Origin of the sequence: Epilithonimonas caeni DSM 17710 (genome assembly GCF_000426465.1) — a bacterium.
In the GTDB taxonomy this organism is placed as follows: domain Bacteria; phylum Bacteroidota; class Bacteroidia; order Flavobacteriales; family Weeksellaceae; genus Epilithonimonas; species Epilithonimonas caeni.
Window position 1 is genome coordinate 1 of the sequence record NZ_AUFK01000013.1, and the last position, 115,343, is coordinate 115,343.

General features: G+C 37.0%; 101 protein-coding genes (1 of these 101 running past the window's edge). 56 read left to right on the forward strand and 45 right to left on the reverse strand.

The features are described from left to right. Nucleotides 1-315, forward strand: a 315-nt coding sequence (locus K319_RS19840; RefSeq protein WP_027384182.1) for an IS4 family transposase, incomplete at its 5' end; no start/stop codon positions are given. Nucleotides 316-382: 67 nt separating this feature from the next. On the opposite strand, the gene infB is transcribed toward K319_RS19840, so the two are convergent. The 3 genes from infB to rimP form a co-directional block, all read right to left on the reverse strand. Next, nucleotides 383-3,241 (reverse strand): translation initiation factor IF-2, encoded by a 2,859-nt coding sequence (infB, locus tag K319_RS0105500; RefSeq protein WP_027382737.1) that lies wholly within the window; start codon nt 3,239-3,241, stop codon nt 383-385. A gap of 104 nt (nt 3,242-3,345) precedes the next feature. Then, nucleotides 3,346-4,581, reverse strand: coding sequence for a transcription termination factor NusA (gene nusA, locus K319_RS0105510; RefSeq protein ID WP_027382738.1), 1,236 nt, complete (start codon nt 4,579-4,581; stop codon nt 3,346-3,348). Nucleotides 4,582-4,649: 68 nt separating this feature from the next. After that, complete coding sequence (gene rimP, locus K319_RS0105515; protein ID WP_027382739.1) at nt 4,650-5,117, reverse strand: ribosome assembly cofactor RimP; 468 nt, start codon at nt 5,115-5,117, stop codon at nt 4,650-4,652. Nucleotides 5,118-5,592: 475 nt separating this feature from the next. Between rimP and K319_RS0105520 the strand changes: the two genes are divergently transcribed. The 15 genes from K319_RS0105520 to K319_RS0105590 are packed head-to-tail and all read left to right on the forward strand — an operon-like array spanning nt 5,593 to nt 21,165. Beyond that, entirely contained in the window at nt 5,593-6,906 is a 1,314-nt protein-coding gene (locus tag K319_RS0105520; protein WP_027382740.1) for a UDP-glucose dehydrogenase family protein, read from the forward strand. A gap of 8 nt (nt 6,907-6,914) precedes the next feature. After that, on the forward strand, nt 6,915-7,994 hold the full coding sequence (gene rfbB, locus K319_RS0105525; protein WP_027382741.1) for a dTDP-glucose 4,6-dehydratase: 1,080 nt from the start codon (nt 6,915-6,917) through the stop codon (nt 7,992-7,994). Between the two features lie 22 nt (nt 7,995-8,016). Beyond that, nucleotides 8,017-8,877: a glucose-1-phosphate thymidylyltransferase RfbA gene (rfbA, locus tag K319_RS0105530; RefSeq protein ID WP_027382742.1), complete on the forward strand. Its 861-nt coding sequence runs from the start codon at nt 8,017-8,019 to the stop codon at nt 8,875-8,877. Between the two features lie 14 nt (nt 8,878-8,891). Continuing rightward, entirely contained in the window at nt 8,892-9,743 is an 852-nt protein-coding gene (locus tag K319_RS0105535; protein ID WP_027382743.1) for an ABC transporter permease, read from the forward strand. A gap of 43 nt (nt 9,744-9,786) precedes the next feature. Then, a complete protein-coding gene (locus K319_RS0105540; protein WP_027382744.1) occupies nt 9,787-11,067 on the forward strand; it encodes an ABC transporter ATP-binding protein in 1,281 nt (426 codons plus the stop codon). After that, a complete protein-coding gene (locus K319_RS21900) occupies nt 11,039-12,517 on the forward strand; it encodes a DapH/DapD/GlmU-related protein (protein WP_084403406.1) in 1,479 nt (492 codons plus the stop codon). The genes K319_RS0105540 and K319_RS21900 overlap by 29 nt, the downstream gene beginning before the upstream one ends. Further along, nucleotides 12,514-13,347 carry a polysaccharide pyruvyl transferase family protein gene (locus K319_RS0105550; protein WP_027382746.1) on the forward strand — a complete coding sequence of 278 codons (834 nt, stop codon included), beginning with the start codon at nt 12,514-12,516 and terminating at the stop codon, nt 13,345-13,347. The genes K319_RS21900 and K319_RS0105550 overlap by 4 nt, the downstream gene beginning before the upstream one ends. Next, the gene (locus K319_RS0105555; RefSeq protein WP_027382747.1) at nt 13,344-14,390 is read left to right on the forward strand and encodes a hypothetical protein; all 1,047 of its coding nucleotides are present in this window, start codon (nt 13,344-13,346) and stop codon (nt 14,388-14,390) included. The genes K319_RS0105550 and K319_RS0105555 overlap by 4 nt, the downstream gene beginning before the upstream one ends. Before the next feature lie 17 nt (nt 14,391-14,407). Then, entirely contained in the window at nt 14,408-15,292 is an 885-nt protein-coding gene (locus K319_RS19845; RefSeq protein WP_051230466.1) for a glycosyltransferase family 2 protein, read from the forward strand. A gap of 50 nt (nt 15,293-15,342) precedes the next feature. Continuing rightward, on the forward strand, nt 15,343-16,272 hold the full coding sequence (locus K319_RS20950) for a glycosyltransferase family 2 protein (protein ID WP_051230468.1): 930 nt from the start codon (nt 15,343-15,345) through the stop codon (nt 16,270-16,272). Nucleotides 16,273-16,279: 7 nt separating this feature from the next. Then, nucleotides 16,280-17,062: a glycosyltransferase family 32 protein gene (locus K319_RS0105570; RefSeq protein WP_027382748.1), complete on the forward strand. Its 783-nt coding sequence runs from the start codon at nt 16,280-16,282 to the stop codon at nt 17,060-17,062. 30 nt (nt 17,063-17,092) lie between these two features. Continuing rightward, on the forward strand, nt 17,093-18,172 hold the full coding sequence (gene wecB / locus K319_RS0105575; protein ID WP_027382749.1) for a non-hydrolyzing UDP-N-acetylglucosamine 2-epimerase: 1,080 nt from the start codon (nt 17,093-17,095) through the stop codon (nt 18,170-18,172). Beyond that, on the forward strand, nt 18,169-18,852 hold the full coding sequence (locus K319_RS0105580; RefSeq protein ID WP_027382750.1) for an NAD-dependent epimerase/dehydratase family protein: 684 nt from the start codon (nt 18,169-18,171) through the stop codon (nt 18,850-18,852). Before wecB ends, K319_RS0105580 begins: the two co-directional genes overlap by 4 nt. A gap of 6 nt (nt 18,853-18,858) precedes the next feature. After that, nucleotides 18,859-20,145 carry a nucleotide sugar dehydrogenase gene (locus K319_RS0105585; RefSeq protein ID WP_027382751.1) on the forward strand — a complete coding sequence of 429 codons (1,287 nt, stop codon included), beginning with the start codon at nt 18,859-18,861 and terminating at the stop codon, nt 20,143-20,145. A 3-nt stretch (nt 20,146-20,148) separates the two neighbouring features. Continuing rightward, nucleotides 20,149-21,165, forward strand: coding sequence for a glycosyltransferase family 2 protein (locus tag K319_RS0105590; protein ID WP_027382752.1), 1,017 nt, complete (start codon nt 20,149-20,151; stop codon nt 21,163-21,165). Nucleotides 21,166-21,170: 5 nt separating this feature from the next. Here K319_RS0105590 and K319_RS0105595 read toward each other — a convergent pair whose 3' ends face one another. Then, nucleotides 21,171-22,178, reverse strand: a complete 1,008-nt coding sequence (locus K319_RS0105595) for a glycosyltransferase (RefSeq protein WP_034671493.1) — start codon at nt 22,176-22,178, stop codon at nt 21,171-21,173. 76 nt (nt 22,179-22,254) lie between these two features. On the opposite strand from K319_RS0105595, the gene K319_RS19855 reads away from it, so the two are divergent. From K319_RS19855 to K319_RS19865, 4 genes are read left to right on the forward strand one after another with little or no spacing between them, the layout of a single operon-like run. After that, the gene (locus K319_RS19855; RefSeq protein ID WP_051230472.1) at nt 22,255-22,818 is read left to right on the forward strand and encodes an acyltransferase; all 564 of its coding nucleotides are present in this window, start codon (nt 22,255-22,257) and stop codon (nt 22,816-22,818) included. A 19-nt stretch (nt 22,819-22,837) separates the two neighbouring features. Beyond that, entirely contained in the window at nt 22,838-24,037 is a 1,200-nt protein-coding gene (locus tag K319_RS0105605; protein ID WP_027382754.1) for a polysaccharide pyruvyl transferase family protein, read from the forward strand. Beyond that, entirely contained in the window at nt 24,024-24,923 is a 900-nt protein-coding gene (locus K319_RS19860) for a glycosyltransferase family A protein (RefSeq protein ID WP_051230473.1), read from the forward strand. The genes K319_RS0105605 and K319_RS19860 overlap by 14 nt, the downstream gene beginning before the upstream one ends. Further along, nucleotides 24,920-25,723 carry a glycosyltransferase family 2 protein gene (locus tag K319_RS19865; protein WP_051230475.1) on the forward strand — a complete coding sequence of 268 codons (804 nt, stop codon included), beginning with the start codon at nt 24,920-24,922 and terminating at the stop codon, nt 25,721-25,723. Before K319_RS19860 ends, K319_RS19865 begins: the two co-directional genes overlap by 4 nt. 46 nt (nt 25,724-25,769) lie before the next feature. Here the strand turns inward: K319_RS19865 and K319_RS0105620 are convergent, their stop codons facing one another. After that, complete coding sequence (locus K319_RS0105620) at nt 25,770-26,546, reverse strand: class I SAM-dependent methyltransferase (RefSeq protein WP_027382755.1); 777 nt, start codon at nt 26,544-26,546, stop codon at nt 25,770-25,772. Nucleotides 26,547-26,639: 93 nt separating this feature from the next. Here K319_RS0105620 and K319_RS0105625 point away from each other — a divergent pair, with 93 nt between their 5' ends. From K319_RS0105625 to K319_RS0105645, 5 genes are all read left to right on the forward strand, one after another. Beyond that, a complete protein-coding gene (locus K319_RS0105625) occupies nt 26,640-27,791 on the forward strand; it encodes a glycosyltransferase (RefSeq protein WP_034671496.1) in 1,152 nt (383 codons plus the stop codon). Continuing rightward, entirely contained in the window at nt 27,791-28,690 is a 900-nt protein-coding gene (locus K319_RS0105630) for a glycosyltransferase family A protein (RefSeq protein ID WP_027382757.1), read from the forward strand. Before K319_RS0105625 ends, K319_RS0105630 begins: the two co-directional genes overlap by 1 nt. A gap of 73 nt (nt 28,691-28,763) precedes the next feature. After that, nucleotides 28,764-29,714, forward strand: a complete 951-nt coding sequence (locus K319_RS0105635) for a 3-oxoacyl-ACP synthase III family protein (RefSeq protein WP_027382758.1) — start codon at nt 28,764-28,766, stop codon at nt 29,712-29,714. A gap of 9 nt (nt 29,715-29,723) precedes the next feature. Beyond that, a complete protein-coding gene (locus tag K319_RS0105640; protein WP_027382759.1) occupies nt 29,724-30,869 on the forward strand; it encodes a glycosyltransferase in 1,146 nt (381 codons plus the stop codon). 9 nt (nt 30,870-30,878) lie between these two features. Further along, complete coding sequence (locus K319_RS0105645) at nt 30,879-31,430, forward strand: serine O-acetyltransferase (protein WP_027382760.1); 552 nt, start codon at nt 30,879-30,881, stop codon at nt 31,428-31,430. A gap of 79 nt (nt 31,431-31,509) precedes the next feature. On the opposite strand, the gene K319_RS0105650 is transcribed toward K319_RS0105645, so the two are convergent. Beyond that, a complete protein-coding gene (locus K319_RS0105650) occupies nt 31,510-32,220 on the reverse strand; it encodes a biotin--[acetyl-CoA-carboxylase] ligase (RefSeq protein ID WP_027382761.1) in 711 nt (236 codons plus the stop codon). An 88-nt stretch (nt 32,221-32,308) separates the two neighbouring features. Between K319_RS0105650 and rsfS the strand changes: the two genes are divergently transcribed. The 5 genes from rsfS to K319_RS0105675 all read left to right on the forward strand — a co-directional run bounded on the left by rsfS (nt 32,309) and on the right by K319_RS0105675 (nt 36,938). Continuing rightward, nucleotides 32,309-32,671: a ribosome silencing factor gene (gene rsfS / locus K319_RS0105655; protein WP_027382762.1), complete on the forward strand. Its 363-nt coding sequence runs from the start codon at nt 32,309-32,311 to the stop codon at nt 32,669-32,671. Between the two features lie 43 nt (nt 32,672-32,714). Beyond that, nucleotides 32,715-34,676 carry an ATP-dependent zinc metalloprotease FtsH gene (gene ftsH, locus K319_RS19870; RefSeq protein ID WP_034671499.1) on the forward strand — a complete coding sequence of 654 codons (1,962 nt, stop codon included), beginning with the start codon at nt 32,715-32,717 and terminating at the stop codon, nt 34,674-34,676. Between the two features lie 135 nt (nt 34,677-34,811). Beyond that, complete coding sequence (locus K319_RS0105665; RefSeq protein WP_027382763.1) at nt 34,812-35,390, forward strand: LUD domain-containing protein; 579 nt, start codon at nt 34,812-34,814, stop codon at nt 35,388-35,390. A gap of 9 nt (nt 35,391-35,399) precedes the next feature. Continuing rightward, nucleotides 35,400-36,275 (forward strand): phosphatidate cytidylyltransferase, encoded by an 876-nt coding sequence (locus K319_RS0105670; protein WP_027382764.1) that lies wholly within the window; start codon nt 35,400-35,402, stop codon nt 36,273-36,275. Nucleotides 36,276-36,284: 9 nt separating this feature from the next. Beyond that, entirely contained in the window at nt 36,285-36,938 is a 654-nt protein-coding gene (locus K319_RS0105675) for a phosphatidylserine decarboxylase family protein (protein WP_027382765.1), read from the forward strand. 169 nt (nt 36,939-37,107) lie between these two features. Here the strand turns inward: K319_RS0105675 and K319_RS0105685 are convergent, their stop codons facing one another. The 3 genes from K319_RS0105685 to K319_RS0105695 form a co-directional block, all read right to left on the reverse strand. Then, nucleotides 37,108-37,398 (reverse strand): helix-turn-helix domain-containing protein, encoded by a 291-nt coding sequence (locus tag K319_RS0105685; protein ID WP_027382766.1) that lies wholly within the window; start codon nt 37,396-37,398, stop codon nt 37,108-37,110. Between the two features lie 288 nt (nt 37,399-37,686). Beyond that, nucleotides 37,687-38,175 carry a hypothetical protein gene (locus tag K319_RS20955; RefSeq protein WP_051230477.1) on the reverse strand — a complete coding sequence of 163 codons (489 nt, stop codon included), beginning with the start codon at nt 38,173-38,175 and terminating at the stop codon, nt 37,687-37,689. Between the two features lie 23 nt (nt 38,176-38,198). After that, nucleotides 38,199-38,450, reverse strand: a complete 252-nt coding sequence (locus K319_RS0105695) for a helix-turn-helix domain-containing protein (RefSeq protein WP_027382767.1) — start codon at nt 38,448-38,450, stop codon at nt 38,199-38,201. A gap of 108 nt (nt 38,451-38,558) precedes the next feature. Between K319_RS0105695 and K319_RS20960 the strand changes: the two genes are divergently transcribed. The 3 genes from K319_RS20960 (at nt 38,559) to K319_RS0105710 (ending at nt 41,668) form a co-directional block, all read left to right on the forward strand. Next, nucleotides 38,559-40,082 carry a hypothetical protein gene (locus K319_RS20960; protein ID WP_051230478.1) on the forward strand — a complete coding sequence of 508 codons (1,524 nt, stop codon included), beginning with the start codon at nt 38,559-38,561 and terminating at the stop codon, nt 40,080-40,082. A 12-nt stretch (nt 40,083-40,094) separates the two neighbouring features. Next, entirely contained in the window at nt 40,095-40,670 is a 576-nt protein-coding gene (locus tag K319_RS0105705; RefSeq protein WP_027382768.1) for a DUF6705 family protein, read from the forward strand. 203 nt (nt 40,671-40,873) lie between these two features. Continuing rightward, nucleotides 40,874-41,668, forward strand: a complete 795-nt coding sequence (locus K319_RS0105710; protein ID WP_027382769.1) for an alpha/beta hydrolase — start codon at nt 40,874-40,876, stop codon at nt 41,666-41,668. Nucleotides 41,669-41,705: 37 nt separating this feature from the next. On the opposite strand, the gene K319_RS0105715 is transcribed toward K319_RS0105710, so the two are convergent. From K319_RS0105715 to K319_RS0105730, 4 genes are all read right to left on the reverse strand, one after another. After that, nucleotides 41,706-42,083: a DoxX family protein gene (locus K319_RS0105715; protein ID WP_027382770.1), complete on the reverse strand. Its 378-nt coding sequence runs from the start codon at nt 42,081-42,083 to the stop codon at nt 41,706-41,708. 23 nt (nt 42,084-42,106) lie between these two features. Next, nucleotides 42,107-43,849, reverse strand: a complete 1,743-nt coding sequence (locus K319_RS0105720; RefSeq protein WP_027382771.1) for an agmatine deiminase family protein — start codon at nt 43,847-43,849, stop codon at nt 42,107-42,109. Between the two features lie 111 nt (nt 43,850-43,960). Further along, nucleotides 43,961-46,363, reverse strand: a complete 2,403-nt coding sequence (gene lon, locus K319_RS0105725; RefSeq protein ID WP_027382772.1) for an endopeptidase La — start codon at nt 46,361-46,363, stop codon at nt 43,961-43,963. 287 nt (nt 46,364-46,650) lie between these two features. Beyond that, nucleotides 46,651-47,871 carry an aminotransferase class V-fold PLP-dependent enzyme gene (locus tag K319_RS0105730; protein ID WP_027382773.1) on the reverse strand — a complete coding sequence of 407 codons (1,221 nt, stop codon included), beginning with the start codon at nt 47,869-47,871 and terminating at the stop codon, nt 46,651-46,653. Between the two features lie 340 nt (nt 47,872-48,211). Between K319_RS0105730 and K319_RS0105735 the strand changes: the two genes are divergently transcribed. Beyond that, nucleotides 48,212-48,808 carry a superoxide dismutase gene (locus K319_RS0105735; RefSeq protein ID WP_027382774.1) on the forward strand — a complete coding sequence of 199 codons (597 nt, stop codon included), beginning with the start codon at nt 48,212-48,214 and terminating at the stop codon, nt 48,806-48,808. 82 nt (nt 48,809-48,890) lie between these two features. On the opposite strand, the gene K319_RS0105740 is transcribed toward K319_RS0105735, so the two are convergent. Further along, on the reverse strand, nt 48,891-51,089 hold the full coding sequence (locus K319_RS0105740; protein ID WP_027382775.1) for a T9SS type A sorting domain-containing protein: 2,199 nt from the start codon (nt 51,087-51,089) through the stop codon (nt 48,891-48,893). A gap of 221 nt (nt 51,090-51,310) precedes the next feature. On the opposite strand from K319_RS0105740, the gene K319_RS0105745 reads away from it, so the two are divergent. Beyond that, complete coding sequence (locus K319_RS0105745; RefSeq protein ID WP_027382776.1) at nt 51,311-53,050, forward strand: tetratricopeptide repeat protein; 1,740 nt, start codon at nt 51,311-51,313, stop codon at nt 53,048-53,050. 6 nt (nt 53,051-53,056) lie between these two features. Here the strand turns inward: K319_RS0105745 and K319_RS0105750 are convergent, their stop codons facing one another. Genes K319_RS0105750 through mutL form a run of 4 tightly spaced genes read right to left on the reverse strand, consistent with a single transcriptional unit; the run spans nt 53,057 to nt 56,920 of the window. Beyond that, complete coding sequence (locus K319_RS0105750) at nt 53,057-53,407, reverse strand: hypothetical protein (protein ID WP_027382777.1); 351 nt, start codon at nt 53,405-53,407, stop codon at nt 53,057-53,059. Between the two features lie 18 nt (nt 53,408-53,425). Beyond that, a complete protein-coding gene (locus tag K319_RS0105755; RefSeq protein WP_027382778.1) occupies nt 53,426-54,406 on the reverse strand; it encodes an endonuclease/exonuclease/phosphatase family protein in 981 nt (326 codons plus the stop codon). Beyond that, nucleotides 54,407-55,150 carry a rhomboid family intramembrane serine protease gene (locus tag K319_RS0105760; RefSeq protein WP_027382779.1) on the reverse strand — a complete coding sequence of 248 codons (744 nt, stop codon included), beginning with the start codon at nt 55,148-55,150 and terminating at the stop codon, nt 54,407-54,409. Between the two features lie 3 nt (nt 55,151-55,153). Then, entirely contained in the window at nt 55,154-56,920 is a 1,767-nt protein-coding gene (gene mutL, locus K319_RS0105765) for a DNA mismatch repair endonuclease MutL (RefSeq protein ID WP_027382780.1), read from the reverse strand. A gap of 116 nt (nt 56,921-57,036) precedes the next feature. Between mutL and K319_RS0105770 the strand changes: the two genes are divergently transcribed. The 7 genes from K319_RS0105770 (at nt 57,037) to K319_RS0105800 (ending at nt 65,380) form a co-directional block, all read left to right on the forward strand. Next, entirely contained in the window at nt 57,037-58,131 is a 1,095-nt protein-coding gene (locus tag K319_RS0105770; protein WP_027382781.1) for an acyltransferase family protein, read from the forward strand. A 12-nt stretch (nt 58,132-58,143) separates the two neighbouring features. Then, nucleotides 58,144-59,541, forward strand: a complete 1,398-nt coding sequence (locus tag K319_RS0105775; RefSeq protein WP_027382782.1) for a helix-turn-helix transcriptional regulator — start codon at nt 58,144-58,146, stop codon at nt 59,539-59,541. A 142-nt stretch (nt 59,542-59,683) separates the two neighbouring features. Next, entirely contained in the window at nt 59,684-61,906 is a 2,223-nt protein-coding gene (locus K319_RS0105780) for a T9SS type A sorting domain-containing protein (protein ID WP_027382783.1), read from the forward strand. Between the two features lie 153 nt (nt 61,907-62,059). Next, entirely contained in the window at nt 62,060-62,446 is a 387-nt protein-coding gene (locus K319_RS0105785; RefSeq protein ID WP_027382784.1) for an HU family DNA-binding protein, read from the forward strand. Between the two features lie 173 nt (nt 62,447-62,619). Further along, nucleotides 62,620-63,201: a tRNA-(ms[2]io[6]A)-hydroxylase gene (miaE, locus tag K319_RS0105790; RefSeq protein ID WP_027382785.1), complete on the forward strand. Its 582-nt coding sequence runs from the start codon at nt 62,620-62,622 to the stop codon at nt 63,199-63,201. A gap of 11 nt (nt 63,202-63,212) precedes the next feature. Then, on the forward strand, nt 63,213-63,827 hold the full coding sequence (locus K319_RS0105795; protein ID WP_027382786.1) for a DUF502 domain-containing protein: 615 nt from the start codon (nt 63,213-63,215) through the stop codon (nt 63,825-63,827). Nucleotides 63,828-64,003: 176 nt separating this feature from the next. Then, the gene (locus K319_RS0105800; protein WP_027382787.1) at nt 64,004-65,380 is read left to right on the forward strand and encodes a tryptophanase; all 1,377 of its coding nucleotides are present in this window, start codon (nt 64,004-64,006) and stop codon (nt 65,378-65,380) included. A 36-nt stretch (nt 65,381-65,416) separates the two neighbouring features. Here K319_RS0105800 and porW read toward each other — a convergent pair whose 3' ends face one another. From porW to K319_RS0105825, 5 genes are all read right to left on the reverse strand, one after another. Next, on the reverse strand, nt 65,417-67,975 hold the full coding sequence (porW, locus tag K319_RS19885) for a type IX secretion system periplasmic lipoprotein PorW/SprE (RefSeq protein WP_051230480.1): 2,559 nt from the start codon (nt 67,973-67,975) through the stop codon (nt 65,417-65,419). A 79-nt stretch (nt 67,976-68,054) separates the two neighbouring features. After that, a complete protein-coding gene (locus K319_RS0105810; RefSeq protein WP_027382788.1) occupies nt 68,055-68,633 on the reverse strand; it encodes a Maf family nucleotide pyrophosphatase in 579 nt (192 codons plus the stop codon). Nucleotides 68,634-68,642: 9 nt separating this feature from the next. Continuing rightward, entirely contained in the window at nt 68,643-69,164 is a 522-nt protein-coding gene (locus K319_RS0105815; protein ID WP_027382789.1) for a KdsC family phosphatase, read from the reverse strand. A 73-nt stretch (nt 69,165-69,237) separates the two neighbouring features. Beyond that, nucleotides 69,238-70,140 (reverse strand): GLPGLI family protein, encoded by a 903-nt coding sequence (locus K319_RS0105820; protein ID WP_027382790.1) that lies wholly within the window; start codon nt 70,138-70,140, stop codon nt 69,238-69,240. An 88-nt stretch (nt 70,141-70,228) separates the two neighbouring features. After that, nucleotides 70,229-72,949, reverse strand: coding sequence for a TonB-dependent receptor (locus tag K319_RS0105825; protein WP_027382791.1), 2,721 nt, complete (start codon nt 72,947-72,949; stop codon nt 70,229-70,231). Nucleotides 72,950-73,215: 266 nt separating this feature from the next. On the opposite strand from K319_RS0105825, the gene K319_RS0105830 reads away from it, so the two are divergent. Further along, complete coding sequence (locus K319_RS0105830) at nt 73,216-74,097, forward strand: cupin-like domain-containing protein (protein ID WP_027382792.1); 882 nt, start codon at nt 73,216-73,218, stop codon at nt 74,095-74,097. A 77-nt stretch (nt 74,098-74,174) separates the two neighbouring features. Here K319_RS0105830 and gdhA read toward each other — a convergent pair whose 3' ends face one another. The 3 genes from gdhA to K319_RS0105845 form a co-directional block, all read right to left on the reverse strand. Continuing rightward, on the reverse strand, nt 74,175-75,533 hold the full coding sequence (gdhA, locus tag K319_RS0105835; protein WP_027382793.1) for an NADP-specific glutamate dehydrogenase: 1,359 nt from the start codon (nt 75,531-75,533) through the stop codon (nt 74,175-74,177). A 180-nt stretch (nt 75,534-75,713) separates the two neighbouring features. After that, the gene (gene dprA / locus K319_RS0105840) at nt 75,714-76,823 is read right to left on the reverse strand and encodes a DNA-processing protein DprA (RefSeq protein WP_027382794.1); all 1,110 of its coding nucleotides are present in this window, start codon (nt 76,821-76,823) and stop codon (nt 75,714-75,716) included. 30 nt (nt 76,824-76,853) lie between these two features. Then, a complete protein-coding gene (locus K319_RS0105845) occupies nt 76,854-77,627 on the reverse strand; it encodes a rhomboid family intramembrane serine protease (RefSeq protein WP_027382795.1) in 774 nt (257 codons plus the stop codon). Between the two features lie 143 nt (nt 77,628-77,770). Between K319_RS0105845 and K319_RS0105850 the strand changes: the two genes are divergently transcribed. Then, the gene (locus tag K319_RS0105850) at nt 77,771-78,877 is read left to right on the forward strand and encodes a DUF3078 domain-containing protein (protein WP_027382796.1); all 1,107 of its coding nucleotides are present in this window, start codon (nt 77,771-77,773) and stop codon (nt 78,875-78,877) included. Nucleotides 78,878-78,923: 46 nt separating this feature from the next. Next, nucleotides 78,924-79,829 (forward strand): DUF3078 domain-containing protein, encoded by a 906-nt coding sequence (locus K319_RS0105855; RefSeq protein ID WP_027382797.1) that lies wholly within the window; start codon nt 78,924-78,926, stop codon nt 79,827-79,829. A 27-nt stretch (nt 79,830-79,856) separates the two neighbouring features. Here the strand turns inward: K319_RS0105855 and msrA are convergent, their stop codons facing one another. From msrA to K319_RS0105905, 10 genes are all read right to left on the reverse strand, one after another. Further along, on the reverse strand, nt 79,857-80,510 hold the full coding sequence (gene msrA, locus K319_RS0105860; protein WP_027382798.1) for a peptide-methionine (S)-S-oxide reductase MsrA: 654 nt from the start codon (nt 80,508-80,510) through the stop codon (nt 79,857-79,859). Nucleotides 80,511-80,603: 93 nt separating this feature from the next. Then, nucleotides 80,604-81,575, reverse strand: a complete 972-nt coding sequence (locus K319_RS0105865) for an ROK family protein (RefSeq protein ID WP_027382799.1) — start codon at nt 81,573-81,575, stop codon at nt 80,604-80,606. Nucleotides 81,576-81,653: 78 nt separating this feature from the next. Further along, nucleotides 81,654-84,221 (reverse strand): TonB-dependent receptor, encoded by a 2,568-nt coding sequence (locus K319_RS0105870; protein WP_027382800.1) that lies wholly within the window; start codon nt 84,219-84,221, stop codon nt 81,654-81,656. A gap of 105 nt (nt 84,222-84,326) precedes the next feature. Next, nucleotides 84,327-85,532, reverse strand: coding sequence for a PepSY-associated TM helix domain-containing protein (locus tag K319_RS0105875; RefSeq protein ID WP_027382801.1), 1,206 nt, complete (start codon nt 85,530-85,532; stop codon nt 84,327-84,329). 27 nt (nt 85,533-85,559) lie between these two features. Next, complete coding sequence (locus tag K319_RS0105880) at nt 85,560-87,677, reverse strand: TonB-dependent receptor (RefSeq protein ID WP_027382802.1); 2,118 nt, start codon at nt 87,675-87,677, stop codon at nt 85,560-85,562. Continuing rightward, nucleotides 87,674-88,873 carry a PepSY-associated TM helix domain-containing protein gene (locus K319_RS0105885; protein ID WP_027382803.1) on the reverse strand — a complete coding sequence of 400 codons (1,200 nt, stop codon included), beginning with the start codon at nt 88,871-88,873 and terminating at the stop codon, nt 87,674-87,676. The genes K319_RS0105880 and K319_RS0105885 overlap by 4 nt, the downstream gene beginning before the upstream one ends. Nucleotides 88,874-88,907: 34 nt before the next feature. Continuing rightward, nucleotides 88,908-91,070: a TonB-dependent siderophore receptor gene (locus K319_RS19890; RefSeq protein ID WP_051230482.1), complete on the reverse strand. Its 2,163-nt coding sequence runs from the start codon at nt 91,068-91,070 to the stop codon at nt 88,908-88,910. A gap of 145 nt (nt 91,071-91,215) precedes the next feature. Further along, nucleotides 91,216-94,287 carry a preprotein translocase subunit SecA gene (gene secA, locus K319_RS0105895; protein ID WP_027382804.1) on the reverse strand — a complete coding sequence of 1,024 codons (3,072 nt, stop codon included), beginning with the start codon at nt 94,285-94,287 and terminating at the stop codon, nt 91,216-91,218. A gap of 100 nt (nt 94,288-94,387) precedes the next feature. Next, a complete protein-coding gene (locus K319_RS0105900) occupies nt 94,388-94,609 on the reverse strand; it encodes a DUF2795 domain-containing protein (protein ID WP_027382805.1) in 222 nt (73 codons plus the stop codon). 121 nt (nt 94,610-94,730) lie between these two features. After that, the gene (locus K319_RS0105905; RefSeq protein ID WP_027382806.1) at nt 94,731-95,759 is read right to left on the reverse strand and encodes a GDP-mannose 4,6-dehydratase; all 1,029 of its coding nucleotides are present in this window, start codon (nt 95,757-95,759) and stop codon (nt 94,731-94,733) included. A gap of 136 nt (nt 95,760-95,895) precedes the next feature. Here K319_RS0105905 and K319_RS0105910 point away from each other — a divergent pair, with 136 nt between their 5' ends. Beyond that, complete coding sequence (locus tag K319_RS0105910; protein ID WP_027382807.1) at nt 95,896-96,687, forward strand: DUF2797 domain-containing protein; 792 nt, start codon at nt 95,896-95,898, stop codon at nt 96,685-96,687. Nucleotides 96,688-96,729: 42 nt separating this feature from the next. Then, nucleotides 96,730-98,841: an AsmA family protein gene (locus K319_RS0105915; RefSeq protein WP_027382808.1), complete on the forward strand. Its 2,112-nt coding sequence runs from the start codon at nt 96,730-96,732 to the stop codon at nt 98,839-98,841. Nucleotides 98,842-98,907: 66 nt separating this feature from the next. On the opposite strand, the gene K319_RS0105920 is transcribed toward K319_RS0105915, so the two are convergent. The 4 genes from K319_RS0105920 to K319_RS0105935 form a co-directional block, all read right to left on the reverse strand. Next, nucleotides 98,908-99,246, reverse strand: a complete 339-nt coding sequence (locus K319_RS0105920; RefSeq protein WP_027382809.1) for a hypothetical protein — start codon at nt 99,244-99,246, stop codon at nt 98,908-98,910. 144 nt (nt 99,247-99,390) lie between these two features. Then, nucleotides 99,391-99,654 (reverse strand): hypothetical protein, encoded by a 264-nt coding sequence (locus tag K319_RS0105925; protein ID WP_027382810.1) that lies wholly within the window; start codon nt 99,652-99,654, stop codon nt 99,391-99,393. A gap of 98 nt (nt 99,655-99,752) precedes the next feature. Continuing rightward, nucleotides 99,753-100,367, reverse strand: coding sequence for a hypothetical protein (locus tag K319_RS0105930; protein ID WP_027382811.1), 615 nt, complete (start codon nt 100,365-100,367; stop codon nt 99,753-99,755). Continuing rightward, nucleotides 100,367-100,708: a hypothetical protein gene (locus tag K319_RS0105935; protein WP_169712652.1), complete on the reverse strand. Its 342-nt coding sequence runs from the start codon at nt 100,706-100,708 to the stop codon at nt 100,367-100,369. Before K319_RS0105935 ends, K319_RS0105930 begins: the two co-directional genes overlap by 1 nt. A 154-nt stretch (nt 100,709-100,862) precedes the next feature. On the opposite strand from K319_RS0105935, the gene mfd reads away from it, so the two are divergent. From mfd to pth, 6 genes are read left to right on the forward strand one after another with little or no spacing between them, the layout of a single operon-like run. Further along, complete coding sequence (gene mfd / locus K319_RS0105940; protein ID WP_027382813.1) at nt 100,863-104,210, forward strand: transcription-repair coupling factor; 3,348 nt, start codon at nt 100,863-100,865, stop codon at nt 104,208-104,210. 33 nt (nt 104,211-104,243) lie between these two features. Continuing rightward, the gene (locus K319_RS0105945; protein ID WP_156907056.1) at nt 104,244-104,489 is read left to right on the forward strand and encodes a hypothetical protein; all 246 of its coding nucleotides are present in this window, start codon (nt 104,244-104,246) and stop codon (nt 104,487-104,489) included. Next, nucleotides 104,450-104,743, forward strand: coding sequence for a type II toxin-antitoxin system RelE/ParE family toxin (locus tag K319_RS0105950; protein ID WP_027382815.1), 294 nt, complete (start codon nt 104,450-104,452; stop codon nt 104,741-104,743). Before K319_RS0105945 ends, K319_RS0105950 begins: the two co-directional genes overlap by 40 nt. A 13-nt stretch (nt 104,744-104,756) precedes the next feature. Beyond that, nucleotides 104,757-105,749, forward strand: a complete 993-nt coding sequence (locus K319_RS0105955) for a hypothetical protein (RefSeq protein ID WP_156907057.1) — start codon at nt 104,757-104,759, stop codon at nt 105,747-105,749. Nucleotides 105,750-105,808: 59 nt separating this feature from the next. Continuing rightward, the gene (locus K319_RS0105960) at nt 105,809-106,657 is read left to right on the forward strand and encodes a hypothetical protein (RefSeq protein WP_027382817.1); all 849 of its coding nucleotides are present in this window, start codon (nt 105,809-105,811) and stop codon (nt 106,655-106,657) included. Next, nucleotides 106,657-107,220 carry an aminoacyl-tRNA hydrolase gene (pth, locus tag K319_RS0105965; RefSeq protein WP_027382818.1) on the forward strand — a complete coding sequence of 188 codons (564 nt, stop codon included), beginning with the start codon at nt 106,657-106,659 and terminating at the stop codon, nt 107,218-107,220. Before K319_RS0105960 ends, pth begins: the two co-directional genes overlap by 1 nt. A gap of 160 nt (nt 107,221-107,380) precedes the next feature. On the opposite strand, the gene K319_RS0105970 is transcribed toward pth, so the two are convergent. The 4 genes from K319_RS0105970 to K319_RS0105985 all read right to left on the reverse strand — a co-directional run bounded on the left by K319_RS0105970 (nt 107,381) and on the right by K319_RS0105985 (nt 110,781). After that, on the reverse strand, nt 107,381-108,016 hold the full coding sequence (locus tag K319_RS0105970) for a carbonic anhydrase family protein (protein WP_027382819.1): 636 nt from the start codon (nt 108,014-108,016) through the stop codon (nt 107,381-107,383). 56 nt (nt 108,017-108,072) lie between these two features. Next, entirely contained in the window at nt 108,073-109,668 is a 1,596-nt protein-coding gene (locus K319_RS0105975) for a SulP family inorganic anion transporter (RefSeq protein WP_027382820.1), read from the reverse strand. Nucleotides 109,669-109,802: 134 nt separating this feature from the next. After that, a complete protein-coding gene (locus K319_RS0105980) occupies nt 109,803-110,102 on the reverse strand; it encodes a hypothetical protein (protein WP_027382821.1) in 300 nt (99 codons plus the stop codon). 16 nt (nt 110,103-110,118) lie between these two features. Next, entirely contained in the window at nt 110,119-110,781 is a 663-nt protein-coding gene (locus tag K319_RS0105985) for a carbonic anhydrase (RefSeq protein ID WP_027382822.1), read from the reverse strand. 313 nt (nt 110,782-111,094) lie between these two features. On the opposite strand from K319_RS0105985, the gene K319_RS0105990 reads away from it, so the two are divergent. The 3 genes from K319_RS0105990 (at nt 111,095) to K319_RS0106000 (ending at nt 114,762) form a co-directional block, all read left to right on the forward strand. Next, a complete protein-coding gene (locus tag K319_RS0105990; protein WP_027382823.1) occupies nt 111,095-111,733 on the forward strand; it encodes a DUF4271 domain-containing protein in 639 nt (212 codons plus the stop codon). Between the two features lie 20 nt (nt 111,734-111,753). Beyond that, the gene (locus K319_RS0105995) at nt 111,754-112,494 is read left to right on the forward strand and encodes a uroporphyrinogen-III synthase (protein ID WP_027382824.1); all 741 of its coding nucleotides are present in this window, start codon (nt 111,754-111,756) and stop codon (nt 112,492-112,494) included. A 231-nt stretch (nt 112,495-112,725) separates the two neighbouring features. Continuing rightward, complete coding sequence (locus tag K319_RS0106000) at nt 112,726-114,762, forward strand: S9 family peptidase (protein WP_027382825.1); 2,037 nt, start codon at nt 112,726-112,728, stop codon at nt 114,760-114,762. Here K319_RS0106000 and K319_RS0106005 read toward each other — a convergent pair. Then, nucleotides 114,745-115,343, reverse strand: partial view of a LytR/AlgR family response regulator transcription factor gene (locus K319_RS0106005; protein WP_027382826.1) — the 3' portion only. It continues 232 nt past the right edge of the window; the window shows 599 of its 831 coding nt (coding positions 233-831); the start codon falls outside the window, past its right edge; its stop codon occupies nt 114,745-114,747. The genes K319_RS0106000 and K319_RS0106005 overlap by 18 nt on opposite strands.

Here is a 115,343-nt window from a genome sequence, read left to right on the forward strand (position 1 = left end):
CTGACCAACGAATTTAAACTCTCTGCCAAGGAAATTTCTGATTATTACAGAAAGCGGTGGGACATTGAAGTGTTTTTCAGGTTCCTGAAACAGGAACTCAACCTAAGTCACCTGGTTTCAATGAACAAGAACGGGATTGAAGTGATGGTCTATATGACAATGATTGCAGCGATGCTTTTGTTGATCTACAAAAAAGCCAATAATCTGGGCTACAAAACCGCTAAAAGACGAATAGCCATGGAGCTCCGGGATATGATAACTGCTATTCTAATCATATTTGCAGGAGGCGACCCAGGTAAAGTTTTTAAAACATAAAAAATGGTCGGAATTTCTTCCGACCATGACTACCATATTTGGCGGTTTTCAATCTAGAAATAATTTCTTATTTAAGTTTTTTCTTAACGGCTATTTCTTCATAAACCTCAAGAATATCTCCAATTTCTATGTCGTTGTAACCTTTGATATTAAGACCACATTCATAACCTTTGGTCACTTCTTTCACATCATCCTTGAAACGTTTCAAGCTCTCCAGCTCTCCATCGAATTTCACAATACCGTCTCTAAGAAGTCTTATCTTAGAATTTCTCGTTACTTTACCTGAAAGAACCATACAACCTGCAATAGAACCAACTTTAGAGATCCTGAACACTTCTCTGATTTCCACATTACCAATAACCTGTTCCTGAATCTCTGGAGAAAGCATTCCCTCCATCGCTTCTTTCACCTCATCTATAGCCCTATAGATAATGGAATAAGTTCTGATCTCTACTTCCTCTTTATCAGCAATATCTTTCGCATTGACACTTGCCCTTACATTAAATCCGATAACAATCGCATCAGATGCAGCTGCTAATAAGATATCACTTTCAGAAATCTGACCTACACCTTTATGAAGGATATTAACCTGAATCTCTTCAGTAGATAATCTCTGCAACTGATCAGCTAATGCTTCTACAGAACCATCCACATCTCCTTTAAGAATGATATTCAGCTCTTTGAAATCCCCTAAAGCGATACGACGACCGATCTCATCCAATGTAAGATGTTTCTTAGTTCTGATTGATTGCTCTCTCTGAAGTTGCTCTCTCTTATTTGCAATAGATTTGGCCTCTTTTTCATCAGCAAAAACTCTGAATTTATCTCCAGCAGTTGGCGCTCCGTCCAGACCAAGAATAGTAACCGGGATAGATGGTCCTGCTTTTTCCATAGCTTTACCTCGCTCATCAAGCATTGCTTTTACCTTACCGTGATTTTTTCCAGCCAATACATAATCTCCAACAGTTAGAGTTCCGTTTTGAACAAGCATTGTCGCTACATATCCACGTCCTTTATCCAAAGCTGCTTCTATGATTACTCCGCTTGCCTGCTTATTTGGGTTTGATTTCAACTCCAACATTTCTGCCTGAAGTAAAACTTTCTCCAATAGAATATCCACGTTATTACCAAACTTAGCAGAAATCTCCTGAGCTTGTACATTTCCACCCCATTCCTCTACTAAGACATTCATGGCGGAAAGCTGCTCTCTGATCTTATCAGGATTAGCTCCTGCCTTATCAACCTTATTAATCGCGATAATCATTGGAACACCGGCAGCCTGTGCGTGTGCAATAGCTTCTTTTGTTTGTGGCATTACGTCATCATCAGCTGCAACAACGATAATTGCAATATCCGTAATTTGTGCACCTCTCGCTCTCATCGCAGTAAATGCCTCGTGACCCGGTGTATCAAGGAATGTAATTCTTTGTCCATTTTCCAGCTTTACATTGTAAGCGCCGATATGCTGTGTGATCCCTCCAGATTCTCCAGCAATTACATTGGTTTTTCTAATATAATCCAGCAATGATGTCTTACCATGATCTACGTGTCCCATTACAGTTACGACAGGTGCTCTCGGAAGAAGGTCCTCTTCCAGATCCGGAACATCATCTGCAGCAGCTTCTTCTACATCGGCATCAGAAAACTCAATCTTGTAGCCAAATTCATCGGCTACCAATGTAAGAGTGTCCGCTTCCAAACGTTGGTTCATGGTCACCATCACACCAAGCGAGAAACATGCAGAAATCACCTCGGTCGCACTTACATTCATCAAGCTAGCCAATTCACTAACAGTGATGAACTCCGTAACCTTCAAAGTTCTATCTTGAGCATCAATTTCTTGTTGAAGTTCGTCTTGTTCACGTCTCCAGGTTCTCTTATCTTTCCTATGTTTAGAACCTTTAGATTTACCTCCTTTATTAGTTAGCTTTTCTAAAGTCTCCTTGATCTGATTTTTAACTTGCTCATCTGTAAGCTCAACAGGCATTGTGCGAGCCTGCCCATGACCACCTCTATTTCCGCCACGGTTGTTGTTATTCCCTCCCGGACGGTTGTTGTTTCCTCCTGGGCGGTTACCGCCACCTTGTCCTTGCGGACGGTTGCTGTTTTGACCTCCCTGCCCTGGTCTGGTATTGTTACCTGCACCCTGTTGATTATTACCTTGGCTAGAATTATTATTCTGACCCGGAACATCTTTAGTAATACGCTTTCTCTTTTTCTTGGCAGCGTTATTATTAGAATTAGCAGACGGTTTTGGTTTATTGAACTGTGAAAGATCGATTTTCTCACCAACAATTTTAGGACCGTCTAGTTTTTGGTAGACAGTCTCTATTTTCTGAGGTTCTTCAGATTCAATTGTGTCCGTATTCTCAGCTTGTGGTTTTACGGCTTCAACTTTTTCTTCTTTTTTAATCTCTTCTTTTACAACCGGTTTTAGTTCCTCTTTTGGTTTTTCAGAAACTTTAGGCTTATTGCTTTCCAGCTTCGATAAGTCTATTTTATCTAAAACCTTGAACTCTTGTCTTTCTTCTTTTTTAACCACTTCCGGTTTTGGTTCTTCTTTCTGAACAGGTTCAGCAGGAACATCCGGAACGACCTCTTCCACAGGTTTAGTTGGGTTCAAGTCTATTTTACCCAAGATCCTGGTTTCCGGTCTTGTGTTTGATTTGGCTCTTATAACCTCAGGTGCTTTTTCTTCGATTGCTAATTTTTCGTCAGGAACTTTAGAAATCACCACCTCATGAGAAGCTTTTCTCTGTTCTCCATCTTTTCGGAACTCAGCTTCCAATGCAGAAAATGCCTGTTCTTCTAATAGAGCGTTAGGATTACTATCCACATCTATCCCTTTGCTTTGGAGATATTCCACAGCTCTTGGTATAGAAATGTTCAGTTCTTTAACGGCTTTATTTAATCTTATTTTTGGCATAAATATAAATTTGCTTTTGGCTTTAGCGTTTTAAGCTGTTTGCTTTTTATTTTTCTTTTTATTAAATTCTGGTCCGCTGAAATCACCTCCATCAGACCCATTTCTTACCCTTCTAATTCTTCTCTTAGAATATTCTTCACCTCCTCGATGGTCTCTTCTTCAAGATCCACGATTTTCAACAAAGCTTCTGTATCTTTATCCAATACACTTCTAGCTGTAGTAAGTCCCACTTTTTTGAACTCATCTATGATCCAAGCCTCTATCTCGTCTGAGAATTCTCTCAATTCTACATCATCATCATCAGAAGTTTCTCTGTAGACATCGATCTCAAAACCTGACAACCATGATGCCAACTTGATATTCTGACCTTGTTTACCGATAACTTTAGAGATTTCCTCAACCGGCGTATAAACCAAAGCATAATTAGCATCCTCATTGATCTCAATTTTATTGATGGTAATATTCCCTAAAGATCTCTTTACAAGAATCTCCGGATTTTTTGACCATTGGATCACATCAATATTTTCATTTCTCAGCTCCCTTACAACACCGTGGATCCTGGAACCTTTTACTCCGACGCAAGCTCCTACCGGATCGATCCTGTCGTCATAAGCATCTACAGCAATCTTCGCTTTTTCGCCAGGGATTCTCACCACTTTTTTCAAGATGATAGTTCCGTCCTGGATTTCCGGAATCTCCAATTCCAATAATTTTTCCAAGAATTTAGGTGCCGTTCTGGAAACTGTGATCTGTGGCTTGGAACCTCTGAAATCAACACTTTCCACAATCGCTCTTACATTATCTCCTTTTTTGAAGAAGTCGGAAGGGATTTGATTTTCCTTTGGTAAAATGAATTCATTATCCTCGTCATCCAAAAGAATCACATGCTTGTGGCGAATATGATGAACTTCTCCAACAATCAGTTCTCCAATCTTATCCCTAAACTGTTCATACAAGGCGGCATTAAAATGCTCCTGGATCTTTGTTGCAAGAATCTGCTTCAGTGTCAGGATATTTCTTCTTCCCAATTTGGAAACAGGTATCTCTTGCGTATATTCTTCACCTACTTCAAAAGTCGGGTCTATTTTTCTAACCTCAGAGATCTCGATCTCCAGATCATCATCTTCAGACATCTCATCCTCCACAATCACCTTGTTCAAGAAAATCTGGAAATCTCCTTTATCCGGATTTACAATCACATCAAAATGATCATCCGAGTCGTATCTTTTTCTAAGAAGAGTCTTAAGAGAATCTTCGATAATAGCCATTAAGTCTATTTTGCTGATATTCTTTATTTCTTTAAAATCACCAAAGGCTTCTATTAAAGCTAAATTATCCATATTAAATATATAATTGATAAATGATGATTGATCATTGACCTTCAAATCAACATCAATACATCGTTATGTTAAAATTTTATTACTACTAATGCTTTTTTAATTTCGGAATAAGGGATCTCTTTCTCCTCTACAACATCTTCTTTCCCTTTGCCTATCAATTTTGGTCTTCTGTACTCCAATCGAAGCGTTATCTTATCATCATCCACATTGACCAATTCGCCTTCGACCTTTGAAGAATCATTCAGCATCACATCGATCTCTCTCCCAATATTCTTTCTGAACTGTCTTGGAAATTCCAAAGGCTCACTCAAGCCCGCAGACATTACCTGCAATCCAAAATCATGAACCTCTCTATCCAAACTGAACTCGATTGCTCTACTTGCATCCAGACAATCCTGAAGTGTTACCCCATTATCCCCATCCAAAGTCACAACAATATCTGAAGACGCAGAGACCTTGAGATCGACTAGGAAAAGATCTGTTCTTGTTAAAAGAAACTCGCCAAGCAGGCGGCTTACCTCTGTTTTAAAATCCATATTAAAAAGCCTGATTATATCTACGAAAAAAGGCATTCTTGCGAAAGCCTTCCCATTTTTCCCGTAAATCTTTTGCAAAGATATTCAAAATTTATTTAATATACAAACAATCAATTATTAAGAATAAAATAGAATTAACCGTACTTGGTTTTGACCTGATTTTTTTATTTCCTTCTAATCTCGTTGCCCCAGAGTACCCTGACCAATTTGCCATTATTATATAGAGTCATGCATATATTTATTCACGCAGACGCTCATTTAAATGGAGGATAAGTTGCAAATAACCGGCACATATAATTGGCATTATGTTCAAATCACACAAAAAAACAGCCTCAACTCGCAATATATAGGCAGCTAGCAGTAGAGAGCCATTTCTGGTCTAAGTTTATCATAACCATTTATCCGGCCTTAAATAAATATACATACCACAATCAAATTTTTCTTATTTTTGCCCAAATTTTAAAACTAATTCTTTGTGAATATTACAATTGTTGGTACAGGTTACGTGGGTCTGGTTACGGGCACCACTCTTGCAGAAATAGGAAACTCTGTTTTCTGCGTAGATATAGATGAAAAAAAAGTAGAGGGGATGAAGAACGGTGTCGTTCCTATCTATGAACCAGGATTGGAAGAGATGTTCCATAGAAACATTCAGGCAAACCGCATCTTTTTTACAACAGATTTGAAAGAGGCATTGGACAAAAGCGAGGTGATTTTTCTTGCATTACCCACACCTCCAGGAGAAGATGGTTCTGCCGACCTTTCCTATGTGCTGAAGGTTGCCAACGATATTGGTGATATCATGAAAGATTACAAAGTAATTGTAAACAAGAGCACAGTTCCTGTAGGGACAGCAGATAGAGTTAGACAAACTATTGCAGCAAAAACGGACGTTCCATTCGACGTTGTTTCTAATCCCGAGTTCTTACGAGAAGGATTTGCGGTAGAGGACTGTATGAATCCAAGCAGAGTGATCATCGGCTCATCTTCCGAAAAAGCGAGAAACATAATGGCAAAGTTATATCAGCCATTTACCAATATCGGGGTTCCAATTATCAATATGGACGAAAGGTCTTCTGAATTGACGAAATATGCAGCCAATTCTTTCCTGGCGGTCAAGATCACTTTCATGAACGAGATCGCAAATTTCTGCGAAAAAGTAGGTGCAGATGTTGACCTGGTAAGGTTAGGAATGGGTAGCGATGACAGGATTGGACACAGATTCCTTTTCCCAGGAATTGGCTACGGTGGAAGCTGTTTCCCAAAAGATGTAAAAGCCCTATTGAATAGTGGAAAACAAGAAGGTTATGATTTCCAACTTCTGGAGGCTACGGAAAGTATCAATAAAACTCAAAAGGTGATTTTGGTGCCAGAATTGGAAAACTATTTTGGAGGAAGTCTGCAAGGCAAAAAAATAGCCGTGTGGGGGTTAGCCTTCAAGGCCAATACAGATGACATTAGAGAAGCCTCTTCTCTTGACAATATTAAACTTCTATTGGAAAAAGGTGCACAAGTGGTGGCCTACGATAACATTGCGGAAGAAAATGTCAAAAAAATATTGGGTGACAAGATCACTTATGCAAAAGATATGTATTCTGCCTTAGATAATGCTGATGCACTTCTAATTGCTACAGAATGGCCTGAGTTCAAGAATCCTAATTTCGAACTGATGGCAGAAAAAATGAATAACAAAGCAATTTTTGACGGAAGAAATATGTTCCCGTTAGAGTTAGCTGAACAAAATAAATTTTTCTATAAAAGTATTGGTAGAAAACTAATTACTCAATAATAAACCAAATGAAGAACATTGTCATAACAGGTGGCGCTGGTTTTATCGGATCACATGTTGTAAGAGAATTCGTAAAGAATAATCCCAATTCAAAGATTATCAATCTGGATGCCCTTACTTATGCAGGAAATCTTGAAAACCTGAAAGATATCGAAAACGAACCTAACTATGTTTTCGAAAAAGCTGATATAACAAAACCAGAAGAACTAAGAAAGATCTTCGAAAAATATAATCCTGACGCCATCGTTCACCTGGCAGCAGAAAGTCACGTAGACAGAAGTATTACAGATCCCAACGCGTTCATCAACACAAATGTGAACGGAACAGCCAACCTTCTTAATCTATGTATAGAATTCTGGACCCTAAACCCAGAGCATACTCACGGAAGATTTCCAAATGAGCCTAGAAAAAATCTTTTTTATCACGTTTCTACAGATGAAGTCTATGGAAGTCTTGGAGAAACAGGTTTCTTTTTGGAGACAACACCCTATGACCCGCAATCACCATATTCGGCAAGCAAGGCTGCTTCCGACCATTTGGTAAGAGCATACGGAAACACTTATGGTATGCCATTCATACTGTCTAATTGTTCCAATAATTACGGTCCGAATCATTTTCCGGAAAAATTAATTCCCCTTTGTATCTCTAATATCCTTAATGAAAAACCCTTACCTATTTATGGTGATGGAAAATATACAAGAGACTGGTTATTTGTCATCGATCATGCTAAGGCAATTCACCAGATCTTTAATGAATCCAAAACCGGAGAAACTTACAACATCGGTGGGTTCAACGAGTGGCAGAATATCGACCTTGTAAAAGAGTTGATCAAACAATTGGATGCTAAACTTGGAAAACCGGAAGGATACTCAGAAAAACTGATCACTTATGTAAAAGACAGACCTGGTCATGATAAACGTTATGCCATAGATGCTTCAAAACTGAATAAAGATCTGGGCTGGAAACCATCAGTAACTTTCGAAGAAGGGTTAAGCAAAACAATCGATTGGTTTTTGGAAAATAAAGAATGGCTGGAAAATGTAACTTCCGGTGACTATCAAAAATATTACGAAAAGCAATATTCATAAAAAAACACAAATTAAACACCCAATGAAAGGAATTATACTAGCCGGCGGATCCGGGACCAGACTTTTCCCGCTAACGATTGCCGTCAGCAAACAACTGATGCCTGTTTATGATAAGCCGATGATCTATTATCCACTTTCGACCTTATTATTAGCAGGGATCAAAGACATATTGATCATTACCACTCCACATGACCAAGCCGGCTTTATCAAACTTTTGGGTGATGGTTCTCAAATTGGTTGTAATATAGAATATGTAATTCAGCCAAGTCCGGACGGATTGGCTCAAGCTTTCATTTTAGGAGACCGGTTCATTGGAAATGATGCTGCGGCATTGGTATTGGGTGATAATATTTTTTATGGCTCTGAAATGGGAACTCTGCTCAAAAACAAAACCAATCCTGATGGAGGTGTTGTTTTCGCTTACCACGTTTCTGACCCTGAAAGATATGGTGTTGTAGAATTTGATAATGATTTCAAAGCTATTTCTATTGAAGAAAAACCTGTGACCCCAAAATCGAACTACGCCGTTCCAGGATTATATTTTTATGACAATGATGTTATAGGGATTGCGAAAAGTATAAAACCATCACCTCGAGGAGAATTGGAAATCACAGACATCAACAATGTCTATCTCAGTAAAGGGAAATTAGAAGTCGGTGTTCTTGACAGGGGAACTGCATGGCTGGACACAGGAACATTTGATAGCTTAAATGACGCCTCAGAATTTGTAAGCGTGATCGAAAAAAGGCAAGGCTTCAAGATTGGTTGTATTGAAGAAATTGCTTTCAGAAATAAATTCATCAATGAAGAAAAACTTTTAGAAACGGCTAGCAAATACGGAAAAAGTGGATATGGAGAATATCTGAAGAATCTTATAAAATAAAAACACAATCACAAATGAGTGAAACTCAAAATAACCAATGGACAGAAACCATAGAATCCAGTCATTCTCTTTTTGACCTTAATCTGAAGGAGGTTTGGCGATATAAGGATTTGGTCTATATGTTTGTAAAACGGGATTTCGTTTCCAGTTTCAAACAGACGATCTTGGGACCAGTATGGTTTTTTATAAATCCCATCTTTACCACAATAGTGTACATTGTGGTGTTCGGCAACATTGCCAAACTATCCACAGATGGCGCTCCTAAAATATTGTTCTATCTAGCGGGAATTACATTATGGAATTATTTTTCCAGTTGTCTTACCTCTACATCCAACGTTTTTACATCCAATGCGGGAATTTTTGGAAAAGTATATTTTCCAAGATTGGTTATGCCATTATCTATCGTATTTTCAAACTTAATGAGGTTTGGTGTTCAAATGATATTGTTCCTGGTCGTATTTTTCTATTACTTATCCAAGGGGGAAGTCCATCCTAACTGGTGGATACTGATCACTCCTTTTCTGATTGTCTTGATGGCGTTATTTGCATTGGGAATGGGAATGATATTTTCTTCCCTTACCACAAAATACAGGGACATGCAAATGTTATTGACCTTTGGGATCAGTTTATATATGTATGCAACACCTGTAATTTATCCGATATCCAGCCTGAAGGGGATCTTCAAAACGTTAGCATTCTATAATCCATTGACCGGTATTTTTGAATGCTTCAAATATGCATGGCTTGGTGTAGGGGATTTTAGCTCTACAATGTTATTGATAAGTACCATTATAATCCTTTTAATTCTTGTTGTTGGAACCATAATTTTCAATAAAGTAGAAAAGGGATTTATGGATACGGTATAGAATTAAAGCCCAATAACAAATTAAATAATAAAAAAACACAAAAATGCTTGCATTAAAAGCTGAAAATATTTCTAAACAATACCGTCTCGGGCAAGTTGGCTCCGGGACACTTTCCCATGACCTTAATCGTTTTTGGTATAAGTTGAGAGGTAAGGAGGATCCTTATCTTAAAATCGGGGAATCCAACGACAGGTCAACAAAAGGAAATAGCGACTACGTATGGTCACTAAGGGATATAAATTTTGAAATCGAGCAAGGTGATGCCGTTGGGATCATTGGGAGGAATGGTGCCGGGAAATCTACCCTATTGAAACTATTAAGCAAGGTAACCAAACCAACAACTGGTAAAATCTATACCAATGGAAGAATTGCATCTTTATTGGAAGTGGGAACCGGTTTCCACCCGGAAATGACAGGAAGAGAAAATGTGTATCTTAATGGTGCCATTCTTGGAATGACAAGAAAGGAAATCAACAGAAAATTTGACGAAATCGTAGATTTTTCAGGAGTGGAAAGATATATAGACACCCCTGTAAAACGATATTCCTCTGGGATGTATGTTCGTTTAGCCTTTGCTGTTGCGGCTCACTTGGAATCTGAAATATTAATTGTAGATGAAGTGCTGGCAGTCGGCGATGCAGAGTTCCAAAAAAAGTGTCTTGGCAAGATGGGAGACGTATCTAAAGGAGACGGAAGAACGGTCTTGTTCGTAAGTCACAATATGGCTGCCGTAGAAGAGCTTTGTACTTCCGGCATCATGATGAAGAACGGATTAATAGAAAAAGTTGGTTCTGTTAATGAAATTGTCAATATATACCGAACATCTCAAATATCCATAAAAAGTTTTTATTCGAAAGAAACATCTCATGAGGTCTTATCCAAAATACGAACAGTTGAAGTTTTGGACCAGCATAATAAACAGGCCGATTTCATAAAATTCGGTGATTCCTTCAAAATTAAGATAGAAGTAGATGTAAAAAAGAACCTGATCAATCCGATTATAAGTTGCCGGATCTCTAATTCCAACAATATCAGTATTGTAACTTTTAGAAGTAATGATTATCTGGAGTCGCCTATTAAGGATAACCTGAAAATAGGACTGAACACAATAATTATAGATGTTGAAAATTTGAATCTGTTGAATGATATCTATGAACTTTCCATAGGTTTCTCAGATGGAAATGACATCCTGGATGTTTTACAAAATTCTATTGGTTTTGAAGTTGTTACCTCAGACTCAATGTCAAAATTTAGAGTTCTAAACAAAGAGAATTCTTCTAATAGTATATTATTCCATGAAGCTAATTGGAAGGTTGCTCGATAAGATCGAGAATTTCTATGCGAGGAAAAGATTTTTCCAACGATATAATGCATTGAAGAAAGAAGGTAAAAAGATCAGTTCCATTGCCTTGATCTATTATATCCCAAAATCAAATACGGAAAAATATAATAAATGGGAAGATGGCTTTACAAAGGCAATCGACCTGCTATCCGAAGATTTCAACATCGTAAGATACAATCTGGAAGATATAAAACCTACAAGCAATGAACTTAACGATTTTGACCTTGTAATTGGTAAAAGCTGCTGGAACTGGATTGTTGATGATTATATCCGATCTTTGAAAAACCTTACGGCCCTCAAAGGCATTGTTGTATCATGCTCAATGCCACCTCGAAGAAAAGACGTGTGGCTATATGATATTATTTGGTATGAAACCGAATGGTATAAAAAACATATTAACTTTCATCCCAATATCCATCAGGCATTTGGTATCAATACCGATGTTTTTTTTCCTGCAGAATCAGAAAAAACGATAGACGTATTATCTATAGGCGCATTGGAGCCTTATAAAAGATTCGAAAAGATGAATGCTATGCCCGGTAAACGGAAAGTAATCATCGGCTCTAAAAACACCAAGAATTCTCAAAAAGTCATAGACACATTGGACCCTGATATTGAAATAATAGATTATAGCAGTCAGCAAGAACTTGCAAAGTATATCAATTCTTCAAAAATCGTCTATATCCCCGCATCTACACAAGGCGGCGGAGAAAGAGCCGTCTTGGAAGCGAAAGCCTGTAAGGCAAATGTAATCGTTGAAAATGATAATCCGAAGCTGACAAGGCTGCAAAAATCTTTTGATTATTCTATTACAGATTACTACAATGATCTTCTTACATCTATCAAAGGTTTTGAAAAAACACATATCCGGGCAACCAACCTTATAAAAGCCTCTGCCAATGTAAAAGTTGGGCGATATTCCTTTTACAATAATAATTTCAAGATAAAAGGCAGCATAAAGGTTTCAATAGGTTCTTTTTGTTCCCTGGGAGAGAATATCACTCTAATTACAGAGAATCATGACACCAATTTTTTGGCCACTCAAGGTTTCATTTATCGATATCTTTTGAATCAGGACCACCCTGCAGAAATGTCGGAGACACCGTCCAGAGAAAGGACCAAAGGCCCAATATCAATTGGAAATGATGTCTGGATCGGCGATAATGTTATTATCATGTCCGGTGTTTCTATTGGTGATGGTGCTTGCATAGCCGCAGGCAGTATTGTGACAAAAGATGTGGAACCATATTCTATTTACGGGGGAGTTCCTGCCAAATTCATAAAAAAAAGATTTTCGCAAGAGGTGATCGATCTGATGCTGTCTATAAAATGGTGGAACTGGTCCGATAAAAGAATATCCAAAAACAAAGAACTTCTGAATCTGAATCTGAATCAATCAAGTATTGAAGAGATAAAAAATACCATCCAATGAATCTGATCTATTACAAATCAAAAAAAGGGAACTTTGGAGATGATCTGAATCCATTTATTTGGGAAAAATTATTGGGCGATTTGGACAATTACCCTGCTGATCTAGATTTTGTAGGTATAGGATCCATCCTGGACGAGAGATTGGAACAATCTGAAAATAAGAAAATCATCTTCGGTTCCGGTGTTCGTGATTTTCTATATAATCCTGACAATCTGGACATCATCAAAGAAGTATCGTTCGTGAGAGGCCCCATAAGCAAAAAAGTCACAGGATTAGATTTTATTACAGATACCGCCTATGCTTTAGCATTGACGGGTGAGTATCAACATTATTTAGATACTAAGAAAAAATACAAAGTTTCTTATATCCCCTATTTTGAACAGGTAGATGGTTTGAACTGGGATCTTTTCAACAAGATGACCGGTTATAATGTCATCCTGCCCACGCAAAATATAGAAATAGTATTGGAAGAAATTGCAGCCTCGGAGCGTATCATTACATCAGCAATGCACGGTGCGATAGTTGCGGATATATTCAGAACTCCCTGGTTGAGGCTGAAGTTTATGAAGCAGGGCCATGAACCATCATTGACATCCGAACTGAAATGGAACGATTGGATGCAATCTGTGAATATTAAAAACCCTTCAGAAATATATAGTGACCTTACAATTCTTGCAAAAAGTAGCAAGCTAACAGATATTATTAAAATATTATTGCTGAAAAGAAGTTTTAGGTATCCTCGATATAATTTATCCGACAATGCCGTTTTTGAAAGCAAAATATCTCAGATCAAGGAAAAAATAGACATCCTAATTAATTATAGCAAATGAAAGTACTTTTTGCCTATAATATAACAGCAAGTGATAATGAGTATGTTTCCCGGTTAATTGAGATTTCCCAGGCAATAGATGAAGTTGAGACAACCGCATCTTTAGAAGAATTCTGGTCTCCAACCACACGATATGATGCGATCATTATCAACTGGCCCGATTATCTGTTCCGTTGGAAGCGTGATATCTCCGATGCAGAAGTAGAAAAACTGATTGCGCTTCTGGATGAATATAAAAAGAGCAACACAAAAATAATCACCATTTTGCATGACGAATATGCTCACCATTCCCGATCGGAAAACAGGGATAGAATATTCGACATATGTTACCAGAACTGTGACGTTTTAGCTCATCTGGGTGAATTTTCGCTAAAAAAATACACGGAAAAATACAAACATTTAAAAGTAGAGCATAAACTACTTTATCATCCCAGGTACAAATATTTTGATTTTAATTTAGATAATTTAAAAACCAGGGCTGTTCTAGGTTTCAAATCCGGGGATTTCATTGTTATAGTTCCGGGAGGAGTCAGACATCAATATGAAGAAGACCATATCAACAAGATCTTTAAAAGTCTGAAAATAAAGAATAAAAAGCTGATCTATGTGAGGGCAAGTCATATCGATAAGCCTATGAAAGATTTCAGTTCAAAATTTTTAACCTTCAAAATAAAGGAACTTTTTGTAAAAATTTTCCATAAAAGACACTATAAGTATAAATTTTTGGACAGTAAGATCTTGTCTCAATATCTTACCATCGCAGATCTGATAATACTTCCAAGAATTGATATTCTAAATAGTGGTAACGTTATATTGGGCAGTCAATACGACAAGTTGATCATCGGACCTAAAATTGGTAATATTGATGAATGGCTGATAAGATTCGATCAAATATCTATAGATCCCAAGGATGTAGATAAGAATATTAAAGATAACAGCCTTTATGTAACTGTTATGAATTATATCAAAAAAAATGGATCCCATAAAAAGCATATTTATGGCGATGAAATAATTTTACAACAATTGCAGGAAATTTTATCCTAATTAATTTTACGATTAAAATGCTAACATTATTTACTCCAACATACAATAGGGCTACGCTTCTTCCAACGTTGTTTGAAAGTTTGAAAAAACAGTCAAATAAAAAATTTGAATGGCTCATTGTCGATGATGGGAGTACAGATAATACGAGAGAAGTTATAAAATCATTTATAGAGACCTCCGCGTTCAGAATAACATATTTATATCAAGAAAATCAAGGGAAGCACATCGCAATAAACACGGCCATAAACTATTGTAACACAGAATATTTTGGCACAGTGGACAGCGATGACTATCTCAAAGATGAGGCTATCGAGATCATCTATGAAAAACTGGAGAAGATCAGGTATGAGAAAAATATTATCGGGATTGCAAGTCCATTAGAAATGGTCGATTCTAAAAAAAATATAGTGACTCGTCCCGATATATTTGCTGAAATAACAGCTACACCTGTTGAAATAGGTTATACTTACAAAATCTATGGTGAATTTACTTTGGTATATAAAACCGAAATCATAAAAAAATACCAATATCCTCAATTCTTTGGAGAAAAATTTATTCAGGAGTCCTTTATCACCAACCGTTTTGATAAAGAATACAAGATATTGCACATTCCTGAATCTGTGGTTATTGGAGAGTATCGGGATGATGGTCTGACAGCTCAGAGTAAACAGCTGCTAATTAATAATCCCAGAGGAGCCGCTTTGGTTTTTTGTGAAAAAATGAACAATCCCACTATTCCTTTTTCTGCTAGAAAAAAATTTGTCAAAAATTATTGGGATTTTGAAAGCATAAACAATCCAAGTTTTATTAGTAAATTACATAAAATCAAAAATCTGCGCCTGAAATTTTCTATTATTTATTATTTCTCTTCAAAAAAAATAAATACTCTATTAAAAAAGTAATCTTATAAATAATCTCTAAGATCTTTTTTCAAAAGCAAAATAATTATTTTATGGAAAATAGTCATCCTTTGGTCACCGTCTTCATGATCTCATATAATCAACAAGATTATATAATAGAGGCATTGGAAAATGTACTAGATCAAGAGGTTGATTTTACATATAAGGTGATACTATCTGATGATTGCTCTACCGATAACACACAACAAGTGGTAGACGATTTTTTAGAAAATCATCCGAAGAAAGACCTGGTGACCTTTATCAAACAGGAGAAGAATCTTGGATGGATGCCCAATTTTATTTTCACATTACAAAAATGCCAAGAATCGGGAGCAAAATATATTGCCATGTGCGAAGGTGATGACTTTTGGACAAACAAACATAAATTGCAGAAACAAATTGATCTCTTGGAACAAAATCCTGAAATAGTTTTGGCATGTCACAGATATAAAGAACTCTATAATGATGGTTCTTTGAAAGAGTTCCCTTACTTTCGCAAAGATTTTTTTAACGGGGATCATTCTTTCAAGTTCGATCAGAAAGATTTTGAAGAATTCATGAGAATACAGACCATGACGATTGTTTTCAAGACTTCTTCATTAGACCTCTCGCTTAGAAAAAATTATAAATATTATTGCGATACCCATATCAAACATCATATTTTAGATCATGGTCCGGGAATATATACCAAAGATTTTGATGCCGTTTACAGAATTCACGGTAACAATGTTTTCATGTCTCTGGATCAAAGAAAAAAGACCAAGTTTTCTTATGATGTTTATAAAGACCTTATCAGGAATGGCTATGAAGGTTATAGGAACTTGCTAAACACCGCAATGAGAGAAAGGATAACTAATGAACTGAAGAATAATAAAAGGAATATTCTAGATCCATATTACAGAAACATAATATGGGAACAGTTTACAAATACGAAATCTTTTCCTCAGCTTTTAAAATATATTGTCAAAGGAACATTTAACTAAAAACACTATGATCCCCAAAAAAATACATTATTGCTGGTTCGGCGGAAGGCCCAAACCAGAATCGTTTTACATCTGTCTTGCCAGCTGGAAGAAAGCACTTCCCGATTATGAGATCATAGAATGGAACGAATCCAACTTCGATATCAATTGCTGCGAATATGTAAGACTGGCAGCCGAAAAAAAGAAATGGGCCTTTGTATCGGATTATTCCAGAGCTTTGGCATTATACGAACAAGGTGGAATCTATATGGACATCGATGTAGAGGTCAAATTCTCCTTGGACGAGTTTCTTGTACACCGTGCATTTTCCGGATTCGAGATCAAGGGTTCACCGTTCACTGCGCTTTGGGCAACAGAAAAAGGACATCCCTGGCCAAAGAAAGTTTTAGATTTTTATAATGAAAAAACAGATTTTGACCTCACTACCAATACGGTTTTTGTCTCCGACCTACTGGTAAAAGAATACAAAGCCGACCCAGAGAGAGATGAATATCAGGAATTGGCAGACGGCATCGTAATCTATCCTTCTACTTATTTTTGTCTCGACCTTCCGAAAAATTATGCGGCACATCATTTCGTAGGGACCTGGCATGAAAGGGATACCCCAAATCCTTTCAAAGACTTTGTACATGCTTATTTTCATCTCCAGAATGTAGCAGATATCAAAGAAGGGAAAAAGGAGATCCACAATGTTGTCAATAATCTCAAAAAAATATCTGCAGATGAGATCTTGGACCAATTTCCTTTGAGAATGCTTATAAAACATATTCTGAAACGCATAAAACCTTAAGTTTTAGTATTTTTACAAAAAATATTTTTGATGAAAGAAAAAATAGCAATCATTTATGGAACCAGACCAGAATTCCTCAAGGTTTTTCCTATTATCAATGAATTCAAAAAAGTAGGTCAGGAGATTATTATCGTCAATACCGGGCAACATGATTCCCTGTTGACAGAGATGGAGCAGAGCTTCGAGATAACACCTCATTACCAACTTTCTGTACAATCTTTGTCTTTTACAAATTCTAACCTGATTGCAAAATTGATAGATGAGATATCAAATCTCGTTCATAAAGAAAATATCCAAAAAATCATCGCCCAAGGTGACACATTTACTGTTTTAGCCTCATCTATGGTTGCATTTTTGGAGCAGAGAAAATTCTACCATGTAGAGGCCGGGCTTAGAACAAGTGATATAAAACTGCCTTTCCCCGAGGAATATAACAGACGTGTGGTATCGCTGACAGCCGATATCAATTTCCCACCTACAGAATTATCCAGACAAAACCTTCTGAAAGAAAATATTTCAGAGGACCGTATCTCCTTGGTTGGAAATACAATTGTGGATATGATCCAATATGTGACAAAAAAAGAGAACATAGGAATTGATTATCAAGACCTTGTCTTTATAACAGCACACAGACGGGAAAATATTGGTCAACCTTTGAAAAATATCGCTCAAGCCATCAAAGAATTGGCTCAAGAAAACCCTAATACGCAATTCGATTGGGCCCTACACCCAAATCCCAATACGCGTAAAATCATCTTGGATGCTTTCGAGAATAATATTTCACCCAACATCAATTTTACAGAACCTCTTTCTTATTTGGAAGCAATCCGGAAGATGGCAAAGTCCAAATTGATAATTTCGGATTCAGGTGGTATACAGGAAGAAGCCCCAAGTCTTCAGAAAAGAGTGCTTATCCTCCGGGAAGAGACTGAAAGACCAGAAGTTTTAACTTGCGAGTGTGGAATTCTGGTAGGGACAGATATTCAAAAGATCAAGGACAGTTTCTATCAAATTTATAACAATCCTCAGGAATATATATTCAAAAGTGAGAATAATCCTTTTGGTGATGGAAAAGCAGCAGAAAAAATAACTGAAAAAATAATCAAATGATAATTGGCAGAGGACTTATTGCAAATCTATTTATAGAAGAAGACAGAGAAGATATACTCTTCTTTGCTTCCGGTGTATCCAATTCCTTAGAAACCAGACCAGAAGAGTTTTCAAGAGAAGAAAACATGGTGAAAAATGCTATTGCTGAAAATCCCGAAAAAATTTTCGTTTATTTTTCAACATGCAGTATTTACGACTCTTCTAAAGTGGATAGCAACTATGTCTTACATAAATTAAAAATGGAGCAGATTATCAAAAAAAACTGTAAAAGATTTCTTATTCTTAGAGTCAGTAATGCCGTTGGTAAGGGAGGCAATCCTAATCTGCTGATGAATTATCTCGTACGCTCCGTAAAAAATAATGAAAGGATAAATGTTTACACAAAAGCTACTAGAAATCTCATAGATGCCGATGATATAAAAAAAATAACTTTCTCTATGATTGAGAATAAAACATTTAACAAGATCGTAAATGTAGCTTATCCTCAAAATTATACTATTATAGAAATATTGGAAATAATAGAACGGTTTTATAGCATAAAATTAGAACTTAATCTTATAAAAAGCGGAACAGGCTACGATATAGATGTTTCTGATGTAGAATATCATTTTACAGACAACGATTTAACTAATAAGGATTCTTATCTTTGTAGTATATTACAGAAATATTACTCTTTTTAAGGAAACATGAATAAAAAAATCACCGTCATTGGACTTGGCTATGTAGGACTACCCCTTGCAAGACTTTTTGCAACCAAATATGCGGTAGTAGGATTTGACCTTAAACAAGAACGGATCAATGAACTAAGGAACGGGAAGGATAGTACCCAAGAAGTAGATTCTGAACTGCTCACCAATGTTCTGGTTTCCGAAAATCCTAAAAAAGAGGAAAAAGGATTATTTTTATCAAACAATATTACCGACATACAAGACTCTGATATCTATATCGTTACAGTCCCTACTCCTGTAGATAAAAATAATCGGCCAGACCTGTCTGCTCTTTACAAGGCCAGCGAAACCGTAGGTTCTGTTATTGCACAAAATGATATTGTCATTTACGAATCTACCGTTTATCCCGGTGCAACCGAGGAAGATTGCATTCCCATCATAGAGAAACAGTCCGGTTTGATCTTTAATAAAGATTTCTTTGCTGGTTACTCCCCAGAAAGGATCAACCCCGGAGATAAAGAACATAGTGTAGAAAAAATATTGAAAGTGACCTCTGGATCCACTCCTGAGATCGCACAAGTTATCGATGAACTCTATAGATCGGTAATTACAGCTGGAACATATCTGGCACCAAGCATCAAAGTAGCGGAGGCTGCAAAGGTGATAGAGAATTCTCAAAGAGATGTCAATATTGCTTTTGTGAACGAGCTGGCAAAGATCCTCAATCTAATGAGGATCGATACCAACGAAGTTTTGAAGGCTGCTTCCACAAAATGGAATTTCCTTAATTTCAAACCAGGTCTAGTTGGTGGCCATTGTACTGGTGTAGACCCTTATTATCTTGCACAGAAAGCACAGCAATATGGATATCATCCCGAAATAATCCTGGCCGGAAGAAGGATGAATGACTCTATGGGACACTATATCGCAAGTGAAACGGTAAAAAGAATGTTGAAAAACGATCTTAAAATAAAAGGGTCTGAAGTTTTGGTACTTGGTTTCACATTCAAGGAAAATTGTCCTGATGTTAGAAATACCAAGGTCATAGATGTTGTAAGAAGTCTAGAGGATTACAGTATTGATGTGAACGTTTTTGACCCTTGGTTAAACCCTAAGGAGGTAAAAGAAACTTACGGATTAGATGTAATGAGCAAAGCGCCTTTCAAGAAATTCGAAGCAGTGATATTGGCTGTTCCGCACAAGGAATTCGAGCATATAAACATCAAAAACCTTCTTACGGAGAATGGAATCATCTATGATGTGAAAGGAATTCTGGAAAAAGAGGATAATATAAAAAGATTATAAGTAATGGATCAGAATCCGCTGGTATCTATTATCACCACTTATTATAATTCTGTACAATTGGGTGATTTTGTAAAATCCTCGATGAAATGTCTTCTCGATCAAAGCTATAAGAACATCGAATTCATCTGTGTCAATGATGGCTCCACAGATTCTACCTTAGAAGAGCTGGAATATTTTGCAAGCCAGGACCCTCGAATAAAAATCTTTACAAAAGAAAATCAAAAATACGCACAATATTCCAAGGCTTTTGGTCAGGACAAAGCTTCCGGAACATTCATTTTCTTATTTGACCATGACGATATCATCGATCTAGATATGATCGAGAAATGCCTTGATACTTTCTCAAGGTTTCCTGATCTGGATATTGTAACACCCATTATAAAAACCGAATTTACTGACGGAAAGCTAAAATATATCTCTAATCTTGATATTTATATTGACGAGACAACTCCATTTTCATTCAGGAAAATATCCGGAAAAGAAGCTATCAAAAAGACCGTTGGAAGATATGACATCCATATCAGGGGACTTTATAGAAAAGAGATCTTCAAATCCAATTCTTTTGCTTTTAAAGAACCACTTCTCAATGCTGATGAGATTGTAGAAAGGCTGATCTTTGAAAAAGCAAGATTCATTGGAAGCTGTAATGCTGTTTACACCCATTACATTCATCCTGATTCCTCTGCAAAATTGCCCTCTATCAAAAGAATAGATGTTACAAGAACCGATGTTCTACTAAGAAACTTATTCAGGTCGAAAGGAATCTATGAAAAAAGAAGCAACATCTTCGAAACCACTGCTTACAAGAACTTTGTCAATGGAATCAAGATCTATCATATCTTTTCAAATACGCTAACATCAGAAGAATCATCAAAACAGAAAAAAAGGCTGAAAGAAGCTTATTCTTATCTTGATAAAAAAACTGTCATCTCTCAATTCAAAGGAATTTCAAGACTTTACAATACGATCTTACTATCCAGTTTTTCTTTCATTTTCCTTTTTTACAAATTCAAGAGCTGAAAGTATTACCTTTCAAATCGCCAGATGAATAATTTTGACGCAATACCGGCAGGTAAATTTTGAAAGAAATTTTTCTTTTTCAGGTTTGTTGAATAGTCTTTTGAAAAATAATCGAAAAGAGAAAGTCGGGTCATTTTTTTCATTTTCGAAAAATTAGTCTGCAGATATTCTCTATCCTTCATCGCCCTCCATTGCATGATGAGGACCATTTCTTTGAACAGAATGATTTTCTTCTTTATCAATTTCTTCAGAACCTCATCATTTTCATTTTTGTAAGCTTGCGTGAAATGTTGCAATATCGTTAGAAAATTTTCAAAATTCTTCTTTTTCCTGTTAAAGATAACAGACTCTCCATGTAAATAATAGAGATATGTGATATCATCTATAATTGCCAATGTATTGACTTTAAGTAGGATATGAAAAAACCACAACTCATCTTGGGCAAATAATCCCGGAACAAAATAAATATCATTATCTATAATGAAGTCCTTCTTAAACAACTTGTTCCAAGATGATGCAGGAAAACCGCCATCACTGTAAACAGAAAATATTTCTAACCTGTCATTATAATATTTCTGAGGGGCTCTTGTTGGAAAACCATTGTCTTTTGTTGTGTTATCAAAAGTGTTGATCCATCTGTTTTGTGCTATCGTTATTTGAGCGTCTGTTTCCAAAGCTTTTTGTAAAAGCAGTTCTATACAATTTGGGGTTATCTCGTCATCACTATCCAGAAAATAAATAAATTCTCCTTTAGAGTTTTTTATACCCGTGTTCCTTACCACCGAAAGTCCAGAATTCTCCACATGCTCTATAAGTTTAATATCAAGATCGGGATTAGCTTTTACAAAGGTTTCTATAATAACCATGCTGTCATCCGGGGTCTGATCATTCACAAGAATGATTTCCAGATTTTTATATGTTTGATCTCTTACAGATTCCAGACATCGCAAAATATACTTTTCACATTTGAAAATCGGTATATTTATGCTAACTAACGGACAATTGCTCTTCATCAAGATAAGTGTTATTGATAATAAATTGCGAAATTATAAAGAATATTTAATACTTTTGGGCTTAAAACATTTTTAGATGAAAAGATTTTTGGGTATTTTTTTTATAAAGCTAAAAAACTTCGCCAATGGTTGTATCGTTGCAAAACAACGGAGTCTTTTTTTCACTTCGAAAAGCAAAATCCATGATTCTTTCCGGATCGGCAGAGATAATTTTTTAGACATCTCTCCAAGTGCCGATTTCCAGATTGGGAAGAATGTGATGATCAATCAGTCCAATTTCATTACCGTAAAACCAAATGCGAAAATGATAATAGGCGACAATACATACATCACCAGAGCTATAATTTCTTGTCTGGGTGAGATAGAGATCGGAGAGAATTGTATATTGGGAGAAGGGATGAAGATTTTCGACCACAACCATCAGTATACGAAAGACCCTTTTTCCGTGGCCAAAACCGATTTCAATATCGGAAAGGTCAAAATAGGAAATAATGTATGGACAGGCGCCAATGTTGTGATCTTGAAAGATGTAATTATTGGAGATAATGTAATTCTCGGCGCAGGTTGCGTCATACACAAAGACATACCTGATAACTCTATCATTATCAACAAACAAGACCACAAAACAATAGCACTTTAAAACTACAAATCAAGACACGATGAAAAAAAAAATAGCATTATTCGGTCCTCATGATAGATTTAATTATGGAGATCTTCTCTTTGCCATAATGCTTGAACATGGGCTGAATAAAATAAGTCCAAATAGATTCGATTTTAAAAAATACTCGCTGGTGGAAGCCGACTTTTCGGCAAAAGGAGGTTTCAAAACCTTCTCATATAGACATTTGAAAAAGGATATAAACAATAATGAAATAAATACCGTGATAGTTGCCGGAGGAGAATGCCTTAGCGCAAACTGGAACGGATTATATTCTTTCATTAGTCCTTTATATTTCAAAATTTTCCGTCACCCTAGAGTGCCTGCGTTTTTCAAAAAGAACACATGGGTGAAAAAATTATTAGGTGGCACTTCTGATAATCCTTTTTTGGTCAACAAAGCCGATTTTCATAAAGATATAAAAGTTATCTACAACTCGGTTGGTGGCGGCAATAATCTGGCAAAAAGTAAATTGGGCATTTTGGAAAAAGGAGACTATTTATCTTTCAGGGAGAAAAGATCATCACAATACATCTTAGACAATATACAAAGAGATGATATTTTTTTGGTTCCGGATTGTGCAATTATCATGGATGAGGTCTACCCCAAAAAAGACTTTCTGACCAGTAGTAAGATCCGGTCTGATATAAAAGAAATCTTTAAAGAGAAATATATATTTTTCCAAATATCAAGGTATAAAAATGACAACAAACTAGAAGAGATTGCCCAGCAACTCAAAACATTGTCAGAAAACTACAATGCGAAAATCTTACTCTGCCCGATAGGAACTGCAAAAGGACATGAAGACCACATCCCTTTGGAAGTGATCCACCACAAACTGAAAGGTCACTCTATTTTGATAGAAAATATATCTGTTGAGATAATAATGGGATTAATAGCGTATTCTCAACTATATATAGGAAATAGTTTACATGGAATAATAACCGCAATGAGTTACCGCCTACCTTACATAGCACTGAATAAAAAGCAGTTAAAAATAGTTCATTATCTGGACTGCTGGGGAGCTGATAATCTACAAGAAGTGCAAGACATAGACGGCTTTTTAGAAAAAGCACATTTCTGCATGCGGAAAGAAAATCTCTCCCAAAAAATAGATGAGAAGACTTCCCTGCAAAAAAATCTATATTATGACTCTCTAAAAAGAATATCAAATACTATTTTAGAAAATGACAGAACATAAGCTTGCTATCATTATTCCTTTCTACAAAATAGATTTTTTTGAAGATACCCTTAAAAGTCTTGCTGACCAAACGAACCAAAACTTCAGTGTTTATATCGGGAGCGATGCAAGCCCCGACAATCCCGAAGCGCTCATAGAGAAATATAACATCCAAAATAATTTCTATTATAAAAGATTTGATGAAAACCTTGGAGGAAAAGGAAAACTATCAGAACAATGGGAACGCTGCATCGGTCTTTCCAAAGACGAAGAATGGCTGATGGTCCTTGCAGATGACGATTATTTAAGTACAAATTTCGTAGAAGCTTTCTATAAAAACTTAGGAACAGCAAAAAGAGAGGGAATAACTTTGCTTCGCTTCAAGATGCGCCGTGTTTCAGAAAAAAATGAGCTATTGGTCGATCTGGAACAACCTTTTTTACACCCTGCAAGAGACTATGTTTGGGAAGACGAGATCAAGGAAAGATTTATTTCTATTTCTGAAAATGTATTTGCCCGAACAATCTACAAAGAGAAAAAATTTAGAAAGTATCCACTTGCCTGGCGCGTTCCGATGATGATGTACATGGATTTTACCAACAATGGAAATGTCCTTGGCATCAATGAGGCATATGTCTGCATCAGAAAAAGTTCTCAGCAATTGACCTGGAGACAAGATGTAAATCAATATAAAACAGATGCAATGGAGCTATTCTATTTCGATATAATCAAGGAATATGGGTATGCCTTTAAAAATCACCAAAATCTGAAGTTCCTGAAGGTCTATACCTTTTACAAAACGAATAAAACAGAAACCCAGCAACCTCTATTCCAACTATATAGGAAATATGGCGGACTAAAAGAGATGCTGAAATTCTCATTAAAAAAACTAATCCCAAAAGTATGACCTTTTCCATTTTAATTGCCCACTACAAAAATTACGATTACTTTTTAGATTGCTACAAAAGTATAGTAGAACAAACTTACCAAAATTTTGAGGTAATCCTTGTGGATGACCATTCTACCGATGACTCTTTTGAAAAGATAAGAGAACTAACGAAAGATGATTCCCGATTTCGGTTATTCCGCAATCATGAAAACATGGGAGTAGGATTCACAAAAAAAAGATGTATCGACCTGGCAGAAGGGGAAATCTGTGGTTTTGTAGACCCGGATGATACTTTGTCAAACAACGCCCTGGAGATCAGTATAAAAAACCATGGAGAAGATAATGTTGCTACATATTCTCAATTCTATATTTGTGATAACGAACTGAAGCCTCTCAGATTATTTCAACATTCAAGGTCTATAAAGAATGGTGATAAAAAATTTTTCAACATTTTTCTGGAAGCCAATCACTTTTTCACTTTCAAGAGGTCTGCTTACAAAAACACTTTGGGTATAGACCAGAAGCTCTCATCTGCTGTCGATCAGGACCTTTATCTTAAGCTTTATGAAGTGGGGAATTTTAAGTTCATAAAAGAGCCTCTATATTATTATCGCTTGCATGAGAAAGGTGTCTCTCAGGAATCATCCAAAAAGGAAAAGCTCGGACAAAATTGGCATGAAGTCATTTTGAATTCTATAAAAAGAAGAAAAATCAATAAACTCTATGGAAAAAAAATAGAAGAAATAGAAAATCTTCCTATATTCTTGAAATCGAAACAAAATAATCTATTGACAAAAATTTTAAGAAAATTTCTATAGAATCATATAAATAAAAGAGCTGAGAATCACCTTCACAGCTCTTTTTTTAATCCTTTATAATAATTCCGGCATATTTGCCATCAAATTCTATAATGTAGGGATTGAAGTTATTCTTTTCACAAAAATCTTTGAAAGCGGCATTATCGCCAATATCATCACTCATGAATATCCCGCCTTTCCTTAATTTGTTCCATAACAGATCATAGGCCCAGATCCTGCCATCATAGGTTTTATCACTGTCGTAATGTACTACGTCAAAGGAATCTGTTTTGTTGAATATTTTTGGAAGAGATTCTTTATCAGCGAAACGATAAAGGTCCCAATTATTTCTATATTTTGCAGGGATTACGCATCCTACAAAATCTTCACTCTGATTCTGCAAAATGTAAGGCATATCAGAGCTATAAAGAGTTCCATTTCTATGAACAAGAGATGCCAAGGCTGCGAAAGATGACCAGCCATATGCTACTCCGGTTTCGATCGATCTTTGTGCGGAGACATACTCATTAATATAATAGATAACATTCAAAGACCCGGCTCCTCCCATTTTAACAGGTGCCTTTGCCTGGGCTTGCAAAGCGGAGGCAAATTCTTGGGGAAATATTTTTTCAAAGGGAATAAAACTGGTATTAAGGACTTTTTCTATGAAATCTTTCTCTGATATCGCTAAGGATCCACACCATTTTTCAGCTTCTTCTTTGCCTCGTAATCCGGAGGAACGATTAAAAATATTCTTCCATATTTTCCTTCTTAATTCAGGATAAAGGTCAGGCCTCTTCAAATAGGCAAAAAATGTAGAGACAATCTCAGATATTTTATTCATACAGTCATGTTTTTGTGCTGCTAAAATACGAAAGAATTACATAAACAATACCTATATTTGTGGCTGAAATACTTTTTTATTAAAAAAACACAAATGCATCAAAAGATAAAATTGCTTTTTCGTCACAGGTCAATGGAAATGGGAGGAGTAGAGAGGGTTCTGCTCGATCTATTGGAAAATCTTCCGAGAGACATTTTCGACATCACATTGTTACTCAGCATTTACCAAGGCGAGCTAAGGACAGAAGTACCTAGTGATGTTGAGCTTATATCTATTCAAAAAGGAAGAGAGGATATGAGCAGCAATTCGATGGTAAGAAAATTCCAGCTAATTAAAAGAGGACTTATTCTTTGGTATTATCGAAGGTTTCCAAAAGCTTTGTACAAAAAATATCTGAAAAAAGATTTTGATATAGAAGTCGCTCCTGGTTATACGGATTTTGATTCTGTTCTGGACAGCCCCGCTAGTTCTAGAAAAATTGGGTGGTTCCATACAGATGTCAGCTATGACCCGAATCAGAAAAGAGTCTTACACAGAATCAATAGTTTGAAGAGATTTGATTGGACGATATTTGGATCCCGACAAACGAGAGAAGTCATAAAAGATCTATACAATATAGAATATCCTAAAAGCTCTATCATTTATAATGCTATCAAGATAAAAGAAGTTCAGGTAAAATCAGGAGAATTCCCTGTTGATTATAATGTTCGTCCCGTATTCTCGTCTATGGGGAGATTGCATAGCCGTAAAAATTACCATACGCTGATGAAGATCCACAAAAAACTTTTGGACGAAGGATATCCGCATTCTATCGCCGTAATTGGTGGTGGTGGGGAAATGTCCAATCTCAAGAAGCAGGCAAAAGAGTTGGATGTAGAAAAAACTTTTTTGTTACTTGACACTCAGATAAATCCCTATCCATATATAAAAAATTCAGATTACTTCGTATTACCATCCGAGTCAGAATCCTACCCTCTCACTATAGGCGAGGTAATGGGATTAGAGATTCCTATCATCAGTACCAATGTAGGCGGAATTCCAGAAATGATAGACCACAAAATAGATGGTTACCTTGTAGCCCCTGATGAGGACTCTATTTATGAAGGGATGAAATTGTTCCTTAAAAATCATGAGTTCGCAGAAAGCATTAAAGAAAATACAAAAAAGGCGATAGAAAAATTTGACAATCAAAAAATTTATGATGCAGTTACAGAAGTTTTTGTCAATCAGTATCAGCTAAAATAATGAATAAGCCAACCGTCACCATACTTACCCCATCCTATAATCGGGCACATACTCTGCCGCGCGTGTTCGACTCGCTACAAAAGCAAACCTTCAAGGATTTTGAATGGATTGTGATAGATGATGGCTCTACAGATAACACAAAAGAGGTTGTTTCAAACTTTCAAAAGATGTCGGATTTCAACGTACGTTATTATCACCAGGAAAATCAACATAAGTTTTTGACCTTTTTCAGAGGAATAGATCTTGCGGAAGGTGAATATTTCTCTCCTTTGGATTCTGATGATGCTTTACCAGAAGATTCAATAGAAATACTTGTGAATACATGGAAAAACATTTCCGAAAAGCAAAACATCGTTTTCGTATCAAGTCTCTGTGAAGATCAGTTTGGAAATTTGGTTGGGGACAAATTCCCGAAAGAGCCACTGGTCTGCAGCATTTTTGATATGCGATACGTTTATAAGGTGAAGGGTGATAAATGGGGAATGGGCAAAACTCAAACCTACAAGAAAATGAAACTGAATTTTGATGATCTTGCAGGCAAAGGCTTCATTCCGGAAGGCGTTTTCCAGTATCAGTTTGATAAACTTGGTCTCCATTATTGCATCAATAAAGTCTGCAGAATTTATTTTCGAGATAAAAATGATGAGCTTTCTCTTGCCAATCAGTTTTATGACGAGAAAAACGCCTTTGGTCTGGCAGAGAATTATAAGGCTTTCCTTAATACATATCATCAGAAATTTGCTCTCCATCCTAAAACCCTGTTGAGGAATCTTGGTGGTTATTTGAAGTTTTCAAAATTAGATGGCAGACCCTACAAAAAAACCGTTAACGAACTGGAATCCAAACCGTTAAGACTGATTTCTAAGATTATCTATCCTTTTTCAAAAATGTTATTCTGAGAATAATATCTATTTCCGCACAAAAATGGTTCTAGAGTTTCTTATCTTTGCAAAAATCTACTGAGAAAATTATATGATCAATGTTGCTGCAATAGAATACTATTTGCCAGAAAATATATTAACAAACGAAGATATTTCCAAAGAGTTTCCGGAATGGAGTGCTGAAAAAATCAAAGCAAAAATTGGAGTAGAATCCAGACATATTGCCAAGACATCTGAGACGGCCCTTGATTTGGCGTATGAAGCATCTCTGAAGCTTTTTGAAAATTATGATAAGGACAAAATAGACTTTATTCTATTTTGCACCCAAAGCCCTGATTATTTTTTACCAACAACGGCTTGCATCCTGCAGGATAAATTGGGCCTTTCAAAATCTATTGGAGCTTTGGATTTCAATCTCGGATGTTCTGGTTTTGTATATGGGCTAACACTTGCAAAAGGACTGATCGCTACAGGGATAGCGAAAAACATTTTGCTTGTTACGGCAGAGACATATACCAAATTTCTAGATAAAAATGATAAATCCAACAGAACTATTTTTGGAGATGGCGCAGCTGTAACGGTTGTAGAAAAAGATGAAAGTAAGCAGGATTTCCAGTTTTCTGTAGGGACGGACGGAAGCGGATTTAGTAATCTGATTGTAGAAAACGGAGGTGCTAGAAATAATCTGGATAAACCTAAACTTTTTATGAAAGGTCCAAAAATCTTCACTTTCGCTCTGGAAAATATCCCCGCAGTCATCAAGGAAACGCTGGATAAAAATCTCTTAAAAATGGAGGACATCGATCTATTTGTTTTTCATCAGGCAAGTTCTTATATGCTAAATTATCTGAGAGATCTGTGTAAAATACCGGAAGAAAAATTCTTTTTGGACATGAAAGATATCGGCAATACGGTTTCTGCCAGTATCCCGATCGCTCTTAAATTGGCAATACAAAAAAATATTATAAAAGAAAGTTTCAAAGTAATGGTAGTTGGTTTTGGAGTTGGTTATTCTTGGGCTGCCGGAGTTTTAGAATTTTAATTATCATCATTGAAAAAGAAAATACTCATCAGAATTGGCTCTCTTCGTCATGGTGGCGCAGAAAAAGTTCTGGTGACCCTTCTCAAAAACCTCCCAAAAGACAAATACGAAATTGATCTTCTGCTCAATCTGTATTCTGGCAAATATCTCCCGGAAGTTCCTGACTGGATAAATGTAATGTACCTCAACAAAGGCGAAATGATCACTACAAATCGTCCAAAAGATCTACCAAAAAAAATATACCGTGTTGTTTATCAGCAGCTTTTAAAGAAATATCCAAAAATCCTTTACCGAAGAAAACTCAGTAAAAAACAATATGATATTGAGTTTGCTGCGATTCACGGTTTTATGGATGAGATTCTCAACAGCCCCCTCAGGTCTTCAAAAAAACTGATGTGGATTCACAACGACCTGACTCAAGTGAGTGGTTATACGCCTGAAAAAATCCGCCGTTTTTTCAATTACGACAAAGTAATGGTGATTTCGGAAAAGATCCAGGAAACATTTTTATCCCTGGCAAAAAACGAAAGAGAAAAATCAAAAATCGTAAGGATCTACAATCCTCTTGATACTGAAGAAATTCTTACAAAATCAGAAAAACCTGTAATCAACTACGAGTTTGATAATACTTTCCCAACTTTCGTCTCTGTAGGGACCGTTTTTCCCCAAAAGGGGTTTGACAGGCTTCTGAAGATTCATAAAAGACTCTTGGACGAAGGTTTACAACATAACGTGTTGATCATAGGCGATGGTTATGATTTCGAGAATGTAAAAAAACTCAAAACCGAATTAGGTGTTGATGGAACAGCAACCATGCTTGGTTTTACGGACAACCCCTACCCTTACTTCAAAAAAGCAGATTTTTATATTCTCAGTTCCCGTTACGAAGGATTCCCAACAGTGCTCTTCGAAGCTATCACACTGAAAAAGAACATCATTGCTACCGATGTATCTGGCGTGAGAGAAATGTTGGAAAGTGGAAAACTTGGGACAATCATAGAAAATTCTGAAAGAGGCATCTATGAGGGGATGAAAATGGCATTAACAAATCCCGAGGTCTTCCAATCTTATCAAAACAATCTACGGAACTACGAAATGCCTTTCAACCTGAAAAATTCTGTTGATAAGATTATGGAAATCATTGATAATTTGTAATTTTACCCAATGGGTTATTCTATTATTCAAAAAGATTTTTACAGAGAAAGCGGAAAATATTTGTCCCGGTTTCAGATATTGAAAAAGTGCTTTAGTCCAAATCTGCATTATATCTATCTCTTCAGAAAAACTCAAAAACATTACCAAAAGCCGATCATAGGTATATTTTACAAACTTGTCCTCCGGCATTATCAGATCAAATATGGCTTTCAGATCTATCCGGAAACTCAGATCGGGGAAGGATTCTATCTTGGCCATTGGGGACAATTAGTGATCAATCCGAAAACAAAGATCGGGAAGAACTGTAATATTGCCCAAGGGGTGACCATTGCCCAGGCCAACCGTGGAAAAAACGAAGGTGTGCCTGTGATCGGAAACGAGGTCTGGATCGGACCGAATGCTGTGATCGTAGGAAATATCACAATTGGGAACAATGTGCTGATCGCACCCAACGCTTATGTCAACATGGACGTTCCGGATAATTCCGTGGTCATTGGAAATCCCGCTATAATTAGCCCAAAAGCGAATGCAACCGATAATTATATCAACAACAAGATCTAACATTTCAATCAGGCATTTTCTTTCAAATCAAATTTGATTTATAAATCTGATTTTCAAAGCACTCTATCATCAGAACACCTCAATACAACATCTCGATCTCTTTGTGAAAGAACTTTTGTAGCCCCTCATTCTCCAGGTCTATCCAGAGAAAGCCATTTTTGTCAGCATTCTTGATTATGCCATTTTGGCGCAGACCACTTTTTTGAAAAACCGAGATCTCTTCTCTTCTAAAAAGATTAGAATTATATTTGTTCAAAATAATTTCTTCCGACAAAGCTTCATCCAATTTCGAAATCATATTTTGATGAAACACCTCAACAAAAGTTGATAAATCAACATTAATGCCCGTCACAGAGAAGATCGAGCCCGCTTTCGGAAGATCTGTGAAGTCTGTCTGGAGAATATTAATGCCACTTCCGATGATATAAAACTCATCATCATTTATTTTCTTTTTTTCGATGAGGATCCCACAAACTTTTTTCCCATTGAGAATAATATCGTTGGGCCACTTGATCTTAGTGCTCGCTTTTGTCAGATTGTCAAGAAAATCCCGAACGACAACAGCGGTATAATAATTGAGAGAAGTATCGGAGATATTGATTTTAGATGTTTTAATAGCAAGTGAATAAGCTAGGTTTTCATTTGGCGTTACTTTCCAGATATTTCCATATTGTCCACGACCTTTGGTTTGATTAAAGGTAAAAACAGCAGTTGATTCGTCATCATATAAAAGGCTTGAAATTTCATCATTGGTGGAAAAACATTCTTTCAGATGTATAAGATGACTCATTTGTGAAAACTTTAAGAGATTATTAGGCCAGAAAACAAAAGATAAATAGATTAAAATCAATAAATTTGCAAATTAGACAATTTTTTGAATGGGTAAAATTACAGAAAAACAATTATTGGTCGACAAGATCGTAGAAGCAATTCAAGATACAAAAGGTGAAGACGTTTTGGTCTTCGATCTATCAAACATAGAAAATGCGGCGGCAGAAACATTTATCATCTGCAGTGGAAATTCTAACACACAGGTTTCTGCAATATCCGGCAACATAGAAAAAAAAGTTAGAAACGATTTACAGGAAAGACCTTGGCATGTAGAGGGAACAGAGAACTCTATGTGGGTTCTGGTAGATTATGTTTCTGTGGTAGTTCATATTTTCCAAAAAGAGATCCGTGAGTATTATGACATCGAGGAACTTTGGGGAGATGCCAAGATCACAAAAATAGAAAGCTAAAAAACATATTTTTTTGGCATTATCAATTAATTAAAAAACAAGAATGAATAACAAAGGATTCAACTGGTTCATACCCGTTTTGTTGGGACTTATTTTACTGATATTTCTTCCAGGTCTGTTGGGAGATTCTATGGTAAAAAACATTGATGAAAAAGAATTTTATACGCTTGTAGAAAAAGGTAAAGTGGGTGAAGTAATGGTCTACAGAGACAACTTCAAAGCTGATGTCTATCTTACAAAAGCCGCAAAGGCAGAGCTGAAGAAGGATGATAAGAAAAGCGACCCTCTTTCTGTGATCAACATCAAGCCGAGTCCGGATTTTGTACTGACTTACGGAGACCTTAGATATTTCCAGGAAAGATTTGAGAATATTAATTCCAAACTTCCTACACAGGCAAGAATGGAATTTGGCAAAAGTCAAAGCGGTTTCTCGGAGCTGCTATTTACACTGGCACTTTGGGGAGGTCTTTTCGCTTTGCTTTATTTCTTCATTTTCAGAAAGATGGGCGGAGGTGCTGGCGGTCCTGGCGGACAGATTTTCAGTATTGGAAAATCCAGAGCAAAATTATTTGACGATAAAGATAAGGTCCAGGTTACGTTCAAAGATGTAGCAGGATTGGAAGGCGCAAAAGAAGAAGTTCAGGAAGTTGTAGATTTCTTGAAGAATTCAGAAAAATATACGAAGCTTGGGGGGAAAATTCCGAAAGGTGTTCTTCTGGTAGGACCTCCGGGAACAGGTAAAACGTTACTTGCAAAAGCTGTTGCAGGAGAGGCAAAAGTTCCTTTCTTTTCACTTTCGGGTTCGGATTTTGTGGAAATGTTCGTTGGAGTTGGTGCATCCAGGGTAAGAGATCTTTTTGCTCAGGCCAAAGCAAAATCTCCTGCTATCATTTTCATCGATGAGATTGATGCGATTGGTAGAGCAAGAGGAAAAGGTGGTTTCCAAGGAGGAAATGACGAGCGTGAAAATACGCTTAACCAGTTGCTTACAGAAATGGATGGTTTCGGGACAGATACCAATGTTATCGTAATGGCCGCTACAAACAGAGCTGACATTCTTGATAAAGCCTTGATGAGAGCGGGACGTTTTGACCGTTCGATCTATGTGGACCTTCCGGAGCTTCATGAGAGACAACAGATCTTTGATGTCCATTTGAAGAAGATCAAATTAGACAATTCTATTGATAGAGAATTCCTGGCAAAACAAACTCCCGGGTTCAGCGGAGCAGATATTGCGAATGTTTGTAACGAAGCTGCGCTAATTGCTGCCAGAAACTCCCACGAGTCCGTGAACAAGCAGGATTTCCTGGATGCCGTTGACAGAATCATCGGAGGTCTTGAAAAGAAAAACAAGGCCATCAAACCTTCAGAAAAAAGAAGGGTTGCCTTTCACGAAGCTGGCCACGCGACTATTTCCTGGTTGGTGGAACACGCCGCTCCACTTTTGAAAGTAACTATTGTCCCTAGAGGGCGTTCCCTTGGTGCAGCCTGGTATCTTCCGGAAGAAAGACAGTTGACAACAACAGAACAAATGCTGGACGAGATCTGTGCCACATTAGGAGGTAGGGCTGCAGAACAGGTAACTTTTGGCAACATATCTACCGGAGCTTTATCTGATCTGGAAAGAGTGACAAAACAAGCTCAGGCAATGGTCACGATCTACGGATTGAATGATAAAGTGGGTAATATCTCTTATTATGACAGCTCTGGACAATCTGAATATAGTTTTGGAAAACCTTATTCCGAACAAACGGCAAAACTGATCGACGAAGAGATTTCCAAATTGGTAGAAACTCAATATCAGAGAGCAGTAACAATCCTTACAGAAAACAGGGATAAGCTGGATGCCCTTTCCCAGAAATTGTTGGAAAAAGAGGTGATTTTCCGTGAAGATCTGGAAGAGATCTTTGGAAAAAGAGCCTGGGACCCGGAATTGACTGAAAAACCCGTATCAAGTATTGACAATCCCGCAGATGCAGGAAACGTCTTAAATACAGAAGGTTAAGATCCTTTAGAATCATTTACAAATAGAAAAATCCTAATCAAATTAGGATTTTTTTTATAAAACAAAGTTTTGGTTTTTAGAGTATTATAATAATTCTTTACATTTGTAATAATTAATAAAAAATTGCAGAAAAAATTGAGTCTGTTCAAAAAACTCGTTAACAAGATAATGAATCAGCCTGAAGAAGAGGAGCCGGATGTGACAAAACTGGCTGATCAGCTTCGTGATGCCGATTTGGACTATAAATTTGCGCAACTTTTTACGCATTCCGGAGGATTCTTTAATTATTGTGCGGACGAGTCAGAAGCTTTACAAACCCTGAATCAAATCATTAAAATAGAACAGATCAGCAATGTATTCTGTTGGGATCAGGACTTGAAGAATTTTTTGGATGTCACCAAAACACCATATTCCCCAGAATTGACAGAGGATAATGATGCCGCGTTCATCACTTGTGAATACCTGATCGCTTTTGATGGCAGGATCATGCTCTCCCACAATAACATTTTACATTATCACTCCTCCAGATTGCCAAGCAAGATCATCATCATGGCAAACGTATCTCAGATCACACATAATTTGAACGAGGCAATGATGAAGGTGAAACGTGCAGGAAATCTTAAGAATCTAACTTCTATCAGCGGAAGCCAATCCAAGTTGGATACTCCTAATAAGGACAATACCAAACTTTTCTTACTTTTGCTGGAAGATTAAACTTCAGTTTTGGATAAAAATTTAATTCAACGTACCATTTCGGGGCTTGTTTATGTCCTTGTCATAGCGATCTGTACGACTCCGTTGGGAGAACATATTTTCAGCAGTTTCTTGCCGGAAGTCAAACAACAATATCTGTTTTACGGATTGATCACATTCTTCCTCGTTGTAGGTCTTTATGAATGCATCAGGATCATGAAATTTGATAATGGCATCTACAAGTGGCTGGTTTTTCCTGTTGCAGCCATTATCTATTATCGATTCAGTAAGCGTTTTTTTTATCACGGATTTTTCTTCGATGTCAATTTTAGTGAGATATTGTCTTTTGCTTTGATTCCCATTGCAGTCATCACACTTTTCAAATATTCCCGGGAGCTTTATTTCGAAAATGGGAAACTGATCTTTACTGTTATTTATTTAGCATTGCCTTTCGGATTTGCCTTAGGCTTGCCAAAATTCAGTACACTTGACCCAGATAAACCATTTACATTAGAAGTATTTATGCTTTTTGTTTTGATCTGGAGCAGCGATACTTTCGCATACCTTACGGGTAAATTCTTCGGGAAACATAAGATGGCCCCAAAGATCTCTCCTAAAAAAACATGGGAAGGTTTTGCCGGAGGTGTTCTTCTGACACTGATCTTGGGCTTCTTTGTGGAGAAATATTTTCCTGAGCTGAGGGGAAACTGGATGATCGTCGGTTTGCTGATTTCCATTTTTGCACCTTTGGGCGATTTGGTAGAAAGTCAGTTAAAGCGTAGTTTTGCAGTGAAGGACAGCGGGAATATCATTCCTGGTCACGGAGGCGTTTTGGATAGGCTTGACAGCTTTATCATTTGTGCGCCAGTTATCTACCTCTATTTTATTTTAGAAAAACTATTTTAGAAACTACTTATGAAACTACATAAAGAATCGAAAGGAACGCTGATTGTCGCAATTCTATTCATTGCATTCATTGGTACCATATCTATTTATTATTTGCAATTGTGGTCATTGGTCATTCTGATTCCATTGCTGATCATGCTGGGATTGATCTTCTGGTTCTTCCGGGTTCCGACAAGAGCCATTCTGGACCATACAGAAAATGTGATCGCACCTGTTGACGGGAAAGTGGTAATGATAAAAGAAGTCTTCGAAGATGAGGTTTTGAAGGCGAATTGTATTCAGGTTTCTATTTTTATGTCTCCTTTGAACGTTCATATCTGCCGTTATCCGGTAAGCGGAGAGGTAATCTATAAAAAATACCATCCGGGGAAATATCTGGTTGCCTGGCATGAGAAATCTTCTACCGAAAACGAAAGGACTACGGTCGCGGTGAACAGCCTGACAAACCATCAAGTCGTTTTCCGCCAGATCGCCGGTTATGTTGCGAGAAGAATTGTTTTCTATTGTAATGTTCAAGATACAGCGAAAGCGGGACACGAATTTGGGTTCATCAAGTTCGGATCAAGAATGGACGTTTTCTTGCCGCTTGATACGGAAATCCTTTGCAAAATCGGAGATAAGACAAAAGGCGGCTTGGATGTCATTGCCAGACTTAGAGATTAAAAATTCAAATTTTATAAATTATAAAGAGACTTATTATTAAGTCTCTTTTTTATGAACTATAGTCTGATCTTATAACCTCATTTATCCAATCATGATCATTCAATTTTATGGATTTGCTTATAAACGCCAAGCTGAGTTTTCAGTGAGAGAATTTCCTCCTCTTTCCCTTTCAATTGTTCTTGCAATGCTTTCCCTTTTCCGTTTCAAAACCGACATCCAGTTTTTGCCCAAGATACATCAGGAAATTAAAATTGATCGCTCTGCTAAGTCGCCACAATATTTTGGTCTGGAGGGATGATTGTTTGAAGTATTGGTTCAGCGTTGTGGGGATGATGCCCAGTTCATCAGCCACATCCTTTTTCTTTAGGTTTTGCTGTTTGATCTCCCAATGCACCAGATTCCCTATATGCAAAGGGTCTGTATCATCTTTCTGTAAAAATTTCTTTTTTATTTTTTCCATTTCTGTGTTTTTTAATTGGTTATAAAACTGTTGTTACTTGGTTATAAAGACCAAGTAGCTAATTAATTTTAATAAGTCTATTGGTCAAGATAACCAATAGAGTTGGTGAAGATGACCAACTTAGTTGGTTAAAAAACTGTGGTAAGTTGGTGTTGATAACCAACTGAGTTATGCTTTTTGTCATTTACTTGGTTAAGATAACCAAGTGAGTTGGTTGTCTTAACCTGATTTTATAAAAAAAACTCCGCTTATTTGCGGAGTTTAGAAATTTTTATTGGTACTGAGCTGCTACTCCGGCTCGGTAGGTGCATTGCCTCCACCGCCCTGCCCTGCGAAGCGCTGCTTCAGCTGGTTATAAATGGCATCGGAGCCTGCCACACCTGCATCTGCTGCAGAGCCAAATAGTTTGTATAGGGTTAGTGCTCCCACGTAGGCCTCGCTACCAGCGAGCAGTTGGGTGTCCTGTAGCTTCTCTCCCAGCTGGTTATGGAGGGCGATCAACTCATCCAGCTGTGTGAATAGGGTTAGGTCGGTCTGCATACCGGCTGGTGAAACGTAGCTTGGTAATAGACCTGCGTTGTTCACTCCCGCAGATATGGCATCTTCTGTAAAAGTTTTGTTGCTGACATCTATCGCAGGCAAACTGGTGCGCTCTCCTGTGGTAAGCCCGAGGAGGAAAGGCAGGTTGGTCAGGATGGTTTGGTAAACGGTTTTCACTGCGGTGATCTGTGCAGCGGTCGCCGTGATGTTCAGGCGATTGTTCGTTAGGTTTGACATGATTTGTGTTTTTGTTGTTTAGGTTAAAATTTTCTAATGTCCTTATCTATTTTAAAATTAAAAAGTTCTTTGATGTCTATTTCCAAAGCTTTGGAGATTTCATAAATGATGCCGACTGAGGTATTTATTAAGCCCCGTTCAATTCGGCTTATTTGTGAATATTCAATGTTTGTAATATCTGCAAGAGTTTGCATACTCATTTTTTTTGACTCCCTTATTTTTCTTAAGTTATTGCCAAATGAAATAATAAACTCTCTACTTATATTTGTTTTCACAAGACAAAGATTGAGAATATAGATAAAAAATATTATGGCAAATTTGCCATAATTAAAATTGTTTTATATATTTGGGAAATTAATTACATTTATAAAACAAAAACGCAAATGAGAAAAACCTATGTACTGTGGTTTGCCATTCTGGCATTCCTCGTGATTGGCTGCAGGAATGACAATTTCAACGCCAACGAAACCCACAACAACCAGCAAGCTTTAAAATTTCGGGTTGTCCCGAAGTCTGAGATCCCACAGATCATGAATGCCCTGCAGACAAAGACCAATGATTTCAAAGTTCCTCTGGGTAGCCATTCTTCTGCAATGGGAAAGACAGAAACTGTATTTGGGGAGATCAATACCAACTACATTATTGAAACCACAAACGGGACTGATGAGGTATATTACACATTCTCAGTGAGTCCTTATGCAGAATCTGCTTCTGAAACTTATAACCTGGAAGTGAAAACAGATAACACAGATGCTTCTGATGCTAAAATAGTTGTTTATGAGCCGACAGCAGAATGGCTACTGAATGGTAATAATGATTATCTGACGTTTTCAGGAAACAGGAAAACCTATTCCCTGGATGGGACTCTGGAAAGCACAGTATCATATGTTATAGGCAACCCGGAATGCCCAACTCCGCCACAACCATGCCCTGACTGTCCGACTACTCCCAGTGGGCCTGGTGGTGGAACCGGAGGTAATGGTGGCGGAATCCCTGGTGGTGGCGCTGGAGGCGGAGGAGGAACTGGAACTGCTGGTGGTACAAATGACGATGGTGGTAATGGTGGTGGCAGTAATGGTGGTAGCGCATGTCCTTATTGTGTCACTGTAGATCCAGATACGGGGAATTGTACTCAATGGATCATGGTAAGCTGCCCCGGAAGTTTAACTGCTAAACAAGTTAAAAACTGTCCTCCGGATAATGGTGAAGGTGGCGGTGGTGGTGTTGTGATCTATGATGAGACGAAAACGCCATGTGCAAAAATAAAAATTTCGACAAATGATTCCAAGTATAAAACCAATATAACGACTTTACAAGGTAAAACTGGCAACGACTATGAAAGCGGTTTCAGATTAGGCAATCCTGTTGCTGGTTCCGGACAAGCTGGTACCCAGAATCAGATTTTGCAGAATAAACCGGGAACCAGGGAGGTTGATATGAAAGTGTTTAACAACACCTTTTCTTTGATGCACTCTCATTATGACGGATTATTTCCGATATTTTCTCCGGGAGATTTATTGCTTTTCAACCAATGGGTGGTCTGGGCTAATTCCTGGAACGCCGTTGCTACCAACACCCCCAAAATACAATTAAATGATCTAACATTGACCTTGGTCACAAGTAATGGGAATTATCTTCTTAGTTTTGCCGGTACAACTGTTGCAGCACTTCCTGCTTACACACAAGAGCAGTTTGATGTAATAAATAAAGATTATAGTAGGAGATTAAATGATACACATACAAATGGAAATTTTGATATGGATAAATTAGAAAAAGAATTTCTGAAATTTGTAAAAGATAAAATGAACATGACGGGGTTGAAACTCTTTAAAGTGGGCAGTAGCGGAACAAATACAGAAATATATCTTGAAGGCGGAAACAGAAAAACAAAAGATTGTCCTAACTAAAAAACATCTAAAATGAAAAATATACTATTAATAACAGCTTTTCTATTCTCACAATACTTCTATTCTCAAGAATATCCTTTGAATACAAGTCCAAGCGATATACCTAACAATGCTTATATAAAAGATATAAATAATGAATTGAACAAATATGTGGGTTTATGGAAAGGGAGTTGGAATGGAAAAACTCTATACCTAGAATTAAGAAAATTTAAAACATATTCATCAATTCCGGGGGATACGCACCCATATTATAAAGACCAAATATTAGGCGAAAGAAAAATCATCAATGCTAATGGTGTTATTGAAATAGATAGAATTACTAGCTTCGGCAGTGATGGTGCTGAATTTAGCGGAATGAGTAAAAGTATCAAACCTCCTGGTAGAGACAGACTACTTTTTTTTCCAAAAAATATGTGTAGAAAACAAGCGACGTTGGATATAACAAATTTTACAGGCACACAGATGACCTTGCATTTTGAGTATCTCCCAAGTGCCATAGATGAAAATTGCGTTCACAACGCTTATGTTGACCAATATGGAGATTTTCCTATTAATTTTCCTAAGGATATTACACTGACAAAACAATAGTTATGAGCCTAAGAAATGGGGCTTAAGATTATGATGAAAATCCTGATTAAGGCTAGAATTTTAAAAGAGACTTATTATTAAGTCTCTTTTTTGTTCATCCGGGAATTCTACAGTTCGGTATGAGTTTTCTACGATTCGGTCGGATAATTTTCTTTTTGATGTTCAGGCAGCCTACTTTTGAACCATCAAATAAATTTAAAACAATGAAAACATCACTATTTTTCTCTCTATTCTTAATATTGTTATCAATCTTTATGAAGGCCCAAATGGACGATAAATTCTATCAGCCTAAGAAAGAAATGAAACCTTTGGAATTCAAAAATATGGAAAACATAAGTTTGCCTGTTGAAAGCGATACCATCACAGCAGTCATTCTGAAGCCGGAATCAAAATCCATCAGGAAAACAATTCTGTTTTTCCACGGGGCAGGCGGAAATATTTCAACATATCAATTAATGACAAAACCTTTGGTAGAAGACGGATTCCAAGTGGTGATGGTGGACGTAAGGGGTTATGGGAAATCAACCGGAAAACCGACACATCTGAATGTTGCGGCAGATGGTCAAAAAATGTTCGATTATCTGTTGACAAGAAAAGACATCAGCAGCACAAAGATTTATCTTTATGGCGCATCATTAGGTTCTCAAATCGCAACTCATTTGGCTAAGGATAACCAATCAAAGATCTCGGGATTGATTCTGGACGGTGGAATGTCTTCTTTCACAGATATAGCCATCCATTTCAAACCAGAATATAAGGAAGTGATCGAGAAGTTTGTAGTTTCTCCTTACTCTGCAAAAGAAGATGTAAAGACCTTAAAAGGCCTTCCTAAATTATTTATCTACAGCAAAGGCGATTCGACAGTTCCTTTTGAACAGGGACAAGTGATCTACAACAATGCGCCAGAGCCAAAACAATTCCTGGAATACTCCGGAGAGCATCTTCAGGCAATGACAATTGACCAGAACCAAATTGTAAAAGCCATCGAAAAATTGTAATAAAAAAGGGAAGATTGATTTATCTTCCCTTTCTTTTTTAACTTAACAGAGCTTTGTATTTGTCTCGATTATCTATCAAAACCCACAGGTTGATCAGTAAAAGAACAACTGCAATGATCCTACCTTCATTTGTTGGAAACAAAGTGAAGTTGTGAAGAACAATTCCAACCATAACAGGAAGGATCACAATTGCGCCCAATGCTCGGGTCTTTGGTAAGATGAACAATAATCCACCAATCAACTCAACTGCACCAATTAGTGGCATCAGCCAAACGATCTCTCCAAAAGCAGCAAATAATTTTGCTTGTTCAGGTTTCATTTCCGGCATCGGCATATAATGCAGAAACTTGTCCAATCCGGCATTGATGAACATCAACCCGAAAAGTAAGCAAAGAATGAATTTTACAATTTTCATATGATATAGTTTTAAAGTTGGCCTTAATTCAAATCAGATTTCTTGATCAATTTTTTGGTCACTTTCCCGAATTTACCTTCCAATGTTATCAAAAGAACGCCGCTCCATTTTGGATTCAGGTCAAGCGAAATAGTTCCATTGCTGTTATTGATCTTTTGTTCGGAAAGCTTTTGTCCAAGAATGTTATGGACAGAAATATTGATATCTCCCGAGATATTTTTTAAATTGAATGAAACTTTGTTATTCGCAGGATTCGGGAAAGGACCTTCAATATTTTTACTGTTCAAATCTTCTACAGAAAGTTGAGCAACATCAAATGTCCAATAACCATCCGGCGCAACAATCGGTCTCGTTATCGATTTTCCGGAATTGGCCTGCGCCCAGATATAATATTCGATTTTCTTCGAGGTTGCAGGAAGAGAAAGATTAGCTGTCCATTTACTTTCTACAGAGTTGGTCATGCTTGTTTCCTGAAAACCGATGTCGCCTGATTCTCTCCAAAAAACTTTGGCTTGAGCAATCCCGGAATTATGTTTGATCTGCGCTTCCACAGGAATATTTAAACTATTGACATTTTTGATTTTAGAATGTGTAATCCATAGCGGGTCAGCAACTCCAATCGTATGTGTAATACAATGAATCGCTCCGCTTAAACTTATCAGATCCTCTCCGGAATTGTCAACATCAATCCCCACAACTTTGTAACCAGGCATCAATTGTCTATAGATTGCAAGCGCAGGTTCATCCACTTCGGGACGATAAGTCGGGACCAAAATGGTTTTGTTGATGATAACAGCATTCGTATAAGTTCTGTAGGCTCCGCCGGTATTGGGATAAGCACCTGTTGTACTTGCAGGGGCGGGAATCCATTTGATATCATAATCATTTCCAAAAGGCGTTTTAAATGTATTCTTGATATATTCTATGTTTTGTTTGATTTGAGGTCCATCTGCAACGCCTTCCGGATATTGGCTGACAAGAATCGTTTCTTCATCCAGCAGTTTCATATGCATATCGATGTGATGAATCTCGTCATAAGGCAAAACAGTCATTTTACGATAAGAAGAGATTCCCATATAATCTTTGAGGATTTTATCGACCTGCGCTTCGGTTTTTGCACTTACACCATACGAGTTTCCGGCTTTGTTTTCATCCAGAATCAATTTCGAAGCAAAGGCATTTCCCATTCCGTCTGACATAAAATTTCCGCCTGTATTGACCAGATCATTTGGAGAAGTATCCGTCACATAAAGCGGAACGCCGACATAAGCAGCGTGGCTCACGGGCAAAGTATTGTCCAACGGACGCGGACGATTATAGATCCAATCGACCAAAGCACGTTCTCCCACATCATTAGAATAAACTGTATTCGCAGCGTAATCTCTGATCCAGATACTGTTGGTATTGGCGTTTAAAAATCTAACATTTGTTAAATCAACGCCATTATTGGTAAGATAGGTACGAACTGTATTTTCTGATGTCGTGGCAATCAGAACCTTACATTCTTTCACAGCAGCCTGAACTATCTGTCTCTGAATATTTTGATATTGAGTGGTCCACCTTAAAACAAGATATTCAACTTCTTCCCATTGTGCCGATGTTCTTACAGAAGAAGTTGGAGCAGGTGTCCTTTTACTTTCTGTAAATTTATAATTCGGAAGAAGAAGCTTTTCCTCTTGTGTCAAACCTTTGGGAAGAACTTCCTGGGCATTAAATGAATTCAGGAATAGCAAAGAAAATAAAAATCCGGAGTAAATTTTTTTCATATGAAACAATATAATTAACGAATTTATAAAATTTTTGAATTGAAATTGAAAATAAAAAAATCCGTTCAGAAAATTCTGAACGGATGATATTTATAAAATTAAGTTTTAAACTTATTTCAAAGCGATTTCAATTACTTCGCTCATATTGTTGACGTAATTGACCTTCAGATTTTTAAGATAATCTTTTTTGATCTCTTCCACGTCTTTTCTATTCGCCTCACAAAGTATCACTTCTTTGATTCCGGCTCTAGTTGCAGCCAACAATTTTTCCTTGATTCCGCCAACAGGAAGCACTCTTCCTCTCAAAGTAATCTCTCCAGTCATAGCCAGATGAGATTTCACTTTTTTATTTTTGTAGCTGGAAACCATTGAGGTTAACATCGCGATACCTGCAGACGGTCCGTCTTTCGGTGTTGCGCCTTCCGGAACATGAACGTGGATGTTTTTTTTCTCGATATCATCTTCCGAGATTCCCAATTCCTCGTAATGAGCCTTGATGAATTCCAATGCAATTGTTGCGGATTCTTTCATCACGTTGCCAAGATTTCCGGTCATTGTCAAAGCGCCTTTTCCTTTGGAAAGAATACTTTCGATGAACAGAATATCACCACCAACGCTTGTCCAGGCCAAACCGGTCACAACACCGGGAACATCTGTAATTTCCGCCAAAGTTTTCGGTCTTGGAACACCAAGGATCTCGTCTACTTTTTCCACAGAGATTTTCGGGTCGTAATCGTTTTCCATTGCCAATTGCAAAGCTACCCAACGGGCAACACCTGCAATTCTTTTTTCCAATGTTCTCACTCCACTTTCCGAAGTATGAGCATCAATGATATGTTTCAATTCAGGATTTCCAAGTTTCAGGGATTTTGCATCCAAACCGTTTTCCTGAAGTTGTTTTTTGATGAGATGTCTTTTAGCAATTTCGATTTTCTCTTCCAAGGTATAACCCGCAATGCTGATGATTTCCATTCTATCCAAAAGCGGACGCTGAACAGAGGAAAGCGAGTTGGCTGTCGCGATGAACATCACTTTGGAAAGGTCATAACCCATTTCCAGGAAATTATCATAGAAATTACTATTTTGTTCAGGGTCAAGAACTTCCAGCAAAGCAGAGCTTGGGTCACCGTGAATACCCTGTCCTATTTTATCAATCTCATCCAAAACGATTACAGGATTGGATGTTCCGGATTTTTTAATGGATTGAAGAATTCTTCCCGCCATTGCTCCGATGTAAGTTTTTCTATGCCCGCGAATCTCACTTTCGTCGTGTAAACCACCAAGCGAAACTCGTACATATTTTCTTCCCAAAGAATCCGCAATAGACTTTCCAAGTGATGTTTTACCAACTCCCGGAGGGCCAACCAGGCAAAGGATCGGCGATTTCATATCGTTCTTCAGTTTCAGAACGGCAATATGTTCCAGGATTCTTTTCTTGATATCTTCTAGTCCAAAATGTTCCTTATCTAAGAGCTTTTCGGCTTTCTTCAGATCAAAATGGTCTTTGGAATATTTTTCCCAAGGCAGATCTGTGAAGAAGTCAAGATAATTTCTCTGAACATTATAGTCCGGAGAATTCGGATGCTGGCGTTGAAGTCTTTGAAGTTCTTTCTGGAAATGATTTTCAACTTCGGCGCTCCATTTTATCTTTTCAGCTTTTTTCCTGAATTCGTCAGCATCAGATTCTGCACCGCCACCTAATTCATCCTGAATGGTTTTGATTTGCTGATTCAAGAAATATTCACGCTGTTGCTTATCAAGGTCTTTGCTTGTTTTCTGATGGATCTGATTCTTCAGTTCCAGATGGCGGAAGTCATCATGCATCAATTCATACAACGTTTTGGCACGTCCGATTAAAGTCTTTTCTTCCAGCAGTTTTTGTTTTTTGTCCGAAGTATAATTACCGTTTGCTGAAACGAAGTTCAACAGATCTTCCTGCCCGTCGATATTTTTAAGTGCAAACTGCGCCGCATTTGGAATATTCGGGTCAATATTGATGATTTTTTCTGCCAGGTCCTTGATGTTGTCCATCAATGCAGAAAATTCTTCTTTATCTTTTGGCTGAGAATCTTTTTGTTTTGTGATTTCAGCCAAGAAATAAGGTTCCTGAGAAACCATTTTTTTGACCTTGAATCTCTGAACACCCCGGGTTATCGCGGTGATATTACCTTCCGGAAGTTTGATGATCTTGATGATCTTCGCCAAAGTCCCGATTGTGTAAAGGTCTTTCTCAGTTGGATTTTCCTCATTCGGATTTTTCTGGCTGATGATTCCAATGAATTTATTTTCCTTTTGGGCATCCTCCAGCAGTTTTTTAGATTTTTCTCTTCCGGCTGTAATTGGAATCACCACTTTCGGAAACATTACCATATTTCTTACGGGAAGAATCGGGAAAAGATTTTGAGATTCGTCACTTTCCTTAGTATCGAAGTCAGAGAAATTAATTTCTTCAGCAATTATTCCAAGACCTTCGTCAAGAATCTCTTCAAAATTGATATTTTCAAATTCTGTCATAGTATGTTGAATGACATAATGTCATTAATCTTAATGGATATGAAGATTGATTCTCTATATTTCTTAGAAAATCAATCTGGTTCTACGTTGGATTATAATTTCGCAAGAGCTGTGCCATAGGAAAAAACAATACAATTTGGCAGTTTAATAAAAAGCTCTTTCAGAAATTATCCAAAAGAGCTTTGTTTTTTTACGTCTCGCTAATTTTGCAGATTAAGCAGATTTTTGCTTAAAGTACACATCTGCTGAATTAGCTTGATCTGCGAGAAATATAATTTTAGTATAAATTACACCAACATTCTCTGCGCTTTCTTCACGCCTTCAACCAAAATATCAATTTCTTCCAAAGTGTTATAAACTGCAAAACTTGCACGGACCGTTCCAGCGATGCTGAAAAAATCCATAATCGGTTGTGTACAATGATGTCCGGTTCTTACAGCAATTCCCATTTTGTCGAGAATCATTCCCGTGTCAGAAGCGATTCCGACGCCATCAAGATTGAAAGAAACCACACCTGTTCTATTGGCTTTTTCACCATAGATCTTGATTCCCTCCAGTTCCAGAAGTTTTTTCTGCGCATAAGTGAGAAGTTCGTTTTCGTGGATCTGAAGATTGTCGTGACCGATTTGTTCGATGAAATCGACTGCAGAACCAAGAGCGATATTCCCGCCAACATTTGGTGTTCCCGCTTCAAATTTGAAAGGCAAGCCTGCGTAAGTTGTTTTTTCAAAACTGCAAACTGCAATCATTTCCCCACCGCCGTGAAAAGGATGAAGATTTTCTAACACAGATTCTTTCCCATAAAGGATTCCGGTTCCCATTGGTGCGTACATTTTGTGTCCCGAGAAAACGAAGAAATCACAATCCAATTTCTGAACATCGATTTTGAAATGCGGTGCAGATTGAGCACCGTCAATTAAAACGTAAGCATTGGAAAGCCGTCTTGTCTTTTCAATGATCTGCTCGATTGGGTTGATGATTCCCAAAGCGTTAGAAACCTGATTTACAGAAACAACTTTCGTTTTTTCGCTCAGCCAGGAATCCAAAACATCGATTTGAAGGATTCCGTTTTCGTCCATTGGGATTACTTTTAGTTTTGCACCGGTTCTTTCACAAAGCATCTGCCACGGAACGATGTTGGAATGGTGCTCCAGATAGGAAATGATGATCTCATCATCTTTCTTGATTTGATTCGTCAAAGCATAGGCCACCAAATTGATTCCTTCGGTCGTTCCTTTGGTGAAAATCACTTCATAGTCGTGTTTTGCGTTGATGAATCTTTGGATTTTCTGTCTGGAAAGTTCCATTTCTTCCGTTGCCAGCTGACTCAACGTGTGAATCCCGCGATGAACATTCGCATTGATGGTTTCGTAATATTTTTCCCAAGTTTCTAAAACTGAAATCGGTTTTTGGGAAGTTGCAGCATTGTCCAGATAAACGAGCGTTTTACCGTTGACTGCTTGATCCAGAATTGGAAATTGCGCTCTTATGTGATTGATGTCGAACATTTTAGAAATTTAATTTTATTGTTTTAAACCACCCCGTCAAAATTCTCTGAATTTTTGACACCCCTCCGGAGGAGGGGAATTTTAGCGGTCGAATCGTTGCAGCCCGACTTGAGCGGTTGAGCCCTTTCGACAAGCTCAAGATAAACTACAGGCGGATACAGCGGCCTCCAAATAATTAAAGTGAAGTTTATAATTATTTAGAATGGTTCAAAGTTACGACAAAATTTATTAAAAATTTCGATGTTAAATATTTATAAAATGAGTGCGATTCTTGTTTTTAGGAACAATTATTGAGTATTTTTGGGCAATTCATTTATTAATAACAAATAAATACAAGACTATGGCATTCGAATTACCAAAACTTAGTTATGCGTACGATGCGTTGGAACCAACGATTGATGCAAAAACAATGGAGATCCATCATACAAAACACCATCAGGCGTATGTGGACAATCTTAATAATGCAATTGCAGGAACAGATCTGGAAGGAAAATCTCTTGAAGAAATCCAAAAGACAGGAACAGATAAACCGGCTGTAAGAAATAACGGAGGCGGACACTTTAACCATACTCTTTTTTGGGAAATCCTAACGCCCGGCGGAAGCAAAGAACCAGTTGGAAACGTGAAGGCTGAAATCGAGAAAATCGGTGGTTTTGCGAAATTCAAAGAAGATTTCTCTAACGCGGCTAAGACAAGATTCGGTTCCGGATGGGCCTGGTTGGTGAAAAACGCTGATGGTTCCGTGGCTATTTCTTCAACTCCGAACCAGGATAACCCGTTAATGCCGGTTGCTGATGTAAAAGGAACTCCTATTCTTGGATTGGATGTTTGGGAGCACGCTTATTATCTTAATTATCAAAACAGAAGACCTGATTATGTGTCTGCGTTTTTTGATGTGATCAACTGGGATAAAGTGGAAGAGCTTTATAACAAATAGGCTTAAAGATTCTAGACTAGATAACAGACAAAACCACCAAATCTTTGGTGGTTTTTTTATTGAATCTGAATTGAAATGCAGTTTATTTTTTTATGATTTTGCTACTGGAAGTCTCTCCATTTTCAGTAACGATTTTCAAGATATAAACTCCGGCTGTAACAGGGGCTAAATCCATTTTGCTTTCGCCGGTTTTCAAAACTTTTTGTCCATTGCTGTTATAAAGTTCCAGAGATGTAATTTTTTTGTTTCCTGAAACATAGATATAGTCTGCAGTTGGATTAGGATAAACAGTAATGTTTTTGTTTCTTGCTTCGTTGACACCAAGCGATCTCAATTTGAAAATCACCATAACTGTATGATTCTCCGTTACATTTGGAAAAGTATAATTGTTTGGCTTTCCGATATTTTCATTATCTACTAATACGGATTCTATCTCGTATCCATCAGCTGGAGAGAATTCAAAAGTCTTTGATGAGCCGTCATTTACAGCCACAATTCCCATTGGTGAAATAGTTCCCCAAGTTTTATTATTGATATCAGAAGAGATGATGCTTGTAAGATATTCGCTTGATTGTAAGTATGGATATCCGTGGGCTTCACGAATTTTCCAAATGTTATCAAAATCCCAATTCATTCCGTTTCCGTAAGTTAATTGCTTCTGGAATTCTTCAACAGATCTATTTTGTCCCGACCAATCATTCTCTGTTCCATTGGTGATAATTTGGTCATTCACTAACATATTGTCCAGAGCGTAGCTATTGATGATCTCTGCCTCAAATTCTACATCACCAACCAGTCTGTGGATTTTATTGAGATTTCCTGTTGATGATGATTTAATCCAAGGATTAAGAGCTGCAGAGTTTACAATCGGTTCCCAGGTGCTGCCTGCTAAACCGCCTACCAGAGAATATCCACCAGTAACTGTTCCATAAGCATAGCTATTAGAGATACCATTACTGAGTCCTATTAGACCTCCAACGTACATTGCCGTATCGTCGGTGACTGCTACATTACCAGAGGCAAAGCAGTTTTCAATAAAAGAATTGCTAAAGCTAGAGCCGGCCAGCCCTCCTATGTCAACATAGCCCCCTTCCGGAATGCTGCTGGAAACGACCTGTGTTACATTTCCTGTCGCATAACTGTAGGAAACAGTACCTCCCATAACCCCTACTAAACCTCCAAGTGATTGGCTGCCACTTACAAATCCGCTTGCATGGCTACCTGTAATCGTACCATATGATTGTCCTACTAACCCGCCACCGATCTTTTGATCTGCATAAACGATTCCGGTTGCATAGGAGCTCACAACGGAATCCGAAGCACCAACTAATCCGCCAACCCACGTCCTTCCTGTAATATTCCCGGTTGCGTAAGAATTACTGACAGGTGCATAAGAATCTCCTACCAATCCACCAATAGTGCTAATTCCCGTCACATCGCCTGATGCGTTAGAATTATTAACAGATGCCTGGTTGACACCAATCAATCCACCCATAAAATTCCCCACAAAAGAATCTCCAGTATTTGTAACATTGCTTGTAGAACTGCAATTTGCAACATCTGCTGAAGTTTTGCCGATCAATCCGCCAGAATAGTCTCCGTCTACATTAACCTCTCCGGAAGAATGACAATTGGTAACAGGCGAAGCACTTTCTCCAATCAATCCGCCAATATAGCTTCCTGTAGCATTAATGATTACATCAGCTGAATTATTTTGAATCATCGTATTGTCTGCTGAGCTTCCCAAAAGTCCACCTGAATAACTTAATGCGGTGATCGTTCCCGATGTTTTTACTTTTGTGATTTTGCCCCCTTCGCTTTGTCCTGCAAGAATCCCTACATAATTTCCGCCTGTGATACCTGTGGATGAAAGTTGGATATTCAGGTTATTGATGACGGCATCCGTTGTATTACTGAAAAGTCCAATGTAATTGCTTTCCGGCCTGTAAATCCACAGATTTGTGATTTTAAAACCATTGCCTTCTAATGAACCATAAAAAGCGCTCTCACCTTCTTCGCTTACATATCCGATAGGTTTCCAGCCCTCATTGGGATATTGAGTTGCAATTAATGCCGCTAAATCGATGTCATTAATTATAGAAAAATGTATGTCGCTGTTTGCAGAGCCGATGTAATTTCTCATTTCGTCAAGTTGAACGGCATTTGTAATCAAATAAGGACTGGCTTCGGTACCATTTCCTGTTCCGGAGAATTGTGCTTTTGTGCTGATGAACATCAACATAAATACAATGATGGAAAAAATAGATTTAATTTTGTACATAAGATATTAATTAAAAAAAGTATGAAACAAAAGTAAAATCGAATCTGATTTTCAACAAATAATGGAGGTGTGCAAAGAGTGTGCATCGTGTTATTATTAATTGTAAAATGGTCTGCTTAATATTTAATATCTTTGATTTTTAAATAGTTATGGAATCCCATCATCTTGTTGATAGGATTTCATAAATTCGGATTAGAATTTATTCTAAATTTAACTTTACTATGCAATTGCGGTTTTTATCCATTATATTTTTCTTTTTATTTTTTAGTGGTCATTGTTTTGGAGCAACAGATGCTCAAAAATTTGCAACAATCTCCAACGAGGTAAGTAAAAATGCCTTCATCCGTGATTCGGATACCCAAAATCTTCTAAAAGTATTAGAAAAGATTTCCGCAAATCATCCTGAGTTGGTTCCCAAATATCTATATTGGAAATCATTCGCAAATTATGCACAAGGTGTTTCCGATCCAAGAATCAATACGATCATACGTTCTAAATTAAAATTTTTTGATGAGAAGAAATACCCATTTGAAAACGCATTGCTGCTAAACTCTTTGGCCTATAATGATGTCATTACTGGAAATTATACAGACAGTTTTACCAATTCCTTAAAGGCTCTGGTTCGATATAAGGAGCTTGACAGTCATTTGTTTAAATCTCGGGTGGAACTGTTATTGGGTGTTATTTGTTTCAGAACAAGAAATTTCGATATCTCCGAAAGATTCTACAAACAGTCTCTTTCTACCAAAAGCCCAGAGGCAGAGAATCTGAAGGCCCAGATCAATATGTATTGTGCTCAGGCCTTCACAAAGGCCGGACCTGAAAGAGCAGTGCTTGGAATGGTGAAAATGATACCTGCTGTCGATAAATTGAATAACCTCGGTGTTTCTGCCGTACTATACCTCAACATCGGAGGTCTTTATATGTTACAGAACAAACCCGATACCGCACATAGATATTATCAGAAAGCAATGACAATAGGCGAGCAAATAGAAAACAGGTCTTTTATGACTTCCCTCCTGATAAATGAAAGTGTTTATTCTTTGGGTGTCGGGAATTTTAAAGATGCAGAATCTTATATCGAAAAAGCAGAGAAACTATCCCAAGAGATCGGTAATGCAGAACAGCTTTCTTTAGCTTATAATGTCAAATACACAATTTATGAGAAGGAAGGCTCATCTGACAAAGCTTTCTTTTATCTTAAAAAATATAACGACCAAAAGGAAAAAATATTAAGTAATTCTAAAACAATTGATTCTTATCAGGCATATGTATCAGCATTCATGGCATCTGCGGAAAAAGAGTTAATGATATCTAAGCAGAAAACGATGTTGGAAAAAAGAAAATTAACAATTACGCTTATATCCTCGGTTTTTATTATCCTGATGGGAATTTGTTTATCAATTATTTTTTATCAAAAGAAAAAACAACAGTCTATTATCAAAGAATCAGAAAAAGAAGCACTACGCAAACAGCTGATCTATGAGAAATCCATCCAGCAGATCCAGGAGGAAAAACATAAAGAATTATTAGATGCCAAAGTACGGGAAGTTACTTCCTATTCTCTTCTTTTATCTAATAAAAATAATGTGCTTCAGGAGATTTTACAAAAAGCTGGAAAATCTAGTGGTATCGACGGAAATGAAGATGAAGGTTTTTCTGATAATATTATTGACATTGTAAGAAAAAACCTGAATACGGAAGTAGAAAGTCAAAAATTCATCCATCATTTCAATGAAGTCCATCCCGAATTCTTCAGCAAACTGAAATCTATTTGTAGAGATCTTACCGAAAATAATCTGAGGATGTGTGCCTATTTCAAAATGGGAATATCTATGAAGCAGGTTGCTGTAATTCTAAATGTTTCTACAGAAACGGTTAAAAATGCGCGTTATCGCTTAAAGAAAAAATTGATGCTGACAAAAGATGATAGTCTGGACGATTTTGTAAGAAATATATAGGAGGTATTAGTCTATTTTTGTCTCTTCTGCAGATTTCTCTTCATTTATTTTGTCTGTTTTGCTCTTATTATCTTCTTCCTTTTTAATTTTTTCTTTTTCAGCTTTCTCTTTGTCGAGTTTTTCCTGCTCTGCCTTTGCAATTGCAGCAAGACTATCTTTTTCACGTTTTATTGCAACCGCATTGATCTTCGCCATCACACTTTCCGATGTTGCACCCGGACCAAAAGAATCGATGGCCGTCGTATCATAGGTAATTTGTGGGGCAGCATCCAATTGGTCTGAGGTATCAAGAACCGGAGCATTTTTAGAGCAAGACAATACTGAAGCGAGAATTAGAAAAAAGAAGATCTGTTTCATATCAGCAAATATCGAAAATTATTTGATATGAAACTCAGCGATCACCGGAAAATGGTCTGAAATCCGGACACTTCTATCAACTTTATAATTGATTGCCGTTATTGATTCTGAAGCAAAAACGTGATCGATCTTCAGAGGGAACTTGAAATCGTGAAAACTCGTCCCGCTTCCTTTCCCTACTTTTAAGAATACATCTTGCAAATCTTCGGACACTTTGTAATATTCATAAGAATTCGGAACAGCATTGAAATCACCAGCCACAATTACTGGATAAGGAGAATCATTTATAAAATCCTTGATCTGATCGATCTGGGTCTGATGTTTTTTGAATGTCGGAATCAGCATATGAAGAACCTTTCTGGCTTTTTCTTCATTTTTGTCCATATCGTTAGTGGGTTTCACCATTTTTTTATCCAGAAAAAAAGGCTCCATATAGACGTTCACAAAACGAATCATCTTGTTATTGATCTTGATATCGGCAAACATACAGACTCCATTGTTGGCGTCTGTTTTTATTGGTCCACTTTCTATAATTGGAAATTTGGACTGGATCTTAGTGATGGGTTTGCTGTTTTCAAAATACCCGAAACCATCCAAAGGCTTTTTGTTATCATACTCTTGGAAGAAAACAACGTCAGGCTTCTGTTGGTTGAGATAATCATAGATCTCATCGTCACCAAACTTTCCAAATTTTCCATTGAATGAAATCAATTTAAGATTGGGAACTTCTTTTTTAGTTGGTGTATAGTTGATCCAACGTCTTGTCGGGATAATGAAAAACAATGACAGAATTAAAAAAATAACGGCTCTCTTTCTCCAACTGAAAATCCAAAAGATCAATAATAAAATGTCGGCAATTATCAATAAAGGGAATCCCAGAGATAAAAGATTCAGAAATCCAAAAACTCTTGGCGGGATGTAAGCATTCATTATCGTTCCGAATAAAAGAACAATTATCGCCAGGTGTAAGGCTGTTAATATAGATCTTATGATTCCCATCTATTGGATTCTATCTCTGTATTTCTTCCAGTTCCAGATGTAAAGAAACCCGATCAGGGCACCACCAAGATGTGCAAAATGGGCAATATTATCACCACTGAACTGACCAAAGCCTAAGAAAAGAGAAATCACAATAATAACCGGCGTCAGATATTTTGCCTTGATAGGAAAAGGGATGAACATAAACATCAGTTTTGCATCAGGAAACAATGTTGAAAATGCAGCAATCACACCAAAAATTGCTCCTGAGGCTCCAACCATTGGTGTGGAAAGAATTAAAAACAATTTTTTTGCAGCATCTATCACTTCAGGATTGTTAGAATTAATAGGTCTCTCGCCAGTATAATTAAAATTGGCATATTTATAAATCTCATGAATATCAAAATTGTTGCTCGATAAAAAACTCGTCAATTGAGTTACTTCATAATAATTCCAAAGATTATACAATAAAAAACCACCTAAGCCCGAGGCAAAATACAGAATAATAAATTTTTTCTGTCCCAAAACTTGTTCCAGAACAGGCCCGAAACTATAGAGAGTCAACATATTAAAAGCAATATGCATAACACTTCCGTGCATAAACATATGTGTAATGATCTGCCAAGACTGGAAGTTAGGAGACAATGGAAAATATCCTGCTAATAAAGAATCCAGATTGAGGTTTGGAAGTAGATAGGTTACAGAGAAAAAAATCACATTAAGAATGATTATATTTCTGGTAACAGGTGTGAGTTGAGGGAACATAGTTTAAAATTTATTTTTAAAATCGTCGAAAGGAACTTCCAGCCAACATTTCTTGCCATTTACTGTGTATTGTGGAAACCCAAGATCGATAAAATCTTTTACCAATTGCTCGACCTCGGTCTTATAAATGAAATCGAATTTTGATTTTGTTTTCAGCTTGATCCATTGGTATTCAAAATATTTATAAAAATCCTCCTCTGTTCTGTACTCTAGAACTTCGAATATCTTTTCTAGGAATTTGATGACCTGGGATTCTTTCAAAGCTTCGGGAACGGTTTCTATTCTAAGAACATTATCCTGAGCCAAAGTCATTTCGAATCCAAAATCCGGCAAATATTTTTTGATGGATTTGTATTTGTTTTTTTCAATCTCATTCAAGTGATATTCTAAAGAGAACAAGAGGCTTTGCCCTGCTTTTTTGGTTGGCAGATTCTCCTGATGAGAAGACATCAGCACACGATGCATTCTTCCCAGGTCCAGCATATAAGTTTGTCCGTCTTTATTCAGAAGCCAATAACCATTGGGCAATCGGAAAAGGTCTTCGTCTAGATCATCATCTTCAAAAAGATTAATTTTTGATGGGGCGGCTTCAGTAGCTTGGTATAGTTCGGCAAGATTGATTCTTTCTTCTACAGTTGTTTTCTCCACAGAAAACGGGTTGAAATCCCTGTCAACATTAATTGCTGAAGGTATTGGCGAACTTGCATTACCTTTGCTTGGAGTTGGAGAGAAAAACGCTTCCATTTTCGGGTCTCTTTCAAAATCCAGGCTTGGTGCAACGTTATAAATTCCCAAAGAACGCTTGATGGTAGAGCGCATCAATGCAAATATCAGGGCTTCATCTTCAAATTTAACTTCTGTTTTCTGAGGATGGATATTAACATCGATCTTCTCCGGGTCCAATTGCAAATAAAGAAAAAACGACGGAATATAACCAGGCAACAGCAATCCTTCAAAGGCTTCCTGAACAGCTTTGCTCAAATAAGCACTTTTGAAATATCTTCCGTTGACAAAGAAAAATTGTTCACCTCTTACTTTCTTAGCACCTTCGGGTTTTGCAACATAGCCGTGCAGATCTACCCAACCCAAGTCTTCCTTGATCGGGATCAAAAGCGGTTGCAGTTTCCTTCCGAAAACATCTACAATACGTTGCATTTGTCCACCTTTTCTCAGTTTGAAAATAGGTTCGTCGTTATGAAATAATTCGAATTCGATAGTCTCGTGAGCTAATGCAACTCTCTGGAATTCATCAATAATATGACGGAATTCTACATTGTCATTCTTAAGAAACTTGCGCCTCGCAGGAACGTTGTAGAAAAGATTTTTGATAGAAAAATTAGAACCTTCAACCGTTTGGATTGGATCTTGAAATTGGAATTGTCCACCTTCTATATAAATATTGGTTCCGACAGGTGTTTCTTTCTGCTTGGTTTTCAGTTCAACTTGTGCAACAGCAGCGATAGAAGCCAGAGCTTCTCCACGAAAACCTTTGGTGGCAATCTTAAAAATATCTTCGGTAGAACGGATCTTGGATGTAGCATGACGTTCAAAAGCCAATCTTGCATCGGTCTCAGACATTCCGATCCCGTTGTCCACAACCTGAATCAGGTTTTTCCCAGCATCCCGAACAATCAGCTGGATCTTGTCCGCTCCTGCATCCACAGCATTTTCCAAAAGTTCTTTCACAATGGAAGCAGGCCTCTGCACGACTTCTCCTGCAGCGATCTGGTTGGCAACGTGATCCGGTAAAAGTTGAATGATATCTGACATCTTTACAATTGAACTTTCAAAAATAAGGATAAGAATCGAGGGGTAAAAGTTAAATAATTATAAAGAATTTGGGAAAATAATGATATTTTTGAATCTCAGATAATTAATCAAAATTGATGAAAAGAGATCTCTACATAGATTTTGCCAAAGGCTTTGCCACTATTTCTATCATCTTTATCCATACCGCTTTCTGGAGCGGACAATTTTATATACCTACGGAAGCCAGGGTATTTTCGTTGGTCTTCGATGTCGCATTGTTTTATGCTTTGAGCGGAATCACTTCTGGGAATAATATTGAAAAAACACTTTACAGGTTGTTGAAATTGCAAATCACATATATGATCTTTGTGACGTTTCTGTTCCTTCTGGATTATCTTTTCAAAGTTTTCGGACTGACATTTTTCTCGTTGGAATGGCTGAAAGATTTCTATTCGACATTTGGAAGCAAATATGTGCCGTCAAGCATTTCATCTACGCCACAATGGGATATTTTAGGGAATTGGTATTTGCACAGTTATTCTAATTGTGATACATTTCCTGTTGTAATGGGAAGCTTCTGGTACTTGAAGGTGTATTATATTCTAACTGTTTTGGGTGTTTTGATTCTCAGATTTTTTCCTAGACACATCAATTGGTTTATTGGGATTTGTATAGCTTTAACCTTGATATTCAATGTATTTCCTCAATATTATCCAAGCGGACAAGTCGGGTATGTAGCATTTTATATGGCCGTTTTCTTAATAGCTAATAGAATGAGAGGAAAGAAAATCCCGGGCAAAATGATTCCTGTTCTATACGGTTTAGTCGCAATCGCCTTGTTCTGGATGTTTTGGAATTACGGAGGTGATATGTTCTATAAACTCAACAAACAAAAATTTCCGCCGAAGATTCCTTATATCATTTGGACATTGTTTTCATTAGTGACATTATTTGTTTTCTATAACCGATTGAAAATTGAGAAACCGAATTTCCTTACCAATGTTGGACAAAATGCGATTTTCTTCTATTTCGGGCAAGGAATGAGTTCCTCTTTGGTTTACTTTCTCGTTGTTCCGATGAAAGATTCTATGCCTTGGTATTTATTAGTTTTAATCATTTATCCGATTAATATTTTGCTGGCTTTTTTGATTTCAAAAGGCTTGAAAAAAATAGACGACCTTGGCTGGAAAATTTTGGGATTTTTGAGGGAGAAAACAGTATTTGGAAATTAATTCACTATTAATATGAGAACTTGCTTGTTGATTATTTTGATTTTATTCTTTGGAAATGGACTTTCGCTTTCCCAGCAAATCACAGTACAGCAAAAACTTCTGAAAAGAACCAATGAAAATTATAAAGCTTTTTTTGACAACCCTGAAAAAGCCTTCAATGAAGCAAAATCTCTAGAAAAAGAAGCTTACCATTTAAAAGATGAAGAATCCGAATTATTGGCAATTAATACACAATACCTCTATTATAAGACAAAAAATGAGATTGAAAGAGGAATATCAGAAGCCAAAAAACTGAATGATAAAAGCCTCCAATACCATAATTATACTTACCAAATCTATGCCGCTGCATGGATAGCCGATTATTATATTTATAATAAACTATATGACCTAGCTTTTACGGAGCTCGAAACAGGGTTAAAAACCCTAAGAAATTTGAATCAGAATGATTATTTTGCAGTTAAGGCAAGAACCAATCTTTATCTTGCATACAGTAATTATTATCTTCTCGCAAAACAGGATTACCAAAATCAGCTGAAATATGTCAAACTAGCCATCAAGGAGACCAACATACTTCCAGATAAACCACAGCGGGAAAAACAACGTTTTTTAGATTACTCCAATTTGGCAACCGTCTATTATAAAATAAATGCAGACTCGGCAAAGTACTATGCCCTATTATCCATTTCGAAAGAAGAGCATAATAACAGAAGCGATATTCGCTTTAATAATTTTCTAATTTTAGGAATGGTAGAAAAGGATAAAAATAATCTTAGAAAAGCAATTGAATATTTCCTTGAAGCTGAAAAAAATGCTAGCATAAAAAATAATAACTCTATTCCGGATCTGTACGACAATATAATTGAAACATACAAAGGACTAAAAAGAAGAGATGAGTCAGTAAAATACATTGCAAAGAGAGACTCACTGAAACTTGAAATCTCCGAAACAAGGAATAATTCTTTGTATAAGACTTTGGAAGAAGAAAAGGAAAAGAAATCCAGCAACAAATATTATTATTTGTTCTCGGTTTTATCAATGATTATAGTTGTCAGTATTATATTTTTGTTTTTAAGAAAAAGAAAATATATAAGACAATCATTTCCGGAACTTCCTAAAAGTGAAAATTATACCAAGCTTTTGGAAATGCTGAAAAGAAATGACCCGGCATTTGTTCCTTATTTTAATGAGGTCTTTCCTGAATTCAATAATAAGCTGTTAAAAATAAATCCGAAACTTATATCATCCGAACTTGAGTTTTGTGCCTTATTGAAGCTCAAAATCCCGACTCATAATATTGCTCAGTACATCAATATCACGACAAAATCCGTTCAGAACAAAAAATACTATATCAGAAAAAAGCTCAATATCCCTTCCGAAACTGACATCTATAACTGGTTTTCCGAAATATAGTTTTTAAATTTCTTTATATATATCTTATTTAGGATTAGTTTATATGGTTGATTTTCAGCAATAAGGAGAAGTGAGGTAGGCTGTTTTTTACTTTTTTTGAAAGTTATTGTTTAAAATTGAAGAAAATTTAAACTTCTAAAAAATGAAAAATCCTGACCTTCTGCATCTAAGAAAATTATTAGTTGCTTTATTTTGTATTTTTACTACGCTTGCATTTTCTCAAAGCTTGATCATTGAACGGATAAATATCTCAAAAGACAGCAGATATAAGGCTGAAAGTAACTTTAATAAGAAGCTTTACATTTTAAGCTATGATAAAGATCACCAAAAGATCTACCAGAACACGCATCTGAAAAAAACAGAAAAGTACAACAAAAATAACGTCACGCTCACTCTCAATACTACAGAAGGAGAATCCGGTCCAAATATAGTAAGCATCTATAATGAGAATGGTGATTTTTACTTTCCTGAGACGATGCCCGGAGCAACTTCTATTCTGCTTAGTTTGCCAGCAGGGATTTATGATGTTTTTTTAGGATATTCCAAAAATGGAAAAGACCATATTGTTATCCGGGAACAAGTCGATGTTGCATCGGACAAGACCATTATTGTAAGTCCTGACGAAGCAGATAACTATATTGTATCCAAAATGTACAACCAGTCAGGACAAATGCTTGAACCGGGATTAATCGATTCAGAAACCGGAGAGATCACAGGGGGTAATACAGTTTATTCTATGGGAGATTTTGGAGTGTATTTTAATCCAATTAAGCAAGGTATAGCCACTTATGCATTAGGTTGGAGTTTTAAAAATCAGGAGAATGAAGATCCTGCGTATAGCTTTTATGTAAACGATGTCAGCACTCGATACTCATTTTCCACAAATGTTTTTGCAATTGGACAGAACGATGATTTGTATTTTAACAAATTTGGAAGATTGAATGGAATAACGAATCCTGTGATATTACAGAACAATCCGCAGGACTATGTCTTTCATTCGCAGAAGATACAGCCATCTGCCTTTGCAATGGAAAATGGTCTTGCAAGTTATGGCTTTGCAACACTAGACATTATGAATAAATATCCCATGTTTGGGTGGACTATTTTTTCTAACTCAAATGTGGCAAATACGGATGAAAAGATGAAGTTTTATCTGAACAATCCTATTGATACAGTTGATAATTTTCTCGTATATCCTGTTTTAAAGGAAGCCGCAGCCAATGGTGGGCAGCAAGCATTGGGAATTGGCACGGGGCATATTTCTAAAGGAACCAACAGAGATGTTGTCTTCGGGTCGCAGGCATCTTCCCTGAACAGTTTCTTTCTGTCAGACTTCACCTACTTTGATGGTAAGGGAATGAAAATATTGCCACAGCATCCTCGCTTCTCTTTTGCTTCAAAAGAAGAAATAATTCCCGGAAATAGCACACCGATAAATGTTTCGGCTTTTATTGATGTCAACTTCATGACAAATTATATCGGCCACTTCGGAGAAAAACGGGAAACCGACTTCATTACTACACAAGTTGAGGTAAAACAGAATAATAACACGGTATATCAAGGAGATTATGCCGGGTTTTCTAATTATTCTTTCGGAAGCGGAAAGTATGATATTACCTTTACAAACACCAACATATCTGTAGATGAAATTGCTGGCAGAAACGAAACGAAGATATTCTTCGATAAGAACATTCCGGATTCTTTTCCACCGACTTTACAGTTTCTGCAATTCCGCAATTCCGCAGGACAAGTAACAGACCGCTTAGCAACAGGTTCCGATGGAACGGTTCGGTTAGCCGCCGGAGATTTCAAATTTAATATCGATCAAAATAATAATTACTCCTATGATTATGTCCTGGGAAACAGTGCAAAATTTTTCTACAGCAAGCACAATCAGAACAGCTGGACAGAGCTCCCGCTTACCAACTATCCTGAATACTTTCAAATGCCTGCATTCGGGGATTATTATGAAGGATCATTGAAAGATGTGATTGTACCGGAAGACAATACTTGGTTTGATGTAAAGGTCATCTGTACCGATGCGTCGGGAAACAAGCAGGAGCAGATTGTTTCCCCCGCATTCAAAATCGCAGAAAAGACGCTGGCCGTAGCAGATGTGAAAAGATTTGATTTCACTGTCTATCCTAATCCGTTCAAGGATGAACTGAACATTCAGTTTCCGGAAAATGTCGAAGGAAATGTTACTTTCAGAGTAACGGATATGGCAGAGAAAACGGTCTATACCCAAACCTATCAGAATGAAAAATCATTTGTTTTCAATGGAGCTTCCTTACCAAAAGGTGTTTACATAGTAACCATAGAGAATAATGGAAAAGTGGTGACGAAGAAAGTGATTAAGAGATAAATTAATAAGGCTTGCAACTTTTAGAAAGAGCTTTAAAAAAATTGATGCGCATGACCGTATAAACCCATGCGTATCAATTTGTAAACTCTTGCTTATGATTTAAACAACTCATAAGCACCAATTTTACAAATACTAATTTTAAAAACATAAATTATGTCGATTAAATTCAAGACTATCCAGAGAAAAAATTTGCAAAAGCCAAACAATCCTGCAAAATGGTATGCCGTTGCGGTCGGCGATGGAGACACGGGACTGCAAGACCTTGCCGCCTATGCTTCCGAAACATCGACTGTATCCAAAGCGGACATTCTTGCTGTCCTGGAAAGCTGTTTTACCAAAGTGACGAAAGACCTTTCCGAAGGCAGAATCGTAAGGGTAGGAGATTATTTCACCCTGCAGATGAGTATCTCTAGCGAAGCATCTGATACCGAAGAAGAGGTAACTTCCTCGAAGGTCAAAAAAAGCAAAATCAATTTCCGCCCGGGAAAGATGCTTTCAGATATGATAAAATTGGCAGCCTTTCAAAGAAAACAGTTCTAAGACAAATGGAAAGAAAAAAAATAATTGTAGGCGGGAAGAAAAAAAGGCAGTTCGAAAATCGAACTGCCTTTTTAGTTCCAAACACAAATGTTTTATTAGATAATTTTATTTACATTCATGTTTATTAAAGGAATTTTGAGTATAAAATTGTTATTTTTACAAAAAATATAAAAATGTTTCGTCTTAAACTTCCTACAGATCCACGTTGGGCCAATATTGCAGAAGATAATCTGGAAGAGATCCTTACCGATCATGCTTGGTGCGAGCAAAAAGCTGCAACCAACGCCATTGGTCTTATTACTATGGTTCCCGAACATACGGAGATGGTAACAGAACTTTTAGCCATTGCTCAGGAAGAACTGGACCATTTTGATCAGGTTCATGAAATCATCAAAAAGAGAGGAGGCGTTCTCGGACGAACACGTAAAGATGATTATGTAAACGATCTGGTAAAATTCATAGTGAAAGGAGGTGACCGAAAGGACCTTTTGGTGGACAAAATGCTTTTTGCCGCAATGATAGAAGCCAGAAGCTGTGAACGATTCAAAGTATTGACAGAGAATATCAAGGACGAGGAACTGAAGAAATTCTATAACGACCTGATGATTTCGGAAGCTAATCATTATACAACATTCATTGGATTTGCAAGAGAAATTGGAGATCCAGAAAAAGTAAATCAACGTTGGGAAGAATGGCTGGAGTATGAAGCCAAAATCATCCAATCTTACGGCAACAAAGAGACCATCCACGGATAAACATAATAATAGTGAACCGAAACTTTAACGATTACATACGTCTTTTTATACGCTCATTTATTCAGGGATTGATTATTATTGGTCCTTTGGCGGTAACTTTTTGGGTGATCTGGACGGTTGTTTTCAGTATCGATAATTTGGTTCCTTCGGTTTCCGGAAAATTCCCGGGACTTATATTTTTCATTGTCATTTTTGGGACAACATTTATTGGTTTTTTTGGGAACAAGTTTTTCATTGGCAGAATGATTGTTGATGGTGTAGATTATGTTCTGGAGCATATCCCTGGAATCAAATTCCTGTACACTTCTCTCAAAGATGTGATGGGATCTTTTGTGGGAGACAAAAAGAAATTTAATCATCCGGTTTGGGTGAAGACCAATGAGAATCCGGAGATTTGGAGAATCGGATTTCTCACACAGACAGATATGTCTGCTGTCAATATGGATCACATGATAGCCGTTTATCTGCCACATTCTTATGCCGTTTCTGGCTGGGTTATCATTACTCAATATTCTAATATCAAAGAAGTAACCGGAATGAGTTCCGCCGAAGCAATGAAATTTGCTGTAAGTGGCGGTGTTGCCGGATTCCATTCAGACGATAACGTTTTCAAAGCACCAGAATAGTTTTCATTAATGATAATTGATGAGTGATAATTGATTTCTTGGGAGTCATTATTTATCAGTGTAAATATTTATCTATTGCATAGGATTTCCTATTGTGATTTACTTTTCATCAATTATCAATATAAAAGATCATTTATCAATTATTTATCAATTATTAATCATCATTTATATTTATTATGAAACTACCTTATGCGGAACCATTTAGAATCAAAATGGTTGAAGAAATATATCAATCCACACAAGAACAACGCGAAGAATGGCTGAAAAATGCCAATTACAACCTTTTTAATCTGAGAAGCTCGCACGTTTTCATCGATTTGCTGACAGACAGCGGAACAGGAGCGATGAGTGACAAACAATGGGGTGCATTGATGGTCGGCGACGAGAGTTACGCTGGTTCACGCTCATTCGAAGCGTTACAGCAAACTGTTGAAAAGATTACTGGATTTCCTTATCTACTACCAACGCACCAAGGTCGTGCAGCAGAAAATGTACTATTCTCAGTTATGGTAAAAGAAGGCGACATTGTTCCAGGAAATTCACACTTTGACACCACAAAAGGTCACATAGAAATCCGAAAAGCCCACGCTGTTGATTGCACAATAGATGAAGCTTTTGATATTAATGATCTTCATCCATTCAAAGGAAACATTGACTTGGAAAAATTGGAAGCGGTTTATAGTGCTCACCCAAAAGAACAAATCCCGTTTTGTCTGATTACAATTACTTGCAACTCTTCCGGAGGACAACCTGTTTCTCTAGAAAACATCAAAGCTGTAAAGGAGCTTTCTGAGAAATATGGAATTCCTGTTTTATTTGACTCTGCGAGATTTGCAGAAAATGCTTATTTTATCAAGAAAAGAGAAGCTGGACAACAGGATAAAACCATCAAGGAAATCTGTAAAGAATTATTCTCTTACGGTGATGGAATGACGATGAGCTCCAAAAAAGATGGTTTGGTAAATATTGGTGGATTCATCGCTTTGAAGAATAGAGAAATCTTCGAACAGGCTTCTAATTTCACAATCATTTATGAAGGTTTCATCACTTATGGTGGAATGGCTGGAAGAGATATGTCTGCTCTTGCGTATGGTTTGGATGAAGCTACAGAATTTCCTTATCTGGAAAGCAGGATCTCTCAGGTTGAATACCTTGGAAACAAACTAATGGAAGCCGGAATCCCTGTTCAAAAGCCAATAGGAGGACACGCCGTTTTTATTGATGCACTTAATTTTTTACCCAATATCAAAAGAGAAGAATTTCCTGCACAAACTTTAGCAATCGAACTATATAAAGAAGCGGGAATCCGAGGTGTGGAAATCGGGACATTATTAGCTGACAGAGATCCGGAAACAAGAGAAAATCGATATCCGAAATTAGAACTATTAAGACTCGCAATACCAAGACGAACTTACACTAACAATCATATGGATTATGTTGCGGCGGCTGTGATTAATGTCTTTGAAAGAAGAGAAGCAATTACAAAAGGCTATAAAATAAAACGAGAACCAGAAATTTTAAGACACTTTACCGTACAGCTGGACAAGGCATAAATAAAAAGAGAGCAGATTAATTTGCTCTCTTTTTCCTTATTTCTTTATTTTTTCTTGTCTTTGCTGCTGCTTCATGGTAGCCTGCTGGGTGGCAGACGAGTCATTAGTTCCGGGTTTTCCTGGTCCAAAATTTACCTGAGGAGCGGAGGCTTTCATTTCTTCCTGTCTTTTTATTTCTTCTTCTGAAGGCTGGACAGATTCGACTGGCTTTTGAGAAATTGTGTTACCATTTTCATCTGTCATCTCAAGTTTTGCATCGCTTTTCAAGAACCGGAGAAGATCTTGTGCTTTTTTTCCTTCAGGCGTCTTTTTATAATTAAGAACGATTTGCTCCAGTTGCAAGATCATGATTTCTTTTCCGGCAGTTTTCCCCGCATTATAGGCATTTAACAAATAGAATTTAGGAACAAGTGCATCTTTTGGATTGTCTGCGATAGCTTTGTCTATAATGGCGGATGATTCTGCAAATTTCCCGGTTTCATAGAGTTTATAAGCATCTGCATATAATTTTTCTACATCAGCTGTTGTTTTGTTAAAATCTTTACTCTTCGGATTTTTAACAAATTCTGCGTAAGAAGTGTATGGGTATTTTTCCAGGATCAAAGCTTTTGCTTTTTCAGCTTCAGAAGGGTTTTTCTCATAATTGAAAACAAAAATATTGTATAGAGCCAGCAAATCTGTTTCTTCATCCGGCTTATTTGCAACCAGGTCAAATAATGTTTTCGTAGCCAGTTTTGTATTGCCAAAGTAGGTTTCGTACATACTTCCCATTCCCAGGCTTGCAGTGTCCCTGTCCTTTTTCAGCTTGTCAAGTTCTACTTTGGAGGTCGGGATCTTTTCTATATAAAATTCTGGTTCCAATCTTCTTGGATCCGGAGCATTGGCCAACCCTAAAGCTTCATTCTTCATTTCCTCTATCGTTGTGGTTTTTGCGGAATATCTCCAGTTGTCCATCAGTGTTCTGTTTCCCCAAGTTTGTTTGAAGGCATTTTCACCTCTTGGGATGTTGCTGGAATTAGCAAAATAGAAAGTCGATCCGCCGGAGATTCCAAAATTCTGGAAACTGCCGCTATCAGAAGAATTATTGGCAAAGATAGAATTCGCATTGTAATCAGAATTGTCAAAGCCCTTGCTTCTTTCAGCTCTTTTCTTTTCTAATTCTTCAACAGCTTCTTTTGCTTTTATCTTTTCGATATATTTTGCAAAATAATCCCTTCTCTCCTGATCGGACATTTTGGTCAAAGCCAGGATACTGTCATTCTTTTTAACAACATAATAGTTCTTGGACAATTTTTTGATATTGGCAGTCAAGCCTGTCAATCGTTCTTTCTCAGGCTGGTATGTCATTACAGCTAAAGCACTGTCGTAATAAACCCCTGCCGTCAGATAATCGTCTTTTGCAAAATATTTTTTAGCAATCTCAGCATAAGTAAGACCACGGATCTGTGGATCGGATTGCTTTTCTTTCAATGCCTTTCTGAAATAAGAATCTGCTATAGAATCTTTTGTTGCGGAAGTTGCAATCAATCCACTGGCATAATATAATTCGTTTTTACGGGAAGCATAGGTTCCTTTTTTGGCAATTTTGGCAAGATATGCCATTGCTTCTTCATAGCTGTCAGCTTTTCCGTCAAAGGTTTTTGCAATTTCTATTTGAGATTTAACTTCGAATTCATAGCTGTTCGCATATTTGTAAGCTGCTGCAAAAGATTCTCTTGCTTCGCTTTTTCTATTAAGGCTAGAGAGGATCTGGCCTCTTAAAAATGCAATTCTACTTTTGGTTTTTCTGTTCTTGTTATATGCAAAAGCATCTTCCAAAACTTCCGCCGCCAATTCTTTTTTCCCCCATTTCAGGAAATTATCTGCCTGATAAACTTTCAGGATCCTTTTGTGCTCTTTGGTCAGTTTAATTTTCGGATTTTCTTCAAGGTCTATGAAAACCTCATCTGCACGATAATACTCTTTCAGTTTTGTATAATTTACAGCCTGATAGATCCTTGCCAAAGGAAGCCTTTTATCTTTGCTCATGTTGTTGAAGATATAGCCCAATGCATCCAGAGATTCCAGATATTTTCCCTGATACATTCTGGCCTTTGCCAACAAAATATAAGCATCGAAGATCTTCTGGTTCTTCTCTACCCCATTGACAAGTACCGAGTATTTTGTTATCGCCTTCTGTGCTTTAGCTTCAGTAATTTGCAGTATCGATGCTCCTTTTTTATTGTTATTATTAGCACCGACCATTCCTCCTGCTCTATCATTCACATCATTGAAGGATGAAGACCTTGGTCCTCCTCTTAATGGCGGAGGTGCATCCGGGTCGTTAGAACCTGGTGACATCGGACTTCCACTTTGTAAAGCGTTTACATCATCCTCGGTTGTATAAACCGAGATATATGGGTCGTAGAAATTATCTACATGAGCCTTATCTCTGCTTTCCATTTCAGCATTGAAAGCTTCCTTACTATTGAACAAAGTATTGTAGTAGGTCATAAACCGATTGACTGGTCCGCTCCTCGTCTTTTTCTTTTTATGACGCGGATTACAGGCAACTACGCTTACAACGGCAAGTATAATTAATAAATATTTTCTCATCTAATTAATTTCAAATAGGAGATCTGAGTAACAATCTGTAAAAATAACGAAATTTTGTAAGGAAAATTATTTAAAGCTGTTAGTTTTGAAAATTGCATGGAAAACAATTCAGTTTTCTGAGTTCATCATAAACCAGATCTACAGGAAAACCCATGACAGAATAGAACGAACCGGAGATATTTTTGATCTTTGCCATTCCCAGCCATTCTTGTATCCCGTATGATCCTGCTTTGTCAAAAGGTTTATAATTTTTGATGTAAAAATTGATTTCTTCATCACTGATCTCCGAAAATTCGACGTCCGTTTTGTTTGTTCTACTGATTTCAGAATCCGGTGTTTTGATTGTAAAAGCTGTATAGACCTGATGTGTTTTCCCTGAAAGACTTTTGATCATTTCAAAAGCTTCATCTTCATTTCTGGGTTTTAAAAGAATTTTTTGTCCTGATGCAACAATAGTATCTGAAGTCAAAAGAATTTCACCGGAATTTATATCGAAAGCGTTTGCTTTTTTATTTGAAACATATTCTGCAATATTTTCTGGCAACAAGTCTGAAGGATAAGATTCGTCAACATCGATTTTAACAATATCAAATTCATATCCCAATTGCGATAACAATTCTTTCCGTCTGGGCGAATTGGAAGCTAGTAATAATTTCATTTAAATTATTTAAGCAGATTTAGTTTCTTCGTCCAAATTCCATTTACCCTGGACTTTCATGACCTGTTCTATCACATCACGCACAGCACCTTTCCCCCCAAAAACTGGCGAAATATAATCTGAGATCGCTTTCACTTCCGGAACTGCGTTGGCAGGACAAGCAGAGATCTCTGCTAACTTCATTATCCCAATATCAGGAATATCATCACCCATCATTAGTATTTCGGAATCTTGCAAATTATATTTTGATTTGAAATCTTCGTAGTCCGAGATTTTGTGGGAAGACTTTGCATAATAATCTTTAATTCCCAGATATTCCATTCTGTTTTTTACCATCGGGTCGTTACCACCAGTGATAATTCCGATCTTGTATCCCTGCTTCAGAGACTGAACAACGGCATAACCATCCAAAACGCTCATCACCCGGGACATATTCCGATCTGGCAAAAGGTAAACGCTTCCGTCTGTGAAAACGCCATCTACATCGAAAACGAAGGCTTTTATATTTTTAAGTTTTGGTAAATAACTCATTTTAATTTTTTAAAATTGACATAAAAAAAGTCCCCAAAATTGAGGACTATAAAAGTAAGGATTTATGTAGAAATTATGGATAAAGAGACGGTTCTATTTTGTTATTATCCTGTTTGATTTGATCTTTTTGGAATTTTTCCATATTTCTCAGCATTTCTGCCGGATCTGTCATTTCTTTACCATTGATATTGAGTTTCATTTTCACTCCGGGCATAGATAAGCTTTGTCTCATATCTTTTACCGGGTCATTTTTATATTCTTTCCATTGTTTTATGAATTGGTCTTCCGAAACCTCTAATTCTTTCCCTCCAGGCATATTACCGATTCTTACAATTCTTCCACCAACAGGAGGAGCAATTTCTTTTTTCTCGATTTTCTCCACTTCATCAAATTTTTTGCTTCCGGCGAATTTGAAGATATGAGTTCCTGTAGAATCTTCCATTTCCAAAATCAACCCGGGTAATCCATGGAATTTGTATGGACCATCCTGAAATGGAAAATCTTGTGAGAACCAAGCGGTCCAAGTTCTTCCTCCAAAATCCAAAGTTGCTTTCTGGACTTCGAATTTGTCAATCATTTTTTTGTCTGGAAGAATTTTCCAGTTCATTGGTTTGGAATCTGAAACATCAAAACGATTGGGGCCAAGAGAAGCGTGAAGATTTATTTTGAAGTCCGGATAAGTTTTGTTGACCGTGTAATCCACTTTACCGGCATTAGAATCATTATAGCTGAAATTACCTGAACCAGACGCCAATTGTTTCTGAATGTAAACATCTCTCAAAGAATCGCTGACGAATTTTTGTCGGCTATAGAATTTGCTGCCGTCTTTTTTGATATCCAGATACATCAGTTCTGTATCGAGGGAATCCTTTTTTTCGATGTTAGATGCGAACTTGTACTCATACATGATCCTTGTACCTTGAGCGAATGATAAAACGCCAAAGAAAATCGATAAAATAAATAGTGTTCTTTTCATGACTAAAAATTTAGTGATTTAAAATTAAGAAAAATAAAAAGGCAGACAATAAAATTGCGCTACCTTTTCGGTTATAATAAATAGTGTGTTACTTGAAGTTGAATTTTACGGTGAACATGAATTGGCTTGGGCGGATGTTATAAGTATTTCTTCGAATAGAGTTTGTATTCGTATTTACTGAAACTGTTTCATAAACCTTTTTGTTTCCGATATTTAACCATTTCAATTCAAAATCAATTTTTCTTTTAACCCAAGTATATTGATAAGAAACATCAAAAAAGGAATTTCTATAGCTTTCTGTTGCAAGTGTTGTAGTGATATCGTCCCAAATAAAACCAAATGTATGATTGTCTGATGGATAAACATAGGTGGCTAAATTGTGATTCCAGTCACTGTTTTTATTGGTTATATTTCTAAAGTTATCGGAACTTTTTCTCCAATTCATAGAGAGGTTATAATCCACACTTAACCAGCTGAAAAAGGTATTATTGAATTTTAAGCCAAACGCCTGTCCTTCATTTTTTGTAGTATAAAAACTTTCTGAAATTTTAACAAAGTTCTCATCAACTTCGCTAATCATACTGTAATTCGTACTATTACTATTAGTAAAGCTAACAGAGAAATTGGTTTTGAATTTTGGAAAATATTTTCCAACTTCTGCTCTTTGACTATTAGATGTTGAGGTATTATCCCTTTCTTCGATTGCTGATAGAATAGTCCCACTTGGCAGAATGGTCTGATTATTAATCAAGTTAGAAGTATTATTTCCAATTCTGTAACTCACATTGAAGAAAAGGTTATTGAGAGGATTTCTATACTCTAATCGTGTACTTGCATTTCTAACAGTATTTTCAGGAAGTTGAGTGCTTTTAACCTGCACAAAAGTTGGATTGGTAAGAATATTACCTGCATATAAATCACCAAAATTCCCGAAACTATTGGAAATACTTCCAAATGCCCAAATTTTGAAAAATGATGCAAAATCATAAGAACCAAACATAGTAGGTTCGAATCTGGTTTTATTAATTGCCTGCCCTGTTCCTCTCAAGTTATCATCATAATCAATCCCGTAAAAATTTACAGGTAGAGTCAGATTCAGATTAACATTTTGGGATTTGTAGTTAACGCCCACTTGCGTGTAAGGCTGTACCTCGTTCCAATCAATATTATTTTGATAAGCCAGGCCATAAAGTGTATATTCATTTCCATTAATTCCGCTGAGATTGGATTTCATCGAATTGAAATTGACGCTAACTCCGGCCTCAGGCGTGAAAGTCCATTTTCTGTAACTAAACCCAACTGATGCAGAGTGTGTTGTGTTGACGCTTTTCAAAGAAATATACTGTTGCAATTTATCAAAATTATTAACCACAAAAGTATCATCGTTTGACAAAGCTGGATCAGGAATTAATGAAGAATATCTACCCGGAGTAGTACTCAATGTTTGTTTATCGTTTTGGACACTTACATAACTCATCACATTGAATAATTTGTCTTTCCAGGGCAAAATAGTACTTAATGAGTTGGTAAAGTTAAAGGTCGGCGCATTCATATTTTCATCAGCATTAATGTTGATGTTAGAATTATAAGAATTTGCTTGATTATCAGCCCACATTCCCGTCCAGGTTGTAGTGTTTTTGAAAAACCCTTTCTTGGCATTCTTCGTGAAGATCATTTCTCCTTTAGCCTTATTAGTGTAAAAATCGTTATGAATTTGCCTAATGATACTTGAGCCATTAACTAATGTCTCATTAGAATAAGAATCTCTTTCGATAGCATTGTTTGTATAATTTGTATTAAGCTTTAATTCCCATTCCTTATTTTTGAAAGGACTTGTCAATAAATTGGCAGAGAAAAAATGTACATTATTCAACAAGTATCTTTTTTCTGGTAGATCTGGCGTTTGGGCTTGCTCTACATTTAACCAGCGATTTGCTGAAACCTGGCTTCTTTTTCCTTCCCATCGATTTCCAAAAGCCAGCAGATTACCCTCATTCTCGACACTCTCTCCATTGTTATTCGCCTTGTAATTCACGACCCACTGGTTTTTTTGCCCAAAGAACATAGGCGTCAATTTCACATTCCAAAGCAACGGACTGAAACCTGCTCCAATTTCTCCACGGCCAGTCATCGTTACTGATTTTTTCAATTTGATATTAAGTGCTGCCTGCTCGGAAGGTACTTTATCCCTAAGAATACTTACTGGCTGGTGATTTTCAAGAACCTCAACCTTGGAAACCGCATCTTTTGGCAATGAATTATTTACAGTTCCATAACCGCCTTCCATAAGATCTTTCCCGTTAACATAGAACTTATTGATAGCCTCGCCTTGATAAAGAACTGTTCCGTCTTTATTAACTTCGATTCCTGGGATCTTTTTCAAAACATCCGCAAGAGTTCTGTCATTTTTATTTTCAAAAGACTTGAGGTCATAAGAAATAGTGTCTCCTTTTTTGGTGATCAGTTTTGTTTTTAGCCTTACTTCCTGTATCTCGGTAGCCTGAGAATCCATTGAGAAATTAAGTTTCTGATCCTCATTTTTTATGGACCGTGTGATTGGTTTCTGATTGAAGGCCTTGATCTTCAGGTCTAGATTACTCTCAGAAGATGTTACGGTCACTTTATATTCTCCTTTCGCATTGGATATCCCGTAAGCAAGAATGGCATTTTTGCCCGGTTCTTCCACAGTTACACTCGCACTTGCAAGTGCTTTCCCATCACCATCGGTTATCACTCCGGAAATTGTTTTTTGTGCAAATACCATCAAAGTAAAAGTCATCACAAAAAAGATAGATAGAACTTTTTTCATAGTCATTAATTATATCACTAAAACATTAGTAGAAAAATTTTACAAAATGTTACAAGGTTTTTGTTGGAGTCATAAAAAATTCAAAAGTTAAATGCGCGATCTTGTTAAAAGCCGCCTTTGGAGAGATGCTGGGATTCATTTCATAGTAAAGAGAAAATGATTTATAAAATAAATACTAGTTATTTATAATGAATATAAATAGTGAAGTATTTTTTTCCGGGTCAATTATAAAATTTAATAAATTTGCACATTAATATTGAGTTAATATGGGAATCACTCTAAAACCTATCGATATTGTAGATGATATCACCAAAGAAGAATTCTTTGAAAAATACCTGAAACCGCGCAAACCGGTCGTGATAAAAAATATGGCCAGAAAATGGCCAGCTTATCAAAAATGGACGATGGAATATATAAAGGAGGTCGTAGGAGACGTTACCGTTCCTTTGTACGATAGTGCTAAAGCTGACCCTGCGGCTCCTATCAATACGCCAACAACAGAAATGAAGTTTGCGGATTACATCGATCTGATACAAAGAGAACCAACGGACCTCAGGATATTTTTCTTCGATCCTATAAAACATGCTCCAAAAATACTGAATGACTATATTTCGCCCAAAGAATTGATGGGTGGCTTTCTGGACAAATATCCAAGTATGTTTTTCGGGGGAAAAGGTTCTGTCACGTTCCTGCATTTTGATATTGATATGGCGCATATTTTCCATACGCACTTCAACGGTAGAAAACATATCCTGCTATTCGACTACAAATGGAAAGAAAGGCTTTATCAGCTTCCTTATGCAACTTATGCTTTGGAAGACTTTGACATAGAAAATCCGGATTTCGAAAAATTCCCGGCACTAGACGGTATCGAAGGTATCGAATGCTTTCTGGAGCATGGAGACACGTTGTTCATGCCGACGGGCTGGTGGCATTGGATGAAATATCTGGACGGTAGTTTCTCGATCTCACTCAGAGCTTGGGACAAAAGCTGGGCCGTGAAAGCACATTCTTTATGGAATCTTACCGTACAGAGAGGTTTTGATAATTTTATGAAGAAAAATTTCAAGGCCAATTATATGAACTGGAAAGAGAAAAAAGCTATCGAAAGAGCCAATTATGCCTTAAAAAGAGGTTTGCCAAGATAGTCTCAATAACCTCTAAATAAAAAATGCAGCTAAGTAATTTAGCTGCATTTTTTTATTTTTATTAAAGTGATTTGGTTTTAAACTACACCTTGAGCCAACATTGCCTCAGCTACTTTTACGAAACCTGCGATATTTGCACCTTTTACATAATTTACATAGCCATCCTCTTCTTTTCCGTAATCTCTACAGGCTTTGTGAATTCCTATCATGATCTCCTTCAATCTTGCATCTACTTCCTCAGAAGTCCAGTTAAGCCTGATCGAGTTTTGTGTCATTTCCAATCCGGAAGTTGCAACACCTCCAGCATTAGACGCTTTCCCGGGAGAGAAAAGAACTTTGTTGTCCAAGAAATAGTTGATTGCCTCCAACGTAGAAGGCATGTTCGCTGCTTCTGTTACACAAAGACATCCGTTTGCCACCAGTTTGATCGCATCCTCAAGATCCAATTCGTTCTGGGTTGCAGAAGGGAAAGCGATATCACACTTCACTTCCCAAGGTCTTTTTCCTGCGAAGAATTCCGCTTCAGGATATTTTTTTGCATAATCCTCAGCTCTATTGTTTCCGGAAGCTCTTAATTCAAGAAGATATTCGATTTTTTCTCCAGAAATTCCATCTTTATCATAGATGTAACCATCTGGTCCTGAAATGGTAACCACTTTTCCACCAAGATCATTGATCTTCTTGATAACACCCCAGGCCACATTTCCGAATCCTGAAACTACAACTGTTTTACCGGTAATAGATTCGTTGATGGTTTTCAACATCTGCTCAGCAAAATAAACCACACCATAACCAGTTGCTTCGGGTCTGATAAGGGAACCCCCGTAAGCCAGACCTTTTCCAGTCAAGACTCCGGTAAACTCATTTCTTATTTTCTTATACATCCCGAAAAGATACCCGATCTCTCTTGCACCAACGCCGATATCTCCGGCAGGAACATCAGTCTCAGGGCCAATATGTTTACAAAGCTCCATCATGAATGCCTGGCAGAAACGCATTACTTCCATATCAGATTTCCCTTGTGGGTCAAAATCAGAGCCTCCTTTTCCTCCTCCCATTGGAAGCGTGGTCAAGCTATTTTTGAAAACCTGTTCAAAAGCTAAGAATTTCAAAACGCTAAGATTAACTGTCGGGTGGAATCTAATCCCACCTTTATATGGTCCGATCGCAGAATTCATCTGGATTCTGAATCCTCTGTTGACCTGGATCTCCCCTTTGTCATCGATCCACGGCACTCGGAAGATGATCACTCTTTCCGGCTCTGCCATTCTCTCCAGGAGCTTCATCCCGGTATATTCTTTTCTCGTAGCGATGAAAGGGATCACGGTAACCGCCACTTCTTTTACTGCTTGGATAAATTCTGGTTCGTTAGGATTTTTGGCCTCAATTTTTGCCATAAACTCCTGGATCTTTTGCTCAACGTTATAGTGTTCCATTGTTCTATAATTATGACAACAAATTTAATTTTATTTTCGAATTTCGCAAGTAATATTTTGTTTTTTATCGAAAATTTAAGGATAATCATTAAAGTATTTGCATAATGCATAATTATGATTTTTGTATTAATGATTCTTAAATTTAATGTTAATTTACTTCAAATTTCCGAAATGATGATTTTATTGATCTATCAGGTATTGCCTACCGGAAAGACATTTTATATGACCATAAATCTCTAGATCTAAGAGAATTGGCAAAAGCTTATGATGTAAAACGCCCGATTTTTCGGCAATATCATCCAAAGAAATGGATTCATTATCCTCAATAATGTCCAAAATCATTTGGTGCTCTTTTTTATCCGAATCTAGTATGACCTTCGTTTTTTCCTTTGGGAAAAGTTCAGGCTGAGGCAGAAAATTCAGATTTTTGATCAATGTATTGATGTCAACAATAGTTGCAGCTTTGTTAAGAGATATCAGTTGGTTGCAGCCCTGGCTAAAAACATCCGTGATTCTTCCAGGCAAAGCATAAACGTCTCGATTATATTGATTCGCAAAATTGACGGTCGTTACAGATCCGCCACCATAAGCCGTTTCTACAACGATCAGGTTAGGAGAAAATCCTGCGATGATCCTGTTTCTTTGAAGGAAATTTTCTTTTGCCATACCTTCAAAGGATGCATACTCTGTTACCAGCGCACCATTATTCTCCAGGATCTTATTTGAAAGACCTTTGTTCCTGGAAGGATAAATAGAACCAAGGCCCTGTGCCAAAACGGCAATGGTGGGAATTTGATTTTTAAGAGATTCCTCGTGAACACAAGAATCGACTCCCAAAGCCAGACCACTGACAGTAGAGATTTTGGAGCTCGATAATCCGTGAAGTAGATCTTGGATGAAACCCTTTCCATAAACAGTCATTTTCCGTGTCCCCACGATGCTGATTGGATTTAGATCAGGATTGAGGTTTCCTTTGTAAAATAGCAATATAGGAGAATCATCACAATTCAAAAGATGTTTTGGATAAAGGTCATCATTCTGAGAAATGATTTTAATATGTTGTTTTTCGCAAAGCGCTATTTCTTTTTCGGCAACTTGTAAAAAATCCTTATTCCCAATGTTTTGAATTGTCTGTTTTCCGATTCCGGGAGTGGAAAGAAGAGATCTGGGAGAAGATTCCCAAACTTTTTTGGCTGATCCAATATTTTTGATCAGTTTTTTAAGATTGATGTTGCCAATGTTTTTGCACTGCTTAAGTGCAAGGATGTAAAGATATTCTTCGGAGGTCATAGGTCATTTGTGTTCTGACCAAATTAAGGATTATTTTTCTCTTTTCCGAATTTCATCCAGATAATCCCAAATATTTTCCTGTTTCAATTGCGGCAGTTCTTCGAAATCTTCAGGATGATTTGCCATATACTCCTGCCAGATCTTATCATCTTTCTCATTGTAGTAATTAGGAAACTCCCAAATGTATTTCTTTTTTTTTTCTCCAAATTTTCTAAATATAATCGCCAAAATAATTCCGGTGATACTTCCTGCCAAATGTGACTGCCAGCTGATTCTGCTCGGCTCTTCCAGATTTGAGAAAAATTCTTCCGGGAAAATTCCCCATATCAAACTTCCGTAATATAAAGCAACAACCATAGAAATGGTCAACAATTTCATATTCCAACGGAAAACGCCGCTGAAAAAAATGAAAAACGCCAGCATATAAACCAATCCACTTGCACCAATGATGCAACTGTAGTTCCATTCTCCCGTCATAATGTCGATAGGTGGCAACATCCAAACCAACAAGCCTGAAGCAATCCAACCAATAAAGAAAATTCTGTAGGCTATTTGGGGATAAAATTCAAATAATAAAAATAAAAGAATCGCAATCGGCATAGAGTTTCCGATAATATGATCCAAGCTTCCGTGCAGTAACGGAGCAAAGAGAATACCTTTCAACCCTTCCGGCATCAATGTAATAAGTGCGCCGTCACAACCTTGGAAAAATCCGAGATTCTGAAATAAGAAAAAACTCCACATCAATACCAACATAATGATTGGCACCAAAATAGATCGCAAATTGAAAGATTTTAAAAACATTGATTTTAGATTCTCAATTTTACAGCCAATGATCAAAAAAGGTAATTTTGTCCGTAAAAATCAGGTCAAATAATATGAATTTGGTTATAACGGCAGATTCTGAAAAATTTAGTTTTATTATTTTTGTTCAAAATTAGATAATAATGAAAAAGATATTGGTGCTATTTGTCCTAATTTTGGGTATCTCTATTAATGCTCAGATAAATGATTATCAAAGGATAATTGATTCTATCGGTCAAAAAAAATGGGACTCTATATCCATCAATATCGATAGTCTTGCCAATCCAAGACTTGTGGACGTCAAATCTTTGAAAAGAGATGAGGTAAAGATCAACAACAGCATTGTGGTTGTACCAAATGATGACTCAAGCCCTTTGACCCCATCATCCATCCTGACTTTACCAACCCTGAAACGCTGGTTCATCTTTGGGCAAAATACATTGGTTTTCAATCAGTCATCGTTTGCAAATTGGTATGCCGGAGGAAATAATAATATTGGCGTTATCGGAAAGGTGAATTACAATATCGTTTATAAAAAGAACAAGCATTATCTGGACAATAATATTCAGTTAGGTTATGGTTTTGTCTCTTCCACCGGGCAATCTACCAGAAAGACGGATGATTACATCAATATCATGACCAACTATGGATACGAGTTGGCTCAGCATTATTATTTATCTACCGGATTTCAATTTTTATCCCAATTTACTCCGGGATTCAACTATTCTTCGACACCGGATCCCGTCTATGATGATAGGATCTCAAAATTTATGGCGCCTGGTTATCTTAATTTAGGTCTTGGTTTCTCGTACAATCCAAACGAAAACTTCCAGATCATTCTAAGGCCATTGAATGGAAAGTTTACTTTTGTTTTGGACAAAAAGCTCCAGACAAAAGGTAACTATGGTCTGGAAAGAGACGGCCAGAGCCTGAGAGCCGAGGTTGGTACAATGATGAATGTTCTTTATAAGATCAAGCTTTTCAAAGATGCAACCTATGTGAACCAGATCAATTTCTTTAGTAACTATCTGGAACACTCGGAACGTGTAGATATCAATTACAGTGGTGCACTGAACTTGAAATTCAACAAATATATCACAACTTCTGTGACCATAGATATTATGTACGATCACGACCAGATCCAAAAACTGCAAAGAAAGCAAACTTTGGGTGTAGGTGTGACATACAGTTTAGGTTATAAAGTAGAAAGAGACAGCAAAACAGGCGTGATCAATCCTTTTGTGAAATAAAATCCTCCACAGTATTTCATTATATTTGTCGAGAAAACAAATAAATATGAAGAAAATATTATTCTTTGGAAGCCTTTTGATGGCTTTCAATTCCTATGCGCAAGAGCAGCCTGTTCAAGATTCCATAAAAGCTTGGTCCATAATTGGACAGAATACATTGATGCTCAATCAATCCGCTTTCTCCAATTGGGTAGCCGGAGGTGCCAACAACATTGGTTGGCAAGCGGGTATAAACTATAACCTAACCTACGAAAAAGATAAAGACCTTTGGGAGAACATCATCATTCTGGGTTATGGCATGAACAATACCCAAGGTGTTGGAAACAGGAAAACGCAGGACGTGATCAATCTTTCTACCAATTACGGAAGAAAGATATCTGATAACTGGTACGCATCTGTCGGAGCGGGTTTAATTACACAATTTGCGCCAGGATATGAAGATGGGAATAATCCTGATGCTTCCAAGATCTCTAATTTCATGGCACCGGGATATGTAAATCTGGGAGCTGGTTTTACTTATAAACCAAGTGATAATTTTACCATGACACTGAGACCTGCCAATGCAAGATTTACTTTTGTTCTTGACAAAGATCTGCAATACGCTGGAAACTACGGTTTGAAAAATGATGGAGATTCTATGTTGTTTCAATTTGGATTCTTGGGAACAGCGCAGTACAAAGTAAAGTTAATGGAAAATATCACTTTACAGAACACGGCTTCCGTTTTTTCCAATTATCTTGACCATCCGGAAAGATTGGTGCTTTCTTACGGCGGAATTCTTAATATGAAGGTTAATAGATATATCTCGACGAATGTAACTTTGGATCTTTTATACGATCACAACCAGATCAAGAAAACACAGTTGAAACAAACTCTGGGAATCGGATTTGCCTACAACATCGACAATGGCAAGAAAAGATCAGAAGACAAACGGAATCAGGGCTGGAAATAGAAATTTTAAAATAAAAGAAGTGGAGAATTAATTCTCCACTTTTTCGTTTAACCAGCCTAATCCTCCAAAATGCTTTTTGAATTTCTGGATCTTTGGTCCAACGACAGCACTACAATAGGGCTGCGTAGGATTGGCATTGTAATATCCCTGGTGGTAAGCTTCTGCTGACCAGAATTTTTTGAAAGGAACGATCTCTGTTACATATTTTCCGTTCCATTCCTGTTTTGCTTCGGAGTCTTTCAGAGATTCTTCAGCTTCCTGTTTTTGTTTTTCAGAATGATAGAAAATTGCTGACCTATACTGCGTTCCAATATCGTTACCCTGTCTGTTAAGCGTGGTCGGGTTATGAAGAAACCAAAAGACCTCCAATAGTTGTTTGTAAGAAATGATCTTTGGGTCAAATGCAATCTGAACAACTTCTGCGTGGCCAGTTGTTCCAGTGCAAACTTCTTCATAGGTAGGATTGTTTTTATGTCCTCCGGAATATCCAGAAATTACTGAGTCCACACCTTTCAGCATATGAAAACAACTTTCCACACACCAAAAACATCCACCTGCCAAAGTGGCATATTCCAAATTGTTTTTATCCATTTTTTGATTTGTTAAAGGTTTTGTCTTTTTCTCCTGCCCATTGCAGTTGATGAGAAAAAAACTGAGTATTAATAATAAATAACGATTCATTTTCGGGAAGGAAAAATCCTTTGATTTTCCTTGTCATCAATAGCAAAAATTATTCCTATCAAAAAGAAACATCAAAGGATCTATGAATACCAATTATTTATTTTCCCATACAAGAGCACTTGCTCCCAAAATGGCTGCATCTGCCTCATCCAGCTCGCTGAAAACCAATTTTACTTTGCCTCGGAAGATAGGAAGCAGGTTCCTTTCCATATGCAATTTGGCAGGTTTTAGCAAGAAATCACCAGCCTTGATCACACCACCAAATAACAGTATAGCTTCAGGAGAAGAGAACATAACAAAATTTGCCAAAGCTTCTCCCAATTTTTGTCCTGTATATCTGAAAACCTCTATTGCTGTTGGGTCACCCTTCTCAGCACATTCGAAAACGGTTTTGGAATTGATAGATTCTTCAGGATATTGATTCAGCATAGAATCCGGGAACTCTGCACGGAATTTTTTTGCCGTAATAGCAATTCCCGTTGCAGAAGCATATGCCTCAAGACTTCCTTCCGATCCTGTGCTCCAATGTTTTCTTCCACCAGGTTTCACAATTGTATGTCCTAATTCTCCGGCAAATCCATCGTGTCCGTAGATCAGATTTCCACCACTGATAATCCCGCTTCCAACACCTGTTCCAAGTGTGATCATGATGAAATCCTTCATTCCTCTAGCTGCGCCGAACATCATCTCACCAAGGGCTGCCGCATTGGCATCATTGGTCATTTTGCACGGCACTCCGAATTTGGCTTTCATCAATTCAGCAAAGGGGACAACACCTTTCCAGGGCAGATTAGGTGCAAGTTCGATCGTTCCTTTGAAATAATTGGCGTTAGGTGCACCAACGCCTATACCGTCCAGAGTCTTGTTTTGACTTGCTTCATCAATCAGAGGCTTGATGTTGGTATACAGAGCATCGATAAAATCCTCGACCTCTTTATATTCTTCTGTTTTTATACTTCCTTTTGCCAGGATCTCTCCGCGATGGTTGACCAAACCAAATTTAGTATTAGTTCCGCCAATATCTATTCCTATTGCTATTTGCTTAGATAAATCAATTAATGACATCAATTTTTAATTTTTTTAGACGCTAAATTTATGGAAAATCAATGTAATATGTGTCAAATATTAATTTATTTTTAAATTTTAGAAGCTGACTTTTATCGTTAATCCAAAAGTTCGAGGGTCGCCCAGAACGCCGGCGTAATGTCCGGCATTTCCGGCTCCTGGAAGCAATTGTTCAAAATAATCCCTGTCAAATATATTTCTGACCCAGATAAAAGTTGTAACACCTTGTCTCACCCGAAAACCGAATCTTGTATTGAATAATGCATAACCGGGAATATTCAAAAATTTGGATGGTGTTGGACTTGATGAGAAGGTTGAACGATAATAACTATCCAATGCAAAAAAGTAATCTCCACTGTATTTGAGGAATTTTCCGGCGAAATTAAATTCTCCACCTGTTGAACCTGCCCATTTTGAGACACCAGGAAGAACACCACCGGAAATATCAACATAATTTACACCGCCTGTATCTTCCAAAGCTGGTGGCGCGTTCGTGAATTTTTTGTAGATCGCTTCTGTATAGGCTAAATTTGAGAAGAAATAGAAGTTACTGAAGGTATAAGAAATATCAGTTTCAATGCCTCGTACCTGAACTTTTTCTGCATTGGCAAGATATCCTCTGTTAAGTTGTAAACTTTCTGCCTGAACCTGGATCTGATAATCTTTGATATCAGAATTATAAACAGTCAAATTAAAAATAAAATTCTTGAAAGGTTGAGATTTAAGTCCGATTTCGTAATGTAGAATTCTTTCCGGCTTTACGACAGCAAGTTCCGTCATCACTCTTCCGTTTTCTGTAGGAAGTCCTCCTAGATTGAGTCCAACAGGTTTGAAGCCTGTAGAAAAAGTTCCGAAAAGATTATAATTTTTATTTGGTTTATAAGCTAAAGTCAATTGTCCGGAAAAATTGGTATCATCAATAGATGCATCGAATTCCTGATTGCTGTAAACAGAATTCTTCAAAGCAATCAAAGCGGGATCGCTGGTTTCCAAGCCTCCGTAAGTGATTCTTTTGAAATCGATTTCTTTTTTGTCATAATTAATTCTAATTCCGGGAAGCAAACTAAGTTTTTCGGTGAAAGCCCAATCCAACTGTCCAAACACCGCTCCACTAAAGGAATTGAGGCTTGGATAAGATTTGATGCCATATCCATCTAATAACCCCGGGGTTTGCCAAAGAGAACTTGTTGAACTTTGAGAGAATCGCCATTGGTCCTTTCCTGCTTCCTCGATTTGTCCGTCTTTATCAGCTCTTAATCTTTGCCAGATACCAAAAACACCGAAGACTCCGCTCAATTTTTCATTGAAATTTCCCGACCATCGGATTTCCTGGCTCCATTGCTGATGCTTACTCGGTGCCTGTGATTTTGCCAATGCTGACAGTCCTGTAAAATCTCTATCATTTGAAGGATTCCAGTTCCAGAATCTCCAGGCTGAGGTTGATGTGATTTTTCCTTTTCCAAGATTATATTCAACGTTCAAGGAAACTCCACCCATATCTTGTTCGGCTTTCCAAGGCGTGTCTGTATCAACCGTTCTGTTGAATGGGTCAATTGTTGGAAGTGTATAACCAAGGTCAGAGATAATATTATTGAATTGCCTGTAAGCCACTCTTTTGGTCGTTACAACTCCGGCAATGACCTGTGCATATCCATTTGCTCTTAACCTGTTGTAATCTCCGGTTAGAATGAATTTCAAATTTTCATTCGGTTTGTATAACAATTGGTCCCGGATAGCGATGGAATTGATATCATTAAGTTCCTGATTGGTCCTCGAATTATAAATTGTTCCATCCCTGTGCGTTCCGGAAGCGGAAAACCTATTAGCCAATTTATCCGTAATCGCTCCGGTCACCGATGTTTTTGCCTGAATGAAACCATAATTTCCGTAACTGACCTCAGCGGTTCCTCCAGTTTTAAAACCTGGCTGTTTTGTAGTCACGTTGAAAGTTCCTGCTGTTGTGTTTTTACCGAATAAAGTTCCCTGCGGACCTCGCAAAACTTCGATTCTTTCGATATCGACAAAATCCAGAGTTGTAGCTGCCGGTCTTGCATAATAAACACCGTCAACGTAAAACCCAACACCCGGGTCAAGTCCGTCATTTGTCAAACCAAAAGTTGAACCCAATCCTCGGATGCTGAGACTTGTATTCCTAGGTGTTGAGCTGTAAAATTGAACAGATGGAACAAATTCTTTCAATCGGTTGACATTGAATGCTCCAGTTTCCTCGGCTTTTTTTCCTGAGATAACATTGATGGGAATCGGAACCTGTTGAGCTGTTTCTTCCCTTCTTCTGGCGGTTACGACAACTTCTGTAATAACAACATCATTTGGTAATAGTTTGATGAATAAAGTATCTGTCGGGTTTTCTTTTATTGATACAAATCTTGTCTCAAAACTTTTTTTCTGGATCTTCAATTCGAAAGGAAAAGAATTGATATTCTGCAGGACGAAGTTTCCATTCTGGTCTGTTTGTATGGATAGATCTTTATCCGTTTTCGATGATATTTTTGCGTCATTGATGGACCTATTATTGATACTGTCAAGAATTTTTCCATAAATAGAATTCTGTGCGAAAGAAAATGTGAATGACAAAATAAGAAAGATCAAGATTGCCTTTCCAAAGAAAGTCGAAAGTCTGCTCATAGTTTAAAATTAATGAGCAAATGTAGAAAATAAATAATCTATACTAAAATAGTATGAATTAAAATTAATATAAAAACTGAATGATTAAACTTAGGTTTTTTCCAATTATTTAATTGTTGTTTTCTTCCTTCTCCCCCACCAGATCATAAATCCGGTAACCGGCATCGATGCTATGATCAGACTTACTATGAAAGCAATGATTTTAGTTGGCAGACCTAATATTGCGCCGACGTGGATGTCGTAATTGGCAGCAACCGTCTTTTCTCCAAAGTTCTTATCCTTTGGATCATGTCTGTGCAGAAGTTCCCCGGAATTTTCATCAAAAATAAGACTGCTGCTCTTGTGATAAGAATAAGACAAATGTTTTACATAAACCTCAAAATTCGGATGTTCATGATCATCGATATGCGGATGTCCCAGATCCAAAGAAAAACCATAGGCATTGGGATAGAGTTCAATAACTTTATCAGATATCTTATCCAAGGTTTTATCGGTTCTCATCTCGATCGGTGCTTTTGTCGTGATCTTTGAAAAATCCGGATAAGCTGTTTCTCCTCCTGAAAATATCACATAAATCATCGCCTGAACGACGAAAAATGCATAGAATAATCCTGTAATTGTGAGAATCAATGCGAAAATTGAAGAATAGAAACCAAGGATGTTATGAAGGTCATAATTTTTTCTTTTCCATTGTGTGGTGTCTTTCCATTGAAATTTGAAGCGTTGTTTTCTAGCTGCTTTGTTTTTTGGCCACCAAAGGACGATTCCCGTGATCAGCATTATCAGAAAAATAATAACCGGAATCCCCACAACATAAGTTCCCCAATCCTGCTTGAGAAGAAAGCTCCAATGGATAGATTTTACAATCGCAAAGAATCCGTTTTTCTCATCATAAACTTGCAGAACTTTTCCAGTGTAAGGATTGACATAAGCCAATTTGTAGATCGGGAATTCGTCAAAGTAATTCCATTGGTCTGGCTGATGTTCATACCAATAAAATTGATAGGACATTTTTTTATCAATCGGAATGTTGACCCAATGGATCGGATATTTTTCTTTGGTCTGCCGGTCAACTAATTTTTCCAGCTCCCGGATCGGAATCACTTTTTTGGATTCGATGTTTTGCTCGTTGTGATAGATATATTCCTTACGGGTAAAGTTTTCTATCTCATCTTTGAAAACATAAAGTGCACCGGTAATCGAAATAATAAATATCAGGAAACCAACGGACAAGCCAAACCACAGATGTAGCTTGGCTGACCATTTCTTGAAAAATCCTGGTTTCTTTTTATGATGGTGTTTTTTCTTCATACTGATTTGAGCAGGCTAAGATAAACTTTAAAATTTGTACTCGACCATGAAAGTTCCCCTCATTCCCATGGAATTGGTAAAATCACTGTCCCGTGCTGCCCACCAAGCGATGGCCGGCTTGTACATTTTGTTCAGAACATTCTCTATACCCAGAGATAGTTTCCAGCTTTTATCGATATCAAAACTTGACTTGAAATTGAAAACTGTGTATTCGGGGACCTTTCCTTCACCATAAGCGAACAAGCCTGTTTTCACATTAGGTGAAAATCTGTCCTGCTCGAACGCATGAAGCATATCCAAACCAACAGATAATTTTTGTAAAGGTCTCAGCTGAACATAGGCCAATACTTTGGGTGCAGAGATCCTGCTGTTATTGATCTTTGTTGAGTAATCTCCGTCATCTTTTGGAGAGGTGATTCCTTCCATCCAACTGTAACTTCCGCCGAAATTAATCCATCTTGCCGGTGTAAAATGTAAGAAACCCTCCACTCCATAAACTACTTCCGGTGCTCTTTGTATCGTTAAGGCTCTATCCGGGCTCTGGACGAATGAAGCGCCTAGTTTTGATGTGCTTACATAAGAAGTGATCTCATAGTTCAGCCATTCTGTCATTTGTCCGGTTGCTCCCAATTCATAATTGTTAACAATGATCGGTTTTGTTTCCAGGTTTGTGATCGTGTCAGAGGTAGAGGTTCTCAGGATCCTGCCCAGTTCATTGATGGAATATGATTGTGAGAAGCTTCCGAACAGATTAACCATCGGGTTGATATTGTAGCGGATTCCGATGTTTCCAACCAAAGCATTGTACTCCAGATCGCCACCTTTTACAAAAATACTTTGGGTAAATGTCCCATCATTTTTGATGGTGGAAAGCGTATTGAAATCACCGACTTTCACTTTCATATTTTCATACCGAAGACCTCCTTTGATGGTCAGCTTTTTTAGCAGATCAATCTTGACCAACATAAAAGGTGCGATATTCGTCATGTCCATATCCGGCGTCCAGTAACGGCCGTCTTCCAGCTTCTGTACAGTTTGATCATCCAGCATATCAACACCATAGATCACCTCTGCCTGAGAATTCTGACCATTCCAAAGCTGGGTATCCAGATTTACCCTCGCACCACTTTTTCTGGAAATAATGTTGGATTGTCCTCCGTTCAGGAAAGTGTCACTGTATCCGTACACTGTTCTGAAATCCTGTAGATAAAGATTGACATCCAAGGCGGTTCCCGACCAAAGATTTCTATTGTCGTAACTTAATTTGATGTTATGGTTTCTCGGTGTTCCTTGCGGAGTCGTTTCAAGATTCTTTCCTTTGCCTTCGCCAATGGTTGGAATCAAGCCATATTTTCCGGTCTTTAAGCCTAAGTCCAGGTCAGATCTTGAGGCATAGCCAATATATGAAGCTTCTATTCTTTGATTCTCATTGATATTGTACCCCAGTTTCAGCATTCCGTTATAGTTGTCCATTTTTGCGGGACTGTATGACGGGCTTAGATCAACACCATCCGCATCTTTCATATAGCCCGTCCTTTCGTAGGCCATTGATGCGACATAATCAAAATTTTTCGTGATCTTTCCGGATAGCAATTGGCTTGCCCTGTATCCTAAAGTTCCGCCATAAGGCTGTCCTGTAATACCAACCTGAGTAATTCCCGAGATCGTTTTTTCAGAATTGCTTTTTCTTGTAATATAATTGATGATACCTCCATCTGCACCATTTCCGTATATCGAAGAAGCCCCTTTAATAACTTCTATCCTTTCTATTACAGAAGGATCGATCACTCTTATATCCCTCGCTCCGTTACGCAGAGGCGTAGATTGTGGAATTCCGTCGATCAGAACCAAAACCTGACGTCCTCTCAGGGTTTGCCCCGTATTGGAAGTTTGCCCGGAACTGGTTGCCAAACTCGGTACCGTATATTGTAAAATACTTGTAATATCAGAATTCACTGTCAATTGTGACTGTATCTGTTTTTGGTTGACAATGGTCACAGAACTTGGGATCTCCTTGATGTTTTCTTTTTTTCTGGATGCGGTCAAAACAACGCCATCCACATCTTTTACATCTAATGAATCTTTTTGTTGTGCAAGTGTCATGACCGTAGCAAGTGATGCTACGGATAGTATTATTTTCTTCATTTTTTAATTCCTTTTTTCTTCTTTCCAAGCCATAGTAAAAATCCGGTTACAGGTAATGATGTGCAAACCAACCCTGCGGCGAACCAAATAATTTTCCCGAATAATCCGAAATATGACCCAACGTGGATATCATAATTGGCATTGGCATATTTTTCTGCGTTGTTAAGCTTCTGATGAGGTTTATTTGCTAATAATTTTCCTGAATATTTGTCGAAAATCAATTGATTTCTGATGGCAAATTGTCCGTCTTTATCATAAATGGTCACCGGAATATTCTTTAAGTCCTTTCCTTTTTTATTTTTTCCGTTTAAAGGAATCCTGAAGCTCGATGAACCCGGATATAATTTTTTAGTTTCCCAGGCAGCAAGGTCAAAAACGGCATTGTTTCTCTTTAGTAATGAATCAGGAGATTTGATGTCTTTTTCTTTCGGAAGTTCCCATGCACCGGAAAGTGTCATACTGAATGCATTCTTCACCCATGGATAGGCAAAGTAAATCCCTGACAAACTCAATAACAAAGCTATAACCGAAGCATAAAATCCCAGAATGTTATGGAGGTCATAGTTTCTGCGTTTCCATGTTTTAACATTTTTCCAATCAAACCAAAGCCTTGTTTTTCCTGTTTTTTTGTTTTTCGGCCACCAAAGAATGATTCCTGTGATCAGCATAATGATGAATAAGACAACGGGAATCCCCACAACGTACTTCCCCCAATCTGATTTTAATAATAAACTCCAATGGATGGCTTTCAAAATAGGGAAAAGATCATATTTTTCATTATACACCCCCAAGATCTGTCCTGTGTATTGATTGACATAAATAAGCTTATTGATCTTTACTTCCTGAAAATAATTCCATGCCTGCTTATCCTTTTCATAGTACAAAAACTTATAAGATCTATTTTTGACCAGAGGAATCTCAACAGAACTGACCGGATATTTTTCATTGGGCTTCAATGATACTTTTTCCTTCAGAACTTCGATTGGAAGTGGTATCTGTGTGATTGTTTCAGGTTTTACATAGATGACGTCTTTTCTGATTTGATTTTGAATTTCGTCCTTGAAAACATACATCGTCCCTGTCAAAGCTACGATGAAGACAATCAAACCAATGGATAAGCCAAACCACAAATGCAGTTTGGCAGACCATTTTTTTATAAAAGAAGGTTTCTTCTTATGAAGGTGCTTTTTCTTCATAAAGATTTAAAGTAGAGGCGACAGATTCACTTTTTTAGAATTTATATGCTATTGAGAATCTCCAGTTTCTTGGTGCTTCTGCTTGATAATAGTATCCTCCTTTGTATGTTCCGTCAGCTTGTAAGAAACTATATCCACTACCACTATACAAGTATCTATTAAAAACATTAAATACATTCAGGTTTAATCTGATTTTAGAATCTTCCCAAGACATTCCTGCATCGAATTTCAGATAATCATTCATTTCTAAAGGAGAATCCTTACTTCCCCAGTCCCAAGTGCTTCTGTCAGCTAAAAAAGTTCCTCCAAATGTGAATCCAAATCCCTTTAATAAATTATCTTGTGTGAAAGTATAATTTAACCAACCATTCACTGTGTGTTTAGCATAACCAGGAACCCTTTGCCCTTTAATAGCAGATGGTGTTGTTTCTGTATATGTATTTTCGGTAAAAGCATAATTGAAAATTGCATTAAAGCCTTTTACTATCTCTCCTTTCAAATCAAATTCTGCTCCCTGAACTCTTGTCCTTCCTAGGAAAATAGAATAAATACCTGAAGGATCTGTTGGATCACCAGTTATAGCATTTCTTTTACTAATGTTATATAAGGATAAAGTGGTATTCCATTTTCCACCTGCCCAATCTCTTTTTAATCCGACTTCAACATTATTACCTGTAATTGGTTTTGCGGTTGAGCCATTCCTAAATAGTCCTGTTTGTGGAACAAAAGCCTGATCATATAAAGCATAAGCTGAAGTATTCTGATCAATTGAATAGCTTAAACCAAAACGGGGTGTTATTTTTTCCCCTTTTTGTTCTGCCGCTCCATAAGCTTGTTGAGAAACATTTGTATATCTTGCAGCAATAGTTAATCTTAATTGATCTTCAAAAAAGCCCAATTCATCCTGTAGATAGACGCCATTGTAGTTTTGGCTGATTGTCCCCCAAGGATTTGCTCTTTGTTCCAACGGAATACTTCCATCGAATGTTGGATATCCAGCGCTTGGAACTGTATAAATATTTGAATTGGTATCAAACGGACTAGTGACCAAATCAATAGCTCCTCCTTGATTCCAGTCTGCTAGATATTTTTTGGAGCCCAAATCTAAGCCCGCAAGAATTTTATGTGAAACGCCACCTGTTTTTTCGTAACCATTTAAAAAGACTTGACCAAATTTCATTACATTACTTGCTTCCCAGAAGTAAAGGCCTCTAATCATATATCCAGTTGCTTGGTCAAACATGCCAGGCCATATATCACTTCCTAAAGTGTGATTATTCATATAAGTCAATTGTGCGGTCAACTTCCAATCTGAGCTAAATTTATGCTGTAAATTAATATTTGCAGTATGATCATTAATATTTGTGGGTGCAATCCCCGGGTCAGATACAGTATAATCAACAGGTTTAGTTCCGTATCCATCAAAACTGTATACATAAGATGAGCCTACTTCTGACGACTTAGCTTTTTGATATATATACTCTGCAGTTAAGACTGTTTGATTGGTTAAATCAACTTTAATAGATGGATTAATAATATATCTATCATTAAATTCATATTTTCTGAAACTATTTTTATTTTGGCCCATTAAATTAAGTCGGAATGCAACTTTCTCTGATAGTTTGGAATCAAAATCAGTTTCTCCTCTGTACATATCAAAACTTCCTAGAGTAACACGAGCTGATCCATTAAAATCTTTTCCTGTAGGTTTTTTAGTAACAACATTGTAAATGCCACTAGGTTCACCATTAGACATTAAAAAGCCGGAAGGCCCTTTTACGAATTCAATATGATCAACATAGCTCATATCTTCACTTAAAGGCCCCCAAGGTGTTGTTACATTAACACCATTAAAAAAAGCTTCTGCGCGAGAACCTCTCATATTTACTCTGGTATACATATCTCCCCAATGCTCTAATCTTTGTGCTCCTGCAACATTTCTTAAAACTCCATCACTGAGAGTAGTTACCTGCTGATCTTCTAATGCTCTGTTGGTAATTATTGTAATGTTTTGAGGTATTTTGATAAGCTCTTCATTTAATCGGAGAGAAGATGACCCCTCTTTTTCATTATACTTTTTATAGTATTTATTAAGTATTACCTCATCTATATCATTTGACTTTTTAATCGTGTCATTTTCTTGAGCAAAAGCAAAAGTGGAAACCAAAACCACAGCACTCACAATAATTTTCTTCATTAGGAAATAATTTTTGCAAAGGTATTATTTTTAATTATTCTAAATTAACAAATTTTGTGATTTTTATCAGATTATTAAGAATTGTTCCAAATAAAAAATCCTGCTGATTACTCAACAGGATCAATATTATAGTTAAATCTTATTCTTAAGCCGGGATTTCTCCTTTGTATAAGAAAGAAACAATCTCTTTATTCACTTTATCAACCATTTCGCTAAACAGGTAGAAAGACTCTTGCTTATATATTACCAATGGATCTTTTTGCTCATAAACGGCACCTTGTGAAGAACGTCTTAGGTCGTCCATTTCTCTCAAGTGTGTTTTCCAGTTCTCATCGATGATTGCTAAAGAAATATTCTTCTCAAAATCTGTGATCAGACTTTCACATTTGGTTTCATAAGCTTCCTTCAGATCCGTAACAATGGTCATTGTTTTTGTCCCGTCGCTGAAAGGAACCTGGATCATCTTGAACATAGAACCTTGGTTCAGATAAACATTCTCGATAATTGGATAAGCATTTTCCTTAAGAAGATTTAATCTCAAGTCATAGTCTTCTTTTGCTTTTTTGAAAACGATGTCTGTAAGAGCTGGAATCTGAATGCTTCCAAATTCTGACTCATTTACAGGAGCTTCCATTGTGAAATGTTTGATGATTTCGAATTCGAAATCTTTATAATTACCAGTTGCTTTGGTCTGAGAAACAATGGCCGCAGCCGTATCGTAGATCATATTCACGATGTCATACTTCAAGTGGTCTCCGAACAAGGCGTTCTTTCTTCTTTTGTAGATAACGTCACGTTGTTTGTTCATTACGTCATCATATTCCAATAATCGTTTTCTGACACCGAAGTTATTCTCCTCCACTTTTTTCTGAGCTCTTTCGATAGATTTGGAAATCATGGAATGCTGAATTACTTCACCTTCCTTATGACCCATTCTGTCCATCATTTTTGCGATTCTTTCGGAGCCGAAAAGACGCATCAGGTTATCTTCCAAAGAAACATAAAATTGAGAACTTCCCGGGTCTCCCTGACGACCAGCTCTACCTCTCAACTGCCTGTCAACACGACGGGAATCATGTCTTTCTGTACCTATGATTGCTAAACCTCCGGCATCTTTCACTTCAGCCTTCAACTTGATATCGGTACCTCTACCAGCCATATTCGTTGCAATTGTTACAACGCCCGGTCCACCAGCACCAGCTACAATCTCTGCTTCTTTCTTGTGAAGTTTCGCATTCAGAACCTGGTGTTGAATCTTTCTTAATTGTAATGCTTTTGATAATAACTGAGAAATCTCAACCGAGGTTGTTCCCACCAAAACAGGTCTTCCTGCCGAGGTCAATTTTTCGATTTCTTCAATTACAGCATTGTATTTTTCACGATTGGTCTTGAAAACCAAATCTTGCCTGTCGTCTCTTTGGATTGGTCTGTTCGTAGGAATCACAACCACATCCAACTTATAAATTTGCCAGAATTCTCCAGCTTCAGTTTCCGCAGTACCAGTCATACCGGCTAACTTATTATACATACGGAAATAATTTTGTAATGTAATCGTCGCAAACGTTTGAGTCGCCGCTTCAATTTTTACATTTTCTTTTGCCTCGATCGCTTGGTGAAGTCCATCTGAATAACGACGACCATCCATAATACGACCAGTCTGCTCATCCACAATCTTCACTTCACCGTCAATTACCACATATTCATCATCTTTTTCGAATAATGTATAAGCTTTTAGTAGTTGATTCATAGTGTGAATGCGCTCAGATTTCACAGCAAATTCTCTGTATAATTCTTCTTTGGCAGCAAATTCTTCTTCCTTGGAAAGATTTTTCTTTTCGATGTCGGCAATTTCTGTCGCGATGTCTGTCAAAACAAAGAATTGTGAATCCTCGTTACCTGCAGACATATATTCTACACCTTTATCCGTCAAATCGATTTGATTGTTCTTCTCATCGATAACGAAATATAGGTCTTTGTCCACAATTGGCATATCACGGTTGTTATCTGCCATATATTGCCCTTCAACTTTCTGAAGCAATGCACGGTTTCCACTTTCTGATAAGAACTTGATCAATTGTCTGTTTTTCGGAAGACCCCTGTACGCCTGAAGCAATTTGAAACCGCCTTCCTTTGTGTTTCCGTTAGCAATCAATTTTTTAGCTTCGTTGAAAATTGCAGAGACCGTTTTTTTCTGAACTTCAACAATTCTGTCAATTGAAGGTTTAAGCACATCAAATTCCTGTCTGTCACCCTGAGGAACAGGGCCGGAAATAATCAGCGGTGTTCTTGCATCATCAATCAAAACGGAGTCAACCTCATCGACAATAGCGAAATTCAATTCTCCCTGAACTAATTCAGAAGGATTGGTCACCATATTATCCCTAAGATAATCGAAGCCGAATTCGTTATTGGTTCCGTAAGTTATACTTGCCTGATAAGCTTTTCTTCTGGAATCTGAGTTAGGTTGGTGATTATCGATACAATCGATGGTCAAACCATGGAATTGATACAATGGGCCCATCCAGGCCGAGTCACGTTTTGCCAGATAATCATTAACAGTTACAACGTGGACGCCTCTTCCCGGTAAGGCATTAAGGTAAATCGGTAATGTTCCTACCAATGTTTTACCTTCACCGGTTGCCATTTCTGCGATCTTTCCAGAGTGCAATACAACACCACCAATAAACTGTGTGTCATAATGAACCATATCCCAAACTACCGGTGTTCCCGCGGCATCCCAAGAATTTTTCCAAACAGCAGTGTCACCGTCTAGAACTACAAAATCTTTTGTAGCAGCCAATTCGCGGTCTCTGTCTGTTGCTTTGACCCGGATTTCTCCGTTCTGGGCCAAACGTCTTGAAGTTTCCTTCACCAGCGCAAAAGCTTCCGGTAGAATCTCATTAAGAACCTTTTCTTCTACCTCATAAGATTCTTTTTTGAGGGTTTCTATCTTAGTGAAAAGAGCCTCTTTTTCGTCGACGTTTGTAGAGTTTTTTATCTGCTCTTTTATTTCGTCTATTTGGGTTGTAAACTTAACAGTTGCAGATCTGATCTTTTCTTTAAACTCTGCTGTTTTATCTCTCAGTCCATCATCAGATAATGATTGGATGTCAGATTCTACTGCCTTTATTTTCGTGACAACTTTCTTTACTTCTTTAAGATCTTTTGCATTTTTGTCTCCCAAAAAACTTTTAAGAACTGTATTTAAAAAACTCATAATTTGCTATTTGCGGTTTGCCTTTAGCTTTTAACTAATTGCGTAATTTATTTAATAAGAAATTGACCCGTGACAAAAAGTCAAAAGTCAAAAAAACGAATTAATATTCGTCTTCGTTCCAGAGATAGTCCTCGTCGGTAGGATAATCGCTCCAGATCTCATCTATCGCATCATAGATCTCTCCTTCATCCTCGATTGCCTGAAGGTTTTCTACAACTTCCATAGGTGCCCCTGTTCTGATGGCGTAATCAATTAATTCTGCCTTGGTCATCGGCCAAGGTGCATCGCTAAGATATGATGCTAATTCTAATGTCCAATACATAATTTAAATTTTTTGCAAAAGTAAAAAATTAGGTGATATTTTATATACTTTTCTATTGATTTTCAATAATATTTAAAAATAATTTTATTTGATATTTAAATTTATCTAAGATCAAAGAACGTTAATGCGGATTTCCCAAAAACCATTCCACAAATTTTTTTATGCCATTTTGGAAGTTTGTGCCTGGAGAATAGCCGATAAGCGCCCTGGCTTTTGTAATGTCTGCATTGGTTTTCTGAACGTCTCCGGGCTGCATCGGTAACATTTTTTTATTAGCCTTCTTACCGATTGTTTCTTCCAGAACAGATACCATTTGGTCCAATGTCACGACTTCACTTTCTCCGAGATTAATGATCTCATACACGTTTTCATTGGTTTCCAGATAATCTATTGATTTTAAAATCCCATCAATAATATCATGAATGAAGGTGTAATCTCTAGCCGTAGAACCATTACCGTAGAAAGGGATCTCTTGACCTTCTGAAATTAATTTAGTGAATTTGTGAATCGCCAGATCAGGTCTTTGTCTTGGTCCATAAACCGTGAAAAATCTCAGCTGGACCATGTCAATATGATAAAGGCTATGGTACACATGACCGATGATTTCACCACATTTTTTTGTAGCCGCATAAGGAGAAATCGGATTGTCAACATTATCCGTTTCGGAAAAAGGTACCTTCTCATTATTTCCGTAAACACTTGATGATGAAGCACAAACGAATTTTTTGATTTCGAATTCCTTACAAAGCTCCCAAAGATTCTGAGTTCCCCTGATGTTGACTTCTTCATATTCCAAAGGCCTTTCAATAGATGGACGAACACCGGCCAAAGCCGCTAAATGGACCACCAAATCTATCTTATGGTCGCGGAAAATAACTTCCAAACCTTTTTTGTCCCGAATGTCCTGATAGTAAAGTTGATAATTATCTGATTTAGTTTTAACTGCTAAATTTTGAATATCGGTTTCCTTGTCTGAAAAACTAAATCCGGTATCTAAGCCTAAAGATTCCAGGGTATTTCTGACTTTGATCTTGTAATCATAAAAATCGTCAAAGTTGTCAACATTAATGACAGAATGTCCATTTTTCAAAAGTTGCTCTACCAAGTGAGAACCTATAAATCCACTGCCACCCGTTAAAAGATAGTTCATAAAATCAATTGTGATGCGAATATAAGAATTAAACAAAAAAAGAACTACAATAAATCATAAGAATAATGTGTCTGATAAAAATTTAAAATTAATTAAATAATGATTACTTTTAATCCCAATTTCTAATCTAAGACAAATGCATTTTTCCGGACAAATTCTCAAAATGATCTCCCAAAACGGACAGCCTATCCAATATTATCTGAATCTAAAAGATGACCTGATCAATATGAATCAGCTTTTCGGGAAAGAACTTAAAATAAAACACATCGGATATGAATGTGTGAATTGTGGAAGCGACGAGAAGATCTACAGAATGGGATTCTGTAAAAAATGCTTTTTCGAAAGTCCTTATGCGAGTGATACCATTATTCGTCCGGAATTATCCACAGCACATCTTGGCATCGCAGAGCGGGATCTGGAAATTGAGAAAGAAATCCAGTTGGTTCCGCATATCGTTTATCTGGCCTACACAGGCGAAGTGAAAGTGGGCGTAACAAGAGAAGCGCAGATCCCGACACGCTGGATCGATCAGGGCGCAACGTTCGCATTGCCGATCGCAGTTACCGAAAACCGTTACGAAGCCGGAATGATCGAGGTTGAACTCAAAAAACATATCGCTGACAAGACCAATCCGAAAAAAATGCTTGCAGACGATTATGAAGATACTTTGGATTTGATCGATTTTCGAAATAAGATCGCAGAATATTTCCCCAACGATTTCAAAAAGTTTGCAGTTACTGAAGAGAATGTTATAAAACTCGATTTTCCTTATGAAGCACCAGAAAAAGTCAATGTTTTTACGCTGGACAAAAGACCGGAATTCAGTGGAGTTTTGAGAGGAATCAAAGGGCAATATCTTTCTTTTGAAGGTGGCGACTTTATCAATGTAAGAGGACACGAAGGTTATGTGATCGAATTGAGCCTGTAAATTTGGAATGGTTTTAGTCATTAATTTTTTAAAATAAAATTTATGCTAAAAAAACTACTGAAAATTACTGCTATCGTCCTTGGGAGTGTCTTGATTCTCATAGTTTTACTGAATATCGGGTTCAGCCTGTGGCTCAAGTATAAATTGCCTGATTATCTCAAAACCAAAACGCCTTACGAGATTACTTACGAATCCCTGAATGTCGAAATCCTAAGCGGAAGCATCTCTGCCAATCAAATCAAAATCAAAACCAAACAACCAAACAACCTTGAAACCATAGCTCTCGATGGAAGCTTAGACAATCTGAATATCAGCAGATTAAGTATAATTGAATTTTTGAGAAACAATCAAATCGAAGCCAATTCTATTAAGCTAATTAATCCCAATTTAAAAGTCAGATTAGCAAACCCACGGACTGGAAAAAACAAAAAAAATCCAAATCCTTTTACAATCAAAAATATTGAGATCAAAAAGGGAAATATCGAGGTTTATAAATCGGAGAACACCAAATTTTTCTCCGCAAGCAACTTTGACCTTGATGTCAAAAACCTTAGTCTGAACCAAAATCCCGATGAATTGCCTTTTGCGCTGGATGGTTATAAAATATCTGCCAATCAGTTTTATGCACAAATCAGTGATGTTTATTCTTTGAATTCGTCGGAACTAAAAACGGTCAATGGAGAATTGACCATCAATGATTTCGAATTAAAGCCATTGATTGATTTCAAAAACTGGGAACAGAATTTCAAAACACAGAAAACACTTTACGATATCAAAAGCAAAAGTATTTCTTTCAACGATTTGATATTTAACAAAACAAAATTAAGTTTCAAAAACGCTCAAGTTATCGACCCAATTTTCATTTTACAAAATCGTGATAGTAAAATTGTTAGACAAAACAAAGAAAAGTCCAACTTTAATATTGATTTTGAGAATTTCGATATTAAAAATGGACAATTTTCTATTCTGAGACCGAATGGGAAAAAGTCACTCTCATTAGCGAAATTCGATGCAAATTTGAAGGGTTTTTTAATGGACGAAGAAACTTCGAAAAACAAAATCCCTTTCACTTACAAAGATTACAAAGTTTCCGGAAATCAATTTTTTTATGACGCAGGCAAATATTACAATATGGATTTGTCAAGCTTTGAAATGACTTCGCAAAATATTGATCTAAAGAATTTTAAATTAAAGCCAAAAGTGTCAAGAGCGGAATTTGTAAGAATGATTCCAATGGAAAATGACTTGTTCGATATTTCTGCAAACAGGGTTCAATTGTTGGGACTTAACTGGAAATTCGAAAATGACAAGCCGAATATCAATCTTAAAAATGCAAAGCTGACGAATGTTGACGCCAACATCTTCCGAAGCAAAATCCCGAAAGATAATCCTAAAGAAAAGCTGCTTTATTCTAAATTACTGAGAACTATAAAATTTCCTTTAATTATTGAAAATCTGAATCTTATCCAGTCTAAATTGGTGTATGAAGAAGATACTCCGGATTCTCACGGACCTGGCAAAGTTATATTTACAAATTTTAATATGGATGTCAAAAATCTGAATTCCAACAAACAAAAAGGAGGCAATACAAAAGTTCCGATAATGATCAACTGCAAATTTATGGATGTCTCTCCAATGAAAGTGAATTGGAATTTCAACACGGCTGATATGCGCGATAATTTTACAATTGGAGGCAGCATTCATAACTTGCCAGCTGTTGATATCAATCCATTTATCAAACCTTATCTCAATGTTTCTGCAACGGGAACAATCACAAGCCTCAACTTTGACTTCAAAGGGAATAATGACATTATGAACGGGAAATTCAGGATTGCACACAAAGATTTGAAGGTCAGCCTTCTTGATAAAAAAACAAGGGAAAAGAAAAAGTTTTTATCTGCAGTGGTTAATCTGGTTGTGAGAAAAGACTCCAAGCAATTTCCAGAATCCGTGGATGTTTATGTTGAGAGAAACAAAGAGAGGTCATTCTTCAATCTGTTCTGGAAAGGTATCGAAGATGGTTTGAAAAAGACTTTAATCAGTATCAATGTTGACAAAGTGAAGGAAAATGTTGAAGATGTGAAAGAGACCGTGAAAGAAACAAAGAAGAAAATAAAAGAAGCTAAAAATAATATTGCTGAAAAAAAGAAATAATTATTTAAGGATAAAAAAACAAGCTCAAAACGTAGAATTTTGAGCTTGTTTTATATAGTCCAGATTTTAAAAATCATATTCTTCTTTCTCTTCTGTTGGCAAAGATTTAATAAAGTTATCAAACTCTTGTCCATCATAATTACTGTTGGCACCGTAAGAATCTATAATCATCGCCTTGTTTCCGTAAACATCTTCTACAAGATATAAGGCAACATTGTCCGCCGGGTCACTCGCCCCCTCGAACCTGTAAGTGCGGATAATTTTCAGGTCTTCGGCTCGATATGCTTTTTGCGTACTATGAATGACGAATTGTTTTTTGTCATTCATTATGATTTCATCCGTAATTCCTTTTTCTCTTAGCTTCTCCATGACCTGGGAGAGCGTAAGCATTGATCTAGTGCTCATAATAATATTTTTTTGGATTGATAAGTAGAGATAAACAAATCGTGAACCAAAAAAACAAAAGACTTTACAAGTGATGTAAAGTCTTAAAAAAATAAAAGTTATGAAAAATTAAATTGTCCCTCTCTTCTTCATCGATTAGGAAAATTATTTGTTTACCTTATAACGTTTATCCGGCGTGCCGTCTTTTTTTAATGTTTTGGCCGCTTTGTAACGTTTATCAGGGGTTCCGTCTTTTTTTAGTTTAACATCTGGTGTGTTTGCCACTTTCGCAGCCTGAGCCTCTACGGATCTAGTAGCTTTCTTTTCTGTTTTTTTAGCTTCTTTTTTTGCAGTAGCCGGCACTGTGGTTTGCGCTGTTGCCAGTCCCACTCCGAAGGTAAGTAGCAATGCTGTGAATAAATTTTTCATTTTCAGTGTTGTTTTGGTTTGACAAATTTATATTAAAAATCATTCTAAAATTAAGAATAAAAAACTTTAACCAGAAATTATAACAACTTAAAAACGCCTTAAAAATTAATACGATAGGCTAGACCGATATTCAGTAATGTTGCTTTGGAATAATATTTCTCGATGTCTGGATTCTGATTCCCGATTTTAGAATTATAGAAATTAAGTCTTGTATTAAGGACGATCTGCTGCGTTCCGTTGTCGTCCAAAGTATAGATAGCTTTTGCGCCCAGATTCAAACCGCCGTTTCCTTCGGAGAAATCCCCACGATTATCCAGGTAAGGACTTTTCATCCGGTAAGTGCTGTAACCCAAGATTTCCTCCACAAAAAAAACTTCCGTGATTTTGTCCTGATGGAAAATGTACCAGTCAAAATTATTCATCGACGGCGACCCAAGATAGCCAAATAATTCCGGTGCTTTGACATTAGCCAGAAAATAAGTGTACTCAACGCCCAATCCGAAGTTTTTATAGAGATTGATATTTCCACCCATCCCGAATCCATAAAAATACTCGAAGGCATCTTTCATAAAATTGTTTCCGAGCGATGTCATCACTTTCACGTGAGGTTCGAGAGAGTATTTTACATTTTCCGTCCAGTCTTGTGTTTTCCTTCTTTGCGAAAAAGTTGAAATCGAAATCACAACGAAAGAAAAGAGTAAGGTTTTCTTCATTATCTCAAAGTTATATCATTGAAAATAATGTAAGTCACGCCCTCAGGAATTTCGATACTAAGCGAATCGCTGGAGATTTTGCAACCTTGGGTGTCGGTAGAAAAAGATCTTATCTTGGAGTTCTTCAGTTGTAATTTATATATGCCTTTGTCATAAGGGCCGGCAAGCACAAAACTTCCGCTTTCTTTCGGGAAAGTTTCTGCGATGATCTTTTTGTCTTTAACAAGATGAATTGGGTCTTCCAAAAACTTGGCATCGGAATAAGTGACTTTCCCTTCTACATAAGCACGGAAAATGGATGCATCGTCTTCTTTACATTGTACCAAAAGAAGAAAAAGCACACAAAAAATGGCTTGTATTTTGAAACGGAATTTCAAGCGCTCATAGTTTAAGGATGTAAAATTAAAACTAATTTTTTTGAAAAATAGTATCTTTGTAACAAATAACGATTCCGAAATTTTCTCGGAATCGCTTTTTGCGTTTATACCTACATTAATGGAATTAAAAAAAATCAATCAAAATCTGCTTCCGGACTTGCTTCAGAAACAATTCGGGAATGAGATTTTTTCTCAATTAAATAACAATCAACATATTTCGGTCAAAGGAAGTGCTGGTTCTGCGGTTTCAATTTTGGCTTCGGAACTTTTCTTGACTCAGAAAAAAACGATTCTTTATCTTGTTGATGATAAAGAAGATGCGCTTTACATCAATGCAGAAATGGAAGATCTGCTGGGAAAAGAAAATGTCCTTTATTTTCCCGCAACACATCTTGAACCGTATCAGGTCGAGAAAACTCAGAATGCGAATCTGGTTCTGAGAACCGAGGTTATCAATAAACTTAATTCCGGAAATGCTCCGAAAGTGATTGTAGCTTTTGTCGGCGCTTTGTCAGAAAAAGTTCTGAAGAAAGAAGATTTCAAAGCGATTTCTCATCAGATAAAAGTTGGTGACCAACTGGACTTTGATTTTGTGGACGAATTGCTGAATCATTATCAATTTAACCAAACCGACTTTGTTTCCGAGCCTGGAGAATTTTCCGTCCGAGGTGGAATCGTGGATGTTTTTTCTTTCTCTAATGAAAAGCCTTATCGTATCACATTTTTCGGAAACGAGGTGGAAAGCATCAAAACTTTCGATATAGAATCTCAGCTTTCTATTGATAAAATATCGGAGTTTCAATTGGTTTCCAATATGAATTTTTCGGTTTCGGGAAGCAAGGTTTCTTTTCTTGATATTTTGCCGGATGACAGTTTTATGGTTTCAAAAAATCTTTATCTTTCGACCAAAAGAATAAGAGACTTTTACGAAAGATCATTAGAAAAATTCGAAACGCTGAGTAAAGATATCAAACACCGGACACCGGAAGAGCTATTCATTTCTGAACCGGAGTTTCATAACAAATTAATCAAATTCAGAACGATTGATTTCAGTTCTCAAACTTTCAAACTCCCGAACTCTCAAACTCTCGAACTCAATCAAACACAACAACCGAGTTTTCATAAGAACTTCGAAATGTTGATTCAGGATCTGGAAGATAAACAGAGTCAAGGATTTGACACTTGGATTTCCTTCTCATCGGAGAAGCAAAAAGAAAGACTGGAATCGATTTTTGAAGAATTGGAACATGAGATTCCTTTTAAAAGTTTCAGATCCGAACTTCACGAAGGTTTTGTGGATGCTGAAAATAAAATTCTGGTTTATACCGACCATCAGATTTTTGACCGATATCAGCGCTACAAATCCAAAGACACTTTTGCAAAGTCGGAACAACTGACACTCAAAGATCTAATGTCTTTGAAAGTTGGCGATTACATTGCGCATATCGACCACGGGATTGGGAAATTTATGGGATTAGTGAAAGTCAATAATGACGGGAAAATCCAGGAATGTTTCAAACTGAGTTATAAAAATGGAGACTTGCTTTATGTGAGTATTCATTCACTTCATAAAATTTCAAAATATAACGGTCCGGACGGAAAAGAAATCGTTCTCAGCAAGCTCGGTTCGCCTGCTTGGAAATCCCTGAAACAGAAGACGAAAGCCAGAGTCAAGCAAATCGCTTTTGATTTGATAAAACTCTATGCGGAAAGAAAAACCGCTAAAGGCTTCCAATATTCACCGGATTCTTATCTTCAAAATGAGTTGGAAGCAAGTTTCCTTTACGAAGATACGCCAGACCAGGAAAAAGCGACCATTGATGTCAAAAAAGATATGGAAGATGAAGGTGTGATGGACCGATTGATCTGTGGTGACGTTGGATTTGGAAAGACAGAAGTTGCGATTCGTGCGGCGTTCAAAGCTGCGACGGACAGTAAACAAGTCGCAATTCTGGTTCCGACCACGATTCTGGCTTTCCAGCATTACAGAAGTTTCAAAGAACGTTTAAAGGATTTCCCTGTCAATATTTCTTATTTAAATCGATTCCGAACGGCGAAGCAGAAATCGGAAACCAAAGAAGGTCTTAAAAACGGTAAAATTGACATCGTCATCGGAACACATCAGTTGGTTGGTAAAGATATCAAGTTCAAGGATTTAGGCTTATTGATCATTGATGAGGAACATAAATTCGGAGTTTCGGTAAAAGATAAATTGAAGACGATGAAAACCAATGTCGATACGTTGACATTGACCGCAACGCCAATTCCCAGAACGTTGCAATTCTCATTGATGGCCGCGAGAGATTTATCCGTTATCAAAACACCACCGCCAAACCGTCAGCCCGTTGATACGAGCATTGTTGGCTTTAATGAAGAGATTCTGCGTGATGCGATCTCTTACGAATTGCAAAGAGACGGACAGGTTTATTTCATCAATAACAGAATCGAAAATCTGAAAGACATTGCCGGATTGATTCAGCGTTTGGTTCCTGATGCAAGAGTGATCACCGGTCACGGACAAATGGACGGAAAACAAATGGAGCAGAATATCCTCGATTTTATGGAAGGAAAATATGATGTTCTTGTAGCGACAACAATCGTAGAAAGTGGTGTTGACGTTCCGAATGCGAATACGATTTTCATCAATGATGCGCATAGATTCGGAATGGCGGATCTGCACCAGATGCGCGGAAGAGTCGGGCGAAGCAACAGAAAGGCATTTTGTTATCTGATAACGCCTCCGTTTGATATGATGACTTCCGATGCGAGAAAACGATTGGAAGCAATTGAACAATTCTCGGATTTGGGAAGTGGTTTCCAGATTGCGATGAAGGATCTGGAAATCCGTGGTGCAGGCGATTTGTTGGGTGGAGAGCAGAGTGGATTTATCAACGAAATGGGATTTGAGACTTATCAGAAAATGATGCAGGAAGCTTTGGAAGAACTGAAAGATGATGAGAATTTTGAGAATCTTTTCGAAAATGAAGAGGAAAGAAACAAGCTCATCAAATCCACAAAAGAAGTGAACATCGACACAGATTTGGAATTGATGTTACCGGATGATTATGTGAGTTCAACGGAAGAACGTTTATCACTCTATCAAAAACTTGCTGAAATCCAAAATGCGAAAGAGTTACAGGCTTTTGAAAATGAGTTGAAAGACCGGTTCGGAGAATTGCCAAGCGAAGCCATTAATCTTCTGAAATCTGTGGAACTGAAATGGCTGGCGGCGGAAATTGGATTTGATAAATTGGTGGTGAAGAATAAAGTTTTCCTCGGATATTTCCCTGCGAATCCTCAGGATAAATTCTACCAAAGTGAAAAATTCAAAAAAATCATATCTTATCTCACACAAAATCCGGCAGAAGCGACGTTAAAAGAAAAGAACAACCAGCTGATGATGCGGAAAGATAACGTGAAAAATGTGGATGAGGTGAATCTGGTTTTGAATAGGATTTTGGGTTAAAATTGATTATATTTGATTAATAAAATTTTAGAAATGAACATTTTAACAATAAGAACAGAAAACCCGAATTTACTTTCTTTGGTAAAAGATTTTCTGAAAAAATATAAAGAAATCGAAATTATAGAAGATGAGATTTCTGAAGATAAGTTGAAAATCTATCTTGAAAATATCCGAGAAAAAGCCAATAAAGAAAACTCCATTGATTCCAAGGAGATGAAGGATAAGTTCTTCCAAAAATTATGCGAATTAGATACACTAAAGAAGCAGAAGAATCTTTAATCGAAATTGCAGAATTTCTCTATTACAGATGGACGGAAAACGAGATTCGAGATTTGTATGCTGAACTGGAAACAGTTTTGGAAAATGTGTCTCAAAATCTGGTTGTTTATGAAAAGTTTTCAGAAAATATATTTCAAGCTTTGATTGGAAACAGAAATGTGAAATTTTATTTCTCGGTCAATCAGGATGAAATACTGGTTCTTTTTTTTCTTAATTGCAGGCAAAATCCAGACAGACTTGATTTTTTGAAATAAAGAATAATTCTTAATGAATCAATCTCTATTTAACGTTTGTAAAAGAAAATTCATTCTATTGTTTTTAACAACAATGGTTTCTCTCTGCAACGCCCAAATCCTGAAATATCATTACGACAAGGAAATGACTTTTCTAAGTGAAGCAGATAACGAAGCTGGGATTTCTGTGAGATTTAATTCTAAAGACAAATCGGTTCCTGTTTATTCCATTGGATTTGATTCTGAGAAAAAATCAATCAGAAATACGATCAATTTCTATTACACTTACAGGAATAATATCTACAGGATGGATGGCATTCTGTACAACAAAAAATTTGGGGCCGCCAACGGTTTTCGAACTTACAGCGCTTCATCGCCAGTCCGTTATTTCAAAAAGGCTTCGGATACTTTGTATGAATACAATTCCTATCGAGATTTGGAAAAAAGGATTGCAACAGACAAAGACGGAACCAAAATCGAACTGTTTGTCGCGAATCTAAAAGATAATATCGATTATTCTGAACCTGCGTTGTTTTACCTTTCGGAACATTATGGAATTTCGCCAGGTTTGGGAAAAGGTGAGATTGTGGTTTATGCAAATTATATCTTTAATAATAATTACAGTTCGGGAGATTTTGTAAAAATGAAAGATATTGATGAGGACTTGTACCTCAACAAAGAACAAATCGAATCTCTCATTGATAACAAATATCGGGAGTTTATAACAAAAATGGAGCCTGACAAGAAACCTATCTATTGTTCTGTAACATCATTTGGCAAAAATGTGGATGAAAAAACAACCGAAGAGCTGAATGATTTCCTCGGCAATATCTGCGAATGCTATGATCTGTGGAATAAACAGGAAACCAATGAGAATTTCAAAAGATATTTTGATTCTGAAATCAAAAGAAGATCTGAAATTTATAACAAAAATAGAACTCTAAATGAGAAACAACTGAAAACTTATCTTGAAGAATTGAATCAGCTTAAAAGTCAAAATTCATTAGAAAGTTTTGATTACAAATAGTTTCCCATAAATAATAATTAATTTTAAAAAATTAACTTTGCAACCAGAAAAAAGAAATAATGAAAAACATTTTATATTATATTACAATTGCCTTCGGGATCTTTACACTGTCCTCTTGTGACCCCAGCCAAGATGCGAACGGCGATTTTCTGAATGGTGTGGAATATGAGACCAATCCTAATAATGGAGGCTCTGGAACGACAACCAGGCTCTTAAAACAAATGAAGTCGCATCTCAAGGATGAAGAAACGGGGCAATATGAGGATGAAAATTACACCTATAATTATACCGGAACAAAGTTGATTTCGTATACTGATGCTGATGGAGAAGTTACCAAGTTTGACTATAATAGCAGCAACAAGATCTCTAAAATGTCCAACGCTGGAGAAACTGCTGTTTTCACTTATGCCGGGACTAATCTTACTAAAGTTGTTACAGAAGTTACTGGCATAGCAAAAATTACTGCCAATTATAGCTATTCCGGAGGAAAACTTTCGAAAATCATTTCTATTCAGGAGTATACAATTCCATTTCCTATTAAAGCATATTTCGAAACGACATATGAATTCCAAGGAGAAAACATGACGAAGTCTGTGACCAAAAATGGTATTTATAATCCTGTAACCGGAGATCTGGAAATGAGTCCGGAAACGAATACTTTTTCTTTCACGTATGATTCAAAAAAATCACCCTACAAACTTCTTCCTTTAGAATACAACCTTTCTTTGATTGGCATAGCTCCACAAGGTGGAAATTTTCTATCCACAAACAATTCTTTAAAAACAACTGTCACCAACACGGGTGCTTCTGCAGAAGTAATATCTTTTTCGCATGCTTATGATAGTAAAAATTATCCTACAAAAAGTACTGCCGGACAAGATTTTATCGAATATAAATATCAAGATTAATGAAATATCTTATTGTCGGCATCGGGAACAAAGGGGAAGAATATGCAGAAACCCGACACAATATCGGCTTCAAAGTGGCGGAGAAAATTGCTGAAAAGATAGAAGCCCCTTTCAGATCTTCCAACTTCGGACTACTTGCCGAAGGCAAATATAAAGGCAGAAAAGTACTTGTTCTGAAGCCTGATACCTACGTAAACCTCTCGGGCAATGCTGTCAAATTCTGGATGCAGAAAGAAAATATTCCGTTGGAAAATATTTTAATTATTACTGATGATCTGGCATTACCTTTTGGTTCATTGAGAATGAAAATGAAAGGAAGCCCGGCCGGACACAACGGACTTAAAAATATAGAAGCCGTTCTGAATACCAATCAATATACGAGACTGCGATTCGGGATCTCTGCCGAATTCAAAGATGGTCAACAGGTGGACTATGTACTTGGAAAATGGAATGAAGAGGAATACTCAAAATTGCCGGAACGAATCGAGAAGTTTTCCCAAGCTGCTTTATCTTTTGTATTTGCGGGTGTTCAGAATACAATGAGTGCTTTTAATGGGAAGTGACCTGATCAAATCTGTTGTTTTTCCAGAATCTATTTAGCAGACGGTCTTTTTCTGGTAAAAGCCAATAAAAAATCATTTGAGTTTATTTCACATTAAATAAGTAAGCCGGATAATAAATTACCCGGCCTACTACCCTAATTGTATGAAGAAAAAATATTTTCTATAACCAAGTTACAACGCCGGTTTCTACGTCGTAATTTGCGCCAACGATCTTGATCTTACCTTCGTCTTCCAGCCTTTTCAAAGTTGCGCTTTGTTTACGAATGTCCTCTATGGCGTGTTTTACATTGTGATGGTTCAATCTTTCTAGAAGATCTTCGTTCTTAGAAGAGCGTTCTTCACCATCTTTAATGATATTTTTGATGATCGGATCAAAATGTCCAATCAAGTGATTGAGATTATCCATTCCCAGTCCTTCGATTGCTGCTGCATCCAGCCCTCCTTTCAATGCACCGCATTTGGTATGCCCTAAAACGACAACCAATTTAGAACCTGCCACGTTGCAGCCAAATTCCATAGACCCAAGAATATCCTGATTTACAAAATTGCCCGCAATTCTTACACTGAAGATGTCACCAAGACCTTGATCAAAGATCAGTTCGGCAGATGTACGGCTATCGATACAGCTTAATATTACCGCAAACGGCCATTGCCCTTCGCGGGTATCATTCACTTGTGCCAAAAGATCTCTATTTGCTTTCAGATTGTTCACAAATCTCCGGTTCCCTTCTTTTAGAATTTCTAACGCTTTTTCCGGGTTAATAGTAGATTGTGTTTCTGATGTATGTGCTTTCATATTTTTTTAAATTTTAAGTGCGTTTTTTAATTGTTAATAATTAAAAATTTGATAATTTACATGGCTCTTTTATGTGTTACCACCACATGAGAATCCTGATCGCTCGCATAATCTCTATACGAAGTTTTGAATCCTACCAGTTCAACATCAATGTCTTCTTCTTTTGCTCTTACATTGGCAAAATCCTGGATCATTTCCAGTACATCTGTTGTTATATAAGAAGTCGTTTTTGCATCGATGATTACCTTCGATCCAGACTTGATGTTCTTCAATGTTTTCTTGATTGCTGCCTTATTTAGGAAGGAAACTTCCTCCGCCAGTTTTATCGTGATCTCGTCGGCGTCGTTTAGTGTTTCTCTGCTAAGGTAATAGGCACGTTTCATATTTCCCTGTAAGATATAAACAATAGATATCAGCAATCCAATTCCTACACCTTTCAAAAGATCAGTCGCTACAACAGCTACAACAGTTGCCACAAAAGGAATGAATTGGTACTTCCCATTGTGCCAAAAATGTTTGAATGTTGCAGGTTTTGCCAATTTATAACCTACCAAGATCAGAACGGCCGCTAATGTTGCCAATGGAATCAAATTCAGTATCACAGGGATTGTCAATACACAGATCAATAATAAAACACCATGTATGATTGCTGATACTTTGGATGTTGCCCCTGCATTGGCATTGGCGGAACTTCTTACAACGACGGATGTCATTGGTAATCCCCCAATAAATGAACTGACCAGATTCCCGATCCCCTGTGCTTTCAGTTCCAGATTCGTATCAGTGATCCTCCTTCTAACGTCTAATCTGTCAGATGCTTCTATGCAAAGTAACGTTTCGATAGATGCTACTATCGCAATAGTTGCCCCGGTGATCCAAACCTTAGGATTGGTAAAACCTGCAAGATCAGGAAAGGTCACTAAGTTTCGGAACTCCTCCAACGAAGTAGGGACAGGCAGATTTACCAAATGTTCCGGCGAAACAGCCAATGAGCTTCCAGAAATCTTGAAAAATTCGTTGATCAAGATTCCAGCAATAACTGCAACCAAAGCACCCGGCAATAACTTCAATCTTTTAAGGGACGGAATATGGTCCCAGGCCAGTAAGATTCCCATCGAGATCAAAGTAATAATGATCGCTCCCGGATGTATTGCCCCAAATAGTTCAGTAAAATAACCGATATTGAATCCGTTATCGAAAAGAGCCTCATGGCCTTCATAATCTTTGTCAAAACCTACTGCGTGGGAGACTTGCTTTAGAATGATAATGATTCCTATACCGGCAAGCATTCCTTCTATGACATTATTCGGAAAATAATTGGAGATACTGCCGGCCCTTATAAATCCGAGGATCAACTGAATGATACCGGCAATAATCCCTGCGCAAAGAAATAGTTCAAAAGCACCAATATCAGTAATGGCGACTAAGACAATTGCGGTAAGGCCCGCTGCGGGCCCGGATACAGAAATATTAGAATTACTGAGAGACCCAACTACGATTCCTCCAACAATTCCAGAAATGATACCTGATAATGGTGGTGCTCCCGAGGCTAATGCGATACCGAGGCATAATGGTAGTGCCACAAGGAATACGACCAGTCCGGATGGGAAATTTTCTTTTATCCCTCCCAGCAAAGATTTTGATTTTTGCATAATAAAATAGCAGAAGTCATTGATAATGAATATCAATTATTCTTTAAAAATGTTGATTGACTTAATACGAAATTTAGTTGCTGAGAATTAAATAACAGCAAAGAAAACGTTTGTAGAAAAACGATTACGATATATTAAGCTTCGGGAGGAGGAGAGAATATACTGAGTGACGGTGGAAAATATAATGTAGATTCCCAGTTCACAGTGATCTTATTATGAGTGTCCGCTTCATAAAACTTCAGGAAATCATGGATATCCATCGGTTTAGGAATTGTTTTTTCGTAGATTATGATTGTATTATTCGAGTGGGAATGTTCCTCTTCGCTGACCAAAACATTAGTTCTCGGCAATTCCCAACCCAATATTGCGGCAATTCCCGGAAGAGCCGTAAAGTTTAGAAAAACCATTAATGTTATGATACTTAGATACTTCATATACTTTTTGATGCGCTTATTTTTTTCTGCTCATCACCCAATCAGAGTCTGTCAGGTTATAGATCTTCTGAATGTCCTTTAATATTTTTTCAAAATCGATATCGAGATCGATTATTTTTCCCGTTCTAAGGTCGAAGACCCAACCATGAACAACCGGAAACTCTTCCAGGATATAACGCTCCTGCACGCAGGCCATTTTGATTACATTAATACATTGCTCCTGAACATTCAGTTCCACAAGGCGGTCATATTTTTTATCTTCATCTATAGAATCCAATTCTTCCTGGTGCAGTCTGTAAACATCCCGGATATTTCTCAACCAGGGATTCAAAAGACCAAGGTCCTGGGATGTCATCGCTGCTTTTACACCACCACAGTTATAATGTCCGCAAACAATAATGTGCTTCACTTTCAAATGTTCCACGGCATATTGGATAACTGCTGTAGAACTCATGTCCAGAGTGTTTACAACGTTGGCAATATTTCTGTGCACAAATACCTCGCCTGGCCCTAATCCCATCAGTTCCTCGGCCGTAGCACGACTGTCAGAACATCCAATGTATAGATAGTCGGGATGTTGTGTTTTAGCAAGATTGTGAAAATATTCCGGGTCATCCGAAATCTTTGACTCTACCCACTTTTTATTGTTTTCGAAAATAGCTTTATACGAGTGCGCCATAACGATAATGTTATATCAACAAAGATTATCAGTTTCTTTGAAATTATTTTCAAAACCAATAGACCAAATCAATAATCATACAAAAATAGTGGTTTAATCCTAAAAAAAAGAATATTTAACATACTTTTAATATTATAAATTTAAAGGATTTTAGAAAAGTAACCTGATCGTTAAAACAATATTTCCATAATTGATCCTTATCATTCAATTATTACTGAAATATATCGACATGATCATGAAGAAAAAATGAATTTTTATTAAGTAATAAGGAATCTGTTCATTCTAATTCTTATTTTTGCAAAAAAATTGACCGTTGGTAAGAATTGCAGAACATAATGATTGGGTGGTATATTGTATTCTCGGGAGTATTTTTATATACATTATCCTTTTGTCTGTTTTTCAAAGGGATGCCAACATCAAGGAATTTTTGCTGCAAAAAATAGAAGATTCCAGCAATCTTACACCATCCTGGCTAATTATATCTATTGTGAAATGTATAATGACGGCCCTCCTACTATCACAATTTGTCCCGATTGTCCCAAAGCTTTTTACCATTGATGTTCTGGGATTTCAGATCAATAAATTCGGCTTTACGCTTTTGACGTTATTAACTTTTGACATTATCAGGAATATTCTGACCTTTCTGTTCTACTCCAGCATTGGTAGCGGCAAAAACCTGAAAGGGCTGACCTTGGTCTCAAGCAAATTCTATTTTCTGGAATCCATCATTTTCATAATGGCATCTTTTGCACTTTATTTTTTCCCAATCGACTTGGTAAAATATTTCTATTTCATTATTGGTCTGGTTGTTGGTTCATTCATTTTGAAAAATTTAATATATATTTTCCATAACCAGTCTATTTTACCCGAAAAATGGTATTATAAATTTTTGTATATTTGCACGCTTCAAATAGTACCCGTTTTGGTACTTTGGAAGTTCTTATTTTATTAATATAACATACACGTTATAAGATGAAAATCAAATCTATTTTAGTTTCGCAACCTGCTCCGAATGAATCATCACCTTATTTGGAAATTGCAAAAAAAGAGAAAATCAAAATCGATTTTCGTCCTTTTATTCACGTAGAAGGTGTGGATGCGAAAGAACTCAGAACCCAGAAAATTGACCTGGCCCAATATACCGGGATAATTTTCACGAGTAAAAATGCAATCGACCATTATTTTCGTCTTGCTGAGGAAATGAGATTCTCTGTTCCAGATTCTATGAGGTACATCTGCCAGTCAGAAGCGATTGCCAATTATCTACAGAAACACATTGTTTACAGGAAAAGAAAAATCAGTTTCGGAGAGAAGAATTTCTCTGACCTGGCTGCTCTATTCAAAAAATATCCTTCCGAAAAATATCTTTTGCCTTCTTCCGATGTTCTAGGTCCGGAAATACCAAAAGTTCTGGATGCCGCTAATGTGGACTGGACAAAAGCAATAATGTACAAAACCGTTGCAAGTGATTTGACAGATATCAATATCAAGGATTATGATATGTTGGTATTTTTCAGCCATCAGGGAATAAAATCTTTAGGAATCAATTTTCCTGATTTTGAACAAAATGATACCAAAATTGCGGTTTTTGGAACAACAACCCAGGCTGCTGCAGAAGAAGCAGGATTGACCGTCAATGTAATGGCACCAACCAAAGAAACACCATCTATGACAATGGCCATAGAAAAATATGTCAGAAGCATCAACAAATAATTGTTGACCACATAAATCAAAACCGTCTTCTTTCTGAGAAGATGGTTTTTTGTTTATTTTTGTTGGATCTGAAAATCTCTTCAGAAAACTTTTAACCACATAGATACATCGTTTTCTGAATAATTAATTGGATTGTTAAAGTTTAAATAGAAGATATTTAAATTCTCTCTATTTTCTTTAAATAAAATTTTAATCTATGTGTCTATGTGGTTTTAATTAATACAATTTCAAATGAACGCTCCAAAAGCTAAAAAAATAGACAAAACTCTCGAAATTCACAACGATAAAAGAAATGACCCTTTTTTCTGGATGAATGAACGTGAAAACCCGGAAGTTATAAAATACCTCGAAGAAGAAAACGCTTACACCGATTTTGTAATGAAGGACACAGAAGACCTTCAAAACGAATTGTTTGAAGAAATGAAATCCCGTTACAAAAAAGATGACCAGTCTTTGCCTTATTTCTTTAATCAATATTGGTATATTGTCCGCTATGAAGATGGGAAAGAATATCCGATTTTCTCAAGGAAGTTTCAAACTTTGGAAAATGAAGAAGAAATTCTTCTAGATGTGAACATTCTGGCAGAAGGAGAAGAATATTTTGATATCGGAAGTGTTTCAGTAAGTGTCAATAATGATTTCATTGCATATTCTTCCGATAAAACAGGACGAAGAATTTACACGATATTTTTCAAAAATCTCAAAACAGGAGAAATCTTCGAAGACAAAATTGAAAATACGACTGGAAAAGCAGTCTGGGCAAACGACAACCAACACATTTTTTACATTAGAAAAGATGAAAGTCTGCGAGCTTATCAAATCCATCGACATGCGATTGGAACCGAAACCGAAAAAGACGTTTTGATTTTCCACGAAGAGGATGAAACTTTTGACGTTAATGTTTTCAAAACCAAATCTTTAGAATACATCTTTATTTCTTCGTCAAGTACGAATGAAGATGAACACAGATTCATTCCAGCTGATAACGTTTTTGCAGATTGGAAAATCATTCAGGAAAGAACGGAAGATCTGGAATATTCTGTTGAGCATTATCAGGATGATTTTTACATCATTACAAATGCCGATAATTCTACAAATTTCAAAATCGTAAAGACAAAAGTTTCTCAGCCGGAGATTGAAAATTGGGTAGATTTCATTCCTCATAGAGAAAATGTCTTGCTGGAAGGTTTTGAAATATTCAATGATTATTTTGTCATAGAAGAACGGGAAAAAGGGCTTCTTCAAATCAAAATCATAGAAAACAAAACAGGAGATTCTCATTATCTTCCATTTTCGGACCCTACTTACACGGCGTACATCGGAACCAATATGGAATTCGATACGGAAAAACTGCGTTTCGGATATACTTCTTTGACAAAACCTTCTTCCACTTACGAATACGATATGAAGGAAAAAACCATCAAACTTCTGAAAGAACAGGAAGTTTTGGGCGGAAAATTCTTCTCAGAAAATTATATCTCGGAAAGAATCTGGGCAAATGCAAGGGACGGAAAAGAAATTGCTATTTCTCTGGTTTATCATAAAGACACGAAGAAATCTGCAGATACACCGCTTCTACTCTATGGTTACGGAAGTTATGGACACACTGTTGATGCTAGTTTTTCAAGCGTAAGACTGACTTTACTTGACCGAGGTTACATCTATGCCATCGCACACATCCGAGGCGGAGAATACCTTGGAAGAGAATGGTACGAAGATGGAAAAATGCTTCAGAAAAAGAATACGTTTTTTGATTTCATTGATGCTGCAAAATATTTAATATCAGAAAATTACACATCTCCTAGACATCTTTATGCCATGGGTGGAAGCGCCGGCGGACTTTTGGTTGGCGCAGTCATAAATTACAATCCGGAGCTATTCAATGGAGTTGTGGCGCAGGTTCCTTTCGTGGATGTTGTGACAACGATGCTGGACGAGACAATTCCTTTGACAACCGGGGAATACGACGAATGGGGAAACCCGAATGAGAAAGAATATTATGATTATATGAAATCCTATTCGCCTTACGATAACATCGAAGCAAAGGATTATCCTAATATATTAATAACAACAGGCTTCCACGATTCTCAGGTTCAATATTGGGAACCGGCAAAATGGACCGCAAAACTAAGAGATTTGAAAACAGATAATAACATCCTGATCTTCAAAACCGATATGAGCTCCGGACACGGCGGTGCAAGCGGACGTTTCGAAAGCCTGAAAGAAATCGCTTTGGAATATGCGTTCCTATTAAAAATCGACCAATAACATCTTCTTTTTAACCTCATCTTTATACTTTCTCCCAACAGGGATCGTCATATCATTGATTTCGATCTTGCTGGGAGAAACCGAGGTAATATTATCTTTATTAATCAGAAACGAACGATGGATCCTTATAAATTTGGATTCTGGCAACAATTCCTGAACAGATGTCAGTGTTTTAAGGACCGTTATTTCCGAATCATTCAGTTTTATTCTGCAATAATTCCGCAGACTTTCCACAAAAATAATATCATTGATTTTAATTTTTCTTACACTTTTATCGACTTTCAGATTGATGTAAGAATCATTGTTATTGTCCTGGATTACAGCATCTTCTTTCAACAATTTGTTCTCTTCATTCAGCTCCAGATTATTTTTCTGAAGATTTTCAATCGTGGTCAGATAAGTGTAAGCAATCGGAATCATCGCAGCAATATTGATGTCCAGAGCGGTATTCATTATTTCTGATAAGATAAAAAAACCGGAATTCTTGAATCCAGGGAGAAAATTCGGCTGAATAAAATAAAGAAACAAAGGTCGTTGGATAAAAACACTTATCAATGCAACCAAAACGCAATACGAAACAA

Excerpts from the sequence above, each read along its gene's own strand:
- infB (WP_027382737.1), bottom strand. The coding sequence starts at position 3,241 with ATGCCAAAAATAAGATTAAATAAAGCCGTTAAAGAACTGAACATTTCT.
- nusA (WP_027382738.1), bottom strand. The coding sequence starts at position 4,581 with ATGGATAATTTAGCTTTAATAGAAGCCTTTGGTGATTTTAAAGAAATA.
- rimP (WP_027382739.1), bottom strand. The coding sequence starts at position 5,117 with ATGGATTTTAAAACAGAGGTAAGCCGCCTGCTTGGCGAGTTTCTTTTA.
- rfbB (WP_027382741.1), top strand. The coding sequence starts at position 6,915 with ATGAAGAACATTGTCATAACAGGTGGCGCTGGTTTTATCGGATCACAT.
- rfbA (WP_027382742.1), top strand. The coding sequence starts at position 8,017 with ATGAAAGGAATTATACTAGCCGGCGGATCCGGGACCAGACTTTTCCCG.
- K319_RS0105535 (WP_027382743.1), top strand. The coding sequence starts at position 8,892 with ATGAGTGAAACTCAAAATAACCAATGGACAGAAACCATAGAATCCAGT.
- K319_RS0105540 (WP_027382744.1), top strand. The coding sequence starts at position 9,787 with ATGCTTGCATTAAAAGCTGAAAATATTTCTAAACAATACCGTCTCGGG.
- K319_RS21900 (WP_084403406.1), top strand. The coding sequence starts at position 11,039 with ATGAAGCTAATTGGAAGGTTGCTCGATAAGATCGAGAATTTCTATGCG.
- K319_RS0105550 (WP_027382746.1), top strand. The coding sequence starts at position 12,514 with ATGAATCTGATCTATTACAAATCAAAAAAAGGGAACTTTGGAGATGAT.
- K319_RS0105555 (WP_027382747.1), top strand. The coding sequence starts at position 13,344 with ATGAAAGTACTTTTTGCCTATAATATAACAGCAAGTGATAATGAGTAT.
- K319_RS19845 (WP_051230466.1), top strand. The coding sequence starts at position 14,408 with ATGCTAACATTATTTACTCCAACATACAATAGGGCTACGCTTCTTCCA.
- K319_RS20950 (WP_051230468.1), top strand. The coding sequence starts at position 15,343 with ATGGAAAATAGTCATCCTTTGGTCACCGTCTTCATGATCTCATATAAT.
- K319_RS0105570 (WP_027382748.1), top strand. The coding sequence starts at position 16,280 with ATGATCCCCAAAAAAATACATTATTGCTGGTTCGGCGGAAGGCCCAAA.
- wecB (WP_027382749.1), top strand. The coding sequence starts at position 17,093 with ATGAAAGAAAAAATAGCAATCATTTATGGAACCAGACCAGAATTCCTC.
- K319_RS0105580 (WP_027382750.1), top strand. The coding sequence starts at position 18,169 with ATGATAATTGGCAGAGGACTTATTGCAAATCTATTTATAGAAGAAGAC.
- K319_RS0105585 (WP_027382751.1), top strand. The coding sequence starts at position 18,859 with ATGAATAAAAAAATCACCGTCATTGGACTTGGCTATGTAGGACTACCC.
- K319_RS0105590 (WP_027382752.1), top strand. The coding sequence starts at position 20,149 with ATGGATCAGAATCCGCTGGTATCTATTATCACCACTTATTATAATTCT.
- K319_RS0105595 (WP_034671493.1), bottom strand. The coding sequence starts at position 22,178 with ATGAAGAGCAATTGTCCGTTAGTTAGCATAAATATACCGATTTTCAAA.
- K319_RS19855 (WP_051230472.1), top strand. The coding sequence starts at position 22,255 with ATGAAAAGATTTTTGGGTATTTTTTTTATAAAGCTAAAAAACTTCGCC.
- K319_RS0105605 (WP_027382754.1), top strand. The coding sequence starts at position 22,838 with ATGAAAAAAAAAATAGCATTATTCGGTCCTCATGATAGATTTAATTAT.
- K319_RS19860 (WP_051230473.1), top strand. The coding sequence starts at position 24,024 with ATGACAGAACATAAGCTTGCTATCATTATTCCTTTCTACAAAATAGAT.
- K319_RS19865 (WP_051230475.1), top strand. The coding sequence starts at position 24,920 with ATGACCTTTTCCATTTTAATTGCCCACTACAAAAATTACGATTACTTT.
- K319_RS0105620 (WP_027382755.1), bottom strand. The coding sequence starts at position 26,546 with ATGAATAAAATATCTGAGATTGTCTCTACATTTTTTGCCTATTTGAAG.
- K319_RS0105625 (WP_034671496.1), top strand. The coding sequence starts at position 26,640 with ATGCATCAAAAGATAAAATTGCTTTTTCGTCACAGGTCAATGGAAATG.
- K319_RS0105630 (WP_027382757.1), top strand. The coding sequence starts at position 27,791 with ATGAATAAGCCAACCGTCACCATACTTACCCCATCCTATAATCGGGCA.
- K319_RS0105635 (WP_027382758.1), top strand. The coding sequence starts at position 28,764 with ATGATCAATGTTGCTGCAATAGAATACTATTTGCCAGAAAATATATTA.
- K319_RS0105645 (WP_027382760.1), top strand. The coding sequence starts at position 30,879 with ATGGGTTATTCTATTATTCAAAAAGATTTTTACAGAGAAAGCGGAAAA.
- K319_RS0105650 (WP_027382761.1), bottom strand. The coding sequence starts at position 32,220 with ATGAGTCATCTTATACATCTGAAAGAATGTTTTTCCACCAATGATGAA.
- rsfS (WP_027382762.1), top strand. The coding sequence starts at position 32,309 with ATGGGTAAAATTACAGAAAAACAATTATTGGTCGACAAGATCGTAGAA.
- ftsH (WP_034671499.1), top strand. The coding sequence starts at position 32,715 with ATGAATAACAAAGGATTCAACTGGTTCATACCCGTTTTGTTGGGACTT.
- K319_RS0105675 (WP_027382765.1), top strand. The coding sequence starts at position 36,285 with ATGAAACTACATAAAGAATCGAAAGGAACGCTGATTGTCGCAATTCTA.
- K319_RS0105685 (WP_027382766.1), bottom strand. The coding sequence starts at position 37,398 with ATGGAAAAAATAAAAAAGAAATTTTTACAGAAAGATGATACAGACCCT.
- K319_RS20955 (WP_051230477.1), bottom strand. The coding sequence starts at position 38,175 with ATGTCAAACCTAACGAACAATCGCCTGAACATCACGGCGACCGCTGCA.
- K319_RS20960 (WP_051230478.1), top strand. The coding sequence starts at position 38,559 with ATGAGAAAAACCTATGTACTGTGGTTTGCCATTCTGGCATTCCTCGTG.
- K319_RS0105705 (WP_027382768.1), top strand. The coding sequence starts at position 40,095 with ATGAAAAATATACTATTAATAACAGCTTTTCTATTCTCACAATACTTC.
- K319_RS0105710 (WP_027382769.1), top strand. The coding sequence starts at position 40,874 with ATGAAAACATCACTATTTTTCTCTCTATTCTTAATATTGTTATCAATC.
- K319_RS0105715 (WP_027382770.1), bottom strand. The coding sequence starts at position 42,083 with ATGAAAATTGTAAAATTCATTCTTTGCTTACTTTTCGGGTTGATGTTC.
- K319_RS0105720 (WP_027382771.1), bottom strand. The coding sequence starts at position 43,849 with ATGAAAAAAATTTACTCCGGATTTTTATTTTCTTTGCTATTCCTGAAT.
- lon (WP_027382772.1), bottom strand. The coding sequence starts at position 46,363 with ATGACAGAATTTGAAAATATCAATTTTGAAGAGATTCTTGACGAAGGT.
- K319_RS0105730 (WP_027382773.1), bottom strand. The coding sequence starts at position 47,871 with ATGTTCGACATCAATCACATAAGAGCGCAATTTCCAATTCTGGATCAA.
- K319_RS0105735 (WP_027382774.1), top strand. The coding sequence starts at position 48,212 with ATGGCATTCGAATTACCAAAACTTAGTTATGCGTACGATGCGTTGGAA.
- K319_RS0105740 (WP_027382775.1), bottom strand. The coding sequence starts at position 51,089 with ATGTACAAAATTAAATCTATTTTTTCCATCATTGTATTTATGTTGATG.
- K319_RS0105745 (WP_027382776.1), top strand. The coding sequence starts at position 51,311 with ATGCAATTGCGGTTTTTATCCATTATATTTTTCTTTTTATTTTTTAGT.
- K319_RS0105750 (WP_027382777.1), bottom strand. The coding sequence starts at position 53,407 with ATGAAACAGATCTTCTTTTTTCTAATTCTCGCTTCAGTATTGTCTTGC.
- K319_RS0105755 (WP_027382778.1), bottom strand. The coding sequence starts at position 54,406 with ATGGGAATCATAAGATCTATATTAACAGCCTTACACCTGGCGATAATT.
- K319_RS0105760 (WP_027382779.1), bottom strand. The coding sequence starts at position 55,150 with ATGTTCCCTCAACTCACACCTGTTACCAGAAATATAATCATTCTTAAT.
- mutL (WP_027382780.1), bottom strand. The coding sequence starts at position 56,920 with ATGTCAGATATCATTCAACTTTTACCGGATCACGTTGCCAACCAGATC.
- K319_RS0105770 (WP_027382781.1), top strand. The coding sequence starts at position 57,037 with ATGAAAAGAGATCTCTACATAGATTTTGCCAAAGGCTTTGCCACTATT.
- K319_RS0105775 (WP_027382782.1), top strand. The coding sequence starts at position 58,144 with ATGAGAACTTGCTTGTTGATTATTTTGATTTTATTCTTTGGAAATGGA.
- K319_RS0105780 (WP_027382783.1), top strand. The coding sequence starts at position 59,684 with ATGAAAAATCCTGACCTTCTGCATCTAAGAAAATTATTAGTTGCTTTA.
- K319_RS0105785 (WP_027382784.1), top strand. The coding sequence starts at position 62,060 with ATGTCGATTAAATTCAAGACTATCCAGAGAAAAAATTTGCAAAAGCCA.
- miaE (WP_027382785.1), top strand. The coding sequence starts at position 62,620 with ATGTTTCGTCTTAAACTTCCTACAGATCCACGTTGGGCCAATATTGCA.
- K319_RS0105800 (WP_027382787.1), top strand. The coding sequence starts at position 64,004 with ATGAAACTACCTTATGCGGAACCATTTAGAATCAAAATGGTTGAAGAA.
- porW (WP_051230480.1), bottom strand. The coding sequence starts at position 67,975 with ATGAGAAAATATTTATTAATTATACTTGCCGTTGTAAGCGTAGTTGCC.
- K319_RS0105810 (WP_027382788.1), bottom strand. The coding sequence starts at position 68,633 with ATGAAATTATTACTAGCTTCCAATTCGCCCAGACGGAAAGAATTGTTA.
- K319_RS0105815 (WP_027382789.1), bottom strand. The coding sequence starts at position 69,164 with ATGAGTTATTTACCAAAACTTAAAAATATAAAAGCCTTCGTTTTCGAT.
- K319_RS0105820 (WP_027382790.1), bottom strand. The coding sequence starts at position 70,140 with ATGAAAAGAACACTATTTATTTTATCGATTTTCTTTGGCGTTTTATCA.
- K319_RS0105825 (WP_027382791.1), bottom strand. The coding sequence starts at position 72,949 with ATGAAAAAAGTTCTATCTATCTTTTTTGTGATGACTTTTACTTTGATG.
- K319_RS0105830 (WP_027382792.1), top strand. The coding sequence starts at position 73,216 with ATGGGAATCACTCTAAAACCTATCGATATTGTAGATGATATCACCAAA.
- gdhA (WP_027382793.1), bottom strand. The coding sequence starts at position 75,533 with ATGGAACACTATAACGTTGAGCAAAAGATCCAGGAGTTTATGGCAAAA.
- dprA (WP_027382794.1), bottom strand. The coding sequence starts at position 76,823 with ATGACCTCCGAAGAATATCTTTACATCCTTGCACTTAAGCAGTGCAAA.
- K319_RS0105845 (WP_027382795.1), bottom strand. The coding sequence starts at position 77,627 with ATGTTTTTAAAATCTTTCAATTTGCGATCTATTTTGGTGCCAATCATT.
- K319_RS0105850 (WP_027382796.1), top strand. The coding sequence starts at position 77,771 with ATGAAAAAGATATTGGTGCTATTTGTCCTAATTTTGGGTATCTCTATT.
- K319_RS0105855 (WP_027382797.1), top strand. The coding sequence starts at position 78,924 with ATGAAGAAAATATTATTCTTTGGAAGCCTTTTGATGGCTTTCAATTCC.
- msrA (WP_027382798.1), bottom strand. The coding sequence starts at position 80,510 with ATGAATCGTTATTTATTATTAATACTCAGTTTTTTTCTCATCAACTGC.
- K319_RS0105865 (WP_027382799.1), bottom strand. The coding sequence starts at position 81,575 with ATGTCATTAATTGATTTATCTAAGCAAATAGCAATAGGAATAGATATT.
- K319_RS0105870 (WP_027382800.1), bottom strand. The coding sequence starts at position 84,221 with ATGAGCAGACTTTCGACTTTCTTTGGAAAGGCAATCTTGATCTTTCTT.
- K319_RS0105875 (WP_027382801.1), bottom strand. The coding sequence starts at position 85,532 with ATGAAGAAAAAACACCATCATAAAAAGAAACCAGGATTTTTCAAGAAA.
- K319_RS0105880 (WP_027382802.1), bottom strand. The coding sequence starts at position 87,677 with ATGAAGAAAATAATACTATCCGTAGCATCACTTGCTACGGTCATGACA.
- K319_RS0105885 (WP_027382803.1), bottom strand. The coding sequence starts at position 88,873 with ATGAAGAAAAAGCACCTTCATAAGAAGAAACCTTCTTTTATAAAAAAA.
- K319_RS19890 (WP_051230482.1), bottom strand. The coding sequence starts at position 91,070 with ATGAAGAAAATTATTGTGAGTGCTGTGGTTTTGGTTTCCACTTTTGCT.
- secA (WP_027382804.1), bottom strand. The coding sequence starts at position 94,287 with ATGAGTTTTTTAAATACAGTTCTTAAAAGTTTTTTGGGAGACAAAAAT.
- K319_RS0105900 (WP_027382805.1), bottom strand. The coding sequence starts at position 94,609 with ATGTATTGGACATTAGAATTAGCATCATATCTTAGCGATGCACCTTGG.
- K319_RS0105905 (WP_027382806.1), bottom strand. The coding sequence starts at position 95,759 with ATGAACTATCTTTTAACGGGTGGCAGTGGATTTATAGGTTCTCACTTG.
- K319_RS0105910 (WP_027382807.1), top strand. The coding sequence starts at position 95,896 with ATGCATTTTTCCGGACAAATTCTCAAAATGATCTCCCAAAACGGACAG.
- K319_RS0105915 (WP_027382808.1), top strand. The coding sequence starts at position 96,730 with ATGCTAAAAAAACTACTGAAAATTACTGCTATCGTCCTTGGGAGTGTC.
- K319_RS0105920 (WP_027382809.1), bottom strand. The coding sequence starts at position 99,246 with ATGAGCACTAGATCAATGCTTACGCTCTCCCAGGTCATGGAGAAGCTA.
- K319_RS0105925 (WP_027382810.1), bottom strand. The coding sequence starts at position 99,654 with ATGAAAAATTTATTCACAGCATTGCTACTTACCTTCGGAGTGGGACTG.
- K319_RS0105930 (WP_027382811.1), bottom strand. The coding sequence starts at position 100,367 with ATGAAGAAAACCTTACTCTTTTCTTTCGTTGTGATTTCGATTTCAACT.
- mfd (WP_027382813.1), top strand. The coding sequence starts at position 100,863 with ATGGAATTAAAAAAAATCAATCAAAATCTGCTTCCGGACTTGCTTCAG.
- K319_RS0105945 (WP_156907056.1), top strand. The coding sequence starts at position 104,244 with ATGAACATTTTAACAATAAGAACAGAAAACCCGAATTTACTTTCTTTG.
- K319_RS0105950 (WP_027382815.1), top strand. The coding sequence starts at position 104,450 with ATGCGAATTAGATACACTAAAGAAGCAGAAGAATCTTTAATCGAAATT.
- K319_RS0105955 (WP_156907057.1), top strand. The coding sequence starts at position 104,757 with ATGAATCAATCTCTATTTAACGTTTGTAAAAGAAAATTCATTCTATTG.
- K319_RS0105960 (WP_027382817.1), top strand. The coding sequence starts at position 105,809 with ATGAAAAACATTTTATATTATATTACAATTGCCTTCGGGATCTTTACA.
- pth (WP_027382818.1), top strand. The coding sequence starts at position 106,657 with ATGAAATATCTTATTGTCGGCATCGGGAACAAAGGGGAAGAATATGCA.
- K319_RS0105970 (WP_027382819.1), bottom strand. The coding sequence starts at position 108,016 with ATGAAAGCACATACATCAGAAACACAATCTACTATTAACCCGGAAAAA.
- K319_RS0105975 (WP_027382820.1), bottom strand. The coding sequence starts at position 109,668 with ATGCAAAAATCAAAATCTTTGCTGGGAGGGATAAAAGAAAATTTCCCA.
- K319_RS0105980 (WP_027382821.1), bottom strand. The coding sequence starts at position 110,102 with ATGAAGTATCTAAGTATCATAACATTAATGGTTTTTCTAAACTTTACG.
- K319_RS0105985 (WP_027382822.1), bottom strand. The coding sequence starts at position 110,781 with ATGGCGCACTCGTATAAAGCTATTTTCGAAAACAATAAAAAGTGGGTA.
- K319_RS0105995 (WP_027382824.1), top strand. The coding sequence starts at position 111,754 with ATGAAAATCAAATCTATTTTAGTTTCGCAACCTGCTCCGAATGAATCA.
- K319_RS0106000 (WP_027382825.1), top strand. The coding sequence starts at position 112,726 with ATGAACGCTCCAAAAGCTAAAAAAATAGACAAAACTCTCGAAATTCAC.